This is a genomic window from Streptomyces sp. NPDC058086, from assembly GCF_042885015.1.
Classification (GTDB): Bacteria; Actinomycetota; Actinomycetes; order Streptomycetales; family Streptomycetaceae; genus Streptomyces.
The window spans coordinates 1-94,901 of the sequence record NZ_JBHVST010000038.1 but is presented as its reverse complement, the minus strand read 5'-3'; the positions used below and the strand labels follow the sequence as shown (position 1 = coordinate 94,901).

General features: G+C 70.8%; 70 protein-coding genes and 2 pseudogenes. 46 read left to right on the top strand and 26 right to left on the bottom strand.

The features are described 5' to 3' along the window. Positions 1-117 precede the first annotated feature (117 nt). From ACFVWD_RS27705 to ACFVWD_RS27685, 5 genes and pseudogenes are all read right to left on the bottom strand, one after another. Positions 118-3,402: a GH92 family glycosyl hydrolase gene (locus ACFVWD_RS27705; RefSeq protein ID WP_389599893.1), complete on the bottom strand. Its 3,285-nt coding sequence runs from the start codon at positions 3,400-3,402 to the stop codon at positions 118-120. Positions 3,403-3,778: 376 nt separating this feature from the next. Beyond that, a pseudogene (locus ACFVWD_RS27700) lies at positions 3,779-4,491 on the bottom strand (lytic polysaccharide monooxygenase); the annotation flags it as partial. A gap of 234 nt (positions 4,492-4,725) precedes the next feature. After that, the gene (locus tag ACFVWD_RS27695; protein ID WP_389599892.1) at positions 4,726-6,084 is read right to left on the bottom strand and encodes a DUF3500 domain-containing protein; all 1,359 of its coding nucleotides are present in this window, start codon (positions 6,082-6,084) and stop codon (positions 4,726-4,728) included. 335 nt (positions 6,085-6,419) lie between these two features. Next, positions 6,420-7,970 (bottom strand): sensor histidine kinase, encoded by a 1,551-nt coding sequence (locus ACFVWD_RS27690; RefSeq protein WP_389599890.1) that lies wholly within the window; start codon positions 7,968-7,970, stop codon positions 6,420-6,422. Then, positions 7,967-8,653, bottom strand: coding sequence for a response regulator transcription factor (locus ACFVWD_RS27685; RefSeq protein ID WP_389599889.1), 687 nt, complete (start codon positions 8,651-8,653; stop codon positions 7,967-7,969). Before ACFVWD_RS27685 ends, ACFVWD_RS27690 begins: the two co-directional genes overlap by 4 nt. Positions 8,654-8,698: 45 nt before the next feature. Between ACFVWD_RS27685 and ACFVWD_RS27680 the strand changes: the two genes are divergently transcribed. The 3 genes from ACFVWD_RS27680 to ACFVWD_RS27670 all read left to right on the top strand — a co-directional run bounded on the left by ACFVWD_RS27680 (position 8,699) and on the right by ACFVWD_RS27670 (position 13,864). Beyond that, complete coding sequence (locus tag ACFVWD_RS27680; protein ID WP_389599888.1) at positions 8,699-9,070, top strand: hypothetical protein; 372 nt, start codon at positions 8,699-8,701, stop codon at positions 9,068-9,070. Between the two features lie 71 nt (positions 9,071-9,141). Continuing rightward, positions 9,142-12,804, top strand: a complete 3,663-nt coding sequence (locus tag ACFVWD_RS27675) for a S8 family serine peptidase (protein ID WP_389599886.1) — start codon at positions 9,142-9,144, stop codon at positions 12,802-12,804. A gap of 58 nt (positions 12,805-12,862) precedes the next feature. Next, positions 12,863-13,864 carry a response regulator transcription factor gene (locus ACFVWD_RS27670; RefSeq protein ID WP_389599884.1) on the top strand — a complete coding sequence of 334 codons (1,002 nt, stop codon included), beginning with the start codon at positions 12,863-12,865 and terminating at the stop codon, positions 13,862-13,864. 78 nt (positions 13,865-13,942) lie between these two features. On the opposite strand, the gene acnA is transcribed toward ACFVWD_RS27670, so the two are convergent. Next, on the bottom strand, positions 13,943-16,657 hold the full coding sequence (gene acnA / locus ACFVWD_RS27665; protein ID WP_389599883.1) for an aconitate hydratase AcnA: 2,715 nt from the start codon (positions 16,655-16,657) through the stop codon (positions 13,943-13,945). Between the two features lie 324 nt (positions 16,658-16,981). On the opposite strand from acnA, the gene ACFVWD_RS27660 reads away from it, so the two are divergent. From ACFVWD_RS27660 to ACFVWD_RS27650, 3 genes are all read left to right on the top strand, one after another. Continuing rightward, positions 16,982-17,842, top strand: coding sequence for a helix-turn-helix transcriptional regulator (locus tag ACFVWD_RS27660; RefSeq protein ID WP_389599882.1), 861 nt, complete (start codon positions 16,982-16,984; stop codon positions 17,840-17,842). Positions 17,843-17,961: 119 nt separating this feature from the next. Continuing rightward, complete coding sequence (locus ACFVWD_RS27655) at positions 17,962-18,159, top strand: DUF4236 domain-containing protein (protein ID WP_389599880.1); 198 nt, start codon at positions 17,962-17,964, stop codon at positions 18,157-18,159. Between the two features lie 94 nt (positions 18,160-18,253). Next, entirely contained in the window at positions 18,254-19,783 is a 1,530-nt protein-coding gene (locus ACFVWD_RS27650; RefSeq protein ID WP_389599878.1) for a helix-turn-helix domain-containing protein, read from the top strand. A gap of 95 nt (positions 19,784-19,878) precedes the next feature. Here ACFVWD_RS27650 and ACFVWD_RS27645 read toward each other — a convergent pair whose 3' ends face one another. Continuing rightward, complete coding sequence (locus ACFVWD_RS27645; protein WP_389599876.1) at positions 19,879-20,325, bottom strand: DUF6299 family protein; 447 nt, start codon at positions 20,323-20,325, stop codon at positions 19,879-19,881. 306 nt (positions 20,326-20,631) lie between these two features. Between ACFVWD_RS27645 and ACFVWD_RS27640 the strand changes: the two genes are divergently transcribed. Continuing rightward, positions 20,632-20,826: a DUF5999 family protein gene (locus ACFVWD_RS27640; RefSeq protein WP_095852133.1), complete on the top strand. Its 195-nt coding sequence runs from the start codon at positions 20,632-20,634 to the stop codon at positions 20,824-20,826. Positions 20,827-20,853: 27 nt separating this feature from the next. Here ACFVWD_RS27640 and ACFVWD_RS27635 read toward each other — a convergent pair whose 3' ends face one another. Continuing rightward, complete coding sequence (locus ACFVWD_RS27635) at positions 20,854-21,252, bottom strand: RidA family protein (RefSeq protein ID WP_389599874.1); 399 nt, start codon at positions 21,250-21,252, stop codon at positions 20,854-20,856. A gap of 22 nt (positions 21,253-21,274) precedes the next feature. After that, complete coding sequence (locus ACFVWD_RS27630) at positions 21,275-22,654, bottom strand: acyl-CoA dehydrogenase family protein (RefSeq protein ID WP_389599872.1); 1,380 nt, start codon at positions 22,652-22,654, stop codon at positions 21,275-21,277. A gap of 176 nt (positions 22,655-22,830) precedes the next feature. Here ACFVWD_RS27630 and ACFVWD_RS27625 point away from each other — a divergent pair, with 176 nt between their 5' ends. The 4 genes and pseudogenes from ACFVWD_RS27625 to ACFVWD_RS27610 all read left to right on the top strand — a co-directional run bounded on the left by ACFVWD_RS27625 (position 22,831) and on the right by ACFVWD_RS27610 (position 26,189). Continuing rightward, positions 22,831-24,513 carry an AMP-binding protein gene (locus ACFVWD_RS27625; protein ID WP_389599870.1) on the top strand — a complete coding sequence of 561 codons (1,683 nt, stop codon included), beginning with the start codon at positions 22,831-22,833 and terminating at the stop codon, positions 24,511-24,513. Between the two features lie 15 nt (positions 24,514-24,528). After that, positions 24,529-25,350: a PaaX family transcriptional regulator C-terminal domain-containing protein gene (locus tag ACFVWD_RS27620; protein ID WP_389599869.1), complete on the top strand. Its 822-nt coding sequence runs from the start codon at positions 24,529-24,531 to the stop codon at positions 25,348-25,350. Positions 25,351-25,463: 113 nt separating this feature from the next. Continuing rightward, positions 25,464-25,920: pseudogene (gene cysC / locus ACFVWD_RS27615) on the top strand (adenylyl-sulfate kinase); the annotation flags it as partial. Between the two features lie 29 nt (positions 25,921-25,949). Next, entirely contained in the window at positions 25,950-26,189 is a 240-nt protein-coding gene (locus ACFVWD_RS27610) for a hypothetical protein (protein ID WP_389599900.1), read from the top strand. A gap of 18 nt (positions 26,190-26,207) precedes the next feature. Here ACFVWD_RS27610 and ACFVWD_RS27605 read toward each other — a convergent pair whose 3' ends face one another. Then, entirely contained in the window at positions 26,208-28,517 is a 2,310-nt protein-coding gene (locus ACFVWD_RS27605; RefSeq protein WP_389599867.1) for a bifunctional salicylyl-CoA 5-hydroxylase/oxidoreductase, read from the bottom strand. Further along, the gene (locus ACFVWD_RS27600) at positions 28,502-29,329 is read right to left on the bottom strand and encodes an enoyl-CoA hydratase family protein (RefSeq protein WP_168496572.1); all 828 of its coding nucleotides are present in this window, start codon (positions 29,327-29,329) and stop codon (positions 28,502-28,504) included. Before ACFVWD_RS27600 ends, ACFVWD_RS27605 begins: the two co-directional genes overlap by 16 nt. Positions 29,330-29,675: 346 nt before the next feature. On the opposite strand from ACFVWD_RS27600, the gene ACFVWD_RS27595 reads away from it, so the two are divergent. After that, positions 29,676-30,128, top strand: a complete 453-nt coding sequence (locus ACFVWD_RS27595) for an ATP-binding protein (RefSeq protein WP_168512048.1) — start codon at positions 29,676-29,678, stop codon at positions 30,126-30,128. Here the strand turns inward: ACFVWD_RS27595 and ACFVWD_RS27590 are convergent. The 3 genes from ACFVWD_RS27590 to ACFVWD_RS27580 all read right to left on the bottom strand — a co-directional run bounded on the left by ACFVWD_RS27590 (position 30,088) and on the right by ACFVWD_RS27580 (position 34,127). Further along, a complete protein-coding gene (locus tag ACFVWD_RS27590) occupies positions 30,088-31,557 on the bottom strand; it encodes an amino acid permease (protein WP_389599865.1) in 1,470 nt (489 codons plus the stop codon). The genes ACFVWD_RS27595 and ACFVWD_RS27590 overlap by 41 nt on opposite strands. Positions 31,558-31,669: 112 nt before the next feature. Beyond that, positions 31,670-32,704 (bottom strand): ornithine carbamoyltransferase, encoded by a 1,035-nt coding sequence (argF, locus tag ACFVWD_RS27585; protein WP_389599863.1) that lies wholly within the window; start codon positions 32,702-32,704, stop codon positions 31,670-31,672. Positions 32,705-32,897: 193 nt separating this feature from the next. Then, positions 32,898-34,127 carry an arginine deiminase gene (locus ACFVWD_RS27580; RefSeq protein ID WP_389599862.1) on the bottom strand — a complete coding sequence of 410 codons (1,230 nt, stop codon included), beginning with the start codon at positions 34,125-34,127 and terminating at the stop codon, positions 32,898-32,900. Between the two features lie 167 nt (positions 34,128-34,294). Here ACFVWD_RS27580 and ACFVWD_RS27575 point away from each other — a divergent pair, with 167 nt between their 5' ends. Further along, positions 34,295-35,344, top strand: a complete 1,050-nt coding sequence (locus ACFVWD_RS27575; RefSeq protein WP_389599860.1) for an SPFH domain-containing protein — start codon at positions 34,295-34,297, stop codon at positions 35,342-35,344. Continuing rightward, positions 35,341-36,234: a hypothetical protein gene (locus ACFVWD_RS27570; protein WP_168496560.1), complete on the top strand. Its 894-nt coding sequence runs from the start codon at positions 35,341-35,343 to the stop codon at positions 36,232-36,234. Before ACFVWD_RS27575 ends, ACFVWD_RS27570 begins: the two co-directional genes overlap by 4 nt. A 128-nt stretch (positions 36,235-36,362) precedes the next feature. Here the strand turns inward: ACFVWD_RS27570 and ACFVWD_RS27565 are convergent, their stop codons facing one another. Both ACFVWD_RS27565 and ACFVWD_RS27560 read right to left on the bottom strand, forming a co-directional pair. Beyond that, complete coding sequence (locus ACFVWD_RS27565; protein WP_389599858.1) at positions 36,363-38,912, bottom strand: polynucleotide kinase-phosphatase; 2,550 nt, start codon at positions 38,910-38,912, stop codon at positions 36,363-36,365. Next, entirely contained in the window at positions 38,909-40,387 is a 1,479-nt protein-coding gene (locus ACFVWD_RS27560) for a 3' terminal RNA ribose 2'-O-methyltransferase Hen1 (protein ID WP_389599857.1), read from the bottom strand. The genes ACFVWD_RS27565 and ACFVWD_RS27560 overlap by 4 nt, the downstream gene beginning before the upstream one ends. A 231-nt stretch (positions 40,388-40,618) precedes the next feature. Between ACFVWD_RS27560 and ACFVWD_RS27555 the strand changes: the two genes are divergently transcribed. Further along, positions 40,619-41,542 carry an LLM class F420-dependent oxidoreductase gene (locus ACFVWD_RS27555; RefSeq protein WP_389599855.1) on the top strand — a complete coding sequence of 308 codons (924 nt, stop codon included), beginning with the start codon at positions 40,619-40,621 and terminating at the stop codon, positions 41,540-41,542. A gap of 188 nt (positions 41,543-41,730) precedes the next feature. On the opposite strand, the gene ACFVWD_RS27550 is transcribed toward ACFVWD_RS27555, so the two are convergent. The 4 genes from ACFVWD_RS27550 to ACFVWD_RS27535 form a co-directional block, all read right to left on the bottom strand. Further along, complete coding sequence (locus tag ACFVWD_RS27550) at positions 41,731-42,207, bottom strand: DUF6099 family protein (protein ID WP_101401221.1); 477 nt, start codon at positions 42,205-42,207, stop codon at positions 41,731-41,733. Positions 42,208-42,394: 187 nt separating this feature from the next. Continuing rightward, positions 42,395-42,733 (bottom strand): nucleotide pyrophosphohydrolase, encoded by a 339-nt coding sequence (locus tag ACFVWD_RS27545; protein WP_075030563.1) that lies wholly within the window; start codon positions 42,731-42,733, stop codon positions 42,395-42,397. Then, positions 42,730-43,887, bottom strand: a complete 1,158-nt coding sequence (locus ACFVWD_RS27540) for an ATP-binding protein (protein WP_389599853.1) — start codon at positions 43,885-43,887, stop codon at positions 42,730-42,732. The genes ACFVWD_RS27545 and ACFVWD_RS27540 overlap by 4 nt, the downstream gene beginning before the upstream one ends. Before the next feature lie 123 nt (positions 43,888-44,010). Beyond that, entirely contained in the window at positions 44,011-44,400 is a 390-nt protein-coding gene (locus ACFVWD_RS27535; protein ID WP_054234050.1) for a cell division protein SepF, read from the bottom strand. Between the two features lie 193 nt (positions 44,401-44,593). On the opposite strand from ACFVWD_RS27535, the gene ACFVWD_RS27530 reads away from it, so the two are divergent. From ACFVWD_RS27530 to ACFVWD_RS27505, 6 genes are all read left to right on the top strand, one after another. Beyond that, positions 44,594-48,691 (top strand): molybdopterin-dependent oxidoreductase, encoded by a 4,098-nt coding sequence (locus tag ACFVWD_RS27530; protein ID WP_389599851.1) that lies wholly within the window; start codon positions 44,594-44,596, stop codon positions 48,689-48,691. 126 nt (positions 48,692-48,817) lie between these two features. After that, positions 48,818-49,237: a molybdopterin-binding protein gene (locus ACFVWD_RS27525; RefSeq protein WP_389599849.1), complete on the top strand. Its 420-nt coding sequence runs from the start codon at positions 48,818-48,820 to the stop codon at positions 49,235-49,237. Between the two features lie 178 nt (positions 49,238-49,415). Next, on the top strand, positions 49,416-51,131 hold the full coding sequence (locus ACFVWD_RS27520; RefSeq protein ID WP_389599899.1) for a hypothetical protein: 1,716 nt from the start codon (positions 49,416-49,418) through the stop codon (positions 51,129-51,131). Between the two features lie 187 nt (positions 51,132-51,318). Continuing rightward, entirely contained in the window at positions 51,319-53,529 is a 2,211-nt protein-coding gene (locus tag ACFVWD_RS27515; RefSeq protein WP_389599847.1) for an MMPL family transporter, read from the top strand. Between the two features lie 109 nt (positions 53,530-53,638). Then, the gene (locus tag ACFVWD_RS27510; protein ID WP_389599846.1) at positions 53,639-54,859 is read left to right on the top strand and encodes a sensor histidine kinase; all 1,221 of its coding nucleotides are present in this window, start codon (positions 53,639-53,641) and stop codon (positions 54,857-54,859) included. Between the two features lie 224 nt (positions 54,860-55,083). Next, a complete protein-coding gene (locus ACFVWD_RS27505; protein WP_389599845.1) occupies positions 55,084-55,518 on the top strand; it encodes a hypothetical protein in 435 nt (144 codons plus the stop codon). 10 nt (positions 55,519-55,528) lie between these two features. On the opposite strand, the gene ACFVWD_RS27500 is transcribed toward ACFVWD_RS27505, so the two are convergent. The 3 genes from ACFVWD_RS27500 to ACFVWD_RS27490 form a co-directional block, all read right to left on the bottom strand. After that, positions 55,529-56,995, bottom strand: a complete 1,467-nt coding sequence (locus ACFVWD_RS27500; protein ID WP_389599844.1) for a WGR domain-containing protein — start codon at positions 56,993-56,995, stop codon at positions 55,529-55,531. Positions 56,996-57,154: 159 nt separating this feature from the next. Then, positions 57,155-57,340, bottom strand: coding sequence for an SLC13 family permease (locus tag ACFVWD_RS27495; protein WP_389599897.1), 186 nt, complete (start codon positions 57,338-57,340; stop codon positions 57,155-57,157). 36 nt (positions 57,341-57,376) lie between these two features. Next, entirely contained in the window at positions 57,377-58,114 is a 738-nt protein-coding gene (locus ACFVWD_RS27490; RefSeq protein WP_389599842.1) for a flavodoxin family protein, read from the bottom strand. A gap of 163 nt (positions 58,115-58,277) precedes the next feature. On the opposite strand from ACFVWD_RS27490, the gene ACFVWD_RS27485 reads away from it, so the two are divergent. From ACFVWD_RS27485 to ACFVWD_RS27380, 22 genes are all read left to right on the top strand, one after another. Beyond that, complete coding sequence (locus ACFVWD_RS27485; protein ID WP_389599840.1) at positions 58,278-59,969, top strand: acetolactate synthase large subunit; 1,692 nt, start codon at positions 58,278-58,280, stop codon at positions 59,967-59,969. A gap of 763 nt (positions 59,970-60,732) precedes the next feature. Continuing rightward, positions 60,733-62,211 carry a sugar transferase gene (locus tag ACFVWD_RS27480; protein ID WP_389599838.1) on the top strand — a complete coding sequence of 493 codons (1,479 nt, stop codon included), beginning with the start codon at positions 60,733-60,735 and terminating at the stop codon, positions 62,209-62,211. Positions 62,212-62,284: 73 nt separating this feature from the next. Further along, the gene (locus ACFVWD_RS27475; protein ID WP_389599836.1) at positions 62,285-63,601 is read left to right on the top strand and encodes a nucleotide sugar dehydrogenase; all 1,317 of its coding nucleotides are present in this window, start codon (positions 62,285-62,287) and stop codon (positions 63,599-63,601) included. Then, positions 63,591-64,859, top strand: coding sequence for a glycosyltransferase family 4 protein (locus ACFVWD_RS27470; RefSeq protein ID WP_389599834.1), 1,269 nt, complete (start codon positions 63,591-63,593; stop codon positions 64,857-64,859). The genes ACFVWD_RS27475 and ACFVWD_RS27470 overlap by 11 nt, the downstream gene beginning before the upstream one ends. Then, the gene (locus ACFVWD_RS27465) at positions 64,856-66,226 is read left to right on the top strand and encodes a Wzz/FepE/Etk N-terminal domain-containing protein (protein ID WP_389599833.1); all 1,371 of its coding nucleotides are present in this window, start codon (positions 64,856-64,858) and stop codon (positions 66,224-66,226) included. Before ACFVWD_RS27470 ends, ACFVWD_RS27465 begins: the two co-directional genes overlap by 4 nt. Further along, complete coding sequence (locus tag ACFVWD_RS27460; protein ID WP_389599832.1) at positions 66,223-67,743, top strand: Wzz/FepE/Etk N-terminal domain-containing protein; 1,521 nt, start codon at positions 66,223-66,225, stop codon at positions 67,741-67,743. The genes ACFVWD_RS27465 and ACFVWD_RS27460 overlap by 4 nt, the downstream gene beginning before the upstream one ends. 3 nt (positions 67,744-67,746) lie before the next feature. Further along, on the top strand, positions 67,747-69,681 hold the full coding sequence (asnB, locus tag ACFVWD_RS27455; RefSeq protein ID WP_389599830.1) for an asparagine synthase (glutamine-hydrolyzing): 1,935 nt from the start codon (positions 67,747-67,749) through the stop codon (positions 69,679-69,681). Positions 69,682-69,697: 16 nt separating this feature from the next. Next, positions 69,698-71,893: a bi-domain-containing oxidoreductase gene (locus ACFVWD_RS27450; RefSeq protein WP_389599828.1), complete on the top strand. Its 2,196-nt coding sequence runs from the start codon at positions 69,698-69,700 to the stop codon at positions 71,891-71,893. Further along, positions 71,890-73,833, top strand: coding sequence for an alginate lyase family protein (locus tag ACFVWD_RS27445; protein WP_389599826.1), 1,944 nt, complete (start codon positions 71,890-71,892; stop codon positions 73,831-73,833). Before ACFVWD_RS27450 ends, ACFVWD_RS27445 begins: the two co-directional genes overlap by 4 nt. An 8-nt stretch (positions 73,834-73,841) precedes the next feature. Beyond that, complete coding sequence (locus ACFVWD_RS27440) at positions 73,842-75,383, top strand: right-handed parallel beta-helix repeat-containing protein (protein WP_389599824.1); 1,542 nt, start codon at positions 73,842-73,844, stop codon at positions 75,381-75,383. 1 nt (position 75,384) lies between these two features. Continuing rightward, positions 75,385-76,617 carry an O-antigen ligase domain-containing protein gene (locus ACFVWD_RS27435; protein ID WP_389599895.1) on the top strand — a complete coding sequence of 411 codons (1,233 nt, stop codon included), beginning with the start codon at positions 75,385-75,387 and terminating at the stop codon, positions 76,615-76,617. Positions 76,618-76,619: 2 nt separating this feature from the next. Next, on the top strand, positions 76,620-77,861 hold the full coding sequence (locus tag ACFVWD_RS27430; protein WP_389599823.1) for a glycosyltransferase: 1,242 nt from the start codon (positions 76,620-76,622) through the stop codon (positions 77,859-77,861). Continuing rightward, positions 77,858-79,102 (top strand): class I SAM-dependent methyltransferase, encoded by a 1,245-nt coding sequence (locus tag ACFVWD_RS27425; protein WP_389599821.1) that lies wholly within the window; start codon positions 77,858-77,860, stop codon positions 79,100-79,102. Before ACFVWD_RS27430 ends, ACFVWD_RS27425 begins: the two co-directional genes overlap by 4 nt. Continuing rightward, a complete protein-coding gene (locus ACFVWD_RS27420) occupies positions 79,099-79,929 on the top strand; it encodes a glucose-1-phosphate cytidylyltransferase (RefSeq protein WP_389599819.1) in 831 nt (276 codons plus the stop codon). Before ACFVWD_RS27425 ends, ACFVWD_RS27420 begins: the two co-directional genes overlap by 4 nt. Beyond that, the gene (locus ACFVWD_RS27415; RefSeq protein WP_389599818.1) at positions 79,926-80,573 is read left to right on the top strand and encodes a PIG-L deacetylase family protein; all 648 of its coding nucleotides are present in this window, start codon (positions 79,926-79,928) and stop codon (positions 80,571-80,573) included. Before ACFVWD_RS27420 ends, ACFVWD_RS27415 begins: the two co-directional genes overlap by 4 nt. Positions 80,574-80,576: 3 nt before the next feature. Continuing rightward, positions 80,577-81,611: an NAD-dependent epimerase/dehydratase family protein gene (locus ACFVWD_RS27410; RefSeq protein WP_389599816.1), complete on the top strand. Its 1,035-nt coding sequence runs from the start codon at positions 80,577-80,579 to the stop codon at positions 81,609-81,611. Beyond that, positions 81,599-82,882, top strand: a complete 1,284-nt coding sequence (locus tag ACFVWD_RS27405; RefSeq protein WP_389599814.1) for a DUF4910 domain-containing protein — start codon at positions 81,599-81,601, stop codon at positions 82,880-82,882. Before ACFVWD_RS27410 ends, ACFVWD_RS27405 begins: the two co-directional genes overlap by 13 nt. Next, the gene (locus ACFVWD_RS27400; RefSeq protein ID WP_389599812.1) at positions 82,879-84,186 is read left to right on the top strand and encodes a hypothetical protein; all 1,308 of its coding nucleotides are present in this window, start codon (positions 82,879-82,881) and stop codon (positions 84,184-84,186) included. Before ACFVWD_RS27405 ends, ACFVWD_RS27400 begins: the two co-directional genes overlap by 4 nt. After that, on the top strand, positions 84,183-85,130 hold the full coding sequence (locus ACFVWD_RS27395) for a glycosyltransferase family 2 protein (RefSeq protein ID WP_389599811.1): 948 nt from the start codon (positions 84,183-84,185) through the stop codon (positions 85,128-85,130). Before ACFVWD_RS27400 ends, ACFVWD_RS27395 begins: the two co-directional genes overlap by 4 nt. Further along, on the top strand, positions 85,127-86,359 hold the full coding sequence (locus ACFVWD_RS27390; RefSeq protein WP_389599809.1) for a polysaccharide pyruvyl transferase family protein: 1,233 nt from the start codon (positions 85,127-85,129) through the stop codon (positions 86,357-86,359). The genes ACFVWD_RS27395 and ACFVWD_RS27390 overlap by 4 nt, the downstream gene beginning before the upstream one ends. After that, on the top strand, positions 86,356-86,907 hold the full coding sequence (locus tag ACFVWD_RS27385; protein ID WP_389599807.1) for a dTDP-4-dehydrorhamnose 3,5-epimerase family protein: 552 nt from the start codon (positions 86,356-86,358) through the stop codon (positions 86,905-86,907). The genes ACFVWD_RS27390 and ACFVWD_RS27385 overlap by 4 nt, the downstream gene beginning before the upstream one ends. A gap of 7 nt (positions 86,908-86,914) precedes the next feature. Further along, complete coding sequence (locus ACFVWD_RS27380) at positions 86,915-88,249, top strand: glutamate-1-semialdehyde 2,1-aminomutase (RefSeq protein WP_389599805.1); 1,335 nt, start codon at positions 86,915-86,917, stop codon at positions 88,247-88,249. 7 nt (positions 88,250-88,256) lie between these two features. On the opposite strand, the gene ACFVWD_RS27375 is transcribed toward ACFVWD_RS27380, so the two are convergent. Continuing rightward, on the bottom strand, positions 88,257-88,940 hold the full coding sequence (locus ACFVWD_RS27375; protein ID WP_389599803.1) for a phosphatase PAP2 family protein: 684 nt from the start codon (positions 88,938-88,940) through the stop codon (positions 88,257-88,259). Between the two features lie 38 nt (positions 88,941-88,978). On the opposite strand from ACFVWD_RS27375, the gene ACFVWD_RS27370 reads away from it, so the two are divergent. Beyond that, positions 88,979-89,419, top strand: coding sequence for a hypothetical protein (locus tag ACFVWD_RS27370; RefSeq protein WP_389599801.1), 441 nt, complete (start codon positions 88,979-88,981; stop codon positions 89,417-89,419). A gap of 148 nt (positions 89,420-89,567) precedes the next feature. Here ACFVWD_RS27370 and ACFVWD_RS27365 read toward each other — a convergent pair whose 3' ends face one another. Both ACFVWD_RS27365 and ACFVWD_RS27360 read right to left on the bottom strand, forming a co-directional pair. Then, positions 89,568-90,896, bottom strand: coding sequence for a class I SAM-dependent RNA methyltransferase (locus ACFVWD_RS27365; RefSeq protein WP_389599799.1), 1,329 nt, complete (start codon positions 90,894-90,896; stop codon positions 89,568-89,570). Between the two features lie 139 nt (positions 90,897-91,035). Next, positions 91,036-93,087, bottom strand: coding sequence for an APC family permease (locus tag ACFVWD_RS27360; RefSeq protein WP_389599798.1), 2,052 nt, complete (start codon positions 93,085-93,087; stop codon positions 91,036-91,038). 381 nt (positions 93,088-93,468) lie between these two features. On the opposite strand from ACFVWD_RS27360, the gene ACFVWD_RS27355 reads away from it, so the two are divergent. Together ACFVWD_RS27355 and ACFVWD_RS27350 are read left to right on the top strand one after the other, a co-directional pair. Then, on the top strand, positions 93,469-94,140 hold the full coding sequence (locus ACFVWD_RS27355) for a TrkA family potassium uptake protein (RefSeq protein ID WP_054237133.1): 672 nt from the start codon (positions 93,469-93,471) through the stop codon (positions 94,138-94,140). Beyond that, positions 94,140-94,817, top strand: coding sequence for a TrkA family potassium uptake protein (locus ACFVWD_RS27350; RefSeq protein ID WP_054237132.1), 678 nt, complete (start codon positions 94,140-94,142; stop codon positions 94,815-94,817). Before ACFVWD_RS27355 ends, ACFVWD_RS27350 begins: the two co-directional genes overlap by 1 nt. Positions 94,818-94,901: the final 84 nt, after the last annotated feature.

Below are 94,901 nucleotides of genomic sequence, written 5' to 3'. Positions count from 1 at the left end.
GGGGTTCTTTTTTTTTTAAACCTCCCGGGTGGTCAACGGGGGGGCCCCACCCCCCGGGGGGGGGGGGGGGGGGCCGTATACCACCCCCCCCCCCCGCCCTGCTGTGCGGCCGGGGTCTCAGCTCACCGCGACGGTGAACACGTGCAGATCCGCGTCGGACGGCAGCTGCACGCTCTTGACGGTCTTGCCGGACGGGGCCTGGAAGGGCTTGGTGGCGAAGACGTACGTCGCCACCGGGTCCTTGTCGGCGCCCGCGACATTGCGGTACGCGGTCCTGGCGACGATCTCGTTGCCGTACTGGACGGTGCCGCCTCCGCCGCCGACGGTCCAGTCGGTGAAGGAGAGGTCGACGGAGTCCGTGCTGCCGTCGGTGTAGGTGACGGTCGCGTGAGTCTGCTGGTTGCCGTTGACCGCGCTGCCGATGAAGGACAACCGGTCGGCCGGGTGGGCGAGTTCGATGGTCTGGGCGGTCGCCGAGGCGTTGTCGGGGCGGCCGGTGGGCGAGTCGGGCCAGGTGTAGGTGAGGCCGTCCACGGTGCCCTGGGCGCCGGGGGTCAGGCCTCCGGCGGCGAGGGCCTGACGGGAGTAGCTCCAGCCGCCGCCGTCGTAGTCGGCCTCGTCGTGGTCGCCGGTGTCGTCGGAGACACCGGTGTTGTTGTAGGCGGCCAGAAGAGAGCCGGGTGCCGCGACGGTCAGGGCGACCGGCTGCTCGTACGAGGTGGCGGCCGACGTCACGGTGACCTTGACGTCGTAGAAGCCCTGCTGGGCGGTGTCACCGGCGGACAGGGTGATCTCCTGGGCGCCGTCGGTCACGGTGCCCTCGGCGGGGGTCGCGGTCACTCCGGCCGGGGTGTCCACCTTGAAGCAGACCTCGGGGCCGGTGCCGCCGCTCAGCGCGAGGGCACGGATGTCGAGCTTCGTGCTGCCGCCGGGTGCGAGCGTCGCCGTGGTCGGGCCGACACCGATCTGGTACGGCTGCTCGCCCTCACGGAAGGACGGCGGGGCGGCCGCCGGGTCACTGCCCCAGGTGCGGTTCGGGGTACCGGAGAGGGTGTAGTCGAGCGTGCCGCCGTCGCGGACGAAGGAGGCAGGCAGCCAAGGGCGGTCGCTGGTACGGCCGTCCACCTTCAGCGACTGCACGTACGGAGCGTCCGCGGCGGCGCCGTTCGCCCGGATCTCGATGTCGTTGCCGCCGGGCCGGTTGATCTCCACCCGCGTGAACAGCGGTGAGGCGAGGACGAGTTCGGCACGGGAAGGAACCTGCGGATACATGCCGAGCGCGGAGAAGACGTACCAGGACGACATCTCCCCGAGGTCGTCGTTCCCGGGGATGCCGCCCGGCTGGATGGACCACAGCCCGTTCATCGCGGCGCGGACGGTCTCCTGCGTCTTGTAGGGCGCGCCCGCGTAGGCGTACAGATAGGGCACGTTGATCGACGGCTCGTTGTCCAGCTCCGACTTGTCGCCGCCGCTGCCCGAGAAGGCCCAGCTGCCGTCGGCGTTGTGGAAGAAGGCGTCGAGGCGGTCGAGTGCCTTGTCCCGGCCGCCCATCGCGGCGAAGAGCCCGGCCGGATTGTGCTGCACCATCCAGGTGTACTGGGCGGCCGTACCCTCCACGAATCCGTTGCCGGTCGCCGGGGTGAAGCCGGTGACCCAGCTGCCGTCCGCCTTGCGGCCCGCGACGTAGCCACCGGTCGGGTCGGCCGCGATGTTGAAGTTGTTCTGCCACCACTGGGAGCGCCGGGCGAAGTCGGCGGCCGTCTGCTTCCTCCCCGCCGCCGTGGCGAGCTGGGAGAGCGCGAAGTCGGCGCCGGACATCTCAAGGGTCTCGGCGGCGCCGCCCCAGGCGTTGGACACGGACGGCATGTAGTGCTGCTTGAGGTACTTGTCCAGCGACGGCCGCTGCCCGACGGACAGGACCGGCTTGCCCGAGGAGGAGAGGTCGCCCTCGGTCGGCACGGTCGCCGCCTCTACCAGCGAGTCCAGCGCGCCGCGCAGGTCGAAGTCGGTGCCGCCGAAGGCCCGGATGCCGGCGAGCGCGGTCGGGGACGGGTCGCCGTTCATGACATGGGTGCCACTCGCGCCGTGCAGCCAGCGGTCCCAGACGCCGCCGTTCTGCCGGGCGAGTTCGAGCAGCGACTGCGCGATGTCGGATCCGGTGTCCGGGCTGAGCAGGGTCAGCAGCTGGACCTGGGAGCGGTAGACGTCCCAGCCGGAGAAGGTGCCGTACTGGGCCCGGTGGCCGCGCCCGACGACATGGACCTTGTCGTCGGGGCCCCGGTATCTGCGGTCGGCGTCACTGATGACGTTCGGGTGCAGAAGGGCGTGGTAGAGCGCGGTGTAGAAGGTGGTGCGGTCGGTGTCGCTGCCGCCGCCGACCCTGATCGCGCCGAGCCGGTCGCGCCAGGCGCGGTGGGCGGCGTCCTGGACCGAGGCGAAGGAGCGGGACGGCGGGTTCTCGGCCGCGAGGTTGGCGGCGGCCCCCGCCTGGCTGACGTACGAGATGCCGACCTTGACGTTCACGGGGTCGGTGCCGGGCTCGAACTCCACATAGCCGCCCGCGCCCTTGCCCGCGACGGGACGGCCACCGCTCGCGAAGCCGCCGGTGCCGCCGCTCGCCTCCGTGGACCCCGGGCTCAGCTTGTCGTCCTGCCAGGTGCCGGTCGATTTGAAGTCGCGGTCGAAGCGGGCGGTGAAGTAGAGCGTGTAGTAGGCGCGTTGGCCCTCGGGGTCGAGGTAGCCGCAGAAGTTCCCGGAGGTGACGGACCCGGAGACGGTACGGGTCGCCGGGTCGATCTTCAGGGTCGAATCGGTCGAACCGACCTCGGAGCCCGCGCTGCGGACCAGCAGCGAGGCGGGCTTGTCGGCGGGGAAGCTGAAGCGGCCCGAGCCGGTGCGCGCGGTCGCGGTGAGGTCGGCGGTGACGCCGGAGGCGAAGCCGACCTTGTAGTGGCCGGGCTCCGCCGTCTCGTCGGTGTGCGCGAAGTCGGCCGCGTACACCGCGTCCTTAGTGTCGCTCGCCGGGGAGGACGTGACCTCGCCGGCGTACGGGAAGAAGGGGATGTCGCCGCTGCCGCCCGCACAGCCCGTGCCGGACATATGGGTGAGGCTGAAGCCCCTGATGCGGGTGGCGTCGTACTGGTAACCGCCGGGCGCGGCCGTACGGGTGGCGTCGCCGCGGGTGTTCTCGGGGCTCCAGGAGAGCATGCCGAAGGGCACGACGGCGCCGGGGAAGACGTTTCCGCCGTTCTTGGTGCCGATGAGCGGGTCGACGTAGGTGGTGGGGTCCCGGACGAGGTCCGGTGATGCGGCGGTGGCGGCTGCCGCGGGGGTGACGACGGGGGTGATCCCGGCCGCCGCCAGGGCGACGACGAGCAGGACGGATGACGGACGGAAACGCATGACGCGGCCCCTCCTCCTTCGGACGGGTCGCGCACCACAGGTCGCACAAGCCGCAGGGACAGTAACGTGCGCCACGGGTACCACGGAAGACCGCGTGCGGTCCCACAGGCACGCTCGGCGCACACCCCTATGGCACAACGCGCCCCCCACTGGCCTCTCAACTGGCTTGACATCGTTGTCGGTTGAGGCGGTAGAGTCATGTACAGACCATCAGACAACGTTGTCGCACACCTCGGTCGCCACAAGCCACGCTCCCCCAAGCTCTCGCCTTCGCCCGAGCAGGGGGACCACCACCCCGGGCAGCAACCCCCCTCGCCCGCCCGGGCTCGCGGACCGGGTGAGTTCCACACCACCCACCCGGTCCGCCCAGAGCCGGTCAACCCACCTGGCAGGGCAGCGTGGTCGCGGGATCACCGCCGGAGCCCGAGACGACGTACCCGAAGGTCGCGCTCTTCCCGGGATCCAGCGCACCGTTCCAGTCGGCGTTGTGCACCATCACGTCCTGGCCGCTGTAGGTCGCGTCGCCGTTCCAGAGGCTGACGACCGACTGCCCGCCCGGCAGGGTCCAGTCGACCATCCAGCCGAGCATCGGCACGTCTCCCGTGTCGGTGACGGTCACCTCCGACCGGTAGCCGCCGTTCCAGCTGTTGGTCCTACGACGGGTCGCGGAGCAGACGCCGGGCGGGGGCCCGGTGGGGTTGCCGGGGTCGTGAATGCCTGTCACCTCGCCGTTGCCGCCGTCGAAGACGACGTCCGAGCAGGAGTAGAAGGTCTCCGTGCTGTCCGAGCGCCACCAGACCATGCAGATGATGTGGCGGCCCGACTTGTTCGCGGGGAGCTGTCCGGTCCACGAGTAGTTGGCCTCGACCGTGCCCGGGCTGCCGTTGAGCGGCGGGTGGTCGACGGTCAGGAACGGCTAGTCCTCCATGTCGTTCCAGGTGAGCGCCCTGGTCGGGTCGAAACCGTCCTTGGTGACGTAGACGTAGAACCAACTCGGTGCGCGGCCCAGGCGTTGCAGGAGAAGTCGACCGTGGCACCCGAGGTGAAATGGGTGAGCGGCCAGTCGCTCCGGGGCAGGTTGAAGCCGGTGGGAAGGTGAGGTGAGGCGGGAGCGACTCCCGGCGGGTTCCGGTCCGCCACTTGGGAGCGCTCCCACCTCATTCGGACGTTAGCGCGCACAACCACCTCTGTAAACGCTTCACGTGTAAGCGCTTCACGCACGAGGGCCGCACCCCCTGACAACGGGTGCGGCCCTCGCCATGACGGAGAAACCACTCAGGTACTGATCTTCTTATGACTGAGAAACCACCTGAGTCGGTCACGTCACCGATGGTGGGGTGACGTCAGATAGTGCTGTCGAAGAAGCTCCTTCCCGTAGTCGTTGCCGTTGGGCGTGCGGATGACGGAGTGGACGTGCTTCTGGGTCGCGCCGCTGCCCTGCGTGGCCCCGTACGCGCCCGCGAGCGGGCCCGGGGCCTGACAGTCGACCTCGACCCAGACGACCGGGCTGTGCACCCGGACGTAGAAGGCGGAGTCGTCGGCCGTGCCGCCCGCCCAGGTCACATGGGTGTCGTCGAGGTACTCCCGGACCTCGGCCATCCGCACCCTCGCGGCATCGGCCTTCCCGCGGCCGACGAAGGCCTCGACGATGCCGAGAAGCTTCTTCTTCTGCGCGCGGTTCAGCACGTCGGCGCGCAGGCCGGTGTACGTCTGCACGACGTTGTCGGAGAAGGCGCCCGCCTTCATCGACTCGTTCGACTTGGTCGAGGACTCGATGGCGACCGCCCGCTGCGCCTGCGTGAGGGAGTTGACGAAGGCGAGGCTCGCCACGACCTCCTCGTGGCAGACCGTCACGGTCTCGCCGTCGATCTCCATCGAGGTCGGCTCGGAGCCCCAGAAGCAGGGGCTCATGACGACCTGGTCGCCGAGCACGAAGTAGTTGATGACCAGGTGGTGGCCGTCGAACTGCAAGCCCCAGGGCTCGGTGGCCGACGGGGTGCCCATCAGGGTCCAGTAGTACGCGTCCTCGTTGAAGGAGGCGGTGTTGCCGATCGCCTCGCCGGCCGCCCGGTTGATCCTGCGGATCTTCTCGGTGGTCTCCAGGCCGTCCGCGCTGAGCGCCGACTTCAGCAGAGCCTTGCCCAGAGCCTTCTGATCATCCGTCATGTCGGCGAGGGTGACGCCCTGACGCGTGTACGAGTCGACGTTGCTCCACAGGCGCCACTCGGTGGAGTGGACCGTGAACTGCGTCGCCGTCTTCTGGGTGTCGGTGAGCCCGGCGAGGAAGGCGTTCGCGGCGGCGATCACGGGGGCGGTGGCGACGCCCGTGGAGTGGATCGCGTAAAGGTCGTCGATCCGCTTGCCGTCGGTGGTGAGGCCGAAGAAGTCCTCCGTGATGGTCTGGTTGCCGGGGCCGCCCGCGCCGCCACCGGGGCCGCCGCTGGGGCCGCCGCTGGGCGCGCCGCTCGGTGTCGCGGAGGCGTCGGCGGCGGGGGTGGCGGTGTCGTCGGCGAGGGCGGTCCAGGCTCCGGCGCCGCCCATGGTGGCGACGGCCGTGGCGCCGCTCGCGAAGAAGACCTTCCGCATGAAGTTGCGCCGGTCCGAGTGAGCGCGGGAGTCCTTCCCGGACTGCTGAGGCGTCCCGGACTGCTCCGCGTGCTCCCCAGTGTCGAGCTCGGTCATCGTCGCTGGATCCCTTCGTCGTGGGCACGTCCCTGGCGGACGGCCGGGCGCGCACGACTCTGGGGGAGCAACCTGAGGCGAACCTGAAGTGCGGCGGGGAAGGGTCCGGCAACCGCGGCGGGGAAAGGTCCGGCAAGGGCGGTGGGGAAGGGCCCGGCGCGAGGACAACGAACCGCTCCCTTCCGGGCGCCGGGGCGGGCCGCTGTCGCGTCACCCGCGCATGGCGCGCACCTCGGTCTGACGTCTGCGAACGTATGTCGCCGCCGAAGAAAGTGTCAACAATTTCGTTGACCTTCATGGTGGGTACACAGGGGCGGGGAAGAAGGCGCCGAGGATCAGGCCGACGCGGGTGCCGGAGCGGACGCCGGGTCCGGGGTCCTGGCGCCTTCGGCCGGGGGCAGTTCGAGCGTGAACTCCGTACGGCCCGGGGCGCTCTCCACGTGGATGCGACCGCCGTGGGCGACGGTGACCGCCTCGACGATGGCGAGTCCGAGGCCGGAGCCCCCCTCCGTGGGGCCGCCGCGGGCGCGCGAGACATCGCCGCGTGTGAAGCGTTCGAAGACCGACGGGAGCAGTTGCTGCGGGATGCCGGGACCGTCGTCGCGGACGCGGATCACACAGGCCTCTTCCGTGGCCTCCACCGAGGCGACCACGGTCGTGCCAACGGGTGTGTGCACACGGGCGTTGGCCAACAGGTTGGCCACCACCTGGTGCAGCCGTGCCTCGTCGCCGACGACCAGGGCCGGGGAGTCCAGCAGCAGCGCCAGCTGCCAGTTGTGGGTGTCCCCGGCGGCCCGCGCGTCCCACACCGCCTCGGCGACCAGTGCCGCGAGGTCCACCTCGGCCGCGTGCAGCGGCCGGCCCTCGTCCAGCCGGGCGAGCAGCAGCAGGTCCTCGACGAGGCCGGTCATCCGGGCCGACTCGGCGGAGACCCGGCGCCAGGCCAGGGTCGGTTCGATCCACTCGGTGCCGCGGTTCATCAGTTCCGCGTATCCGGCGATGGAGGCGAGAGGTGTCCGGAGTTCGTGGCTGGCGTCGGCGAGGAAGCGGCGCATGCGTTCCTCGCTGCGGCGCATCTCCTCCTCGCCGCGCTGGCGTTCGGCGAGCGAGGACTCCACGTGGTCGATCATGCGGTTGAGGGCGGCACCGACCTGGCCGGCCTCGCTGCCGGGGTCGGTGTCGCGTTCGGGGACGCGGGTCAGGGCGGTGACCTCGCCGTGGCCCAGCGGGGAGCGGGAGACCTCGACGGCGGTGGCGGCGACCCGTCCGAGGGGGCGCAGTTGGCGCCGTATGACGACCGCGCAGACGCAGCCCGCGGCGGTGAGGCCGACGGCGGCCACCACGCCCTCGACCGCGACCAGCCGGCCGATCATGTCCTGTACGTCGCCCATGGGGAGCCCGGTGAGCACGGGGACGCCGTCGCCGCCGAGGGCGGTCACCCGGTAGCTGCCGAGGCCAGGGACGGTACGGGTGTGCAGGGAGCCGTCGGTGGTGATGCCGTCGAGGGCGGCGCGCTGGACGGCGGTGAGGGTCTGCCGGCCGCCGTCGTGGGTGACGACCTCGGCGGCGAGGATGTCCCCGTCCTCGTCGAACCGGGCGGCGAGCGTGCCGACGGCCTGTCCCCGTTCGTTGAGGAACCCCAGGTCAGTGTCGTCGCCGCTGCGGCGCTGGAGGCCGCCCTGGCTGCGCTCGGCGGCGTCGGTGACGCGCTGGTCCAAGTTGCCGAGCAGGTAGGAGCGTTGGGCGAAGACGGTGGTGAGGGCCATCGCCGCGCAGACGGCGACGATGGTGGCGCTGATGAAGAGCAGCAGCCGCGTGCGCAGCGAACGCCCTGCCCGCGTCGTGTGTCGGGAGCGTCCGGGGAGCCGGGTGGGTCGGAGGCTCATCTCCCGTCCTCCACGGGGCGGATCGCGTACCCCACCCCGCGCACGGTGTGGATCATCGGCGCCCGCCCCTTGTCGATCTTCCGGCGCAGGCTGGAGATGTAGACCTCGACCAGGTTGCCGCCGCCGTCGAAGGAGCTGCTCCACACATGGTCGAGGATCTGGGCCTTGCTCAGCACCTGCCGCGGGTGGCCGAGCAGCAGGCCGAGCAGGTCGAACTCCTTGGCGGTGAGCTGGATCGGCGTACCGTCGCGGCGCACTTCGCGGGTCTCCTCGGTCAGGACGAGATCGCCGAGCATCAGGACGGAGTCGTCGGTGCGGGTCGGTTCGGCTCCGGCCCTGCGCAGCAGTCCGCGCAGCCGCAGGACGACCTCCTCCAGGGAGAAGGGCTTGGTCACGTAGTCGTCGGCGCCCGCGGACAGGCCGTCGATGCGGTGTTCGAGCGCGTCGCGCGCGGTCAGCATGAGGACGGGCAGTCTCGGATTCTCGTAGCGCAGCCTGCGCAGCACCTGGATTCCGTCGAGGTCGGGCAGCATCCCGTCGAGCACGACCGCGTGCGGGGCGCAGCCGCGGGCGGCGCGCAGCGCGCTGTGCCCGTCGGCGACCGGGTAGGGCCGCCAGCCCGCCTCGGTGACGGCCACGGAGAGCAGTTCGGTGAGTGCGGGTTCGTCGTCGACGATCAGCACACGGACACGGTCCCCACGGATCCGCTCACCACGGAGGCGGTCCCCATGGAGGCGGTCCCCGCGGATCCCCTCGCCGCGCACGCGGTCGCCACGGACGTACTCGCCACCGTCACGCTCACCGCGCACGCGGGCGCCACCGTCACGTCCGGCACGGGGGCGCTCGTTACCGTCACGCTCGCCGGGGACGCGGTCGTCACGGGCGCGCTCGCCATGGACGGGCTCGCCGGAGGCGCGTGTGGCGCGCAGACGTTCGCTTCGGGTGCCAGACATATGACGATCCTGTCCCGGTTCGCTGGGAGAACCCTGTGTTCCGACTTTGCCGCAGCCGTGCGAAGGGTCTCCCGGGACGCCCCGGCGCTCCTCAACCCCCGTGGCCGAAGGGGGCATTGGCACACCCCGGCCACAGGAATCCCTTGAGCCCCTTCTCCCCCAGCCCGCACAGTGGTCCAGACCTCACCAGGTCTCTCAAGGGAAGGAAAAGCCCACAGATGCGAAGACTCCACGCCCTCTGGGCCATGACAGGCGCCGCCGCTCTGCTCGCGGGTGCGGTCGCACCCTCGGCAGCGGCCCCGACCCCTTCGCCCGACACCCCATCGGGGACGGCGCAGGGCACCACCCAGACCGTCACCCTCATCACGGGCGACACGGTTTCGGTCACCACCGGGCCGGACGGCAAGTCCGCCGTCGAGATCGAGCGCGGCAAGGGCCGTGAGGCCGCCACCTTCCTGTCGACCGAGCGCGACGGCGAGGTCAGTGTCCTGCCGGCGGACGCGATCCCGCTGGTGAAGGCGGGCCGTCTCGACCCGGCCCTGTTCAACGTCACCCAGCTGGTGAAGCAGGGATACGCGGACGCGAAGACCGGCACCACCCCGGTGATCGCGACGTACAAGAGCGGCAGCGCGATCCCCGAGGGCGCACGCCGGACGCTCAAGCTGCCCGCGATCGACGGGGCGGCGCTGAGCGCGAAGAAGTCGACCTCCTTCTGGGCCGACATCGCCCCCTCACTCGGCACCGAACCGACCACCAGGGCCGCCAAGCAACTCGGCGAGGGCATCGACAAGATCTGGCTCGACGGCAAGGTACAGGCGTCCCTCGACGTCAGCGTGCCGCAGATCGGCGCACCCGAGGTGTGGAAGTCGGGCTACGACGGCAAGGGCGTCGACGTCGCGGTCCTGGACACCGGCGTGGACACCGGGCACCCGGATCTGGCGGGGAAGATCGCCGAGACGCAGAGCTTCGTACCGGGCGAGACGGTGCAGGACGGTTTCGGTCACGGCACCCATGTGGCGTCCACGATCGTCGGCTCGGGCGCGGCCTCCGGCGGCCGGTACAAGGGCGTGGCGCCGGGCGCGGAACTGCGCGTCGGCAAGGTGCTCGACAACACCGGCCACGGCCAGGACTCCTGGATCATCGCGGGCATGGACTGGGCGGCCAAATCCGGCGCGAAGATCGTGTCGATGTCGCTCGGCGGTGACGCCACCGGCCCCTCCGACATCCTGAGCGAGACCGTCGACGAGCTGTCCGCGTCCACCGGCACCCTCTTCGTGATCGCGGCGGGCAACTCCGGCCCGTCCGAGCAGACCGTCGGCACCCCGGGCATCGCCGACTCCGCGCTGACGGTCGGCGCCGTGGACAAGTCGGACAAGCTGGCCTCGTTCTCCAGCCGGGGCCCGCGCGCCGGTGACTACGCGGTCAAGCCGGAGATCACCGCACCGGGCGTGGCCATCACCGCGGCCCGCGCCTCGGGCACCAGCATGCCTGGCGGTACGCCGGTCGACGACTACTACACGACGGCCAGCGGTACGTCGATGGCGACCCCGCATGTCGCGGGCGCCGCGGCGCTGGTAGCGCAGGCCCACCCCGACTGGACGGGCCAGCAGATCAAGCAGGCGCTGGCTACCACGGCGAAGACCATGCCGGACGCCGACGCCTTCGAGCAGGGCGACGGCCGGGTCGACGCCGTACGGGCCGTCAATCAGGGCGTCTTCGCGACTCCGACGCTGAGCTTCGGCAAGTACGAGGAGACCGACACCGCGGCCGCCGACAAGGACATCACGTACACCAACACCACTGATAAAGCGGTGGAGTTGAAAGTGTCCTCGTCACTTCGCGACGCCACACCGAACGCGGACACGGTCACCGTCCCGGCGAAGGGCACCGCCACCGTCGCGGTCACGGTCGACCCGGCGAAGGAGGCGACGGGCCGGTACACGGGCCACATCACCGCGAGCGCCGACGGCGTCCTCGTCACCACGGCCATCGGCTTCGAGAAGCTGCCGAAGACCTACGACCTGAAGGTGTCGCTGCTGGGCCGTGACGGCAAGCCGCCCACCTGGTCGTCGATCTTCATGCTGCAGGAGCTGAACGGCGCGTACCCGGACACGTACGGGTACATCGGCAAGAGCTACACCTTCAAGGTGCCGGCCGGTACGTACTCCATGGCGTCCTGGATCTCGCAGCGGGACGCGGCCGGCCTGGAGGTCAACACCTCGATCGTCGGTGATCCGGAGATCAAGGTCGACAAGGACACCGAGGTCGTCCTCGACGCCCGCAAGGCGGTCGAGATCAAGCCGAAGACCAAGGAGGACTCCGAGTTCCAGGGCTTCAGCACCAACTGGCACCGGGAAGGCCCTGGGACCGCCTTCGGGGTGACCTACAGCCAGGGCTGGTGGACCGACCACGTCTATGTGGCGCCCACCGAGAAGGTCACCCAGGGCATGTTCGAGTTCTCCTCGAAGTTCCGGCTGTACGCCAAGGAGCTGACGGCGAGCGTCACCGGCCCGGAGAAGTACGCGCTGCCCCTCGACTACGCGCAGACCGATATCGGTCTCCCCGTGAAGGTCAGCGGTGACCACACGGTGCGCGCGGTGGACGCGGGCGCCGGCACCGCGGCCGACTTCGCGGGACTCGACGTCAAGGGCAAGGTGGCGGTCGTCCGAGTGGGCGCCGACGGGACGCCGGACGAGGCGCTGGCCAACGCGACCGCGGCCGGGGCCGGTTACGTCCTCGCCTATCGCGAGACGCCCGGGTACTGGATCGCCTGGGCGAAGAGCACGACCGTCCCGCTGATGATCGCCACCGGCGAGGACGGCGCGAAGCTCGGCGCCCTGCTGAAGAGCGGGAAGAAGGTCAAGCTGAAGCTGGCCGGCACTCCGGTCAGTCCGTATGTGTACAACGTGATGTTCCCGCAGGTGGGAGCCGTCTCGGCGAACCAGACATACAACCTGAACAGCTCCAACACGGTGAAGCAGACGGTTCGTTACCGCGGGGCCCGGGCCGGGGATGTCGGCAAGGACGCCGTGTACCGGTACCGCCCCTGGCAGAGTGCCGACATCGCGACCACCAGCAACGTGCAACTCGGCACGGAACGCACCGAGTACTACAACGTCTCCGACAACCGGATCTGGCACGCCGTCTATCCCAACTGGCAGGCGAACCAGCCTCAGTGGGGTCCCGTGCGGACCTTCGACAAGGCGGGCAAGCAGCCCGCCGAGGACTGGCTGGGCCAGGTCGTCCGCCCGGCGACCACTCAGCAGTCCGGCCAATCCCAGCGCACGGGTGACAAGCTCACCTTCCGTATCCCGGAGTTGAGCGATGCCACACCGGGCCACTACGGATACGTGGACAACGTCCAGGACACCGCAAAGGGCAAGCTGTACGCGGACGGGCAACTGGTCGGCGACACCGCACTCGGCGGCTACGGCACGTTCACCGCACAGCCGGCGAAGTCCTCGTACCGCCTCGTGGTCGACACGCAGCGCACGGCCGACTGGGCGGCGTACTCCACCGGCACCCACACCGAATGGTCCTTCGCCTCGGCGCACACGGACCAGCAGACGGCGCTCGGGCTGCTCTCGGTCGACTACGACGTGGCCGGGATCGGCCTTCTCAACAGTGCTGAGGCTGGACACACGTCGAAGCTCGGCCTCTCCGTCCGGAACCAGTCGGGCGGTGTCACGGCCAGTTCCCTGAAGGCCTGGGTCTCGTACGACGACGGCACCTCATGGAAGGAAGTGAAGGTCAAGGACGGCAAGGCGGAGCTCAAGCACCCGAAGAAGGGCGCCCGGTTCGTGTCGCTGCGCGTGCGGGCCGCCGACCGGGACGGCGACGCCGTCGACCAGACGGTCGTACGGGCGTTCGGCCTGAAGTAGACAACCGCCGCCAAACGTTGCGAAAGTTCTTAACAAAGATCGTCTACCGTGCCGGGCCATGGTGAACACGGCATACGACACGGCAAGGGAAACCCCTGCCGCGAGCCCCTGGGCCGCGGTGGGGGTCTCCGCGTTCGACGAGCTGTTGTACCAGGCCATCCTGAACCAGCCCGACGCCGGCGCGGCCGGCTGGGCGCTGCTGACCGGTGCCTCCCCGGCCCGGGTCCGCGAGGCCTGCAACCGGCTGCTCACTCTCGGGTTGCTGCAACCACCGGACTCCATGGGCGGGTTACGGGCGGTCGACCCCCGGGTGGCGATCCGCGCGCTGATCCGGCGGCGCGAGACGGAGTCCGAACTGCTTGCCGCCACCGCCGAGGAGATGGCGACCGCGTACGAGGCGGGGCTGCTTCGCGAGGAGCCGTCCCGGCTGGTCGAGGTGGCCTCCGGCGAGGGCGCCATCGCGGCGCGCCTGGAGGAGATGTACGCGCGCGCGGAGCACGAGGTGTGCCTTTTCGACACACCGCCGTATCTCGCCCCGCCCACTCCGCAGGTGGATCTCCAGGCCGATCTGCTCAGCCGCGGAATCGTCTCTCGGGGGATCTACGCGGCGACCGGCCTGGAGGATCCGAAGGTCCTGTCCCGCGCCCTGAGTATGGTCGAACTCGGCGAGCAGGCCCGGGTGTTGCCGACCGTGCCGCTCAAGCTGCTGGTGGTCGACGGATGTCGGGCGCTGCTGCCGCTGACCGCCTCCGCGGCCGGCGGCTACTGTGCCGTCGTGGTGTGGCACTCGGCGGTCACCGAGGCCTTGCAGAAGCTCTTCGAGCTGGCCTGGCAGCAGGCGACCCCGCTCGGCCAGCCGGTCTCCGACGGTGAACTCACCGAGGACGAGCGGACGTTGACCCGGCTGCTGGCCGCCGGGTTGAAGGACGAGGCGGTCGCCCGTCATCTGGGGGTGAGCCTGCGGACACTGCGCCGCCGGGTGAGTGATCTGCAGGAGCGGCTGGGCGCGGCCAGCCGTTTCCAGCTGGGGATGCGGGCGGCGCAGCGCGGCTGGGTGTAGGTGCGCGGACGGGCCGTGGCATGCGAAGGGCCGCACCCCTCCGAGGAGGAGTGCGGCCCGGCCGCCGTACCGGATCGCCTACTTGCGGATCAGGTTGCGCAGCACGTACTGCATGATGCCGCCGTTGCGGTAGTAGTCCGCCTCGCCGGGGGTGTCGATGCGGACGACCGCGTCGAACTCGACGCCGGTGTCGGTGGTGACCTTCACCGTGCGCGGGGTGGTGCCGTTGTTGAGCTCCTCGACGCCGGTGAAGGAGAAGGTCTCCTCGCCGGTGAGGCCGAGGGTCTCGGCGGTGGCGCCCTCCGGGAACTGGAGCGGCAGGACGCCCATGCCGATGAGGTTCGAGCGGTGGATGCGCTCGTACGACTCGGCGATGACGGCCTTGACGCCGAGGAGCGCGGTGCCCTTGGCGGCCCAGTCGCGGGACGAGCCGGAGCCGTACTCCTTGCCGGCCAGGATGACCAGCGGGGTGCCCTGCTCGATGTAGTTGCGCGAGGCGTCGTAGATGAACGCGACGGGCGCGCCCTCGACGGTGAAGTCGCGGGTGTAGCCGCCCTCGGTGCCCGGCGCGATCTGGTTGCGCAGGCGGATGTTGGCGAACGTGCCGCGGATCATGACCTCGTGGTTGCCTCGGCGCGAGCCGTAGGAGTTGAAGTCACGACGCTCCACACCGTGCTCGGTGAGGTACTTGCCGGCCGGGGTGTCGGCCTTGATGGCGCCGGCGGGCGAGATGTGGTCCGTCGTCACCGAGTCGCCCAGCTTGGCGAGCACACGGGCACCGGCGATGTCGGTGACCGGGGACGGCTCGTGCGCCATGCCCTCGAAGTACGGGGGCTTGCGGACGTAGGTGGACTGCGGGTCCCACTCGAAGGTGTTGCCGGTCGGGATCGGCAGCGCCTGCCACTGGGCGTCGCCCGCGAAGACGTCCTGGTAGGACTTGTTGAACATGTCCTCGCCGATGGCGTTCGCCACGACGTCGTTGACCTCGGCCTCGGAGGGCCAGATGTCGGCCAGGTAGACCGGCTTGCCGTCCTGGTCGATGCCCAGCGCGTCCTTGGTGATGTCCACCTTCATGGAGCCCGCGAGGGCGTACGCGACGACCAGCGGCGGGGAGGCCAGGTAGTTCATCTTGACGTCGGGGTTGATACGGCCCTCGAAGTTCCGGTTGCCCGAGAGGACCGAGGTGACGGCGAGGTCGTGGTCGTTGACGGCCTTGGAGACCTCCTCCGGCAGCGGGCCGGAGTTGCCGATGCAGGTGGTGCAGCCGTAGCCGACGAGGTTGAAGCCGACCTTGTCGAGGTAGGGGGTGAGCCCCGCCTTGTCGAAGTAGTCGGTGACGACCTTGGAGCCGGGGGCGAGGGTGGTCTTGACCCACGGCTTGCGGGTCAGGCCCTTCTCGACCGCCTTCTTGGCCACCAGCGCGGCGGCGACCATGACGTACGGGTTCGAGGTGTTGGTGCAGGACGTGATGGCCGCGACCGTCACCGCGCCGTGGTCGATCTCGTAGGTCGAGCCGTCGGGGGCGGTGACCGTGGTCGGACGGGTCGGCACGCCGTTGGTGGTGGCCGGGGAGTCGGAGGCCGGGAAGGACTCCTTGCCCGCCTCGTCGTCCTCGTCGACGTAGTTGCGCACGTCCTGCGCGAACTGCTGCGCGGCGCCTGCCAGGATGATCCGGTCCTGCGGGCGCTTCGGGCCGGCGATCGACGGGACGACCGTCGAGAGGTCCAGTTCCAGCTTCTCGGAGAAGTCGGGCTCGGCGGCCGGGTCGAGCCAGAGGCCCTGCTCCTTGGCGTACGCCTCGACGAGCGCGAGCTGCTGCTCGCTGCGGCCGGTCAGCTTGAGGTACTTGATCGTTTCTGCGTCGATCGGGAAGATCGCGGCCGTCGAGCCGAACTCCGGCGACATGTTGCCGATGGTGGCGCGGTTGGCCAGCGAGGTGGCGGCGACGCCCTCGCCGTAGAACTCGACGAACTTGCCGACGACGCCGTGCTTGCGCAGCATCTCGGTGATCGTGAGCACGAGGTCGGTGGCGGTGGTGCCCGGGGTGAGCTCACCGGTCAGCTTGAAGCCGACGACGCGCGGGATGAGCATGGAGACCGGCTGGCCGAGCATCGCGGCCTCGGCCTCGATGCCGCCGACGCCCCAGCCGAGCACACCGAGGCCGTTGACCATGGTGGTGTGCGAGTCGGTGCCGACGAGCGTGTCGGGGTACGCCTGGCCGTTACGGACCATGACCGTGCGCGCCAGGTGCTCGATGTTCACCTGGTGGACGATGCCGGTGCCCGGCGGGACGACCTTGAACTCGTCGAAGGCGGTCTGGCCCCAGCGCAGGAACTGGTAGCGCTCCTTGTTGCGGCCGTACTCCAGCTCGACGTTCTGCGCGAACGCGTCGTTCGTGCCGAACTTGTCGGCGATGACGGAGTGGTCGATGACCAGCTCGGCCGGGGCCAGCGGGTTGATCTTCGCCGGGTCGCCGCCGAGCTCCTTGACGGCCTCACGCATGGTGGCGAGGTCGACGACACAGGGCACGCCGGTGAAGTCCTGCATGATCACGCGGGCGGGCGTGAACTGGATCTCCTGGCTGGGCTGCGCCTGGGATTCCCAGTTGCCGATGGACCGGATGTGGTCGGCGGTGATGTTCGCGCCGTCCTCGGTGCGGAGCAGGTTCTCCAGCAGCACCTTCAGGCTGTACGGAAGGCGAGCCGAGCCTTCCACCTTGTCCAGCCGGAAGATCTCGTACGACTCGTCGCCCACCTGCAGCGTGCTGCGGGCGTCGAAGCTGTTCGCCGACACGACAGTCTCCTTCATTGATGTGCGCGTTCCCACCGCATCCTGCCGCCACGACGTCTTGGCCGATCCGCTAAGGTAAGGCTAAGTTAGGTAAGCCTTACCGCGAGACCTGATGACAACGTGCGACTGCGGTGCACCTCGGCAGATATCTCGATGTCGAGATAACTCTAGTACATGGGCGTCCACTGGTCATGCCCGGCATGCTGTCGACGCGCCCTCGGCCGAGCTTCGCGAGGACACGGAACGACGGAGCGTGCGGTCTCGAGCCCGTCTTCCTGGCACTGCCAGTACCAGGCACGGGCGGGCGGACCGGTGCACAGTGGGGGGATGGCGAGTACGGAGTTCGGGCGGACGGTCCGGCGCTGGCGGGACCGGGTCTCCCCCGAGGCGGCCGGGCTCCCCGTCGGTGGACACCGGCGCGCGGCCGGACTGCGCCGCGAGGAGCTGGCGCTGCTGGCCGGGATCTCGGTCGACTATGTCACCCGGCTCGAACAGGGCCGGGCGAGCAACCCCTCGGAGCAGATCGTCGAGGCGCTCGGACGGGCGCTGCGGCTGTCCGGCGCCGAGCGCGAACACCTCTTCCATCTCGCCGGGCTGGTCCCGCCGGGACGCGGCACGGTGCCCGCCCACATCCCCCCCGGCGTACACCGGATGCTGGACCGGCTGACCGGAACGCCCGTCGCGGTCTTCGACGCGGCGTGGAACCTGCTGCTGGCCAACCCGCTGTACGCGGCCCTGATGGGTGACCCGTCCGGATGGCGCGGCAACGAGCGCAACGCGGTGTGGCGCAACCTCGTGGGACCGGGCACCCACGTCCGCCACACCCCCGAGGCCCGGCGCGAGTTCGAGACCACCGTGGTCGCCGACCTGCGCGCTACCGCGCACCGGTATCCGGCGGACCAGCGGCTGCGGCGCCTGATCGAGGAGCTGCGCGCGAACAGCGACCGGTTCGCCGAGTTGTGGGAGTCCGAGGCCGTGGGCCACCACGAGTCCTCGCGCAAGACCGTCGACCATCCGCAACTGGGCCCCCTGACGCTCGACTGCGACGTGCTCAGCGTCGCGGGCAGCGACCTGCGCATCATGGTCTACACGGCCGAGCCCGGAACGCGGGACGCCGAACAGGTCGCCCTGCTCGGGGTCATCGGCACCCAGACGCTCCTGGAGCGCGGGGCGGCCGAACGAGGCTGAACACGCCGGGAGTTCACAGGCAGCCATCGCCCGCTTCGGGGTACTGGGAACGGGACGCGCCACAGTCGGCGTAGCAAACCGAGACAAACAGCCGTGAACTGTAGTAAGGCGGACCACTCATGCCCCTCACGTTCCGCAAGAGCTTCCGCATCCTTCCCGGGGTGCGGCTGAACATCAACCGGCGCTCGTGGTCGATCACCACGGGCGGCCGGCACGGGCCGCACGACACCCGCAGCAGCACCGGACGCCGCACCACCTCGATGGATCTGCCGGGCCCCTTCGGCTGGCGGCGCACGACACGTCGGCGGGAGCGCTGACCGAACTCCCATGCGCGTGCGGTGTGCTGCAGCCCACTACCCGGACGGGTGCGCTCCGTTTCTCTTTATCTCACATCAGATATACGGTCGCGCCATGGCAGACGACTACCTCGTACGCATCGGCAAGCTCATCCGTGACGCCCGGCAACACCGGGGCTGGACACAGTCGCAGCTCGCCGAGGCGCTCGGCACAAGTCAGAGCGCCGTTAATCGCATCGAGCGCGGCAACCAAAACATCAGCCTTGAGATGATCGCTCGAATCGGTGAAGCCCTGGACAGCGAAATCGTGTCCCTGGGCTACGCGGGTCCGATGCATCTGCGCGTGGTCGGCGGACGTCGTCTGTCCGGCTCGATCGATGTCAAGACCAGTAAGAACGCGTGCGTCGCGCTGCTGTGCGCGACGCTGCTGAACAAGGGGCGCACGGTGCTGCGCCGGGTGGCCCGGATCGAAGAGGTCTACCGCCTTCTGGAGGTACTCGGTTCGATCGGCGTCCGCACCCGCTGGATCAACGACGGCGTCGACCTCGAGATCGCGCCCCCGAGCGAGCTGGACATGGAGGCGATCGACGCCGAGGCCGCCCGCCGGACGCGGTCCATCATCATGTTCCTCGGCCCGCTGCTGCACCGTATGGACACCTTCAGGCTGCCGTACGCGGGCGGTTGCGACCTCGGCACCAGGACCATCGAGCCGCACATGATCGCGCTGCGGCGGTTCGGGCTCGACATCGCCGCCACCGAGGGGCTCTACCACGCCCAGGTCGACAGGGCCGTCTCCCCCGGCCGGCCCATCGTGCTGACCGAGCGCGGGGACACCGTCACCGAGAACGCGCTGCTCGCCGCCGCCCGCCACGACGGCGTGACCGTCATCCGCAACGCCTCCTCCAACTACATGGTCCAGGACCTGTGCTTCTTCCTGGAGGCACTCGGCGTACGGGTGGAGGGCATCGGCACGACCACACTCACCGTCCACGGCGTGCCGAACATCGACGTGGACGTGGACTACTCGCCCTCCGAGGACCCGGTCGAGGCGATGAGCCTGCTCGCCGCCGCGGTGGTCACCGAGTCGGAGCTGACGGTGCGCCGGGTGCCGATCGAGTTCCTGGAGATCGAGCTCGCGGTACTGGAGGAGATGGGCCTCGACCACGACCGCACACCGGAGTACTTCGCCGACAACGGCCGTACCCGGCTGGTGGACCTGACCGTACGGCCCTCCAAGCTGGAGGCGCCGATCGACAAGATCCACCCGATGCCGTTCCCGGGCCTGAACATCGACAACGTGCCGTTCTTCGCGGCCATCGCGGCCTCCGCACAGGGCAAGACCCTCATCCACGACTGGGTCTACGACAACCGGGCCATCTACCTGACCGACCTCAACCGGCTCGGCGGCCGGCTGCAGCTCCTCGACCCGCACCGCGTGCTGGTCGAGGGCCCGACCCGCTGGCGCGCCGCCGAGATGATGTGCCCGCCCGCGCTGCGCCCCGCGGTGGTCGTGCTGCTGGCGATGATGGCGGCCGACGGCACGTCCGTGCTGCGCAATGTGTACGTCATCAACCGCGGCTACGAGGACCTGGCCGAGCGGCTCAACTCGATCGGAGCACAGATCGAGACGTTCCGGGACATCTAGGACGACCAGAAGGTGGTGGGGCTCGCCGGGGGACGACTTCGCGTCGTCCTCAGGCGAGCCCGCCGGGTGCCGTCCCGTCCCGCCCGTGTGCCGGCTCAGCCCTCCATGAGGGTGATGTCCTGCTGCTGCAGCGCGTGGAACAGCGGCAGTGGCAGACCGCCCAGGGCGGGGCTCAGTTCCATCAGGGTGGCCTCGACATGGGCGGCGCCCGGTGCGAGGGTGCCGGGTGTGCGCTTCTCCGAGTTGGTCCATCGGTGCTCCGCGCCGTCGCAGACCGCCGCGCTGCCGCCGATGCCGTAGCGGATCCGGGGGTCGCCCTGCGAGACCGACGAGGAGACGAGCACCGGACCCGTACCGCTCAGACAGCGGTAGGTGCCGGACAGGGTGACGGTTCCGTCGGCGGCGAGGTGACCGGACGAGTCGACGGTGACCGTCTCGGACGGGGCCGACAGGGCGCCGACGGACACGGCGACGGCGGACGGTGTGAACAGCAGCAGGAGCGCGGCGCCGGTGGCCGCGCCGATGACCTGGCGCAAGGGCATGAGGTACCTCCTGGAACATGGGGGGCTCCACAGGTACCGGGCGCACGGGCCCGAGGCAGTGATCCTCACTCCTTTGGTGGCGAGTCCGGTACCCGGCGGGTCCGGTCCGTCGTGGGTCGAGTCCGTCGTGGGTCGAGTCCGTCGTGGGTCGAGTCCGTGCGTCATGGGAACGTTCGAGAGTTGTCCGCGTGTTGTCACGCTTCTCGACCGGCGGTTCCGATGAGTTCGCCACGGGAGCATGGTCTTACGTATGCGAGGCGGCGACAGCGCCGTCGACACTCATCGCATCCGACGTGGAGGTGCGTCATGTGTTCCCACCAAACTCTGTGCCCGTCCGCGGACTCCAACGCTCCGCACATCGTGTCGGCCCACCCCGAGCAGGGCTGGAGCCTGCTGTGCAACGGCGCGATCGTCTTCGACGACAGCGGTGAACTGCTTCCCGACGGCAGCGTGGTCGCTCCGCACCGGGTGTTCGCCGAGCGGCTGGCCGTCGCCGCCTAGTCCCTCCGGGAGTTCCGGGGCGGGTTCCTACGGCAGCACCGCGAAACCGTCGAGTTCGACCAGGGCCTGTTCGTCCCAGAGGCGGGCAGCGCCGACGACGGCCATCGCGGGATAGTCGCGGCCCGCCAACCGCCGCCAGACGCGGCCGAGTTCGGGGGCTCGCGCACGGTAGTCCGCGACATCGGTGGCGTAGACCGTGACCCGCGCGAGGTCGGCCGGGGTGCCGCCCGCGGCCCGCAACGCCGTCAGCAGATTGGTCAGCGCCTTCTCGAACTGCTCCGGGAGGGTCTCGCCGACCACCTTCCCGTCCGTGTCCAGCGCGGTCTGGCCCGCCAGGAAGACCACGCGGCTACCCGTGGCGACGACGGCGTGCGAGAAGCCGGTGGGCGGGGAGAGCTCGGGCGGGTTGACGCGCTCGGTGCTCACGGAACCTCCAGGCTCTCGACGCTCACGGGGCCTCCACCGACGCGTACAGCTCCTTGGCGATGACCGCCCGCTGGACCTCGCTGGCGCCTTCGTAGATACGCGGCGCGCGGACCTCCCGGTAGAGATGTTCGAGGAGATGGCCGCGGCACAGGGCACGGGCGCCGTGCAGTTGGACCGCCGCGTCGACCACGTACTGGGCCGTCTCGGTCGCCAGCAGCTTCGCCATCGCCGCGCGCCGGGGCACGTCCGGGGCCCCTTCGTCGTACGCCGCCGCCGCCGCGTAGACCATCAGGCGGGCCGCCTCCGTACGCAGCGCCATCTCGGCGACCTGGTGGGCCACCGTCTGCAGGTCCTTCAGCCTGCCGCCGAACGCCTCACGCCCGGCCGTGTGCGTGAGCGTCGCCGCGAGGGCCGCCCCCGCCATGCCGACCGCGAAGGCGCCCACGCTCGGGCGGAAGAGGTTGAGGGTGTGCATCGCGACCCGGAAACCGCGGTCGGGCTCGCCGAGCACGTCGTCCGCCGTCACCGGTACGGCGTCGAAGGCGAGGGCGCCGATGGGGTGCGGGGAGAGCATGTCGAGCGGGGTGCCGGTGAGGCCCGGCCGGTCGGCGGGCACCAGGAAGGCGGTGACGCCACGGGCTCCGGCGCCCGGGGTGGTCCGCGCGAAGACGGTGTAGAAGTCGGCCTCGGGCGCGTTGGAGATCCAGCACTTCTCCCCACTGAGCCGCCAGCTCCCCCAGCCGTCACGCTCCGCAACCGGCGGCTCCTGCGCCTCGACGACGGACGGCCCGGGGCCCGCGAGCGAGGAACCGGGGTCCGCGGGCAAGGTTCCGGAGGCCGCAGGCACGGCCCTGGGGACTCCGGGCGCGACCCCAGAAGCCGCAGGCACGGCTCCGGGGACTCCGGACTCCGCTCCAGAGGCCGCGGATGAGGCCCCGCGGGCCGCGGGTGCGGCTTCGCCGGGCGCCGGTGCGGAAGTGGGCGCCCGTGTGGCGTCCCGATCCGCACGGAGCGCCAGCGCCGCCGCGTCCGAGCCCGCGCCCGGCTCGCTGAGCGCGAACGCGGCCACCGCGCTGCCGTCCACGACCCGGGGCAGCCAGCGCTCGCGCTGCGCCCGGGTGCCGTACGCGTGCACCGGATGCGCACCGAGGCCCTGCAGGGCGAGCGCCGTCTCGGCCTCGGTGCAGCCGTGCGCCAAAGACTCCCGCATCAGGCACAGATCGAGCGCGCCCGAGGTGAACAGCCGGTCGATCAGCCCGAGCCGGCCCAACTCGACGACGAGGGCACGGTTGACGTGCCCCGGCTCGCCCTTCTCCGCCAGCGGGCGCAACCGCTCCTCGGCCAGCGCGCGCAGCTCGGCACACCAGGCGGTCTGTGCCGGATCGAGCGAGAATGCGGTCATTGCCGGTTCCCTCTCCGCCGTCGGACTGCGGACCCAAGGTTATCGCGAGACGTTGACTGTCGTCACCAACACGATACGCTCCTTGTGCGAGCCGAGAGCACTGAGAGCTGAGCACTGAGAGCCACGAGCTGCGAGCTGAGCGCTGCGAGCCCACCACGACAAGGGGGCGAACCTCCATGGACGGCGACACCTTGGAGCCGACGACCTCGGCCCACGTCGACACCTTCGCCCGCGACCACCTCCCGCCCCCCGAGCAGTGGCCCGAACTCCCCTTCGACCTGCCCGAGCTGCACTACCCGGAACGGCTGAACTGCGCCGCCGAACTCCTCGGCGACAAGCCACCGCAGCGCCCCGCCTTCCGCACGCCGTCCGGCGACCTGTGGACGTACGGGCACCTCCTCGCCCGGGTGGACCGGATCGCCCACGTCCTGACCACCGAACTGGGCGTCGTGCCCGGCAACCGGGTGCTGCTGCGCGGGCCCACCACACCCTGGCTCGCCGCATGCTGGCTGGCGGTCCTGAAGGCAGGCGCGGTCGCCGTCACGGTGCTCGCCCAGCAGCGCCCGCACGAGCTGACCACCATGTGCACAATCGCCCACGTCACACACGCGCTGTGCGACGTACGGTCGGTCGACGACCTGGCGAAGGCGGAGATCCCGGGGCTGCGGATCACGACGTACGGCGGAGACGCGCCCGACGACCTGCTGCTGCGCATCACGGGCGCCCCGGACGAGCCGTTCACCGCGGTCGACACGGCCGCCGACGACGTCGCGCTGATCGCGTTCACCTCCGGCACCACCGGCCGCCCCAAGGGCTGCGTGCACTTCCACCGCGATGTGCTGGCCATAGCGGACACCTTCTCGAAGCATGTGCTGCGGCCGCGCGAGGACGACGTCTTCACCGGCAGTCCCCCGCTGGGCTTCACGTTCGGGCTCGGCGGCCTCGTCGTCTTCCCGATGCGCGCCGGCGCCTGCTCCCTGCTGCTCGAACAGGCGGGCCCCAAGCAGCTGTTGCCCGCGATCACCGAGCACCGCGTCTCGGTGCTGTTCACCGCGCCGACCGCCTACCGGGCGATGCTGGCGGACCTGGACGAGCACGACACGACCTCGCTGCGGCGCTGTGTGTCCGCGGGCGAGAACCTGCCCGCCGCGACCTGGCGGGCCTGGCACAGCCGCACCGGGCTGAGCATCATCAACGGCATCGGCGCCACCGAGCTGCTGCACATCTTCATCTCCGCGGCCGACGAGCACATCCGCCCCGGGACGACGGGCGTCCCCGTACCGGGATGGCAGGCGCGGGTGGTCGACGCCGAGGGGGAGCCCGTGCCGGACGGCGAGCCCGGACTGCTCGCGGTGCGCGGCCCGGTCGGCTGCCGCTATCTCGCCGACCCCCGGCAGCGGGAGTACGTGCGCGGCGGCTGGAACATCACCGGCGACACCTATGTGCGCGACCCCGACGGCTACTTCCGCTATGTCGCCCGCGCCGACGACATGATCGTCTCGGCGGGGTACAACATCGCCGGGCCCGAGGTCGAGGACGCCCTGCTGCGCCATCCGGACGTGGTCGAGACGGCCGTGGTGGGGCGGTCGGACGAGGCACGCGGGCAGGTCGTGGTGGCGTACACGGTCCTCAGGGAGGGGGCGCGCAAGGACGCCGAGGCGCTGCGCGCCTTCCTCAAGTCCGAGCTGGCGCCGTACAAGTGCCCCCGCGAGTTCGTCTTCCTGGACTCCCTGCCGCGCACGGCGACGGGAAAGCTGCAACGTTTCCGGCTGCGTACGGACGCTCCGCCGACGAGCGGCAAGACCCCGTCGTCGCCCGCGCCGGAGGGTGAGTTGTCCACCGGCGGCGGTCCCAAGTGATCTTCGCGCACTAGAGTGATCGACGTGTCAGAGCAGCACGCCCCCCGGTCCCTCATCGTCACGTTCTACGGCGCGTACGGCCGTTTCATGCCCGGCCCCGTGCCGGTGGCCGAGTTGATCCGGCTCCTCGCCGCGGTCGGCGTCGACGCGCCCTCCGTACGCTCGTCGGTGTCCCGGCTCAAGCGCCGCGGACTGCTCGAACCGGCCCGTACGGCGGCGGGCGGCGCGGGGTACGCGCTGTCGCCGGACGCCCGCCAACTGCTGCAGGACGGCGACCGGCGGGTGTACGCGACGGCGCCCCCCGAGGACGAGGGCTGGGTGCTCGCCGTCTTCTCCGTGCCGGAGTCCGAGCGGCAGAAGCGTCACGTACTGCGCTCACGCCTCGCCGGTCTCGGCTTCGGGACGGCGGCCCCCGGCGTCTGGCTCGCCCCCGCGCGGCTCTACGAGGAGACCCGGCACACCCTGGCGCGACTGCGGCTCGACCCTTACGTGGAGCTGTTCCGCGGGGAGCACCTGGGCTTCGCGGCGACGGCGGACGCGGTCGCGCGCTGGTGGGACCTGGCGGCGATCGCCAAGCAGCACGAGGCCTTCCTCGACCAGCACGCGGCCGTGCTGCACGACTGGCGGCGGCGCGCGGACACCCCGCCCGAGGAGGCGTACCGCGACTATCTGCTCGCCCTGGACACCTGGCGCCACCTCCCGTACGCCGACCCGGGGCTGCCCGCCGCGCTGCTGCCCGAGGACTGGCCGGGCGCACGCTCGGCCGCCGTGTTCCGGGCGCTGCACGAGCGGCTGCGGGACACGGGGGCGAGCTTCACCGAACCCATCGATGTGTGACCTCGGTTACATCATGAGGCGCTAAGGGAACCCTCAGTCTCTTCCGTCCCTCTTCTCATGTTTCTTACCTAGCGTCGGGAGCCGCACGCCAGGACAGGAAGAGGACCGCACGTATGACCACCACGGCAAGGGCTCAGGGAGCCACCGTCTGGCTCACGGGCCTGCCGAGCGCGGGCAAGACGACCATCGCCCGGATACTCGGTACCCGCCTGAAGGCGGAGGGGCACCGGGTGGAGATCCTCGACGGCGACGAGATCCGCCGGTTCCTCTCCGCGGGTCTCGGCTTCTCGCGCGAGGACCGCAACACCAACGTGCAGCGCATCGGCCTGGTCTCCGAGGTGCTCGCCCGCAACGGCGTCCTCGCCGTGGTGCCTGTCATCGCCCCGTACGCCGACAGCCGCGACGCCGTCCGGCAGCGGCACGAGGCGAGCGGGACGCCGTACATCGAGGTGCACGTCGCCACCCCTGTCGAGGTGTGCGGCGAGCGCGATGTGAAGGGGCTGTACGCCCGGCAGGCCGCGGGCCGGCTGACCGGGCTCACCGGCGTCGACGACCCCTACGAGCCGCCGCTCGACAGGGCGCTCAGGGTCGGCGACCGGGTGCTGGTCAAGCACACGACGCGGACCGTGAAGGCGATCGTCAAGGACCTCGGCGGGGTGGGCGAGTTGACCGCGAACGACCTTGGCCGGATCACCCTGCGCACCGCCGAGCCGCTCGCGCTCGACGACTACGCGGACGTACGCCGCACCGGCGCGTTCCTCGTCGTCGACCCGGCGGACGGCTCGACACTGACGGCGGGCATGGCCGACCTCTCCGCCCAGGATGCCCAGGACGCCTAGGACCCCCTTCGGTCGCTCTCAAGTCCCCAGTGAAAGCCGGGGCTTGGGGGCGTCGGTGCGTCCGGTCTGCGGGCGGCGGCTGCCCGCGCGGTAGGGCTTGGGCCAGGTGACGCCCGGACCCTCGTACCTCTGCTCGGCCGCCGCGTGCAGCGTCCAGTGCGGGTCGTAGAGATGCGGCCGAGCGAGTGCGCACAGGTCCGTACGCCCGGCCAGGATCAGGGAGTTGACGTCGTCCCAGGAGGAGATCGCGCCGACGGCGATCACAGGGAGGCCGGTCTCGTGGCGGATCCGGTCGGCGAACGGGGTCTGGTACGAGCGGCCGTACTCGGGCTGTTCGTCGGCGACCACCTGCCCGGTCGACACATCGACCGCGTCGGCGCCGTGCACGGCGAAGGCCCGGGCGATCGCCACGCCCTCGTCCCCGGTGTTGCCGCCCTCGGCCCAGTCGGTGGCGGAGATACGGACGGTCATGGGCCGCTCCTCCGGCCACACCGCCCGTACGGCGTCGAAGACCTCCAGCGGGAAGCGCAGTCTGCGTTCCAGTGAGCCGCCGTAGGCGTCGGTGCGCCGGTTGGTGAGCGGTGAGAGGAAGCCGGAGAGCAGGTAGCCGTGGGCGCAGTGCAGTTCGAGGAGGTCGAAGCCGCAGCGGGCGGCACGCCATGCGGCTGCGGCGAACTGCTCGCGGATGTCCGTGAGTTGGGCGCGGGACAGCTGCCGGGGGGTCTGGCTGCGCGGTCCGTACGGGATGGGGGAGGCGGCCACGAGCGGCCAGTTGCCCTCCTCCAGGGGCTCGTCGATGCCCTCCCACATCAGCTTCGTGGAACCCTTGCGGCCGGAGTGGCCGAGCTGGACGCCGATCGCGGTGCCGGGCGCCTGGGCGTGCACGAAGCGGATGATCCGCCGCCAGGACTCGGCCTGCCGGTGTGAGTAGAGGCCCGTGCAGCCGGGTGTGATGCGGCCCTCGGCGCTCACGCACACCATCTCGGTCATCACCAGGCCCGCGCCGCCGAGCGCCCGTGCGCCCAGGTGGACGAGGTGGAAGTCGCCGGGGACGCCGTCCACGGCCGCGTACATGTCCATCGGTGAGACCACGACCCGGTTGCGCAGGGTCAGACCGCGCAGCCGGAACGGGGTGAACATCGGCGGTGTGCCGGGCGGGCAGCCGAACTCGCGCTCGACCGCCGCCGTGAAGTGCGCGTCGCGCAGCCGCAGGTTGTCGTGCGTGACACGGCGGCTGCGGGTGAGGAGGTTGAAGGCGAACTGGCGGGCGGGCTGGTGGAGATACAGCCCCAGGTTCTCGAACCACTCCAGGCTGGCCCGCGCGGCCCGCTGGGTGGACGCGACGACAGGGCGCCGCTCCTCCTCGTACGCGGCGAGTGCCTCGTCGAGGGTGGGCCGCTCCTCCAGGCAGGCGGCCAGCGCGAGCGCGTCCTCGACGGCGAGCTTGGTGCCGGAGCCGATGGAGAAGTGGGCGGTGTGCGCGGCGTCGCCGAGGAGGACCAGATTGCCGTGGGACCAGCGGTCGTTGACCACCGTGCGGAAGGTGGTCCACATCGACTTGTTGGACCGCAACTGCCGCCCGCCGAGCGCGTCGGTGAAGATCTTGCCGCAGGCCTCGACGGACTCCTGCTCGTCGAGGTCCGCGAAACCGGCCGCCCGCCACACCTCTTCGCGCATCTCGACGATGACGGTGGAGGCGTCGGCCGCGTACGGGTAGCCGTGCAGCTGCATCACGCCGTGTTCGGTCTCGACGATCTCGAAGCGGAAGGAGTCGAAGGCGAAGTCGGCGGCGAGCCAGATGTAACGGCACCGGTGCTCCTCGACCGACGGTCCGAACACCTCCGCGTACGCCGCCCGGGCCGGGCTGTGCACCCCGTCGGCGGCGACGACCAGGTCGTACGCCGTCATCAGTTCGGCGACCGGCGGGGCCTCGGCCCGGAAGCGCAGCTCGACGCCGAGCGAGCGGCAGCGCTCGTGCAGGATCTCAAGGAGCCGGCGCCGGCCGAGCGCCGCGAAGCCATGGCCTCCAGAGGTGCTGCGCACGCCCCGGTGCACGATGTCGATGTCGTCCCAGCGCACGAACTCGTCCTGGAGCGCCGCGTACACGGCCGGGTCGGCGTGCTCGATCCCGCCGAGCGTCTCGTCGGAGAGCACGACACCGAAGCCGAAGGTGTCGTCGGGGGCGTTGCGCTCCCAGACGGTGACCTCGCGGCCCGGGTCGAGGCGCTTGAGGAGCGCGGCGGCGTACAGCCCGCCGGGGCCGCCGCCGATGACGGCGACACGCACAGACGCGCACGTCCGCGTCGCCACGGCTATCGCCCCCGCCACTTCGGCGCGCGCTTCTCCGTGAACGCCGCATGGAACTCGGCGTAGTCCTCGCCGGTCATCAGAAGGGCCTGGGTCGAGGCGTCGAGCTCGACGGAGGCGGCGAGGGGCATGTCCAGTTCGGCGGTGAGCAGGGCCTTGGTCTGGGCGTACGCGAGAGCCGGGCCCTCGGCCAGGCGGCGGGCCAGCCGCTGGGCGGCCTCGTCCGCGCTGCCCTCGTCGGCCAGCTCGCTGATCAGGCCGATCCGCTCGGCCTCGGGCGCGCGCACCGGTTCGCCGAGCATCAGCAGCCGGGTCGCGTGGCCGAGCCCGACGACCCTGGGCAGCAGATAGGCGGCGCCCATGTCGCCGCCGGACAGTCCGACGCGGGTGAAGAGGAAGGCGAACCGGGCGCTCGGGTCGGCCACCCGGAAGTCGGCAGCCAGGGCGAGAACGGCTCCGGCGCCCGCCGCGACCCCGTGCACCGCCGCGATCACCGGGAACGGGCACTCCCGTACGGCCCGCACGACCTGCCCGGTCATCCGGTTGAAGTCCAGGAGCTGGGCGGTGTCCATGGACAGGGTCGCGCCGATGATCTCGTCGACGTCGCCGCCGGAGCAGAAGCCGCGCCCCTCCCCCGCCAGCACCAGCGCCCGTACCGACCGCTCACGGGAGAGCTCGGCGAGCAGATCACGCAGGTCGGCGTAGGCGCCGAAGGTGAGGGCGTTGAGTTTCTCGGGGCGGGCCAGGGTGACCGTGGCGACCCCGTCGGTGACCTCGCACCTCAGGTGCTGCCAGTCGGAGGTGCGGGCGGCGGAGCCGGTGAAGGGACTCATGACGGGCGGCCTCCTCGGACGGGGGGCGGCGGTCCGCGCCCCAGGGCGCTGGACAGCGGTCGTCGTTACTCCACGAAGTTATCACCACTCTGTGACTGTCGTCACGACCACGCAATAACCCGGTCGTGAAGTGACCGTTTACCGTCACCGAGTCACGGGTTCTCGATAGCCCCGTAACGGCGGGGGCACCTCGCGGGAGGCGGGGCGTTGAGCTGGGTACGGGGCCTCATGCCGAGCCGAACGTCCTGGGAGGGCGCCCACCGAATGTCCTGGAAAGCGCCCGCCTGACGCCTCCGTCCGGCCGCGCCGTACCATTCCTCACATTGAAAGCAGGACAGCCTGCTCCATGAACGGACCCACCTTGCACGACACCCCCGCCCCCGCCTCCTGGCGCATCGCGCTGCCGCACACCTCCGCGGCCGTGCCGGTCGCCCGTGCCCTGGTCCGCACCGCGCTGGCCGAGCTGAAGCACGCGGCCGACAGCGACACCGCGGAACTGCTCACCGCGGAACTGGTCGCCAACGCCGTGGAGCACACCGCGGGGGACGGTCCCATAGAGCTGGTCGTGGAGCTGATGCCGACCGGCTGTCAGGTCGAGGTGCACGACCCGGACCCGGCGCCGCCGGGCAACCTCACGGTCCCGGAGCCGCCCGGTGAGCCCGACCCCTGGCAGGAGCACGGGCGCGGCCTCCTCCTGATCCGCACCCTCAGCTCCTCCTGCGGTCACCGGCCCACCGGCTCCGGCAAGGCGGTCTGGTTCAGACTGCCTGTGGTGCCCGCTCAGCGGCGTCCGGTGTGACCCCGGCGCCGGGAACGGCCGCGGGAGCGGCCCCGGCCGCGGCCAGCAGGGAGTTGCGGCGCCCGTAGAGCACGTACACGAGGAAGCCGGCCGCCAGGAAGCACACGAACTGGATCCAGGTCGTCCAGCCCGTCTCGTACATCAGATACAGACAGAAGCCGATGCCGAGCAGCGGCACCACGGGGTAGAGCGGCACCCGGAACGTCCTGGCAAGACCCGGATCCCGGCGCCGCAGCGCGATCACCGCGACATTGACGGCGGCCATGGTGGCGAGCGTGCCGATCGTCGTCAGGTTGACGACGGCGTCCAGCGGGGCGAAGGCCGCCGGAACGGCGAAGACGATCGCGACGATCAGGGTTCCCGCGACCGGTGTCGAGGTCCTCGGCGAGATCTTCTCGAAGACGCGCGACACGAGCCCGTCGCGGGACATGGACATGAGAATGCGGGTCTGTCCGTACATCACCGCGAGCACGACCGAGGCGATGGCGACGACCGCTCCGAACGCGACGACCCCGGCGCCGACCGTGGAGCCGGTGACCACGTTGACGACGTACGACAGCGCGGCGGGCCGCCCGGCGACCGCGTCGCCGCCGACGGCGCCGATCGCCGCGAGAGCCACCGCGCAGTACAGCAGGGTGACCAGACCGATGCAGACCAGAACGGCGATCGGGATGTCGCGGCGGGGATCCTTGGCCTCCTCGCCGGCCGTGGTGATCGCGTCGAAGCCGATGTACGAGAAGAAGGCCGCCGTGGTGCCCGCGCCGATCCCGCCGAGCCCGGCCGGGGAGAACGGCGTGAGGTTGCCGTGCTTGAAGGCGCTGAACCCGATCGCGCAGAAGGCGACGAGCACGACGAGCTTCAGCACGGCCATGGCCGCGGTCGCCCGGGCGCTCTCGCGCACCCCGCGGATCAGCAGGACCGAGGCCAGCGCGATCACGATGACCGCGGGAAGGTTGACGATCCCGCCGTCGGACGGGCCGGCCGAGAGCGCGGAGGGCAGCTGCAGGCCTGTGAGGCTGTGCAGCAGTTCGTTGACGTACTGGCTCCAGCCGACCGCCACGGCCGACACGGAGACGCCGTACTCCAGGAGCAGACACCAGCCGACGAGGAAGGCCGTGCCCTCGCCCAGTCCCGCGTAGGCGAAGGAGTACGAGGACCCGGAGACCGGGATCGCGCCGCCGAGCTCGGCGAAGGAGAACGCGGTGAAGACGCAGGTGATCGCCGCGAGGATGAACGACACGACCACGGCGGGTCCGGCCTGCGCGACCGAGTCGGAGAGTCCGACGAAGATCCCGGTGCCGACGATCGCGCCGACGCCGAAGCAGATGAGCTGGAAGAGGCCCATGGTCCGCTTGAGGCCATGGCCTTCGCGGTCGGCGCCCGATTCGGCCATCAGCAGCTGGGGGGACTTGATGCGTGGAGCGGACATGCGGGTGGTGCTCATTTCCGGTGGTGCGGGGTGCGACGGGGTCGGTCGCGCGGCGGTCGCGGAAGGGGTGGCTCCGGACCGCCGGTCAGGACAAGGCCTGCGGGGACCTCCGTCAGGCCAGGACCTCGGGGATTCCCGGTCGGCCCAGGGTGGCGACCATGATCGCCTTGATGGTGTGCAGCCGGTTCTCGGCCTCGTCGAAGACGACCGAGTGCGCCGACTCGAACACCTCGTCGGTGACCTCCAGCGAGTCGAGGCCGTGGGTCTCGTGGATCTCGCGGCCGACCTTGGTGCCCAGGTCGTGGAAGGCGGGCAGGCAGTGCAGGAACTTCACATCCGGGTTGCCGGTGGCGCGCAGCACGTCCATGGTCACGGCATACGGGGACAGCGCGGCGATGCGCTCGTCCCACACCTCCTTGGGCTCGCCCATCGAGACCCAGACGTCGGTGGCCACGAAGTCGGCGCCGTGGACGCCCTCGCCGAGGTGCTCGGTGAGGGTGATGCGTCCGCCGTTGCTCTCGGCGAGCTTGCGGGCCTCGGCGATGATCTCCTCGGCGGGCCAGTAGGCCTCCGGGGCGACGATCCGGACGTCCATGCCGAGGAGCGCGCCGGTGACCAGGTAGGAGTTGCCCATGTTGAAACGGGCGTCACCCAGGTAGGCGAAGGCGATCTCGCCGAGCGGCTTGTCGCAGTGCTCGGTCATGGTGAGCACGTCGGCGAGCATCTGGGTGGGGTGCCAGTCGTCGGTCAGACCGTTGTAGACGGGCACTCCGGCGTGCGCGGCCAGCTCCTCGACGGAGGCCTGGCTGTCACCCCGGTACTCGATCGCGTCGAACATCCGGCCGAGCACACGCGCGGTGTCCTTCACGGACTCCTTGTGGCCCATCTGCGAACCGGACGGGTCCAGATACGTCGTCGAGGCGCCCTGGTCCGCGGCGGCGACCTCGAACGCGCAGCGTGTACGAGTCGAGGTCTTCTCGAAGATCAGCGCGATGTTCCTGCCCCGCAGGTACTGCGTCTCGGCCCCGGCCTTCTTCGCCGCCTTGAGCTCGGCGGCCAGCTCGATCAGACCGCGGAACTCCTCCTCGGTGAAGTCCAGCTCCTTGAGGAAGTGGCGTCCGGCGAGGGCGGTCGGGACAGTCGCCATGGGGGCGCTCCAGGGATGCGAGAACGGGGACGAACAAAGGGGCGATTGGAAGTCTATACGATCCTTGACATTTCTATACGGGACCTCTTTGTGGACCTCGGGGACGGCAGCACGCCTTCAGGGGCGCGGGGCCCTCACATCGTGCGGCTCCGCCGCGTGGGCGCGACCAGCCCCCACCCGCCCGCACCCGAGATCAGACCCCCACCGCCCCCCTCTCCACAGGACAGCTCATACACCGAGGCCCACCCCGACCCCTCCCCAACTCACTCCCGGGAATCTCGATCACCTCGATACCCTGCTTCCGCAGATGCGTGTTGGTCGTCACGTTCCGCTCATAAGCGACGACGACCCCAGGCTCCACCGCGAGGACATTGCACCCGTCGTCCCACTGCTCCCGCTCCGCCGCATGCACATCCTGCGTCGCGGTCAGCACCCGGATCTCGCTCAGCCCCAGCGCCGCCGCGATCGCCCGGTGCATGTGCTCCGGCGGATGGTCGGTGACCTTCAGCTCCTTGTCCCCCGAGCCCGGTTCGATGGTGTACGAGCGGAGCATGCCGAGCCCCGCGTACTGGGTGAAGGTGTCGCCGTCGACCATCGTCATCACGGTGTCGAGGTGCATGAGGGCCCGCCGCTTGGGCATGTCGAGCGCCACGATCGTACGGGCCGACCCGGCGGCGAACAGCTTGTGCGCGAGCATCTCGACTGCCTGCGGCGTCGTGCGCTCGCTCATGCCGATGAGCACCGCGCCGTTGCCGATGACGAGCACGTCACCGCCCTCGATGGTGGACGGGTAGTCCGCCTGCCCCTCCGACCAGAGATTGAAGCCCTCGTCACGGAAGAGCGGATGGTGCCGGTAGATCGCCTCGAAGTGCACGGTCTCCCGCTGCCGCGCGGGCCAGCGCATGGCGTTGATGGAGACCCCGTCGTAGATCCAGGCGGAGGTGTCCCGGGTGAAGAGGTGATTGGGGAGCGGGCCGAGGAGGAAGTCGTCGAGGTCCATGACATGGAAGCGCACGGAGGTCGGCTCCAGGTGCGCGTCCAGGAACTCCCGCTTGGTCATCCCGCCGACCAGTGCGGCCGCCAGTTCCGGGGCGGGCAGGGTCTCGAAGGCCGCCCGGAGGTGGTCGGTGGCGAGCGGCCCGTACTCCTTCTCGTCGAAGACCCGGTCCAGGACGAGCGATCTCGCCGCCGGGATTTCCAGGGCCTCGGTGAGCAGGTCGCCGAAGAGATGGACGGCGACCCCGCGGTCGCGCAACACGTCCGCGAACCCGTCGTGCTCCGCCCGGGCCCGGCGCACCCACAGCACGTCGTCGAAGAGCAGCGCGTCCTTGTTGCTGGGGGTGAGCCTCTTGAGCTCGAGGTCGGGTCTGTGCAGGATGACGCGGCGCAGCCGCCCGGCCTCGGAGTCGACATGGAATCCCATGCCTCCATCCTGACCATCCGGACGCCTGTTCACCCGTGGATCGACGGGAGACGGGCGAGTTGATTTCGTCCCCTTGACGATAAGGGCGCCTCTTCGTTATCGTCACTGCGACGACAAAAGCGCATCACAGTGGGTCGCCGGGATCGCCCGGCGACGAGGGGGTACCCATGGCCGACATCACCCGGCGTCTCGGCTGGCGCCATCTGCGCGGGGCGCCGACCGCCCATGTCCGGCACCACCGGTCGGGCCGGCTGGTGCACGACGGCCCCGGACTCAGCTTCTGGTACCGCTCCCTGACCGCCACGCTCTCCGAAGTCCCGGTCGACGACCGCGAGTTGGCGATGACCTTCCACGCCCGTACGTCCGACTTCCAGGACGTCGCGGTGCAGGCGACCGTCACCTACCGGATCGTCGATCCCGGGGTCGCGGCCGCACGGCTCGACTTCTCCGTCGACCCCGACACCGGCTCCTGGCGCGGCGCGCCCCTCGAACAGCTGGGCTCGCTGCTGACCGAGACGGCCCAGCAGCACGCGCTGGACGTACTGGCCCGTACGTCGCTGGCGGCGGCCCTGGTGGACGGCGTCGCGTCGGTACGGGAGCGGATCGCGGGCGGGCTCGCCGCCGAACCCCGGCTGCCCGCGACGGGGATCGAGGTGGTGGCCGTACGGGTCGTCGCGTTGCGCCCGGAACCCGAGGTGGAGCGGGCGCTGCGCACTCCCGCCCGCGAGCAGATCCAGCAGGAGGCGGACAAGGCGACGTACGAGCGCCGGGCCGTCGCCGTCGAGCGGGAGCGGGCGATCGCCGAGAACGAGCTCGCCAGTCAGATCGAACTCGCCCGGCGCGAGGAGCAGTTGGTCGACCAGCGTGGCACCAACGCGCGGCGCGAGGCGGAGGAGCTCGCGGCGGCGGACGCGGTGCGGGCCGGGGCGGAGGCGGCGCGGACCGTGCGGCTCGCGGAGGCGGAGGGCACCCGGGTGGTGCAGCTCGCCAAGGCCGAGGCCACGGCCGCGCGGGAGGTCGGCGAGGCGCGGGCCGCGGCGCAGGCCGCCTGGCTGAGGGTCCACGGGGACGTGGACGTCGCCACGCTGCACGCCCTGACGGGCACGCGGCTCGCCGAGAATCTGCCGCGTATCGACAGCGTCACGGTGTCGCCGGACGTCCTGACGGGCCTGCTCGCGCGACTGGGCAACGGGGCCGCCGGGGGGCCGGAGCTGTGAGTCTCGCGCCCCGGGTCGTCCTCGTCCATCGCACGACGGAGTACGAGGAGCTGGTGGCCCGGCACGGGACGCACGGGCAGGCGGCGTTCTTCCTCTCCTCCCGGGGCCGGGACATCGAGGAGGTGGCACAGCGGCACCGCAGGGCGCGGGAGGCGCTGGCGGAGGTGGTGTCGGCGGTGCCGCTGACCTGGCGTCAGGCGCGCGTCGAGCGGGGCGACCTGGACCGCTTCCTCTTCGCTCCGGAGGACGTGGTGGTCGTGGTCGGGCAGGACGGGCTGGTGGCGAACGTGGCCAAGTACCTGACAGGACAGCCGGTGGTGGGGATCGACACCGACCCCGGACGGAACCCGGGGGTGCTCGTGCGGCACCGGCCGCGCGACGCGGGCGCGTTGCTCGCCTCGGCGCGCGGGGGCCGGGCCGACGAGCTGACCATGGTCGAGGCGGTCGCGGACGACACGCAGCGGCTCCTCGCACTCAACGAGATCTATCTCGGAACCGCGAGCCATCAGACGGCCCGCTATCGGCTGGGGCTCGACGAGTACGGGGGTGCCGTCGAGCCCCAGGCCTCCTCCGGGGTCCTGGTCGGCACCGGGACGGGCGCCAGCGGCTGGCTCCGCTCGGTGTGGCAGGAGCGGGGCGGTGAGCTGCCGCTGCCCGGACCCGCGGAGGAACGCCTGCTCTGGTTCGTCCGCGAGGCCTGGCCGTCGCCGGCCACCGGCACATCCCTCGTCTCCGGCACCCTCACCGCCTCCGCCCGCCTCTCCCTCACCGTCGAGTCCGACCGCCTCATCGCGTTCGGGGACGGCATGGAGGGCGATGCGGTGGAGTTGGTGTGGGGGCAGACGGTACGGGTGGGGGTGGCGGGGGTGAGGTTGCGTCTGGTGGGCTGAATCCTTCAGGAGCGCGGGGAACTGCGCGCCCAGCCCCCACCCACCCGCAGCCGAAGAAGGCACCCCGGGGGGTCTGGGGCGGCAGCCCCCAGGGATGGCACGGGTAGGGGCTGCGGGGGCGAAGAACGCTACAGACGTGGGTCCACCGGTTCGGACTCCAGCGCCAGCACCCCGAACACCGCCTCATGCACCCGCCACAACGGCTCCCCCTCCGCCAGCCGGTCCAACGCCTCCAACCCGAGCGCGTACTCCCGAAGCGCAAGCGACCGCTTGTGGTTCAGGAACCGCCCCCGCAGCCGGGCGAGGTTCTCCGGACGCGTGTACTCCGGACCGTAGATGATCCGCAGATACTCACGGCCCCGGCACTTGATGCCGGGCTGGACAAGACGTCCCTGCCCGCTCCGCACCACCGCCCCGACCGGCTTGACGACCATGCCCTCACCCCCACGCCCGGTCATCTCCAGCCACCAGTCCACCCCGCCCCGCACGGACTCCGCGTCCCCGGTGTCCACGAACAACCGCCGAGTCGTCTGCAGCAGCCCACTCCCGTCGTGCTCGACCAGCCGGTCGATGAGCGCGAGCTGCTCGTCGTGCGGCACCGCGGCGAGACTGCGGCCCTGGACGGCGAGGATCTGGAAGGGAGCCAGCCGCACCCCCTCCAGCCCGTCCGTGGGCCAGCAGTACCGCCGGTACGCCTCGGTGAACGCGGCCGCGTCGGCGGCCCGCTCCCGCTGCCTGCCGAGCAGCTCCTGGACGTCGACCCCACGCTCCGCGGCCCGCTCGAGCGCGGCCAGCGCCCCCGGGAACGCGGCCCCGGCCGCGGCGCCGACCGCCGCGTACTGGCTGCGCAGCAACCCGGACGCCTTGAGCGACCACGGCATCAGCTCGGCGTCGAGCAGCAGCCAGTCCGTGCCCAGTTCCTCCCACAGACCGGCCGCCGTCACGGCTTCCCGCAGTCGCCCGAGGATCTCCTCGGTGACGGCGAAGTCGTCGAAGAAGGGCCGACCGGTACGGGTGTACAGCGCCCCCGTGGGCCCCTCCGCGACGCCGAACCGCTCCCGCGCCACCCCCGCGTCCCGGCAGACCAGCGCCACCGCCCGCGACCCCATGTGCTTCTCCTCGCACACGACGCGGGCGACGCCGTCCTCCTTGTACTGGGCGAAGGCCTCGGCGGGGTGTTCGAGGTAGCCCTCCACCTGCGAGGTCGCCGTGGGCGCCATCGTCGGCGGGAGGTAGGGCAGCAGGCGCGGGTCGACCGCGAACCGGCTCATGACCTCCAGGGCCGCCGCCGCGTTCTCCTCACGCACCGCGACCCGCCCGGCGTACCGCGTCTCGACGGCCCGCCGTCCGTGCACGTCGGCGAGGTCCAGCGGACGGCCCTCGTGGCCGCCGGGCGCCTCGGAGGCCAGCGGCCTCGCCGGCTCGTACCAGACCCGCTCGGCCGGTACGTCGACGAGCTCGCGCTCCGGCCAGCGCAGCGCGGTGAGCTTGCCGCCGAACACGGCACCGGTGTCGAGGCAGATGGTGTTGTTCAGCCAGGTGGCCGTGGGGACCGGGGTGTGCCCGTAGACGACGGCCGCCCGGCCCCGGTAGTCCTCCGCCCACGGGTAGCGCACCGGCAGGCCGAACTCGTCCGTCTCCCCGGTCGTGTCGCCGTACAGCGCGTGCGAGCGCACCCGGCCCGACGTACGGCCGTGGTACTTCTCGGGCAGTCCGGCGTGGCAGACGACGAGCCAGCCGCCGTCCAGGACGTAGTGACTGACCAGCCCGTCGACGAACTCCCGGACCCGCGCGCTGAATTCCTCGCTCTCGCCGTCCAGCTGCTCGATGGTCTCGGCCAGCCCGTGGGAGTGCTGGACCTTGCGGCCCTTGAGGTAACGGCCGAGCTTGTTCTCGTGGTTGCCCGGCACGCACAGCGCGTTGCCGGCCGCGACCATGGACATCACGCGGCGCAGAACTCCGGGGGTGTCCGGGCCGCGGTCGACGAGGTCGCCGACGAAGACGGCCGTACGGCCCCCCGGGTGCGCGCCGTCGGCGTAACCGAGCTTGCCGAGCAGGGACTCCAGCTCCGAGGCGCAGCCGTGGATGTCGCCGATGATGTCGAAGGGGCCGGTGAGGTGGGTCAGGTCGTTGAACCGCTTCTCCGTCCTCACCTCGGCGCTCTCGATCTCCGCCACACCCCGCAGGACATGCACCTTGCGGAATCCCTCGCGTTCCAAGTGCCGCAGGGAGCGGCGGAGTTCGCGGATGTGGCGCTGGATGACGCGGCGCGGCATGTCGGCACGGTCGGTGCGGGAGGCGTTGCGTTCGGCGCACACCTCCTCCGGCACGTCGAGCACGATCGCGATGGGCAGCACGTCGTGCTTCCTGGCGAGTTCGATCAGCTGGCGGCGGCTCTCCTGCTGGACGTTCGTGGCGTCCACGACGGTGCGCCGGCCGGCCGCGAGCCGCTTGCCCGCGATGTAGTGGAGGACGTCGAAGGCGTCGCCGCTGGCGCTCTGGTCGTTCTCGTCGTCGGCGACCAGGCCGCGGCAGAAGTCGCTGGAGATGACCTCGGTCGGTTTGAAGTGCCGGTGGGCGAAGGTGGACTTGCCGGAGCCGGACGCGCCGATCAGGACGACGAGGGAGAGGTCGGTGATGGGCAGGGTGCGCCCCTGGGTGGTGTCGTTGCCGGTCATGCGGCCTTCTCCTCCTTCGTGGTGGTCGGGGTGGCGGTGGCGAGGGTGAAGACGGCCATCTGGGTCGGCGGACCGACCTCCGGGTCGTCGGGCCCGACGGGCGTGAACTCCACGTCGTATCCGTGCCGCGCGGCCACCTGGTGGGCCCAGGTCCGGAACTCCTCCCGGGTCCACTCGAACCGGTGGTCGCCATGGCGGGAGTGTCCGGCCGGGAGGGTCTCCCAGCGGACGTTGTACTCGACGTTCGGCGTCGTCACCAGGACCGTACGCGGCCGGGCCGAGCCGAAGACGGCGTACTCCAGGGCCGGCAGCCGGGGCAGGTCGAGGTGCTCGACGACCTCGCTGAGCACGGCGGCGTCGTACCCCTTGAGGCGGTTGTCGGTGTACGCGAGCGAGCCCTGGAAGAGCCGCACGCGGGCGGCCTGCCGCTCGCCCATCCGGTCCAGCTTGAGCTGCCGCGAGGCGACGGTGAGCGCGCGCATCGACACATCGACACCGACGATCTCGGTGAACCGCACGTCCTTGAGCAGCGCCTGCACCAACTGGCCCTGACCGCAGCCGAGGTCGAGCACGCGGGCCGCGCCGGACGCGTGCAGCGCGGCGAGGATGGCGTCCCGGCGCTGCACGGCGAGCGGGATCGGCTTCTCCTCCGTGTCCGTCCCTTCGTCGACCGCGTTGTCGATCTCCTCGACCTCGGTGTCGTCGGCCTCGGCCAGCCGTACGAGCTCCAGCCGCTCCATCGCCTCCCGCGTCAGCGACCAGCGGCGCGAGAGGTACCGGTCGGCGATCAGCTTCTGCTCGGGGTGGTCCGGCAGCCAGCCCTCGCCCGCCCGCAGCAGCTTGTCGACCTCGTCGGACGACACCCAGTAGTGCTTGGCGTCGTCGAGCACCGGAAGCAGCACGTAGAGGTGGCGCAGGGCTTCGGCGAGCGTCAGGCCCGACGCCTCCAGTTCCAGGCGTACGTAGCGGGAGTCGCCCCACTCGGGGAACTTCGCGTCCAGCGCCACGGTCTCGACCGCCACCGTCCACCCGAGCGGCTCGAACAGTTTGCGTACGAGGTCGGCGCCGCCCCTGGCGGGAAGCGCGGGTACCTCGATCCGGAGCGGCAGCGGCCGGGCGGGCAGGTCCGGCTTCGCGGCGCACTGGCCCTTCATAGCGCTGGAGAAGACCGCGCTCAGCGCCACGGCGAGCAGGGACGAGGCGGCGTACGGGCGGTCGTTGACGTACTGCGCGAGCGCGGCGTCGGGTGCGCCGCCGCGGCCCTTGCCCTTGCCGCGCCGGACCAGCGCCACCGCGTCGACCTCCAGCAACAGCGCGGCCGTGCACCGCTCGACGGACGCCTCGGGGTAGAGGACGTGCGCCGTGCCGTAGGAGGTCGAGAACACCTGCGCCTTGTCGGGATGCTTGTGCAGCAGGAAGCCGAGGTCGGTGGCGGGGCGCTCTGGGGTACCGGTGGTACTGATCGTCAGGAACACTGGAATCTGCCTCGAAACGTCTTCTGAGCTGTGAATACCTCACATGCGCCGAGCGCCGGTGAACCACAGCGGGGGGAGAGCGCGCCGGGGGATCACTACTCCCGGCCTGTCGTCGGCGCGCCCGCCCCAACGTATAGCGAACGCCCCTGGGGGACCCGAGAATTTTCCCGCCGGGCTCCGTGGCAGCGGTTCCGGCTGGGTCGGCTGATGTGACCGGTGCATGATGGATGCATGGATCTTCGAGTCTTCACAGAACCGCAGCAGGGAGCGACCTACGAGACGCTGCTCCGCGTCGCCAAGGCCGCCGAAGACCTCAACTACGGAGCCTTCTTCCGTTCTGACCATTACCTGCACATGGGATCCGTCGACGGGCTCCCCGGGCCCACCGACGCCTGGATCACGCTGGCCGGCCTCGCCCGCGAGACGAACCGGATCCGCCTCGGCACGCTCATGACGGCCGGTACCTTCCGTCTCCCCGGCGTCCTCGCCATCCAGGTCGCGCAGGTCGACCAGATGTCGGGCGGGCGGGTGGAACTCGGTCTGGGCTCCGGCTGGTACGAGGCCGAGCACGAGGCGTACGGGATTCCGTTCCCCAAGGAGAAGTTCGGGCGGCTGGAGGAACAACTCGCCGTCGTCACGGGCCTGTGGGAGACGCCGGTCGGTGAACGGTTCACCTTTGAAGGCAAGTACTACCAGCTCAAGGACTCCCCCGCGCTTCCCAAGCCCGCGCAGCCCAAGGTGCCGGTCCTGATCGGCGGGCACGGTGCCAAGCGGACGCCCGAGCTGACGGCGCGGTACGCCGACGAGTTCAACATTCCTTTCGCCTCCCTCGGGGACACGGAGCAGCAGTTCCAGCGGGTGCGGGCAGCGGCCGAGCGGGCCGGGCGCAAGGGGGACGACCTTGTGTACTCGAACGCGCTGGTCGCCTGTGTCGGCAGGAACGACGCCGAGGTGAAGCGGCGCGCGCACGCCATCGGCCGGGACGTCGACGAACTCAAGGCGAACGGGCTCGCGGGCTCCCCTGCGGAGGTCGTCGAGAGGATCGCCCAGTATCAGGCCGTCGGGTCGCAGCGCATGTACGTGCAGATGCTGGACCTCGATGACCTGGATCACCTGGAGTTGATCGCCGCGGAGGTCATGCCGCAGCTCGGCTGAGGTCGCGTTCCTCGGGCCCCCGGCGGGCGAAATCCGTCGCCCCTTGTGCGGCGCGGGTTCGTGACAGTGACCCGGGTAGGTGGTGATCGTCGGGCTCGGGCGGAGCCGGACCGCCCGGCTCATGGCGACGCCCCGCCTGGGGGCTCCGCCCCTTCAGGGGCGCGGGGAACTGCGCGCCCGGCCCCCGCCTACCCCGTCGCCCACCCCCGCTCCACCACCCCCTGATCCCGCGCCGCCAACCGTCTCAGCATCTCCAGGACCCGGTCCCGGGACTCGTCCGCCGCGTCGATCGCCTCCATGCACTGCCAGTACGTCCCCTGTTCGTCCGCCGCGCAGGCGATACCGACGAGAGCGATACCGACCTCGCCAAGAAGACCCCCGAGGCACAGCAGAGACTCTCGCGCATCACCCAACTCGGTGAGCTGAGCGGCGCGTAGGTCGGCCATGTCGAGCGGCGGCGCGTTCAGCACACCGCAGCCCCGGCCCGCCAGCTCCGTGAGTCCAAGCGCCTCGCCCCGGAGTTCCGGCGGGCCCGATACGGCGAAGCGACTCCCTATGGCCTGGGCCAGGGCCTGCGCCTGCCACGCCTCCGCGATCACTTCTACCGTGTCCCCGCTCCCCGCGAGGGCACGTCTGCTCGCCCCGATGAGCCGCACCGCGTCCATGCGCTGCCCCCGTCTGTCCCGACGCGCTCATCGCACGTCCGCCCGAACTCTCCACTACCCAGAGTGAGAGCCCGCGAGACGAAAAGCCAGAGGAAGACCGAAATCTGTGGACACGAAGTTGAATGTGGACAACTCAACGACCCCGGAGAGTGACAACCGGACGCGCCGCCTCCCCGGCCCCCGCCCCCTACGCCCCCTCCCCCACCGGAAACCTCCGCTCATTCCGGTCGATCTTCGCGTCGAGCGCCGCCAGCGCGTCGATGCCGAGCACCTCGCACAGCTGGAGCAGATACGCCAGCACGTCCGCCACCTCGTCCGTGACGCGGTGCGCGGTGTCCGCGTCGTCCATGACCCGCGCCGACTCCTCGGGCGTCAGCCACTGGAAGATCTCGACCAGCTCGGACGCCTCCACGCTGAGCGCGGCGACCAGGTTCTTCGGCGTGTGGTACTGCTGCCAGTTCCGCGCGGCCGCGAACTCGGCCAACCTGCGCTGCAACTTCGCCACGTCCAGTTCACTTTCACTCACGGCGTCAGGTCTACCACCGTGACCCCCGGCACCTCGCACACCCGGACGACATCGCCCACCGCACCCACCAGGCGGATGTGCCCCCGCTCGCACATCCGCGCCGCCAGCCGCACCAACTCCCCGGCCTGCCGCACGTCCAGCCCCCGGTCGAGGCCGTCGGCCAGCACCGTCAGCGTCTGCAGCGCGGCCGGGACCTCCCCCGCCGGGTCGACCTCCAGCACGCCGGGCCCGGTGAGCAGTACCAGGGCCAGTGCCAGATACCTCAACTCGCCGTCCCCGAGCAGCCCCAGGTGCGTACGGACGCCGTCCCCACGGTCGAGGAGCGCGCGCACCGTGCCGTCGCCGAGCGGCTCGGCCAGGACGTCCGTGACGGGGCCCGCGCAGCCGGCCCGTACCGCCGTGACCAGGTGCGCGTAGCGGTGGCCGCACTCCGATCGGGTACGCCACAGCACCTCGGCGAGGTTGTCGCAGCCCCGGAGCAGCCGCCCCGCGCCGAGCGGGGCGGCGGCGCGCATCCGTCGGGGGCTCGGGTCGCAGGCGTACACGGACCGCAGGGCGACCACCATCTGCTCGGCCGCGGCGAGGACCCGCCGTTCGCCGTCCGTCCGGCCGGCGACGCGCAGTGGCAGCAGCGCGGTGCCGAGGCGGTCGTCGGGAAGGGGGCCCCGGGTCACCGTCGACGAGCCCGCCGTGTGCCAGGCCGCCTGGACGACCCGGCGGCCCGGGTCCCGTAGCGCGGTCTCCAGGAGGGTCAGGGCGCCCGCGGTCAACCGCTCGCCGACGATGCGCAGTTCGGGCTCGGCCTGTACGGCGACATCGAGCCGTACGGGTCCTTCGGGGCCGTCGACCGTGCAGCCGATGCGGAAGCCGCGCCGTCGCTGGGCGTCGGGCCGGGCGCGTTCGGGGACGCAGGAGGCCGGGTCGGGGAACACTTCGCCCAGCGCGGCGCCGCCGCCGAGCCGCGCCAGTGCCTCGTACGCCCGCAGGGCACCGGTCTTGCCGCTGCCGCTGGGCCCGGTGAAGAGAGTGAGGGGGCCGAGCGGGAACCGGGCGCGCCGGTGTGCCGCGAAGGCGGCGAGCCTGAGTTCGGTGGCGCCGGGCCGGTCGGGGCGCGCCTCGGCCTGGGCGGGGGCCGCCAGAGATGACACGGTCATATGTGGACGGTAAGCGCCCCCTGCCGGGCGAACCGCAGGCGAACCGTTACAGCCCGGTGGCCTTCCTACGATCGGGGGACCGGCGCGCGCCCGCGCGCGGGGGCCGGTCCTGGTCGCCCCTGCTCAGATCCCAGGAACCCCCGCCCCTTCCATCAGCCCTCGCACCTCGGTCCCGCGCGGTGTCAGCAGGAACACATTGCGGTCGACCCGGTGCATGCCGCTCGCCAGACCGAAGACCACCCCCGTGCTGAAGTCCAGCACCCGCTTGGCGACCTCGGTCTCCGCACTGGTCAGGTCGAGCAGGACCGGGATGCCCGACATCAGCGTCTCGGCGACATCGCGGGCGTCCGCGAACACATTGACCCGCAGGACCACGAAGCGGCGCCGCGCCTCGGTCACGGCCTCGGGTATCGACCGGTGATTCACCGCCGAGGGCCAGGCGTCCCGGCCCCGCAGCGGAACGACCTGGGCGAGCCCTTCCCACTGCTCGTCGGTGACGTCGTGGCTGTTCACTGGCCCACCCCGTCCTGGCTCGCACTCATTGTCTGCACCGGCCAATTCTTACGCATGGTCACCCGTTCGGCCCAACAGCGACACGGTCCGCGACACCCTCACATCGCCCGCCGGCCGGTTGTGCAGCGGGCGTAACCCTCCAAGATCAGACCATGTGACATCCGCGTAACGGGCAATTCGTACTGTCGTCGGCATGACCACGACCCCCCGCCCGGAGCAGGTCCGGACCGTCTGCTCGTACTGCGGTGTGGGCTGCGGCATGGTCCTCGACATCGGCCGGGGGCCGGACGGACGGCGTACGGTCCTGAAGGCGTCCGGGGACAAGGAGCACCCCGCCAACGCCGGTCGGCTGTGCACCAAGGGCGCGACCACGGCCGACATGCTCGCCGCGCCCGGCCGGCTGACCACCGCGCTCGTGCGGGAGGACCGCGGCGAGGAGCCGCGGCCCGTCCCCGTCGACACGGCCCTCGCCGAGACCGCCCGGCGCCTGCGCGCGATCATCGACGAGCACGGCCCGGACGCCGTCGCCTTCTACGTCTCCGGGCAGATGACGCTCGAAGCGCAGTACCTCGCCAACAAGCTGGCCAAGGGCTTCGTACGGACGAACCAGATCGAGTCGAACTCACGGCTGTGCATGGCGAGCGCGGGCACCGGCTACAAGCTGTCGTTGGGCGCCGACGGACCGCCGGGGTCGTACGACGATCTCGACCGCGCGGACGTGTTCCTCGTCATCGGGTCCAACATGGCCGACTGCCATCCGATCCTCTTCCTGCGGCTCATGGAGCGTGTGAAGGCCGGGGCCAAGCTGATCGTCGTCGATCCGCGGCGCACCGCGACGGCGACGAAGGCCGATCTGTTTCTGCAGATCAGGCCCGGTACCGACCTCGCGCTGCTCAACGGACTGCTGCACCTGCTGCACGAAGGCGGCTACACGGACCCTGGCTTCATCGCCCGGCACACCGAGGGCTGGGAGGCGATGCCCGCGTTCCTCGCCGACTATCCGCCCGCGGCCGTCGCCGAGATCACCGGCATCCCGGAGGACGACATCCGGGCGGCGGCACGGCTGATCGGTGAGGCCGGGGAGTGGACGAGCTGCTGGACCATGGGGCTCAACCAGTCCACGCACGGCACCTGGAACACCAACGCGCTCGTCAATCTCCATCTCGCCACGGGCGCCATCTGCCGGCCCGGCAGCGGGCCGTTCTCCCTCACCGGGCAGCCCAACGCCATGGGCGGGCGCGAGATGGGGTACATGGGTCCCGGGCTGCCCGGACAGCGCTCGGTGCTGGTGGACGAGGAGCGTGCCTTCGTCGAGGAGCTGTGGGGGCTGCCGGTCGGGAGCATCCGCAAGGACGGGGTGGGGCAGGGCACCGTCGAGATGTTCCGGAAGATGGCCGAGGGGGACATCAAGGCCTGCTGGATCATCTGCACCAACCCCGTCGCCTCGGTCGCCAACCGCCGGACCGTCATCGAAGGGCTCGAAGCCGCCGAGTTCGTCGTCACCCAGGACGTCTTCGCCGAGACCGAGACCAACGCGTACGCCGATGTCGTGCTCCCCGGCGCGCTGTGGACGGAGGCCGAGGGCGTCCTGGTCAACAGCGAGCGGACGCTGACCCTGGCACGGTCCGTCGTCGACCCGCCCGGGGAGGCGCGGGCGGACTGGCGGATCATCGCGGCCGTCGCCCGCGCCATGGGGTACGAGAAGGAGTTCTCGTACGACAGTGCCGAGCAGATCTTCGAGGAGATCAAGGAGGCGTGGAACCCGAAGACGGGGTGGGATCTGCGGGGTGCCTCCTACGAGCGGCTGCGGGGCGGGCCCGTGCAGTGGCCCGTCGCGCGGGAAGACGGGCCCGCGCGGAATCCGATCCGGTATATAGAGAAGGGGGGCGACGGCGAGCTGTCGTTCCCCACCGCGAGCGGGCGGGCCGTCTTCTACGCGCGGCCCCATCTGCCGCCCGCCGAGATGCCCGACGACGACTTTCCGTTCGTGCTCAACACCGGGCGTCTGCAGCACCAGTGGCACACGCTGACCAAGACGGGGAAGGTGACGAAGCTCAACAAGCTCAATCCGGGGCCGTTCGTGGAGCTGCATCCGCAGGACGCGGCCGCGCTCGGGGTCGTGGAGGGTGACTCGGTAGAGGTCGCCTCCCGGCGGGGGCGGGCGGTGTTGCCGGCGGTGGTGACGGACCGGGTGCGGGTGGGGTGCGTGTTCGCGCCCTTTCACTGGAACGACCTGTTCGGCGAGTACCTGAGCATCAACGCGGTGACCAGTGACGCGGTGGATCCGGTGTCGTTCCAGCCGGAGTTCAAGGTGTGCGCGGTGTCGCTGGCGCGCGTTGCCGCCCGAAGGGCTCTTCCGAAGACGCAGGACGGGCCGAGGGCGCCCGACCGAGTCGAAACGACGCCCGGAGGCTTCGGCACGACACCCGGAAGCGTCGGCACGTCACCCGGAGGCTTCGGCCTGGAGCTCGCTCCCCCGCCCGTGCTCTCCTCCGTCGAGCGCCAGTATCTCAGCGGCTTTCTCGCCGGGCTCTCCTCCGGGCTCCCGGGCGTGCCCGTCCTCCCCCCGGACGCCCCCTTCGACCCCGAGCACGCCCTCTGGGTGAACGGCGTGCTCGCCGGGATGTACTCGCGCTCCGCGCCCCAGGCGACTCCGGCGCAGGAGTCCGCGGGCCGTGAGGTGGTGGTGCTGTGGGCCTCACAGACCGGGAACGCGGAGGAGTTCGCGACGGCCACCGCCGAGCGGCTCGCCGCCACCGGGCACCGGGCGCGACTGGTCGGCATGGACGAGGCGGATGTCGGCGCGCTCGCCCGCAGCGCCGATCTGCTCTTCATCACCAGCACCTTCGGGGACGGTGACGCGCCCGACAACGGGTCCGGCCTGTGGGACACCCTGTCGGGGCAGGAGGCCCCGCGGCTGGACGGAGTGCGTTATGCCGTGCTGGCCTTCGGCGACTCCTCGTACGACGACTTCTGCGGGCACGGGCGCCGGCTGGACGCGCGCCTGGACGAGTTGGGCGCCGTACGCCTGGCTCCCCGTACGGACTGCGAACCTGACTACGAGCCGAACGCGGACGCCTGGCTGGAGCTGATCCTCACCGCGCTCGGCGGGCGGCCCGAGGCACCCAGGGCACCCGAGGCACCCCGGACGGCCAAGCCCGCCAAGCCCGCGCCGGCCGCCACCACCGCCCGCCTCACCGGAAACCGGCTGCTCAGCCTGCCCGGCGCCGGTAAGGAAGTGCGCCGGTTCACCTTCGACACCCGGGACAGCGAGAGCCCGCTGCCGTACGAGGCGGGGGACGCGCTCGGCGTACGGCCCGTCAACTCGCCCGGCCTGGTTGCCGAATGGCTGGAGACGGTCGGGGGCGACGACTCAACGGCCGTCGAAGTGAAGGGTGTGGGTGAGGTCGCCTTCGGCGAGGCCCTGCTTCGGCATTTCGACATCACGCGGATCACGCCGGACCTGCTGCGCTTCGTCGGCGAACGGACGCGTGACGGGCGCGAGTTGAGGAAGCTGCTGCGTCCGGACAACAAGGGAGAGCTGGCACGCTGGTCCTGGGGGCGACAGGCCGTGGACGTGGTGGCCGAGCATCCGGTGCGCGCGTCGGCGGCGGAGTGGGCCGAGGTGTTCAAGCGGTTGCAGCCCCGCCTGTACTCGATCTCGTCGAGTCCGCTCGTCGACCCGCACCTCGTCTCGCTGACCGTCTCGGTGGTGCGGTACGAGAATCCGGCCGGCCGGCCGAGGGGCGGGGTGTGTTCGCCCTTCCTCGCCGATGCCGAGCCGGAGGCTCAGGTCCCGGTCTTCGTGCAGAGGTCGCCGCACTTCAGGCCCCCGGCGGACGCGACGACACCCATGGTGATGGTGGGGCCCGGTACCGGCGTCGCGCCGTTCGTCGGCTTCCTGGAGGAGCGCCGGGCGCTCGGCCATCGGGCGCCGAACTGGCTGTTCTTCGGCGAGCAGCACCGCGCCACCGACTTCTACTACGAGGACGAGCTGACCGGACTGCTCGACGACGGCTCGCTCACCCGGCTCGACACGGCGTTCTCGCGCGACCAGCGCGCCAAGGTCTACGTCCAGGACCGGATGCGTGAGCACGGGCCCGAGCTGTGGCACTGGCTCCAGGACGGCGCCCGCTTCTATGTGTGCGGAGACGCCTCGCGGATGGCCAAGGACGTCGACCGGGCGCTGCGGGACATCGCGGTCTCGCACGGCGGTCTGGGCGAGGCGGAGGCGATCGCGTACGTCAAACAGCTGGCGGCGGAGAAGCGGTATGTACGGGACGTGTACTGAGACACGGGAGACACGGGGTGTGGCGAGCCCAGCGAGAGCCACGGGTTGCACATAATTGGTGAAACTCGACCATTCGCAACGCACCGGCATCCGCTGTCCCACCGCACCGCACATTGAGGCGTACCCATGAGCCTGAGCATCCGCAACCAGCTCCCCGGAACCGTCACCTCCGTCACCCCGGGCGAGGTGATGGCGACGGTCAAGGTCCGTCTCGACGGTGGCCAGGACCTCACCGCGGCCATCACCACGGAGGCGGTCGAGGACCTGGGTCTCGCCGCGGGGTCCACGGTCCGCGCCCTGGTCAAGTCGACGGAGGTGTCCCTGGCCACCGGGCCGGTCGACGGGGTGAGCATCCGCAACCAGTTCCCCGGCACCGTGACGGAGGTCTCCACGGGTGGGGCCATGGCCCGCGTCAAGGTCGAGGTCCGGGGCGGCGAGCTGACCTCCGCGATCACCAAGGACGCGGTGACGGAGCTGGGCCTGGCGGCCGGATCGGCGGTCGTGGCGCTCATCAAGTCCACCGAGGTGTCCCTCTCCAACGCCTGAGAGACCCCCGTATGCCCCGCCAAAGCATGAGACGCCCTTATATGAGACGCTCCCCTACGACACGCACCCACATCGGACGTAAACACTCTTCTTACCACCCTCATACCGGACTCTTCACGTCCGGCATCACGGCCTTCATCTGCGGGAATTACCGTCCAATCCCGTGTACTTGGCAGAAATGAGGCCGTCGACCACCGGCCAGAAGGCCCTCACGAAGGCGTCGCCCGACGAGACGCCCGCGCAGTGGCACCGCGTCCTGACCCTGCTCGCCGACGTCAGCCTCTTCATCGGTACGCGCCCGATGTGGACGGCGGCCGCGAGCCACCGGCTCGCCGTCGCGGCGGTGATCTCGGTCTGCTATGCCTCGATCCTGGTGACGGGCGTCCTGACGCTGACCGTGCGCCGGAGTCGCTCGCTGGCCCGCCTCGACCTGGTGGTCCTGGTGACGGCCGTCATGCTCGCGGTGTGCGGGTTCGCCATTTACCACGGCGGCGGCGACGAGTCCGTCCTCACCGCGCAGGCCGCCCGCGAGTTCGTCGCCGGGCACCAGGTCTACGACCAGCCGTGGCCCTGGCTCTTCGGGCAGCACGGGGTCGCCCTCACCCCGACGATGACCGGCGGGTACGACTACACGTACGGCTATCCGCCGCTGCCCCTGCTGCTCACCGCACCGCTGCTGTGGGTCGGGCACGGGGCCGCTCCCGCGGTCCTGACCGCCACGGGCGCCCTGATCGTGGCCACGATCGTGATGTGGCGGATGCTGCCCACGCAGTGGCGGTCCGCGGCCACGCTGGTCTGCCTCGGCCTCGGCCTGCTGCCCGCGTACGCCCGGCTCGGCTATCCGGCGATCGTCGCCTGCGCCTTCCTCATCCCGGTGGTGGTGGGCTGGCCGCGGATGGGCTACGGCGGGTGGAGCGACTGGGCGCGGGCGGCGTGCCTGGGCGCGGCCTGCGCCTCGCAGCAGCTGCCGTGGTTCCTCACGCCGTTCCTGCTGGCCGGGGTCTACGCGCTGCGCCGCGGCGATCTCGGAGCGCGTGCGGCGGCGGCCGCCGTGGGCCGGATCGCGGGGGTGGCCACCCTGACCTGGCTGCTGATCAACGCGTACTTCATCGTGAGCGAGCCACGCAGCTGGCTCTCCGGGATCGCGCTCCCGCTCACCCAGAAGGCGAACCTGCACGGCCAGGGCCTGGTCGGCATCTCGCTGTACTTCACCGACGGCAGCGACCGGCTGTCCTGGTACTCGCACGCGAGCATGCTGCTGGCCGCGGGGCTGCTCGGGCTCTTCGTACTGTTCGTGCGGCGGCTGGGGCCGGCCGCGGTGGTCCTGCCGTGGTGCGCGTTCTTCCTGGCGACACGTTCGCAGGACGGCTACTACCTGATGATGACGCCGCTCTGGCTGGCCGCTGCCGTGACCGCGCCGCCGTCGGCCTTCACCACGGCGTGGCAGCCCCGGCCCGCCTTCCTGCGCGGCCCGCACCGGCAGCGGGCGCGCGTCGCCACGGGCGCGCTGCTGATCACCCCCGCCCTGATCGCCTCGACCCTGGCGGTGACGGGCTCACCGCCCCTGAAGATGCGGCTGGTCGGCGAGAGCCGTACCACCACCGCCAAGGCCGTGACCGCGCTCACCGTCCGCGTCACCAACCTCGGCGACTCGGCCCTCACCCCGCACTTCACCCTGACCACGGGCCAGGGCATGGGCCGCTACTGGTCCATCAAGTCCGGCCCCGCCACGCTCAGCCGGCACTCCTCGGCCAGCTACGAGCTCCTGCCGCCCTCCGGCAGGTTCACCCTCCCCCGCGCCGGAGTACGCATCCGGCTGCGGGCCGTCTCGGCCACGCCGATGACGCTGTCCAGCACGGATCTGCACCTGAAGGCCCCGGCAAGCACCCGCTAGGCCCCCCTGGCGTACGCCGCCGGTCGCGGTTCTCCGCGGCCGGCGGTAGACGTCAGGAGGATGATCCGGAAGCGGCGTACTGCGTTCTCAGTAGTCGGAAATGTCGGCACGTGCACGACGACGGGAGGGGTCTGCCACGGGGAACCTGATGGGGTTCCCGAGATCGGACGAGTGGAGACCTCAGCCCGTGGCTACTTTCCTTTATCGACTGGGCCGTACGGCCTTCCGGCGACGTTGGTACGTCGCCTTGATCTGGGTGGCGGTGCTCGGCGCTGTCGGCTTCGGTGCGGCCAAGGCTCCCGCCGCTCCTGATCCGAACAACTCCATGCCGGGGATCGAGTCCCAGAAGGCGTTCGACCTCATGGAGCAGCGCTTCCCCGGGACGACCGCCAACGGCGCGAACGCCCGGATCGTCTTCGTGGCCCCCGACGGCCAGAAGATCACCGCCGCCGAGAACAAGAAGACCATCGACAAGCTCGTCGACCACGCGGCCGACGGCTCGCAGGTCGCGAGCGCGGTCAGCCCCTTCCAGGCCAAGGCGATCAGCAAGGACGCGACGACGGCATACGCCACCGTCACCTACAAGGTGAAGGCCGACGACCTCACCGACGCCAGCAAGAACGCCCTGAAGGACGCGATAGCGCAGGCCAAGAAGTCCGGCCTGACGGTCGAGGTCGGCGGCACCGCGCTGGCGACCACACCCTCGGCGGGCGGAGCGGCCGAGGGGATCGGTATCGCCATCGCCGCACTCGTCCTGATCATCACCTTCGGTTCACTGACCGCCGCCGGGCTGCCGCTGCTCACCGCGATCATCGGTGTGGGCGTCTCGATGGCCGCGATCATGGCCCTGTCCAGCGCGTTCGGCCTCTCCTCCACCACCGGCACGCTCGCCACCATGCTCGGCCTCGCCTGCGGCATCGACTACGCCGTCTTCATCGTCTCCCGCTACCGCGAGGAACGCGCCAAGGGCCACACCCCGCAGGAAGCCGCGGGCCTCGCCACCGGCACCGCAGGATCCGCCGTCGTCTTCGCCGGCCTCACCGTCGTCATCGCCCTCGCCGGCCTCTCCGTCGTCGGCATCCCCATGCTCACCAAAATGGGCCTCGCCGCCGCCGGAGCCGTCGTCGTCGGCGTCTTCATCGCGCTGACACTCGTCCCGGCCCTCCTCGGCTTCTGGCCCAACGCCGTACTCTCCCGCAAGGCCCGCAAGACCGGAGAGATCACGGAGGGCGGAGCGAACAACGGTGGCAGCCGCTGGGCACGCTTCGTCCTGCGCCGCCCCCTCCCGGTGCTCCTGCTGTCGGTCGTGGGCCTGGGAACGCTCGCCGTACCGGTGATGGACCTCCAGCTGGGTACGACCGGAGACGAGGCCAAGCCCACCTCGACGACCGAGCGCCGCGCCTACGACGACCTCGCCAAGGGCTTCGGCCCCGGCTTCAACGGCCCCCTGACCATCGTCGTGGACGCCAAGGGCGCCGCGAACCCCAAGACCGCGGTCACGACCATCGAGAAGAAGATCAAGGCCACCGACGGGGTCGTGTCCGTCTCCCCCGCACGCTTCAACCCCGCGGGTGACACCGCGGTCTTCTCCGCCGTCCCGTCCACCGCGCCCACGGACAAGAAGACCCAGGACCTCGTCAAGACCATCCGGAACGAGCGCCCCGCCACCGAGGCCTCGACCCGCGCCGAGTTCGAGGTCACCGGCACCACCGCCCTGAACATCGACATGGCGGAAAAAACCCAGAAGGCTCTGATCCCCTACCTGATCGTGGTGGTCGGCCTGGCCATCCTGCTCCTGATGGTGGTCTTCCGCTCCATCCTGGTCCCGATCAAGGCCGCCGTCGGCTTCCTCCTCTCGGTGCTCGCCGCCCTCGGCTCCGTCGTCGCGGTCTTCCAGTGGGGCTGGGGCGCCTCGCTCCTCGGCGTCGAGACCACCGGGCCGATCATGAGCCTGATGCCGATCTTCCTGGTGGGCATCGTCTTCGGCCTCGCGATGGACTACGAGGTGTTCCTCGTCGCCCGGATGCGGGAGGCGTACGTCCACGGCGACAGCCCGCGCCAGGCGGTCGAGAGCGGCTTCCGCCACAGCGCCCGCGTCGTGGTCGCCGCCGCACTGATCATGATGGCCGTGTTCTCCGGCTTCGTCGGAGCGAGCGAGTCGATGATCAAGATGATCGGCTTCGGCCTCGCGATCGCCGTCATGTTCGACGCGTTCGTCGTCCGCATGGCCTTCGTACCGGCGGTCCTGGCCCTGCTCGGCAAGGCCGCCTGGTGGATGCCGCGCCGACTGGACCGGATCCTGCCCAAGGTCGACGTGGAGGGCGAGGCGCTCGTCCACCAGTCCGCCGTCGCCCCGGCGCAGAACGATCCGGCCGCACGGGAGTCGGCCCGCGTCTGACCGTCCCACGCGCCGGAGGGCCGCCCGTGCCGAGCACGGGCGGCCCTCCGGGCCGTGCACCGACGACGTCACCCACCAGGGCCGCCACACCCGACAGGAAACCCTCCCGATGATCACCAACTGGCAGCGGTTCGCCAAGGACCGTCCCCGCGCCGTCAACGCGATGGTCATCCTGGCGGTCTTCGCGCTCTCCGTGGTGGGCAGCGAATGGAGCAGTTCGAAGCCCTCCGGCGATCGGATCGAGTGGTGGCCGGCCGTCCTCCTGGAGGGCGTCGCCTGCGCCGCCCTGTGGTGGCGTCGCAGTCACCCCCGTACGGTCGTCGCGGTGACCGCCGCCTGCGTCAACACCGGCACCGTGGCGGGCTATCTGATCACACCGCTGCTATTCGGACCGGTGATGATCGCGCTGTACTGGCTGGCCATCCGTACCAGCCGGGCGACCGCGCGCATCGGCCTCTTCGGTGTCTCGGCGCTGGTGGTGCCCACGGCCGTCCTCGCCGACCACTACGACCACCCGTTGTTCTTCCGCACGGTCGGACCCGTCTTCTGGCTGCTGGTGCCGGTCGCCTGGGGCACCACGGCCCGACTGCGCGGCGCCTACCTCGAAGCCGTCCACGCGCGCGCCGAACACGCCGAGCGCACCCGCGACGAAGAGGCGCGGCACCGGGTGGCCGAGGAGCGCATGCGCATCGCGCGCGACCTCCACGACGTCGTCGCCCACCACCTCGCGCTGGCCAACGCCCTGGCCGGGACCGCCGCGCACCTCGCCCGCAGCCATCCCGACCAGACGCGGCGGATCCTGGGCGACCTCGCCGACACCACCTCCTCGGCGCTACGCGAACTCAAGGCCACCGTCGGCCTGTTGCGCCAGGCCAACGATCCCGACTCGCCCCTGGAACCGTCCCCCGGACTCGGCCGGCTCTCCGAACTGACCGCCGCGTTCGCCTCCACAGGGCTCGACGTCGTCGTCACCACCGAGGGCGAGGCGCGACCGCTGGCCCCGAGCGTGGACCTGACCGCCTTCCGGATCGTCCAGGAGGCGCTCACCAACGTCACCAAGCACGCCGCCGTGAAGGAGGCGCGCGTACTTCTCTCGTACTCCAAGGACAAGGTGCGGATCACGATCGACGACGACGGCGACAAGGCTCCCCGCGCCGACGGCCCCGGGCAGTGGCTTCGGCGTCATCGGCATGCGCGAACGCGCCAGTTCGGTGGGCGGCCGACTCCAGACGTACCGGCGACCGGAGGGCGGTTTCACCGTCGCCACCGAACTGCCGCTTCACCCATGAGAACCCGGCCCGAGTACCGCAGGCACCCCCACACCCCCTGACGCCCCGCTTAAGTAAGCGATCTACGTAGTTCCACGGACGACTTCAGACCGTGCGCCCGGAAAAATCACGACCTGAGCACCGGGCTGCGCACGCTGCCCACGGACAGGGCGGAGACGGCATGGGCCGCACACAGGAGACGGGCACGAGCTTGACCCTCTGGAGAACGCCGGTCCTTGTCGGCGTGATCGGGCTGTCCGAGGCCCGGCGGAGGCAGTCGTAGAAGATGTCGACCTGGAATGGAATCGGAACCAAATACCTCGGGTACGGCTATCGGAACCGCGACGGCAGTCACCACGCCACCCAGTGGGCGGTCCTGTTCGACATGCCGGTGATACCGCTGCGCCGCCACCGCCTGACCGTCGGCAGCACAGTGTTCAAGGCCACCGGCAACGGCAGCAGATCGGTCACCCAGTACACCGTGCACGAGGAGACCCCCCTCGAAGGCCGCGAGATAGCCCGCACCTACCTGATCTGGTGGCTCCTGGGCCCACTGGTCGCGGGCGGACCGGCAGCCCTCCTGCTCTGGTCGGTGAGCGACAAGCAGGACGGCGGCTTCGGCTTCTGGGCGTTCGTCCTGGGCACCTCCGCCGCCTGGGTCATCGGCGTACTGGCGGCCATGAGCACCTACAACCGCCGCAGCCGCGGTCTCCCGAAATGACGCCCGCCCCTCACACCAGACGCCTGATCTCTCCACGCACCCGGTAGAAGCCACCCGATGAGGAGTGCAGCGCGTCCACCACATAGCGGGCGCCGGGCTGGCGTATCGCACGCGGGAACTGGACGTTCCAACTCGGCTCGTAGCCCTCGGAGACCACGTGCACGCGCACTCGGCCTCCTTCCTGAGTGCACTCGACGACGACCCCGCTCCCCGGTGCGGGGACGGCGCTGACCGTGGCCACGGAGGCGGCTGTGGTCAGCGGTGCGTACGTCGGCAGGGCGGCCGCCAGTTTGATGTCCGCGGCGACCGGGACGGTGCCCGACTGGGCGGCGTTGATCGCGGCCTCGCTCGCGTCGATGCAGGCGAGCGAGCCGTCCGTGGAGACGATGTACAGCCTTTCGTCGTGGTACTGCATGGACAACGCCGAGCCGCCGCCCGTGCCGAGCTTCCACAGCCGGGTGCCGTCGGCGGTGAAGCAGTAGACGGAGGAGGCGGAGTCGCCCGCGAAGACGTACCGCCCGCCGGGGGACGTGGCACACGAGTACACCGCGGCGTCGCACGCGTAGGAGGCCTCGATCCGCCCGTCGGACTTGGCGAGCCGCTGGACGACCCGCCGTCCCGTCCCGGCGTAGACCGCGTTCTCCTCCTGCCATCCGAAGAGCACATTGCCGTTGGTCGCGGTGTGCCAGAGCTGGCTGGTGCCGTCCGCCGCGTAGGCCGTCACACCGCGACTGTGCCCGTGGTACACGGCGTGGTCGTCGGCCCGCACCATCCACGCGTTGTCCCCGGACGAGTTGCGCGACCACTGGAGCTCGTCCTCGTGGTCGATGACCGTCAGACCGCCGTTGCGGTCGGAGACGTTCAGCACGCCCGCGTGAATGTCCAGCCAGAAGATGTCCACCTCGGCCGCTATCTCGTAGGCCGCGAACGGCACCTTCGAGGAGAGGTCGTACACCCGGCCGTCGTCACAGCCCGCGTAGATCCAGAAGTCGTCCGCCACCAGGCACTTCACACCGTCCGGCAGGGAGTAGTGAGCCAACACCTCACCGTCGTGGCTCAGGTTGTAGACGCTGCCGTGCTGGTTGCCGACCCAGCAGCGGTCCTCGTCGACATGGATGCCGAACGCCGAGGCGCCCGTACGGAACCGCCACAGCACCGGGGCCGTCGCCCGCGCCGTGGACGGGGCCGACGTCACCTGACGGCGCGTCACGGACCGGGCCGCGCGCTGCCCTTGAACGGCGGGCGCGTACCCCTTTCGCACCTTCTCCGCTATCTTCTTCGCCGCCGCCGCGTTCGCCTTCTCCACGGTCGGGAACGCGGAGGTCTGACGCTGCCCGTCCACACCGATCCGTCCGTACCGCACGGAGACGGTGGTCCCCTCGACCGTCACCTCGTAGAACTTGTGGGCACCGCCGCTTTCCTGGGACAGCTCCAGATACGTCGTGTTCCCCGACTGTCGTGCCTGCGCAGCGGACACAGCACACCCCTCCCCAAAGGCCCGATCGGCCGGTTCGGCCGTCTTCCAGTGACTCCAAACTAGTGGTCACCACTGACAACGCCGGGGTGGGACCGCGTACAGATCGAATGAGGCAGCGCTGACCCGACGAACGCGACCGTACGCCGCGGCGGCCACGGGTCAGCCGAGGGCGAGGGCCCACCACATGACGTGGCCGTCGCCGCCCATGTTGTGGACCAGGTCGCTGGTGATGGGCGCCATGGTGGCGACGTACGGGATGTCGTCGACGACGCCGGACAGCACCGCCGAGGCGCCCAAGAGGGTCAGGAAGCCGCCGAGTTCGTTCGTGCCCATGGCATCGGCCAGCGCCCTGAAAAGACTCTGACGCAGTACGTCGTGTTCCTACCGGTGCTCGGGGTTCTCGTAGTCGCGGCGGCAGCCGGCGTCCCACGCGGTGCGCTGGTTGCCGTATGCGGGAATGCCACCGAGGTCCTTCAACGCCCGGGCCAGGTGCAGCAGATTCCAGGTCATGAAGGTGGTGTTGCGGTTGGTGAAGTCGTTTTCCGGGCCGCCCGAGCCGGGGTCGAGATACGAGGGGCCGGGACCCGCCTCGCCGATCCATCCGGCGTCCGCCTGGGGAGGGATGGTGTAGCCCAGGTGCTGCAGGCTGTAGAGGACGTTCATGGCGCAGTGCTTGACGCCGTCCTCGTTGCCGGTGATCAGACAGCCGCCGACGCGGCCGTAATAGGCGTACTGTCCGGCCTCGTTGAGCAGGCTGGAGCAGGCGTAAAGGCGTTCGATCACCTGCTTCATCACGGAACTGTTGTCGCCCAGCCAGATGGGGCCGGCCAGCACGAGGATGTCGGCCGCCATGACCTGCCGGTAGAGGTCCGGCCAGGCGTCCGCCTCCCAGCCGTGCTCCGTCATGTCGGGCCACACACCGGTGGCGATGTCGTGGTCCACCGCCCGGACGACATCGACGTGCACTCCCTGCGCGTCCATGACGCCGATGCTGCGGTCGATCAGTCCCTGAGTGTTGCTCGTCTCCGGCGAGCGTTTGAGAGTGCAGTTGATCACCAGAGCACGCAGGTCGTCGTACCGGGCCGGCGGTGCGTCCGTGGCGGGCGACGAAGCGGTCACACTGTCCTCCCAGAGCCCTGCCTCCGCACGGCGCGCGGCGGCGCGTCCACAACTGGATCCAGCGTGCGGGCCGACCGCGGCAGGCGCCACCGCACTGCCCCCGAATGGCCCCGTCGGCGGCTGATGAGTGGCCGGGGCAGGCGGGCGTGCCTACGTTCGTCTCATGGGCACCGAAGGCGCGACCGGGTCGCGGAACACGGCAGCAGTGGAGGACGTCGCGCACCTGTTGGTGCGTTGCCTGCGGGCCGAGGGCGTGGAGTACGTCTTCGGGATTCCCGGCGAGGAGAACATCCGCTTCGTCGACGCCCTGAACGGCTCCGGGATCCGGTACGTCCTGGTGCGCCACGAGCAGGCCGCCTCGTTCATGGCGGAGATCTACGGGCGGCTGACCGGCCGGGCCGGGGTGTGCTCGGCCACGCTGGGGCCCGGCGCGATCAATCTGCTGCTCGGCACCGCCGACGCCATGACCAACAGCGCGCCGATGGTGGCCCTGGCCGCGCAGGGGTCGCTGCGCCGTACCCACAAGGAGTCGCACCAGGTCATCGACCTGGTGTCGATGTTCGCTCCCGTCACCCAGTGGGCGGCCCAGATCGAGTGTCCGGACGCGGTGCCGGAGATGACACGCAAGGCGTTCAAGACCGCGCAGAGCGAGCGCCCCGGCGCCGTGTTCCTGGCCGTGCCGGAGGACATCGAAGCAGAGCGTCCGGCCGAGCCGCTGGCACCCTTGCAGATCGACGCGGTGCGCGCCGACGCGCCGTCCTCCTCCCAGATCGCGCGGGCGGTCGAGGTGCTGACCACTGCACGGCACCCCGTCGTGCTGGCGGGCCACGGTGCCGCCAGAGCCGGGGCCTCGGCCGCCCTGGTGCGGTTCGCCGAGCGGCTGAACATCCCGGTCGCGACCACGTTCCACGGCAAGGGCGTCTTCCCCGACGATCACCCGAACGCTCTCGGCGCGATCGGCTTCATGCGCCACGACTACGGCAACTTCGGCTTCGACGCGGCCGACGTACTGATCTGCGTGGGCTACGAGATCCAGGAGTTCGACCCGGTCAAGATCAACCCGAACGGCGACAAGCGGATCCTTCACGTGCACCACTTCCCCGCCGAGGTGGACGCCCACTACCCGGTGGCAGTGGGCGTCAAAGGGGACCCCTCACAGGCGCTGAACGCACTGGCGGCAGCGCTGCCCGACGGGCTCACCTACGACTCGGGATGCAGCGAGAAGATCCGTACGCTGCTCGACGAAGAACTCCGGTACGGACGCGACAGTGACGCGTTCCCCCTGGTGCCGCAGCGCGTGGTCACCGATGTCCGCACCGCGCTCGACCGCCACGACATCGTGCTCGCCGACACCGGCGCCGGAAAGATGTGGATGGCCCGCCTCTACCCCGCCTACGAACCGGACACCTGTCTGGTCTCCAACGGCCTGTCCACCATGGGGTTCTCACTGCCGGGCGCGATCGCCGCCAAGCTCGCCCGGCCGGACCGACGAGTTCTGGCGATGATGGGCGACGGCTCGTTCCTGATGAACTCGCAGGAACTGGAGACCGCCGTCCGCGAACGCGTCCCGCTGGTCGTCCTCGTCCTGGTGGACGAGGAATACGGCCTGATCACCTGGAAGATGGAACTCGAACTCGGCCGCCACAGCCACACCCGGTTCACCAACCCGAACCTGGTCGCCTACGCCGAAAGCTTCGGCGCACGCGGCTACGCGATCGAGTCCGCCGACCAACTGCTGCCCGTGCTGCGCCGCGCCCTCGACGACGACACGGTCTCCGTGATCGCCTGCCCGGTCGACTACTCCGAGAATCTGCGTCTGACCGACAGACTGGGCGCTCTCCAGGGCCCGTTCTGACCGCACGCCCCGACCGAGTGCGACGCGTCGCGGTGGACATGCCGCCGCACACCGACACGGTCACGTCGTGCGCCTCGTTGTCCGGGTCGATCGCCCCACCCACCTCGGGCACGCACAGCGGCACGCCGTAGTGCAGGAACAGCGGGAAGTTGTTGCCGAACCGGGCGCCGTAGAGGGCCCGTCGCAGCTCGCTGATCACTACCACGCAGAAGCCCCGCCCAGGGGCCGGGCGAGCTGCTGGAGCGCGCGGTGGCGTGAAGGCACCCGTAGGCGGTCATCAATCGGTGAATCCAGCCACACAACTCAAGCACAAATTACATACATCCCTCTCTTCATACTGGCCCCGATGGTCTAGATTGACCATGCTTCAGCTGTTCGGACACGAGGCGACCGCTAATGATCTATAGGTCCAGTGCTGCGGGAAGCAGGCATTCGCGTCCCCGGCACCAGACGTGGGGGTGATCAGTTCTTGGAGCCCGGGAGGGGGCCTTGGGTGCGGGGAGCACCTGAGGTTTCGACGGTTCCCGCGCACCTTGAGAGTCCGGCCGGACATTCGAGTCCGCTGCCGCATGGGTGGGTTGTTCGAATTGCAATGAAATAGCCGGGATGTCATGCGCGGGAGGCGGGGCCTCCTGGGAGGAGGAGCAGCGCGGCTCGGGAGGCGGGACCTCCTGGGGGGAGGAACAGTGCGGCGCGGGAGGCGGGGGCCTCCCGGAACAGTGTTAGGCGAACACGTCGAACCACTGGGAACCTGGGGGGTTCTGTGCGGCAAGGGGGACTAGTCGGCCCGTTTCCGTCGGCGCGCGGGCGTCTGGCGAACGGCGCAATCAGCCAGCCCGCGATCGAATGGGAGCAGCGGTATCGCCGTGCCGTGATCACCAGCGATACCGTGTCCACCGCCTTCGTGGTGGCGGCGATCGGCAACTTCTTCGGGGCCCGGGACGCGGCCAACTGGCACGAGAAGTGGGGAATTCTCGCATTCGGCACCGAGCTGCTGGTGCTGGGCGCCCTTGCCGTGAGCCGGTCATGGGCTCCGGCCGTGCTCGGCCAGGGCGCCGAGGAATTCCGTCGGCTCGGACGCTCACTCTTCACGGCGACCGTCGTACTGGCGCTCGGCGGGATCGCCCTGACCTCGCGCAACATCAAGCTCTGGATCTTCGTCGCGATCCCCGCGATCGCGCTCGTCACCATGACCGCGCGGTATCTGCTCCGCCTCTGGCTGCACAAACAGCGGAAGGAAGGGCGGTGCCTGAGACCGGTGCTCGCTGCCGGGAGCCCGGACACCGTGCGCGACCTGATCACCCGGACCCGCAAGTTCCCGCACCTCGGCTGGCGGGTGGACGCGGTGTGCACGACGGACGGTCTCGGGAACGACGGTGACCAACTGGACGGAGTGCGGGTCGTCGGCCAACTGGAGGACGTCGCCAAGCACGTCCGCCACGACGGCTACCGTGTCGTCGCGGTCACACCGGACCCGCACTGGTCACCGGACCGGCTGCAGCGGCTGGCGTGGAACCTCGAAGGCAGCGACGCCGAGATGGTCGTGGCCCCCGTGTTGATGGAGGTGGCCGGCCCGCGGCTGCACATCGACGCGGTGCTCGGGATCCCGCTGCTGCGGGTCAGCATGCCGACCTTCACCGGGGGCCGCCGGGCGATCAAAGGGGTCGTCGACCGGATGGGCGCAGCGATCCTGCTGATGCTGTTCGCGCCGCTGATGGTGTTCGTCGGGCTGCTCGTGCTGGTGGACAGCCGGGGTGGGGCGTTCTACCGCCAGCGCAGGGTCGGCAAGGACGGCCGCGAGTTCACCATTCTCAAGTTCCGCACCATGGTCGCCGGGGCCGACCGGGCACGTGCCGAGTTGGCCGACCGCAACGAGGGTGCGGGGCTGCTGTTCAAGATGCGCCGGGATCCGCGGGTGACCCGGGTGGGAACAGTGCTGCGCCGGTACTCGATCGACGAACTCCCGCAGCTCTTCAACGTACTCACCGGATCGATGTCGCTCGTCGGTCCGCGCCCTCCGCTGCCGGAGGAGTCCGCCGCGTACGGCCCGGACATCCGGCGGCGGCTGCTGGTCAAGCCCGGCCTCACCGGCCTGTGGCAGATCAGCGGACGCAGCGACCTGCCGTGGGAGGAGGCCGTCCGCCTCGACCTGCGGTACGTGGAGGACTGGTCGCTCGCCCTGGACGCGGTGATCTTGTGGAAGACGCTGCGTGCGGTGCTCTACGGCCAGGGGGCCTACTGATGTGCGGGGGACGTCGTCCGGACGGCGGGCAGACCGCAGGCCACAAGGGCCTGACTGGGGGGAGGAACGGGTCATGAGAATCAGCGTTTTCGGGCTCGGCTACGTGGGCTGCGTGTCGGCCGCATGCCTGGCCAGCATGGGTCACGAGGTCATCGGGGTGGACGTCAACCAGGTGAAGGTCGACCTGGTCAACGACGGTAAGGCCCCGGTGGTCGAGGAGCGGATCGGCGAGCTCACCGCCGAGGTCGTGCGGACCGGGGCGTTGCGCGCCACCACCGACGTCCGCGAGGCGATCATGGACAGCGATATCTCGCTGATCTGCGTGGGCACGCCGTCGGAGCCCAACGGCAGCCTGTGCACCACGTACTTGGAGCGCGTCACCGAGGAGATCGGCGCCGCGCTGGCCGAGCGGGGCGGGCGGCACACCGTCGTGTTCCGCAGCACCATGCTGCCGGGCACCTGTCTGGACCTGCTGGTGCCGATCCTGGAGAAGAACGTCGGCGGCACGGCCGGGGTGGACGTCGGGGTCGCGGTCAACCCGGAGTTCCTGCGCGAGGGCACGAGCGTGCGGGACTTCTTCGACCCGCCCAAGACCGTCATCGGCGAGCTCGACCCGGCGAGTGGCGACGCGGTGGCGGCGCTGTACGAGGGCCTGCCCGGCGAGGTGTTCCGGGTGCCGGTACCGACGGCCGAGGCCATCAAGTACGCGGACAACGCCTTCCACGGCCTCAAGATCGGCTTCGCGAACGAGCTGGGCGCGGTGTGCCAGGCGCTCGGGGTGGACTCGCACCAAGTGATGGACGTCTTCCTGGCCGACCGCAAGCTGAACATCAGCCCCGCCTATCTGCGGCCCGGCTTCGCCTTCGGCGGCTCCTGCCTGCCCAAGGACCTGCGCAGCCTGGTCCACGCGGCGCAGCGGGCCGACGTCTCGGTGCCCATCCTCTCCCACGTGCTGCCCTCCAACTCCGACCATCTGCAGCGTGCGGTGGACCTGGTCGAGCGCACCGGAGAGCGGCGGGTGGGCCTGTTCGGCCTTTCCTTCAAACCCGGCACCGACGACCTCCGCGAGAGCCCGCTCGTCGAACTGGCGGAGAGGCTCTTCGGCAAGGGGTACGACCTCAAGATCTACGACGCCAACGTGAGCCTCTCCCGGCTGATCGGCGCGAACCGCGAGTACATCGAGACCCGGCTGCCGCACCTCGCGCAGCTGCTCGCGGATTCCGTCGACGAGGTGCTCGACCACGCCGAGGTCTGCCTGGTCGGGACCAAAGATCCGGCCGTCCTTTCGGCGCTGCCGCACGGCGGCAGCCCGGTGATCGTCGACCTCATCCGCCTTCCCGACGCCGAGACGCGCCGGGCCGAACCGGGGTACATGGGCCTTGCTTGGTAACGCAATCGGCGGGGCCGGCTCGGGCCGTCGCGCGCTGATCCTGGTGGAGAACCTGTCGGTGCCGTTCGACCGGCGGGTGTGGCAGGAGTGCACGACGCTGCGCGACGCGGGCTGGGAGGTGCACGTCATCTGCCCCCGTGGGGAGAAGCGGGACACGGAACCGGAGGCGTTGATCGACGGGGTGCGCATCCACCGCTATCCGTTGCGCGCCGCCACCGGAGGACCGGCCGGCTACCTGCGGGAGTACGGAACGGCGCTGTGGCACACGGCCCGGCTGGCCCGCAAGGTCGGCCCGGTCCACGTCGTCCACGCCTGCAACCCGCCCGACCTGCTGTTCCTGTCGGCCCGGTGGCTGCAGCGGCGCGGCGCACGGTTCGTCTTCGACCAGCACGACCTGGTACCCGAGCTGTACCTGTCCCGGTTCGACCGCGGCAAGGACCTGCTCTACCGCGCCGTGTGCGCGCTGGAACGGCGGACCTACCGGGCCGCGGACATCGTGCTGGCCACGAACGAGAGCTACCGGGACGTCGCGGTGAGCCGTGGCGGCCGGCGCCCCGAGGACGTCTTCGTGGTGCGCAGCGCGCCCCAGATCGAGCGGTTCCAACCGGTACCGCCCGAGCCGGAGTTGAAGCGCGGCAAGCCTCATCTGCTGTGCTACCTCGGCGTCATGGGCCCGCAGGACGGCGTCGACTACGCTCTGCGCGCCCTCGCCAAGCTGCGCGACGAGTTCGGGCGGACCGACTGGCACGCGGTGTTCGTCGGCTCCGGCGACGCCTTCGACGCGATGGTGGAGCTGTCGCGGCAGCTCGGGCTCACGGACCAGGTGCAGTTCACCGGGCGCATTCCGGACGCCGACCTGGTGCGCTACCTGTCCACCGCGGACGTGTGCCTCTCTCCCGACCCGCGCAATCCGCTCAACGACGTGTCGACCATGAACAAGGTCCTGGAGTACATGGCCATGGGCCGACCGATCGTCTCCTTCGACCTGAAGGAGGCGCGCGTCTCCGCCGGTGACGCCGCCATCTACGCGCCGGCCAACGACGAGGCCCAGTTCGCCAAGCTCATCACGGTGTTGCTGGACGATCCGGAGAAGCGGGCCCGGATGGGCAAGATCGGCCAGGAGCGAATCGGCGGGCAGCTTTCCTGGAGCAACTCGCAGGCATCGCTGCTCGCCGCCTACGCCGCCGCGTGCCGGGACCGCAGTGCGGTGTCGGCGAGCGGTCCGGTGCGCACAAGGAAGAAGAGGCAGCGCAGTTGAACGAAGACACCATCCGCCTCGTCACGATCGGGCGGATACTCCGCCGGCGGTGGCGGCTTCTGGCCGTCCTCGCCGTGGTGGGCGCACTATTCGGCTACGGCACCTCGGTGCTGGTGTTCCCGCCGCGATACACCGCGTCGGCGCCGGTACTGCTGCCGGGCATCTGGGAGGAGCGCGAGCTGCTCACCCAGGTGGACATCGCCACCAGTTCGGCAGTGGTCGGCCGCGCGGCCGCCGCTCTCCACTGGACCGGCGTCAGCGACACCGAGCTGCGGGACAACGTGAGCGCCAAGGCCGCCGACGGGAACATCATCACGATCTCCGGTACGGCCGACACCCCGGAGCGCGCGCAGCGGCTCGCCGACCGGGTGGCCCAGCAGTTCGTGCAGTTCGCCGCGCAGGTCGCGGGCAGCGGAACCGACTCCGCGGCGGCCGCGGAGACCGAGGCGCTGCGGAAGAAGGTGGCGGACACCAACCGCCGCATCAGCGACCTGGCCAAGGCCGCCGATCCGGGGCAGACCGTGGAGAGCGTGCAGGCCCGCACCGCGCTCGAGAACCTGCGCACCTCGCTGGAGGCGGCCGTGAAGAAACTCGACGAGGCCGGCCCGGCGAGCAACAAGGCAGGCATGGTCGTCATGGGGTCGGCCGCACGGCCGACCGGCGAGGCGCCGCCGACGAGGATTCAGCTCATCGTCGGCGGGGCGCTGCTGTTCTTCCTGCTCGCGGTCATCGGCCATCTCGTCGCAGCACGGATGAACCGCCGACTGCGCACCGAACCGGAGATCGCCGCGGCGCTGGGCTCGACGCTCCTCGGCACCGTCGACGTGCCCGGTGAACGGCGCGCGCACCCGCCGGTAGGCGGGGGCCCACGAGCCCGGATCGGCCGACTCCTCGGCACCGACACACCGTGGGACACACCGGCCCCGCAGAAGTCCGGCGACGAGGCCGGCAGACGGCTCCGCTACCGGCGGGTGTGCGCTCGCCTCCGGGAGCAGCTGCCGGCTCCCCGGCGGCTGTTGGTCGTCGTACCGGACGGAGACGAGATCGCCCGCCGGGCCGCCGGACAGCTGGCCGCCGAGGCCAAGGGCGATCCGCAGCTGCGGGTGGTGGAGGTGTCGGTGGACCGGCCGATGGTGCCGGACCACGACACCGAGTCGGGCGCCCTGGTGGTTCTCAGCCCGGGCAGCTGGACCGCGGAGGAGCTCACCGGCATCGCCGAGGCGTGCGCGGACGGCAGCCACGAGGTCGTCGGCGTCGTCGTGGCCGGCACGGTCGAGGCCCAGCTCACGCGCTCTGCCGACCAGCTTCCGGACGACGCCACTCCGACGTTCGCGGTGCCCGGCCACGTGCGGGGAGGTTCAGCGTGACGACCAGCACGACTTCGGAATCGCCGGTCGACGCGCCGCTCCTCGACCTGCAGGCGCTGGTGGTGTCGGTGCGCAGGCGCCGCCGCCTGTGGAGCGCCATGGCACTCCTCGGCCTGCTGGCCGGCGCGGCGGTGGCGGTCCTGATGCCGCCGGCGCCGAGCGCGATGACCAAGGTGCTGGTCGCGCACGCGGAGGACCAGCCGAACGACACCGGAACGCTGATCCGTACCGACGTCGCGGTGCTGCAGACCACACGGGTCGCCGACCTGGCCCTGAAGTCCCTCAAGTCCCCGGAAAAACCGGAGGACTTCATGCGGGACTACCGGGGTACCGGCCTGACCAACAACCTGCTGCAGATCGATGTGACCGGCGACAGCGAAGCGGAAGCGGTGGCCCGGGCCAAGGCGCTGGCCGACGCGTTCGTCACGGACCATGTGACGCGGATGCAGGAAACCGCGAAGGCCGAGGCCAAGGCCCTGCTCGACCAGCGTGACCGCACGCGGGACGAGCTCGCCCAGGTCAACAAGGAGATCGGAGACCGGTCGCCGGACAGCGACCCGACAGCGTCGGCGAGCATCGAGTCGCTCTTCGCCCGCCGGGCCGAACTCAACTCGCGGATCGCCGATTTCGACCAGCGTGCCGCGGACGCGCGTACCGGCACGCCCAGCGTCATCGCCGGCACGCAGATCGTGGACGCCCCGCGCGCGGTGCGGCAGTCCCTGCCCAAGGCCGCAGTCACCGACGCCGCGATCGGGCTCGTCCTCGGCCTCTTCCTCGGGCTCGCGCTTGCCGCGGTCGGCGTCGTGGTGGCGGACCGCCCGGTGCTGCGCCGGGACATCGCGGCGAACCTGGGCGCCTCCGTCATCGCGGAGCTGCCCCGCCGGTCGGGCAGGCCGTGGCAGCGCCGACGGACCCGCAAGGCACGCGAACGGCTCACCGCGTCCCTGGCCCGCACCGTGCGCGGCTCCGCGGAACCGGTGTCGCTGCTGGAACTGGGCTGCGCGCGCAGCACGAGCGTGATCGCTCTGAACGTTGCCAGAGCGCTGTCGGCCGAGGGGCCCGTGGCCGTCATCGACGGTCTGCCCGGCCCGCAGCTCTCCGGCCGCCGCCAGAAACCAGGAGACCCCACCGTGGTCAGCGGCGAGCAGGCCACGGCCGTACCGGATCAGGGGCACCTGATCGGCGTCGGCTCGGTCGCACCCGGCACCGCGTGGACCGACCTCCAGTACCTCGGCACCCAGACCGTGCTCGTCGTGCGTGCCGGGCACGGCAGCGCCGCCTGGCTGCACACCGTGGCCCGGCAGCTCGCGGACCAGGACATTCCGGTGATCGGTGTGGTGCTGATCGACCCCGATCCGCGGGACCGGACCGACGGCACGCTGTGGGACGGGCTGCACATCGCGCTGCGCGGCCAGAACGAGCGGCTGGCCCGGCGGAACGGGACGGGCCGGCGGCGGGCTGAGCGGCTGCCGATGTGGGCGGCACGGGTCCCGGACAGCAACGAGGAGGTGCGGTAGGACATGTGTGGCATCGCAGGCACTTACCGGTGGCCCGACGGGAAGATCGTGACCGACCGACTCACCGACACCCTCGCCCACCGCGGTCCGGACGGGGCGGGCCGGTACAGCCACCCCGTCGGTGACGGCGAAGTGCACCTCGGGCACCGCCGGCTGTCCATCATCGACCTGTCCGAGACCGGCGCCCAGCCGATGGTCAAGGACGGCCTCGTCCTGACGTACAACGGCGAGTTGTACAACGCGCCCGAGCTGCGTGCCGAGCTGGCGGCCGCCGGGGTGCGCTTCCGCGGTACCTCCGACACCGAGGTGCTCCTTGAGGCCTGGCGGCGCTGGGGCACGGACTGTCTGCCCCGGCTGCGCGGCATGTTCGCATTCGGCATCTTCGACGAGCGCACCGGCGAACTGGTGCTGGTCCGCGACCAGTTGGGCATCAAGCCGCTGTTCCTGCTCCGCCGCGGCGAGGGCCTGGTGTTCGCCTCCGAGCTCAAGGCGCTCGCCGCCGCGACCGGCGGGAAGCTGGAGGTGGACCACGCGGCGCTGGTGGCCTCGCTGCTGTACTACTGGGTGCCGGACTCGCGGTGCGCGTTCCGGGAAGCGGAGAAGCTGCCGCCGGGGACCTGGCTGCGGTGCCGACCCGACGGCCGGGTGGAGCGCGGCCGGTTCTGGAACCTGAAGGACGTCGCCACCGAGGGCCGGGAGCGGGCCCGGAGCGGCGAACTGCCGGACCTGGCAGCCGTCGTCGAGCAGTCGACCCGGCAGCACCTGCTCTCCGACGTACCCGTGGCGACCTTCCTGTCCGGCGGGCTCGACTCCAGCTACCTGACCGCGCTGGCGGCCCGCGACCGGCCCGGGATCTCCGCCTACACGATCGGGTTCCGCGCCGAGGACGCCAAGTTCGAGGCGATGCCGGACGACCTGCGCTATGCCCGGCAGGTGGCCGAGCGGTTCGGCGTCGACCTGCACGAGATCGAGATCGCCCCGAATGTACTCGACCTGCTGCCGCAGATGACGTACCACCTGGACGAGCCGATCGGCGACCCCGCCGCGATCAACACCTTCCTGATCTGCTCGGCCGCCCGGGAGGCCGGGGTCAAGGTGATGCTCTCGGGGATGGGCGCCGACGAACTGTTCGCCGGGTACCGCAAGCACCTGGCCAACCTCCTTGCCCTGCGCTACCAGCGCGTCCCGCGGCCGCTGCGCCGAGGGGTGTCCGCGGCCGTGGACCGGCTGCCGGTCGCCACCTCCCGCCGGGGGTTCCGGTCGGTGCGCTTCGCGAAGCGGTTCCTCTCCTTCGCCGATCTGCCGGAGGAGACCGCGTTCCGGCGCAGCTACACCATGTACGACCAGGACGAACTGCTCGCCCTGGTCGATCCGGACCTGGCCGGCACGGTCGACGACGTGCTCACCGAGCATGCGGACATCTACCAGGACAACGACCTCGACGACTTCGTCAACCGCATGTGCCTGGGCGACGCCCGGATGTTCCTGCCGGGCCTGAACCTCGCCTACACGGACCGCTCCAGCATGGCCGCGTCGACCGAGGTGCGGGTGCCGTACGTGGACGTCGAGGTGGTCAAGGCGGCGTTCGCCGTGCCCGGCGATCGCAAGATCGTCGGACGGCAGGGCAAGGCCGTACTCAAGGAGGCGGCCACCTCGATCCTGCCCCGCGAGATCGTGTACCGGCCCAAGGGCCTGTTCAGCGCCCCGCTGCGGGCCTGGATGAGCCGGGATCTGGCACCGCTGGTGCGCGAGGTGGTCAACGACGGTGAGCTCGTCCGCTCCGGGATCCTGCGCCGCGACGCGCTGGCCCGGATGGTCGCCGAGGACGCCGCCGGGCAGCAGGACTTCTCCAAGCATCTGTGGCACGTACTGACGCTCGAGTACTGGTATCGCGACGCGACCTCCGGGTCCGGCCAGAGCACTCGGTTGACGGCTTAGGAATCAGGGGACTTCGGTGAAACAGGTCGTACAGAACTACAAGAGCGGCGAGCTGGCGGTGCTCGACGTTCCGGTGCCGGGGTGCAAGCCGGGCGGTGTGCTGGTCCGCAGCGCCTACTCGCTGATCTCCACCGGCACCGAGCTCATGAAGGTGTCCGAGGCCGGCATGTCGATGCTGGGCAAGGCCCGCTCCAGGCCGGACCAGGTGGCCAAGGTCATGCAGAGCGTGGCCACCAACGGGGTGCCCGCCACCTATCGCAAGGTGATGGGCAAGCTGGACTCCTACACGCCGCTGGGCTATTCACTGTGCGGGGTGGTCGAGCAGGTCGGCGCCGGGATCGACGACGTGAAGGTCGGCGACCTGGTGGCCTGCGCCGGTAACGAGCACGCGTTGCACGCCGAGCTGAACTGGGTGCCGAAGAACCTCTACGCCCCGGTGCCGGACGGCCTCGCGCCGCGCCACGCGGCCTTCGGCACCGTCGGGTCGATCGCGATGCAGGGCGTCCGCCAGGGCGAGCCGCAGCTCGGCGAAGTGGCACTCGTCATCGGCCTCGGCCTGATCGGTCAGCTGGTGGTGCAGCTCCTCACCGCCTCGGGAGTCCGTGTCGTCGGCGCCGACCCGGACCCGGCGCGCTGCGAGCTCGCCGCGCGCCTGGGCGCCGCGGCCTGCGGCGATCCCGCGTCCGCGGTCGTGGAAACCGCCGTCGCCGAACTCACCGGCGGTCACGGCGTGGACCAGGTGTACCTGGCCGCCGGCGGCGGCAGCAACCAGCCCGTCGAGCTGGCCGCCCGGCTCTGCCGGGACCGCGGCCGGGTCGTCGACATCGGCAAGTGCCGCCTGGACCTGCCGTGGAACGCGTACTACGAGAAGGAACTCGACGTCCGGTTCTCCCGCAGCTACGGCCCCGGGCGCTACGACCCGGAGTACGAGCTGGAGGGCCGCGACTACCCGATCGGCTACGTGCGCTGGACCGAGCGCCGCAACCTGGCGTGCTTCCTCGATCTCCTCGCCCGCGGCAGCGTCGACGTGGAGCCGTTGGTCTCGCACATCGCCGACTTCGACGACGCCGTCGAGACGTACCGGCGCCTGAAGGACGGCGAGTTGAAGGCCGTGGCCGTGCTGTTCCGGTACCCGGAACGGGCGCAGGACACGGCGGAAGCGGCCGCACCGGTGGTGGCGGTGCCCGCGGTGGCTGTGTCCACGAAAAGCATGAAGCCGAGTCCGGCCCGCGCCACCAGCACGCCGGTGAAGCTGGCGTTCGTCGGCGCGGGAAACTACGCGACGTCGATGCTGCTGCCGCACCTGGCACAGCGCGAGGGCGTGGAGTTGTCGACGGTCGTCACCACGACGGCGCTGTCCGCGGCCAACGCGCAGCGGAAGTTCGGCTTCGCCGAGGCGACCACCGATCTCGACGCCGTGCTCGGCGACAAGTCCATCGACGCGGTGTTCGTGGTCACCCGGCACAGCTCGCACGCCGAACTGACCCGACAGGCACTGCTGGCCGGCAAGACCGTCTTCGTGGAGAAGCCGCTGGCCCTCACCGAGGACGAGCTGGCCGGCGTGCTCGCGGCGGTGGAGGAGTCCGGCAACGACCGGCTGCAGGTGGGCTTCAACCGCCGGTTCGCGCCCCTGCTGCAGGAGGCCAGGAAGCGGTTCGGCACCCGGACCGGTCCGGCGAGCCTGCGCTACCTGGTCAACGCGGGCCGGCTGCAGCACGGCAGCTGGTACCTCCAACAGGGCACCGAGGGCTCGCGGTTCGAAGGCGAGGGCGGGCACTTCATCGACACGGCGAGCTGGCTGCTGGAGGCCGACCCGGTCTCGGTGTACGCGGTCGCCCCGTCCGACAACGAGGACCTCCAGGTCGTACTGCGCTACCCGGACGGGTCCACCGCCACCATCAGCTATGTCACCACCGGCGCACCCGGCTTCCCCAAGGAGACGCTGGACCTCGTCGCGGACGGCAAGGTGCTGCGGCTCGACGACTTCGTCCGTGCCTCGGTGTACGGCCATAAGAAGTGGGGCAGTTCGCGGCTGCCCAAGGCCCGGGACAAGGGCCAGTCCGCCGAACTGGCCGCGTTCATCAAGGCCGTGCGGACCGGCGGGCCGATGCCGGTGCCGCTGGAGTCGCTGGTCGCCACCACGGCGGCCACCCTCGCCGTACAGGCCGGCCTGGCCGGCGGTGTGCCGGTGACGTTGGAGCGGGCGCGATGACCATGAGCGCGGGCTGGTACCTGCGGCGGCTGTCCCGGATGGGACCGCAGGAGGTCGCGGGCCGGGTGGGCGACGCGGTGCGCAGGCGGCGGTGGCGGTCGGCGCCGCCGGACTGCCCGAGCGTGACCGGCGCCCGGTTCACGGCGGTCCTGCCCGCGGGGACGATCGCCGCCATGGCTCCGGACGCCGCGAAACGCCTCGTCGCCGAGGCGGACCGGCTGATGGACGGGCACGCCGAGTTCTTCGGGGTGGACCGCGACGACCTGGCCGACCCGGACTGGTCGTACGACCCGAAGACCGGGCGACGGGCTCCCCAGGGCTACGCCTTCGACGTGCCGTACCGCGACGAGGACGCGGTCGGGGACATCAAGCAGATCTGGGAGCCGTCCCGGCACCAGTACCTCACCCAGCTCGCCGCCGCCTACGCGATCACCGGGAACGAGCGGTACGCCGAGCGCGTGGCCGAGCACCTGCGGTCGTGGTGGGCGGCCAACCCACCGCTGCGCGGCGTCCATTGGGTCAGCGGCATAGAGCTGGGCATCCGGCTGCTGTCCTGGGTGTGGATCCGCCGGCTGCTCGACGGCTGGCCGGGCGCGGCCGGGCTGTTCGAGGACAACCCGGTGGCGCTGAACCAGATCTGGCACCACCAGCGCTGGCTGGCCGCCTTCCCCAGCCGCGGGTCCTCGGCGAACAACCACATCATCGCCGAGGCCGCCGGGCAGTTCGCCGCGGCCTGCGCGTTCGACTGGTTTCCCTCCTCGGAGCGTTGGCGAGCCGACGCTCTGCGGTCCCTGGATCGGCACCTGCGCAGCAACACCTACCTCTCCGGCCTCAACCGCGAGCTGGCCACCGAGTACCACGGACTGGTGCTGGAGCTCGGCCTGGCCGCGGTGGCCGAGGCGGACGCTGCAGGCGTGCAGGTCCCCGCGTCCGTCCGGCTGGTGCTGCTGCGCATGACCGACGCGCTCGCGGCCGTCGTGGACAACCGGCTCCGGCCGCCGCGCCAGGGGGACGCGGACGACGGGCACGGTCTGATCGTGGACGGCGCGGGCACCGACCGCTGGGGCTCGCTGCTGGCCACCGGGGACGCCGTGTTCGGCGGGCTCGACTGGTGGCCGACGGTGACCGGCACCGATGTGCGCACCCCGCTGCTGGCCGCGCTCATCAAACCCACCGAACTGTCCGTGACCCGCCCGGCCAGCCGACCGGCCCACTTCGCCGACGCGGGTATGACGATCCTGCGCGGCCCCGAAGAGATCTGGTGCCGCTGCGACGGTGGTCCGCACGGCTTCCTGTCCATCGCCGCGCATGCCCACGCGGACGCGCTGTCCGTGGAGGTGCGGCACGACGGGGTCGATGTGCTCGCCGACCCGGGGACGTACTGCTACCACGGGCAGCCCGAGTGGCGGCGGTACTTCCGGTCGACCCTCGGCCACAACACCCTGCAGCTGGACGGCGGTGACCAGTCCGCCTCCGGGGGCCCGTTCCTGTGGACCCGGCATGCCCAGAGCCGTGTCCTGGTCGCGGACACGTCCGGCGAGGGTGTGGCCCGCTGGTCCGCCGAGCACGACGGCTACCAGGGCTCGGTGCACCGCCGCCGGGTGGAACTGACGGCCAGGAGCCAGGAGCTGAGGGTGGTGGACGAGGTGAGCGGGCCGCGCCGGACCGTGAACCTGGCGTTCCACCTCGGCCCGGCGATCACCGCGGACCTGGTGGGGAACCGGGCACAGCTCACCTGGACCCGGGACGGCGAGGACCGCTCCGCCGTACTCGACCTGCCCGGGCAGCTGTCCTGGCAGGCGCATCACGGCGAGACCGACCCGCCGCTGGGCTGGTACTCCGCCGGATTCGGGCGCAAGGAACCCGCCACCACCCTGATCGGCACCGGCTCCACCGACGGCACGGAGGGTTTCACCACCGTGCTCGGGTTCCGCGGCTAGGGGGGCACGTGGGGATCAAGAGGCGGCCCTGGGCGTTGGCGGTGGCACCGCTGGCGCTGGCCCTGCTGACGGCGACCGGCTGTGACAGCAGCACGCCGGAAGCCAGTGCGAACCCGACCGCCGTGCCCACCACGTCCGGGGCGCGGTCCACGTCCCTGGCCCGGGTGTGCGCCAACCCCGTGGCCGGGCCGACCAAGGCGCCGACGGGGGCGGTGACGGTCGACCCCGCGAAGGTCGGTGACCTGGCGGCGAAGACCAAGAACAGCCCCCCGAACACCACGTTCTGGCTCCGGCCGGGCAAGCACAGGCTCGACCCGGACCGCTACGCCCAGGTCGTCCCCAAGAAGGGAGACCGCTACCTCGGTGCGCCGGGCGCGGTGCTCGACGGCGGGAAGAAGAACCAGTACGCGTTCAGCGGCAACGCCCGCGACGTCACCATCCGCTACCTGACCGTGCAGCGTTTCGTGGCGCCGTCGGACGAGGGCGTGGTCAACCATGACTCGGCCGACGGGTGGGTGATCGAGGACTCGACGATCCAGGACAACGACGGTGCCGGGCTGATGGCCGGTGCCCGCCAGCAGGTCCGCGCCAACTGCCTGCGGAACAACGGCCAGTACGGCATGAACGCGTACAAGGGCAACGGCAGTGTCAGCGGTCTGGTGGTCGAGGGCAACGAGATCGTGGGCAACAACACCGGCGACTGGGAGCGGCGCAAACCGGGCTGCGGCTGCACCGGAGGCATCAAGTTCTGGGCCGTCAATGGCGCCGATGTACGCGGGAATTGGGTGCACGACAACCGCGGAACCGGGTTGTGGGCGGACACCAACAACAACGACTTCCTCATCGAGAACAACGTGATCGAGGCCAACGACGGTGCCGCGCTGATCTACGAGATCAGCTACAACGCGATCATCCGGAACAACACGATCCGGCGGAACAACTGGGTCGAGGGCCGCAAGGCGGCCGACAGCGGCGACAGCTTCCCGTTCGCGACCGTCTACCTGTCCGAGTCGGGCGGCGAACCACGGATCAAGGCCCGTACCGACAAGATCGAGATCTACCGGAACGTGCTGGAGAACAACTGGTCCGGGATCACCCTGTGGGAGAACGCCGACCGGTTCTGCAACAGCCCGGCCAACACCTCGTCCGGTGACTGCACGTTGCTGGTGAAGAAGACCGCCGGCTGCGCGAAGTCGGCGATCGCGAAGGCACCGCTCTATGCCGACTGCCGGTGGAAGACCCAGCGGGTGGACATCCACGACAACCGCTTCGTGCTGGACAAGTCCGTCGTCAATTGCACGGCGAAGTGCGACCGCATGGCGGTGCTGTCCAACTACGGCACCTATCCGGACTGGTCGCCGTACAAGGGCGAGAAGGTGGCCGACGCGATCACGCAGAAGCAGCACAACCGCTGGCACGACAACGTCTACGTCGGACCGTGGAAGTTCGTCGCCCACGACCCGAGCCGGGTGCTCGACTTCGAGGGCTGGCAGGGCATGCCGTACCAGCAGGACGCGGGCAGCACCCTCGACCCACGGGCCGGTGGTTGAGATGGAGGCGGAGCGCACGCCGAAGATCGTCGGGGTGGTCTGGGGGCTGCTGATCCTCAACACGCTCGGCTCCGCCGGGGCGAAGACCATCGTCCCGCTGCCCCGTTCCCTCATCCAGCTGGTCACCATGGGTGCTCTGGTCACCGCGTTCACGCTGGCGCTCGCGGTCAATCTCCGGCTGCGCATCCGAGCCAGTGCGTACGTGCTCCTGCTCACCCTGCTGCTGGTGACGAGCTTGATCTCCAGCGTGCAACTGGAGTCCGGGTTCGGTGCGCTGTTCCGCTGCTTCCGGCTGACTCTCTTCGTCTGCACGCTGTGGCTGCTCAGCCGCTGGTGGGACGGCGGCCTGACGTTCGTACGGCACCACATCCGGATGTACTTCGCGGTGCTCGGGTCGGTGGCCGCCGGCCTGGTCGTCTCACCGGGCGCGGCCCTGCCCGACCTCTACGGCGGACGCCTGGTCGGCGCGTTGTGGCCGCTCACCCCGCCGCAGATCGGCCAGTACGCCGCCGTGATCATCGGGCTCACCGTGCTGCTGCTTCTGGGCCGCCGGACCGACAAGACGAGCGCGGCGGTGGTCATCGTGCCGTCGCTCGCCCTGCTCGCGCTCACCCATACCCGGACGGCCACGCTCGGCCTGCTGCTCGGGCTGGTGTTGGCGATCGGCTCGCTCCTGCTCACCAGCTCCGCGGCCCGTCGCTTCTTCACCTGGACGGTGGTGTGCGCCACGGTGGCCGCGGTGGGGTTCGCCTCTATGCTCCAGGCGTGGTTCCTGCGCGGACAGAGCAAGGAGAACTTCTCCAGCCTCACCGGTCGGGCCAAGGTCTGGGACGCCCTGCTGTCCGCGCCCCGGACGACCGGGGAGAAGTTGTTCGGCGTGGGCCTGGGTGACAAGTCGTTCGGCGGGCTGCCGATCGACAACAGCTGGCTGGCCGTCTACAACGAGCAGGGGCTGATCGGCGTCACCCTCGTCGCGGCGATCATCATCGTGCTGGGCGGCGTCGCGTTGCTGCGGCCTCCGTCGCTGCAGAGGGCCTGCGCGATCTTCCTGATCAGCTACTGCGCGATCGCGTCGTACACCGAGGCCGGCCTCGGCGACGCCTCGCCGTATCTGCTGCATCTCGCCCTGGCCGCTTCGCTGTTGGCGACACCTGCCAAGGCCACCCCCCTCGCGCTGCCCGACGTCCCCCGACGACACGTCCCGCGCTGGGCCCAGAGAGCAGAGGTGAGGTGAGCATGCACATCCTCGTGGTGCACAACCGCTACGGCTCGGCGCAGCCGAGTGGGGAGAACAAGGTCGTCGACCAGGAGGTGGAGCTGCTGCGCGCGGCCGGCCACCGGGTCGAGGTGTTCGAGCGGCGCAGCGACGACATCGGCGCCATGTCCCTCCTCGCCAAGGTCGCGGTGCCACTGCGGGTGCCGTGGAACCCGGCGGTCCGCACGGAGCTCGCCGCCCGGCTGCGCACCGAGCGGCCGGACGTGGTGCATGTCCACAACGTCTTCCCGCTCCTGTCGCCGGCGGTGCTGGCGGCCTGCGCCGACGCCGGCGTGCCCGCCGTCGCCACGCTGCACAACTACACCCAGGTCTGCCCGCCCGGCACGCTGCAGCGGGGCGGCCGGCCGTGCACCGAGTGCGTCGGGTCCGCGCCGCTGCCCGCCGTCCGGCACGGCTGCTACCGGAACTCCCGGCTGGCGACGGTGCCGCTCGCGGTCAGCCTGTCGGTCAACCGGCGGCGGTGGTGGTCCGGTGTGGAGCGGTTCTTCTGCATCTCCGAGGCGCAACGCGACGTGCTGGTGCGGTCGGGGATGCCGCCCGAGCGGCTGGCGGTGAAGCACAACTTCGTGCCCGACCCGGGCACGCGCCGGACGGGCGCCGGTGAGCATGTGCTCTATCTCGGCCGGCTCGCGGAGGCCAAGGGCGTGCGGCTGCTCATGGCCGCGTGGGACGAACTCGCCGCCGACGGCGGGGTGGGCGTGCCGCTCGTGATCGCCGGTACGGGGCCGCTGGAGCCGGAGGTGACCGCCTGGGCGGCGGGCCGGGACGACGTCCGGTACGTCGGTCTTTATGACACGGCCCAGTGCCAGGAGGCCATCGCGCGGTCGGTCGCCGTGGTGGCTCCCTCGACGTGGCTGGAGGCGTTCGGCCTGGTGGTCGTGGAGGCGATGGCGGCCGGGGTCCCGGTCGTCGCCGCCGGTCACGGCGCCTTCGTCGAACTCGTCGAGGACGGGGTGACCGGGCTGCTGCACCGGCCGGGCGAGTCCGCGTCGCTCGCGTCCTGCATACGCCGGATCGCGTCCGAACAGGACCGCAACCGGGAGATGGGCCAGGCGGCCCGGCGCCGTTACGAGCAGGGGTTCAGCCCGGCCGTCGGCCTGGAGCGCCTGGTGGAGGGGTACCGCACCGCGATCGCGGGTCGGTCCGGCGGCGGGGACAGCGCGCCGCCGATAGGGACGGAATCAATGGGGGGCAGTAAATGACACGTTGCCGACTGTGCGGCTCGGCGACGCTGGCGAGCGTCGTCGATCTGGGGGCGACCCCGCCGTGTGAGAGCTTTCTCGCCGCGGACCAACTGGACCTGCCGGAACCGGCGTACCCGCTGCACCTGCGGGTCTGCACCGACTGCTGGCTCGCGCAGATCCCGCCGCTGATCACACCGGAGGAGACGTTCAAGGAGTACGCGTACTTCTCCTCGTACTCGACCTCCTGGGTGGAGCACGCCCGCACGTTCGTCGCCGACGCCGTACAGCGGGTGGGTCTCGGCACCGACGGATCCGAGGCCTTCGTGGTCGAAGTCGCCAGCAATGACGGGTACTTGCTGAAGCACGTGGTGGACCGGGGGATCCGCTGCCTCGGCATCGAGCCCTCGGTGAACGTCGGCGCCGCGGCACGGGACGCGGGTGTGCCCACGCTCACGGAGTTCCTGTCCCCGGACACCGGCTCGGCCGTCCGCGCCGAGCACGGCCCGGCGGACCTGGTCGTGGCCAACAACGTGTACGCGCACATCCCCGACGTGGTCGGGTTCACCCAGGGGCTGCGCGCCCTGGTCGCCGACGACGGCTGGGTCTCCATCGAGGTGCAGCACCTGCTGACCCTGATCGAGGAGAACCAGTACGACACGATCTACCACGAGCACTTCCAGTACTACACGGTCGCGTCCGCGACCCGGGCGCTGGCGAGCGGCGGACTCACGCTCGTGGACGTCGAGTTGCTGCCCACGCACGGTGGCTCCATCCGGCTGTGGGCCCGGCCGGCCGAGGTGGCCGGAGAGCCGACCGCCCGGGTGGGCGAGGTGCTGGACCGGGAGAAGGCCGCCGGGCTGCAGGAGCTGTCCGGGTACACCGAGTTCTCCGCCCGGGTGGCCAAGGTGCGCCGGGACCTGCTGCGGTTCCTCATCGAAGCGGCCGAACGCGGCGAGACGGTCGTCGGCTACGGCGCCCCGGGCAAGGGCAACACCCTGCTCAACCACTGCGGCATCCGGCCCGACCTGCTCCCGTACACGGTCGACCGCAACCCCTACAAGCACGGCAGGTTCACCCCGGGCACCCGCATTCCGATCCTGCCGCCCGAGCAGATATCCGCCGACAGACCGGACTACGTCCTCGTCCTCCCGTGGAACCTGCGGGACGAGCTGGTCGAGCAACTGTCCTTCGTGCACGCCTGGGGCGGCCGGCTGGTCTTTCCCATCCCGGAACTGAGCATTGTCGAGGTCAAGTCATGAAGGTCGTTCTGTTCTGCGGCGGATACGGCCTGCGTATGCGCAACGGAGCCTCCGACGACGTGCCCAAGCCGATGGCGATGGTCGGCCCGCGGCCGCTGATCTGGCACGTCATGCGCTACTACGCGTACTTCGGGCACACGGAGTTCATCCTGTGTCTCGGGTACGGGGCTCACCACATCAAGAACTTCTTCCTCAACTACGAGGAGACGACGTCCAACGACTTCGTGCTGCGGGGCGGGCGGACCGAGCTGCTGTCCACCGACATCGCCGACTGGACGATCACGTTCGCGCAGACCGGCATCGAGTCACCGATCGGGGAGCGGCTGCGCCGGGTGCGGCACCATCTGGACGGCGACGAGATGTTCCTCGCCAACTACGCCGACGTCCTCACCGATGCCCCGCTGCCGGAGATGATCGACCGGTTCTCCCGGCGCGACGCCGGTGCGTCGATGATGGTGGTGCCGCCGCAGTCGTCGTTCCACTGCGTGGAACTGGGCGAGGACGGCCTGGTGGGGGGCATCACCGCGGTGAGTGACATGCCGCTGTGGGAGAACGGCGGCTATTTCGTGCTCCGCCAGGAGGTCTTCGACCACATCCCGGAGAACGGCGACCTGGTCGCCGACGGCTGCGCCCAACTGGCCAAGCAGGGACGGCTGGTGGCGCACCAGCACCGTGGCTTCTGGAAGCCGACCGACACCGTGAAGGAGCGGGCCGCGCTCGACGACGCCTACGCCCGGGGCGACCGCCCGTGGGCCGTGTGGGAGCGGGGCGGCGCGGCGGCACGCGTGCCCGGAAGCCGGGCCGGCGCCGGGGCGGGAACCGCGTGATCCGGCTCGGGACGGGCCCCCTGGACCGGATCGTCGCGATGGGCGCGCACTGCGACGACATCGCCATCGGCGCCGGCGGCACGCTGCTGACGCTGTGCCTCGCGCGGCCGGGTGTCCGCGTCGACGCGCTGGTGCTCTCCGGCGGTGGCAGCGAGCGGGAGCAGGAGGAGCGGGCCGCGCTCGCCGCCTTCTGCCCGGGCGCCGACCTGCGGCTGACCGTGCTCAAGCTGCCGGACGGCCGGCTGCCCGCGCACTGGGAGGAGGCCAAGGCCGCGGTCGAGGAGCTGCGCGCGCAGACCGAGCCCGATCTCGTACTGGCCCCGCGCACCGATGACGCGCACCAGGATCACCGCGGCCTGGCGAAGCTGGTCTCCACCGCGTTCCGCGACCACCTCGTGCTCCGCTACGAGATCGTCAAGTGGGACGGTGACCTCGGCCGTCCGTCGGCGTACCAGCCGCTGTCGCCGGAGATCGCCGAACAAAAGGTGCGGCTGCTGCAGGAGCACTACCCCTCGCAGCAGCACCGGCCCTGGTACGACCGGGAAGCCTTCCTCGGGCTGGCCCGGATCCGCGGTATCGAAAGCAACGCGCGCTACGCCGAGGCGTTCGCCGTCACCAAACTCACTCTCGACCTGGGGGAATGAACCTTGCGCGTACTGCTGACCGGGCACCAGGGCTACCTGGGCACCGTCATGGCCCCGGTCCTCACGGCCGCCGGACACGAGGTCGTCGGTCTTGACGCCGGCCTGTTCACCGACTGCGTCCTCGGCCCGACACCCGCGGACCCGCCCGGGCACCGGGTCGACCTGCGCGACGTCACGGCCGAACACGTGGCCGGGGTGGACGCCGTGATCCACCTGGCCGCGCTGTCCAACGACCCGCTGGGATCGCTGGCGCCGGAGCTCACCTACGACATCAACCACCACGCGTCCGTGCGGCTGGCCCGGCTGGCCCGCGAGGCCGGGGTGCGGCGCTTCCTGTACGCGTCGACCTGCTCGGTCTACGGAGCCGCAGGCGACCCCGACCTGTCGAACTTGGTGACCGAGGACGCCCCGCTGCGGCCGGTGACGCCCTACGCGGAGTCCAAGGTGCGGGTGGAGGACGACCTGCACGCGCTCTCCGACGGCGACTTCAGCCCGGTGTACATGCGCAACGCCACCGCCTTCGGCTACTCACCCCGGCTGCGCGCCGACATCGTGCTGAACAACCTGGTGGGCCACGCGCTCCTGTCCGGCGAGGTGCTGGTCCTCTCCGACGGCACCCCTTGGCGCCCCCTGGTGCACGCCGCCGACATCGCACGGGCCTTCGCGGCCGCGCTGGTCGCGCCGCGGGAGGCGGTGCACGACCGGGCGTTCAACATCGGCAGCGAGATCAACAACGTCACGGTCGCCGAGATCGCCGAGCAGGTCGCCGAGGCGGTGTCCGGCGCGAAGGTGGTGATCACCGGGGAGAACGGTGCCGATCCGCGGTCGTACCGGGTGGACTTCTCCCGGTTCCGCGCCGCGATCCCCGGCTTCGACTGCGAGTGGACGGTGAAGCAGGGCGCGCTCGAACTCGCCGACGCCTACCGGAAGTTCGACCTGACCCGGGAGGACTTCGAGCGACGCTTCACCCGCCTCGCCGTGCTGCGCGCGGCGACCGACGCCGGCTCCGTCGACGACACCCTGCGGTGGCGCCGATGACCGCAGTCGGCGAGGAGATGCATGCGCTGGTGGAGCGGTTGTACCCGCTGTGCCGGAGCATCACCGGCGACGGTGTGCGCGCCACCCTGGAGATCGTCGGCGAGTACGTCCCGTTGCAGGTGCACGAGGTGCCGACCGGGACTCAGGTGCTCGACTGGACGGTGCCGCAGGAGTGGAACATCCGGGACGCGTACGTCGCCGACACCGCCGGCAACCGGGTCGTCGACTTCGCCGCGTCCAGCCTGCACGTGCTCGGCTACAGCGTGCCGGTGTCGGCGACCATGCCGCTGGCCGAGCTGCGCGGACATCTGCACACCCTGCCGGACCACCCGTCCTGGGTGCCGTACCGCACCAGCTACTACAAGCCGGAATGGGGGTTCTGCCTGGCCCAGGAGACCCTGGACGCGCTGCCGGACGGCGAGTACGAGGTGCGCATCGACTCCACACTCGAAGACGGCCACCTCACCTACGCCGAGCACGTGATTCCCGGTCAGGTCCCCGACGAGGTCATCATCTCCTGCCACGTCTGCCACCCGTCGCTGGCCAACGACAACCTGGCGGGCATCGCGGTGGCGACGTTCCTGGCCCGCGCGCTGGCGCAGGAGACGCCGTACTACACCTACCGGTTCATCTACGCGCCCGGCACCATCGGGGCGATCACGTGGCTGGCCCGCAACGCGGAGCGGGTGGACCGGGTCAAACACGGCCTCGTACTGGCCTGCGCCGGCGACTCGGGCCAACTGACGTACAAGCAGAGCAGACGCGGCGACGCGGAGATCGACCGGGTGCTGCGGCATGTGCTGGCCGCCTCCGAACGCCCGCACCACGTCAACGAGTTCACTCCGTACGGCTACGACGAGCGGCAGTACTGCTCGCCCGGGTTCAATCTGGGTGTGGGATCGCTCAGCCGGACCCCGTACGCCGGCTACCCCGAGTACCACACCTCGGCGGACAACCCGGACTTCGTCTCCCCGGAGGCGATGGCGGACACCCTCGCGGTCTGCCGCGAGGCGTTCGCCGTCCTCGACCGCAACCGGCGGTACCTCAACCTCAGCCCCTACGGCGAACCACAGCTGGGCCGACGCGGGTTGTACGACGCGCTCGGCGGCCGCAGCGACACCAAGCAGGCCCAGATGGCCATGCTCTGGGTGCTCAACCTCTCCGACGGCGAGCACAGTCTGCTGGACGTCGCCGAGCGGTCCGGGCTGCCGTTCGACACCGTCGCCGCCGCGGCCGGCGCCCTGCGCGGCGCCGGACTGATCAAGGAATGACGCCGATGACCGCCCAGGGGGAGAATCCGCAGAGAACGGCGCCACCGGCCGGATCCGCCAGGCGGGCCCTCGTCGGCCGGCTGTCCTGGGGACTGGCCGACCAGGCGGCCTCCAGCATCAGCAACTTCGCGGTGGGCATCTACGTGGCCCGCTCGCTGGGGGTGACCGCGTTCGGCGTGTTCAGCCTGGCCTGGGTGACCTACGGCGTGGTGCTCAACGTCTCCCGCGGCCTGGCCACCGACCCGCTCGTGGTGCGCTTCAGCGGCGTGCCGGACGCGTCCTGGCGCGGGGCGGTGGCCCGCTCGACGGGTACCGCACTCGGTGTCGGGGCGGCCCTCGGCGTGGTGTGTCTGGTGTCCGGGCTCGGCCTCGGCGGCCGGGTGGGGCCCGCGTTCGCCGCCCTCGGTGTCATGTTCCCGGGACTGCTGCTCCAGGACGCCTGGCGGTTCTCGTTCTTCGCCGCCGGCGCGGGGCGGAAGGCGTTCGTCAACGACGTCGTGTGGGGTGTCGCGCTCGTCCCGGCCATGGTGGTGGCGGCCCAAGTGGGCAGCGTGGCCGCTTTCGTGCTCGCCTGGGGCGGGTCCGCGACGGTGGCGGGCGCGTACGGCTACTTCCAGTCCGGCATCCGGCCCCGGCTGACCGAGGCGCGCGGGTGGCTTCGCGAGCAGCGCGATCTCGGCTACCGGTACCTGGTCGAGAACGTCAGTCTCAGTGGCGCGAGCCAGCTGCGGGCATACGGGCTCGGCGCGATCGTCGGGGTGAGCGCGGTGGGTGCGGTGCGGGGTGCCGAGCTCCTGATGGGCCCGTTCCTCGCCGTGCTGATGGGTCTTTCGCTGGTCACCGTCCCGGAGGCGGCCCGGGTGCTGAGGCAGGCCCCGCATCAATTGAGCAGGTTCTGCCTCCTCCTGGGCGGGGGGCAGGCCGCCGGAGCGCTGCTCTGGGGCTCGGCGCTGCTGCTGATGCCGGACCGGCTCGGCGAGCTGGTGCTCGGCGACGTCTGGCACTCCTCCTCGCAGCTCATCGTGCAGATCACCCTCAGCGTCGCGGGAGCGGGCCTCGGCACCGGCGCGGCGGCCGGGCTGCGCGCGCTCGGCGCGGCCCGGCGCAGCCTGCGCTGCCAGCTGTTCGCCTCCGCCTGCTATGTCGGCGGCGGGCTCGGCGGGGCGGCCGCCGCCGGCACGGCCGGCTCGGCCTGGGGCGTCGCCGCCGCGACCGTCAGCGGCTCGGCCGTGTGGTGGCTGCAACTGCGGTCCGCCCTGCACGAGCGCCACCGCAATCCCATTTCCGAAGTGAGGACCGCATGACCGACCGACCCAGGCTGAGCATCGGCCTGCCCGTGTACAACGGCGAGGAGTACCTGGCCGAGTCGCTCGACGCCCTGCTCGGCCAGACCTACGAGGACTTCGAGCTGGTCGTCTCCGACAACGCCTCGACCGACGGGACCCAGGAGATCTGCCGCAAGTACGCCGCGCAGGACTCCCGCATCCGGTATCTCCGACTGCCCCGGAACATCGGCGCCACGCCGAACCACAACCATGTGTTCGCCGAGTCCCGCGGCGAGCTGTTCAAGTGGGCCTCGCACGACGACCTCTACGGCCGCGACCTGCTGCGGCGCTGCGTTCAGGCGCTGGACGAGCGCCCGGACATCATCCTCGCGCACACCGGCCAGGCCGTCATCGACGGCGACGGTCAGGTGAAGGTCCCCTACGAGTACACGCTCGCCACCGACTCGCCGCACGCGCCGGAGCGCTTCCGCAGTCTGCTGTTCGAGCCGGGTGGCGACGACTTCTACGGGGTGATGCGGGCCGACGTGCTGCGCCGGGTGAAACCGATGGACAGCTACCACCACGCGGACCGCACGTTCGTCGCCGAGATCACCCTGCACGGGCCCTTCCACCAGGTCCCGGAGCTGCTGTACTTCCGCCGCGACCACCCCACCCGCGCCGAGCGGGCGAACCCGTCCAAGCGCTCCCGGTGCGTCAACCTGGACCCGCGCCGGGCAGGCCCGCTGCACCCGACGCCCCGGCTGCTCGCCGAGTACGTCTGGGGCTTCGCCTCGGCGATCCGACGGGCGCCGCTGTCCCCGGCCGACCGGCGCGCGTGCTACCGCCACCTGGCCGCCTGGATGACCAGCCGGGTCCGGCCGGGCGCAGGCGAGCGGGTCGAGGACCGCGCCCCGGTCGACCCGGCCCTGCTCACGGTCTCCGTCGACGCCCTCGTCGCCGGCCGAGAGGGGAGGCAGGGATGACGTCCGCCGACGGAACGCCGGTGCGGGTCGGGGTGTTCGGCCTGCTCGGCTCCGGCAACCTCGGCAACGACGGTTCGCTCGAAGCCGTGCTCGGGTACCTCCGCGCCGAACACCCGGAGGCGGTCGTGGACGCGCTGTGCGGCGGACCCGAGGCCGTGACGACCCGGTTCGGGATCCCCGCGACGCGGCTGCACTGGTACCGCGGGGAGTACCGGACCGCGTCGCGTGCGGGCGCGATCACGGCGAAGGGTCTGGGCAAACTCGTCGACGTCTTCCGCACCGCCGGCTGGGTGCGCCGGCACGACGTGGTGATCGTGCCGGGCATGGGCGTCCTGGAGGCGACACTGCCGCTGCGGCCGTGGGGCTTCCCCTACTCGCTGTTCCTGCTCTGCGCGAGCGGCCGGCTGCTGCGCACCCGGGTGGCGCTGGTCAGCGTCGGCGCCGCGACGATCGGCAACCGGCCGACCCGGGCCCTGGTGCGCTGGTCGGCGCGGCTGGCCGCATACCGGTCGTACCGGGACGCCCAGTCCCGTGACGCGATGCGGGCGATGGGCGTGGACACCGCTCGCGACGAGGTCTACCCGGACCTCGCGTTCGCGCTGCCGACGCCGCGGGCGAGCGCCCCGTCCGGCTCGCCCGGCCCGGTCTGCGTCGGTGTCATGGACTTCCACGGCGGCAACGACGACCGCGCCCGGGCCGAGGAGATATACCGGCGCTACCTCGACGGGACGACCCGGTTCGTCCGCACGCTGGTCGAGGAGGGCAGGCCGGTCCGGCTGCTCACCGGCGACGCGTGCGATGCCTCGGTGGTCGCCTCGATCCTCGACGCGGTGGATTCACCGCTGGTCACCGCTGCCGAGCCGTCCTCACTGGACGACCTGATGAAGGAGATGGCGGCTGCCGACACCGTGGTGGCGATCCGCTACCACAACCTGATCTGCGCGCTGAAGACCGGTACGCCGGTGCTCGCTCTGTGCTACGCGGCGAAGAGCGACGCGCTCATGGCGGAGATGGGCCTCGGCGCGTACTGCCACCCGGCGCGCGAGGTCGACGCCGACCGGCTGCTCGAGCAGTTCCGTGCGCTGGAGAAGCGTTCGGCCGAGCTGCGGCAGACCCTCACCGAGCGGAACCTGGCCGCCGCCCGGCAACTCGAGCACCAGTTCAACTCCTTGACCGCGGCCCTGTTCCCGACGACCGACCACGCCCACACCTTGCGGAAGGCTCCATGAAGGCGACCGAAGTCCCGGAGATCACCGGCGCGTACCTCTTCGAGCCGACGCCGTACGCCGACGAACGCGGCTTCTTCTGCCGCACCTTCGACGCCGACGTGGTCCGCTCGGTGGGCCTCGACCCGGACGCCTTCGTCCAGGACAGCCTGTCCCGCTCGGTCCGGGGCGTGCTGCGCGGCCTGCACCTGCGCTCCGGCGCCGGCGAGGCCAAGCTGGTGCGGTGCTCGTACGGGAGGATCTTCGACGTCGTCGTGGACCTGCGGCCGGACTCGCCGACGTACCGGAACCGGGCCTTCTTCGAGCTGTCCGGCGAGACGCAGGTGACCTTGTACATCCCGGCGGGGTGCGCGCACGGCTTCCAGGCGCTGACCGAGACCGCCGACACCTCGTACCGGATAGACCGCCCGCACGATCCGGCCGAGGACGTGACGATCGCCTTCGACGACCCGGAGCTCGCCATCCCCTGGCCGCTGCCGGTCGCATCGATGTCCAGGCGGGACCGGGAGGCGCCGAGCCTCGCCAAGGTCCTGCAGCACAAAGAAAGTTGAGGTCGGCGTGCCCACCGAAGACACCCAAGAACTCCTCCTGCCCCGCTCGCGGATGGCGAACGAGCGGCTGCACGCCATGATCCCCGGAGGCGCGCACACCTACGCCAAGGGCGACGACCAGTACCCCGAGAACCTGGCCCCGGTCATCAGCCACGGCCGCGGTGCCCACGTGTGGGACATCGACGGCAACCGCTACGTCGAGTACGGCTCCGGCCTGCGGTCGGTCAGCCTCGGCCACGCCCACCCACGCGTGACCGAGGCGGTACGGCGGGAACTCGACCGCGGCAGCAACTTCGTCCGGCCGTCCATCGTGGAGGTCGAAGCCGCGGAACGCTTCCTGGCCACGGTGCCGACCGCCGAGATGGTGAAGTTCGCGAAGAACGGCTCCGACGCCACCACCGCCGCGGTGCGCCTCGCCCGCGCCGCCACCGGGCGCCCGCGGGTGGCCCTCTGTGCCGACCATCCGTTCTTCTCCGTCGACGACTGGTTCATCGGCACCACGCCGATGTCCGCCGGTGTTCCGGCGGCGACCAACGAGCTCACCGTGGCATTCCCTTACGGGGACCTGGCCGCCACCGAGGAGCTGCTCACCCGGTACCAGGACGAGGTCGCCTGCCTGATCCTCGAACCCGCCACCCACACCGAGCCGCCGCCCGGGTACCTCGCCGGCCTGCGCGAGCTGGCCGACCGGCACGGCTGCGTACTGATCTTCGATGAGATGATCACCGGCTTCCGCTGGTCCGAGGCGGGCGCCCAGGGCCTGTACGGCGTCGTCCCCGACCTCTCCACGTTCGGCAAGGCGCTGGGCAACGGATTCGCCGTCTCCGCGCTGGCCGGGCGCCGCGATCTGATGGAGCGGGGCGGGCTGCGTCACTCCGGCGAACGGGTGTTCCTGCTGTCCACCACGCACGGTGCGGAAACGCACTCCCTGGCAGCCGCGATGGCCGTGCAGACCATCTACACCGAAGAGGGCGTCACCGCGCGGCTGCACGCCCTCGGTGAGCGGCTGGCCGCCGGTCTCCGCGACGCCGCGGCCGGCATGGGCGTCGGCGACCACATCGTCGTCCGGGGCCGGGCCAGCAACCTGGTCTTCGCCACCCTCGACGAGAACCGGCAGCCGTCGCAGCAATACCGCACCCTGTTCCTGCGCCGACTCCTCGCGGGCGGGGTGCTGGCCCCGTCGTTCGTGGTGAGCAGCGCGCTCAGCGACGCCGACATCGATCACACCGTCGACGTGGTGGCCCAGGCATGTGCGGTGTACCGGAAGGCACTGGACGCCGCTGACCCCACCCCCTGGCTGGCCGGACGACCGGTGAAGCCCGTATTCCGCCGCTTGGCGTGACGTGACGTCAGCGACGCTCCTGCCGACCGGCGTCGGCCATCCGATCGACCAGCCGGTCAGCCATCCGGTCGACCAGCCACGCGGTCGCCGGTATCACCGCCAGCGCGGTGCACCAGCCGCCGAGGGCGTCGGTCGGGTAGTGCGCGCCCAGGACGACCTCCGCCCAGCCCATGACGGCGCCGGCAACCAGCGCCGCGGCGAGCACGAGTAGTGTGCCGGCCGTCCTGCCGAGGCCGAGCCGGCCGGTCGCGAGCAGCGCCACCATGAGGGCGAGCGCGGTGGCGAAGGCGGTGTGCCCGCTCGGATAGGACAGGTTGTCGCCGTGGATGGTGCGCCCCACCAAGGACTTGAGCAGCGTCGTCGTCGCCACGGTCATGCCGACGCCGGCAACGACGAGCACCGCCGCGCGAGGACGCCGAAGCAGCAGGCAGCCCGTCACGGCGGCCACGACCAGCATCACCGATCCTGCGGGCTCCCCCAAGAAGTCCATGGCCAGAGCGACGTACCGCCACGGCGGCCGCACACTGTCCGCCGTCGGCGCCCAAATCCGCGCGTCCACCATGCCGGGCTCGCTGTGGCCGGCGTACAGGACTCCGAGCACGACGACCACCAGCGCCGCTAGGGCCGCAATCGGCCCGAGCCACACGCGCAGCGATGAGGGCAGCACCGCGGGCGCCGACCGGCCGGTCACACGTCCACCGCGTCCGGTCGGCCTGCGGTGCTTTGCTGATGCCCGAGTCGGCGACCGCGCCACACTACGGCGGGGCGTTGGTTCCGGACGACTCCGGTGACCGTAAGTCCGGGCACGCCACGGCCCATGTGTCCCGTCAGTACCTCGGCGCCCGCGGGCAGGTCGGAAACGGCATGGTCGCGGCCACCACCGCCCGGGCTGCGCGCATCGCGTCTCGGGCTCTGGTCGCCGGCTGCCGCCACAACCCCAGCGGAAGCCCGCACACCGTCGCGGACCCTCCGGCAGATGCGATGCACCTTCCCCCTCCCGTCGAGGCCGACGCCATGTCACCCGCCGCTACCGCGATACCGCGCCCCCGAGAACTGCCCGCCGCCGCCCGCCGGCATGGCCGGGATCGTCAGCTGGTCGACGTGGTCTTCGGCTTCTCCTGGTGCCAACTCCCCACCGACGAGCCCCCCGTCGTCCACTTGGCACCCTAACCAACAATGCGGTCGCGGCACACCGCCGTCGGAAAGTCCGCGTGTCGACACTCCGCGAATTTTGGTTCCGTATCGCTTTTCCGTGCCGGAACCACGGGGTGTCACCGGAAGCAGGTCGAACCTATGCCCATTCCCGAGAAGCCGCAGGTCAGACGGCCTGTCGGACCGGCTCAAGAATGGCGACGCACTCCACGTGATGCGTCATCGGGAAGAGATCGAACGCCCGCAGCGTCCGTACCTTGTACCCGCCGTCGCGGAAGTACCCGAGGTCGCGGGCGAGCGCCGCCGGGTCGCAGGCGACGTACGCGATGCGGCGGGCGCCCAGGGAGGAGAGTTGCTCAACCGTCTTCTTGCCGGCGCCGACGCGGGGCGGGTCGAGGACGATCAGGTCGACCTCGGTGATGCCGGTGCGCGGGAGGACCGACTCGACCTTGCCCTGTTCGATGCGGACCCGCTCGAAGGCGGTGAGGTTGTGCCGGGCGTCCTCGACCGCGCGCTTGCCGGACTCGATGCCGAGGACCGCGCCCTTGTCGCCGAGGCGGTCCGCGAGGGCGCCCGCGAAGAGGCCGACGCCGCAGTACAGGTCGAGCGCCATCTCGCCCTTGCGCGGCATCAGGCCCTGCATGACGGCCTTGACCAGGGTGTCGGCCGCCATCGGGTGGACCTGCCAGAAGCCCCCGCTGCCGACGCGGTACGTACGGCCGTCGGCCCGCTCGCGCACGAACGCGCGGCCGTGGACGCGGTGGATGCCGCCGTCGTGCTCCTCGACGCGCATCACGGAGACGGGCTTGTCGAGCTCCACGAGGGGCAGGCGGGCACCGGGGCGGGGCTCCAGGATGACCATGCGGTCCTGGGAGCCGGTCGCGGCGATCGCGTCGACCGAGGCCATGCCGGACCAGTCGCGCTCCTCGATACCGAGTTCGCTCACGCCCGGCGCCGCGATCATGCAGTGCTCGATCGGCTCGACCTCGTGCGAGCGGTGGCGGCGCAGTCCGGCGTTGCCGTCCGCGTCCACGGCGTACTGCACGCGCGTGCGCCAGGCCGGGACCTCGCCGGCGGGCAGCTTGTCGCCCTCGGCGGGCATCACCGTGCCGTCCCAGCCCGCCTCCTCGGGCGTGAGGCCCGCGAGCCGCTGCAGCTGCTCGGCGATGACCTCGCCCTTGAGGCGGCGCTGTGCGCCCGGCTTGGCGTGCTGCCAGTCGCAGCCGCCGCAGCGGCCGGGGCCGGCGTAGGGGCAGGGTGCTTCGACGCGGTCCTTGGACGCCGAGAGAATCGTCACCGCGTCCGCGCGCAGGAAGCGCGCGCCCTCCTCGCCCTCCGTGACGCGCGCGACGACGCGCTCGCCGGGCAGGGTGTGCCGGACGAAGAGGACCTGGCCCTCGGCCGAACGGGCGATGCAGTGCCCGCCATGGGCCACGGGGCCGATCTCGACCTCGTACTCCTCCCCCACCAGCGATTTCTTCGGTTCTGCCTGCATGGCGGGGTGACTCCAGATGCGAAAGGGGATGAGGAAGGGGTCGCGGAACCGCGAACGGCCGGACAACAGCCCACCAGTCTACGTGGACGTTGCCCGGCCGCTCACCACAAAGCCGTCGGCCCCTGCGGTCGCAGGGCCGTCAGCTCTTGGTGTTCGAGGACTCCTTCGGGCGTTCCTCCGCCGGACCCCGGCGCACCGCACCCGGCGCGTTCCACTCCTGCCGCTTGCGGGCCCGGTTCCTCGCGACCTCCGAGGACTCCAGCTGGTAGGGCACGGAGGTGACCATCACACCGGGCGTGAACAGCAGCCGGCCCTTGAGCCGCAGCGCGCTCTGGTTGTGCAGCAGATGCTCGTACCAGTGGCCGACCACGTACTCGGGGATGATGACCGAGACCGCGTCGCGCGGGGACTCCCGGCGCAGGCCCTTCACGTACTCGATGACGGGCCGGGTGATCTCGCGGTACGGCGAGTCGAGGACCTTCAGCGGTACGTCGATGCCGCGCCGCTCCCACTCCTCGCGTAGTGCCTTGGTTTCGGCCGGGTCGACGTTGACGCTGAGCGCCTCGAGGGTGTCGGAGCGCATCAGCTTGGCGTAGGCGAGGGCACGCAGGGTCGGGCGGTGGATCTTGGAGATCAGGACTACCGAGTGGACCCGGGAGGGGCGGACGCTGTCGTCGGAGGGCCCCTCGGGGGCGGCGATCTCCTCGGCGACGCGGTCGTAGTGCTTACGGATCGCGCTCATCGTCGCGTAGAAGATCACCATGCCGAGCAGGGCGACCCAGGCGCCGTGCGTGAATTTGGTGACGAGGACGACGACCAGCACCAGGCCGGTGAAGAAGGCGCCGAAGGCGTTGATCGCGCGGGAGCGGATCATGTGGCTGCGCTTGGCCGGGTCCTTCTCGGTGCGCAGGTGGCGGTTCCAGTGCCGGACCATGCCGGTCTGGCTGAGCGTGAAGGAGACGAAGACGCCGACGATGTAGAGCTGGATCAGCCGGGTCGAGTCGGCGCCGTAGATGACGACCAGGAGCGTGGCCGCGCCCGCGAGCAGGACGATGCCGTTCGAGAAGGCGAGGCGGTCGCCGCGGGTGTGCAGCTGGCGCGGCAGATAGCGGTCCTGGGCGAGGATCGAGCCGAGCAGCGGGAAGCCGTTGTACGCGGTGTTGGCAGCGAGGAACAGGACCAGCGCGGTGGCGGCGGCGAGCACGATGAACAGGAAGCTGCCCTTGCCGAAGACCGCCTCGGCGACCTGCGAGATCACCGGGTTCTGGACGTAGCCGGAGCCGATCGGGATGCCGTTGTGGATCAGGTCGGTGGCCGGGTTCTCGGCCATCCGGACCTTGGTCGACATGGCCAGGGCGATGATGCCGCAGAACATGGTGACGGCCAGCAGGCCCATCGCCGCGAGAGTGGTCGCGGCGTTCTTCGACTTGGGCTTGCGGAAGGCGGGGACGCCGTTGGAGATGGCCTCGACGCCGGTGAGCGCCGCGCAGCCGGAGGAGAAGGCGCGCAGCAGCAGGAAGACGAGCGCGAAGCCCGCGAGCCCCTGGTGCTCGGCCTTGATGTGGTAGTCGGCGGTCGGCGCGCGCATGGTGTCGTTCAGGACGAGCCCACGGAAGGCGCCCCACGCGATCATGATGAAGACGCCCGCGACGAAGACGTACGTCGGAATCGCGAAGAGCTTTCCGGACTCCTTCACTCCGCGCAGGTTCATCAGCGTGAGCAGCACGATGACGACGACGGCGCACAGCACCTTGTGCTCGACGACGAAGGGGACGGCGGAGCCGAGGTTCTCGATCCCGGACGAGATCGACACGGCGACGGTGAGGACGTAGTCGACGAGCAGCGCGCTGGCGACGGTGAGGCCGGCCCTGGGGCCGAGGTTGGTGTTGGCCACCTCGTAGTCGCCGCCACCACTGGGGTAGGCGTGCACGTTCTGCCGGTAGGAAGCGACCACCGTGAACATCAGCACGACGACCGCGAGCGCGATCCAGGGGCTGAAGTGGTAGGCCGACACGCCCGCGATGGAAAGGACCAGAAGCACTTCCCCGGGTGCGTAGGCCACGGAGGAGAGCGGGTCGGATGCGAAGACGGGGAGTGCGATGCGCTTCGGCAGGAGGGTTTCCCCGAGCCGGTCACTGCGCAGTGCGCGCCCGATCAGGATCCGTTTGGGCACGTCGGTCAGTTTGGACACGCAGAGGATCGTAAGCGTTCGAACGGGGGGTCGCCCACCCGCCGCTCGACATCTGCTCTCCGAGTGAAAACGGGGAGGGGCCCCGTTGCGGATTCCGCGGCCGCGCACTTCCGCATGTCTATATGACAAAGCCCCTGTTTATCCCACTATGGAGGTTCCATGCACGCGACCGCTGAGCTCATCGGCGCCACCGCAGGACTCGTCGGCCTCGGAATCCTGACTCTTCTCAGCGTGCGCAGCTTCAATCGCCGCTGATCGCCGGGAACGCACAGGCGAACGTGCACAGGGGTGCCCCTGATCGACCGCGCGTGTGTAGCTTGGGCGGCGGTCTGAGACCCTGTTTAGCCTGAGCCGTAACCATTTACATTCGGAAGGACGGTCGTGCACATCGTCATCATGGGCTGCGGAAGAGTGGGTTCCGCTCTGGCCCAGACCCTGGAGCAACAGGGGCACACGGTCGCTGTGATCGATCAGGACCCCACCGCCTTCCGACGACTGGGCTCCGGCTTCGGCGGCCGTCGTGTCACCGGAGTCGGCTTCGACCAGGACACCCTGCGCGAGGCGGGTATCGAGGAGGCCGGCGCCTTCGCCGCCGTCTCCAGCGGTGACAACTCGAACATCATCGCTGCCCGGGTGGCGCGCGAGATGTTCGGCATCGAGAACGTCGCGGCGCGCATCTACGACCCGCGCCGCGCCGAGGTCTACCAGCGCCTGGGCATCCCGACCGTCGCCACCGTCCGCTGGACGGCCGACCAGATGCTGCGGCGGCTGCTTCCCTCGGGTGCCGAGCCGCTGTGGCGCGACCCCACCGGCGGGGTGCAGCTCGCCGAGGTGCACGCCTCCGCCGCCTGGGTCGGCCACAAGATCAGCCGCCTCCAGGACGAGACCGGGGTGCGTGTGGCCTTCCTCACGCGGCTTGGCGAGGCGATCCTGCCCACCTCGCAGACGGTGCTGCAGGAGGGCGACCTCGTGCACGTGATGATGCGCACGGACGACGTCGAGAAGGTCGAGGCGTCGTTCGCCGAGGGCCCCGAAGAGGAGAGCGGTCACTGATGAGGGTCGCCATTGCCGGTGCCGGTGCCGTCGGTCGCTCCATCGCGGGCGAGCTCCTGGAGAACGGGCACGAGATTCTGCTGATCGACAAGGCGCCGACCGCCATCTCGGTCGAGCGCGTCCCGCAGGCGGAGTGGCTGCTCGCCGACGCCTGCGAGATCACCTCGCTGGACGAGGCGGCGCTGCAGCGCTGCAACGTGGTCATCGCGGCCACCGGTGACGACAAGGTCAACCTGGTCGTCTCGCTGCTCGCGAAGACCGAGTACGGCGTCCCGCGCGTCGTCGCCCGTGTGAACAACCCCAAGAACGAGTGGCTGTTCAACGAGGCCTGGGGCGTGGACGTGGCGGTCTCCACCCCGCGTCTGATGTCGGCCCTGGTCGAGGAGGCGGTGAGCGTCGGCGACCTGGTCCGGCTGCTGCGCTTCAGCCACGGCGACGCGAACCTGGTCGAGCTGACCCTCCCGCCGGAGTCGGCCCTGGCCGGCACGCAGGTCGGCGATGTGGAGTGGCCCGAGGACACCTCCTTGGTCACGATCATCCGCGGCACCCGCGTCCTCACGCCCTCCCAGGAGGACTCCCTGGAGGCGGGCGACGAGCTCCTCTTCGTCGCCGCCCAGGCCCGCGAGGAACAGCTCGAGGACCTGCTCTCGGTCCGCCGCGACGACGCGACGAGCTAGTCGGCTCCGACAGCTGCGATACGACGTCGGGGGGGCGCGCGGAAAGAACGGGGGCCCCCCCCGCCGTCGCTGTGAAAAAAAACA

Bases quoted from the DNA above. Each gene is read 5' to 3' on its own strand.
- ACFVWD_RS27485 (WP_389599840.1), top strand. From the start codon at position 58,278: ATGGGCACCGAAGGCGCGACCGGGTCGCGGAACACGGCAGCAGTGGAG.
- ACFVWD_RS27655 (WP_389599880.1), top strand. From the start codon at position 17,962: ATGCCCCTCACGTTCCGCAAGAGCTTCCGCATCCTTCCCGGGGTGCGG.
- ACFVWD_RS27475 (WP_389599836.1), top strand. From the start codon at position 62,285: ATGAGAATCAGCGTTTTCGGGCTCGGCTACGTGGGCTGCGTGTCGGCC.
- ACFVWD_RS27575 (WP_389599860.1), top strand. From the start codon at position 34,295: ATGGCCGACATCACCCGGCGTCTCGGCTGGCGCCATCTGCGCGGGGCG.
- ACFVWD_RS27680 (WP_389599888.1), top strand. From the start codon at position 8,699: ATGGAGGCGGTCCCCGCGGATCCCCTCGCCGCGCACGCGGTCGCCACG.
- ACFVWD_RS27395 (WP_389599811.1), top strand. From the start codon at position 84,183: ATGACCGACCGACCCAGGCTGAGCATCGGCCTGCCCGTGTACAACGGC.
- ACFVWD_RS27645 (WP_389599876.1), bottom strand. From the start codon at position 20,325: ATGCCCTTGCGCCAGGTCATCGGCGCGGCCACCGGCGCCGCGCTCCTG.
- ACFVWD_RS27565 (WP_389599858.1), bottom strand. From the start codon at position 38,912: ATGACCGGCAACGACACCACCCAGGGGCGCACCCTGCCCATCACCGAC.
- ACFVWD_RS27505 (WP_389599845.1), top strand. From the start codon at position 55,084: ATGTCGACCTGGAATGGAATCGGAACCAAATACCTCGGGTACGGCTAT.
- ACFVWD_RS27625 (WP_389599870.1), top strand. From the start codon at position 22,831: ATGGACGGCGACACCTTGGAGCCGACGACCTCGGCCCACGTCGACACC.
- ACFVWD_RS27540 (WP_389599853.1), bottom strand. From the start codon at position 43,887: ATGACCGTGTCATCTCTGGCGGCCCCCGCCCAGGCCGAGGCGCGCCCC.
- argF (WP_389599863.1), bottom strand. From the start codon at position 32,704: ATGGCGACTGTCCCGACCGCCCTCGCCGGACGCCACTTCCTCAAGGAG.
- ACFVWD_RS27660 (WP_389599882.1), top strand. From the start codon at position 16,982: ATGGCGAGTACGGAGTTCGGGCGGACGGTCCGGCGCTGGCGGGACCGG.
- ACFVWD_RS27550 (WP_101401221.1), bottom strand. From the start codon at position 42,207: ATGGACGCGGTGCGGCTCATCGGGGCGAGCAGACGTGCCCTCGCGGGG.
- ACFVWD_RS27530 (WP_389599851.1), top strand. From the start codon at position 44,594: ATGACCACGACCCCCCGCCCGGAGCAGGTCCGGACCGTCTGCTCGTAC.
- ACFVWD_RS27390 (WP_389599809.1), top strand. From the start codon at position 85,127: ATGACGTCCGCCGACGGAACGCCGGTGCGGGTCGGGGTGTTCGGCCTG.
- ACFVWD_RS27445 (WP_389599826.1), top strand. From the start codon at position 71,890: ATGACCATGAGCGCGGGCTGGTACCTGCGGCGGCTGTCCCGGATGGGA.
- ACFVWD_RS27420 (WP_389599819.1), top strand. From the start codon at position 79,099: ATGAAGGTCGTTCTGTTCTGCGGCGGATACGGCCTGCGTATGCGCAAC.
- ACFVWD_RS27430 (WP_389599823.1), top strand. From the start codon at position 76,620: ATGCACATCCTCGTGGTGCACAACCGCTACGGCTCGGCGCAGCCGAGT.
- ACFVWD_RS27630 (WP_389599872.1), bottom strand. From the start codon at position 22,654: ATGACCGCATTCTCGCTCGATCCGGCACAGACCGCCTGGTGTGCCGAG.
- ACFVWD_RS27385 (WP_389599807.1), top strand. From the start codon at position 86,356: ATGAAGGCGACCGAAGTCCCGGAGATCACCGGCGCGTACCTCTTCGAG.
- ACFVWD_RS27670 (WP_389599884.1), top strand. From the start codon at position 12,863: ATGGTGAACACGGCATACGACACGGCAAGGGAAACCCCTGCCGCGAGC.
- ACFVWD_RS27600 (WP_168496572.1), bottom strand. From the start codon at position 29,329: ATGAGTCCCTTCACCGGCTCCGCCGCCCGCACCTCCGACTGGCAGCAC.
- ACFVWD_RS27525 (WP_389599849.1), top strand. From the start codon at position 48,818: ATGAGCCTGAGCATCCGCAACCAGCTCCCCGGAACCGTCACCTCCGTC.
- ACFVWD_RS27695 (WP_389599892.1), bottom strand. From the start codon at position 6,084: ATGACCGAGCTCGACACTGGGGAGCACGCGGAGCAGTCCGGGACGCCT.
- ACFVWD_RS27510 (WP_389599846.1), top strand. From the start codon at position 53,639: ATGATCACCAACTGGCAGCGGTTCGCCAAGGACCGTCCCCGCGCCGTC.
- ACFVWD_RS27640 (WP_095852133.1), top strand. From the start codon at position 20,632: ATGTGTTCCCACCAAACTCTGTGCCCGTCCGCGGACTCCAACGCTCCG.
- ACFVWD_RS27370 (WP_389599801.1), top strand. From the start codon at position 88,979: ATGCCCGAGTCGGCGACCGCGCCACACTACGGCGGGGCGTTGGTTCCG.
- ACFVWD_RS27705 (WP_389599893.1), bottom strand. From the start codon at position 3,402: ATGCGTTTCCGTCCGTCATCCGTCCTGCTCGTCGTCGCCCTGGCGGCG.
- ACFVWD_RS27425 (WP_389599821.1), top strand. From the start codon at position 77,858: ATGACACGTTGCCGACTGTGCGGCTCGGCGACGCTGGCGAGCGTCGTC.
- ACFVWD_RS27555 (WP_389599855.1), top strand. From the start codon at position 40,619: ATGGATCTTCGAGTCTTCACAGAACCGCAGCAGGGAGCGACCTACGAG.
- ACFVWD_RS27520 (WP_389599899.1), top strand. From the start codon at position 49,416: ATGAGGCCGTCGACCACCGGCCAGAAGGCCCTCACGAAGGCGTCGCCC.
- ACFVWD_RS27435 (WP_389599895.1), top strand. From the start codon at position 75,385: ATGGAGGCGGAGCGCACGCCGAAGATCGTCGGGGTGGTCTGGGGGCTG.
- ACFVWD_RS27350 (WP_054237132.1), top strand. From the start codon at position 94,140: ATGAGGGTCGCCATTGCCGGTGCCGGTGCCGTCGGTCGCTCCATCGCG.
- ACFVWD_RS27400 (WP_389599812.1), top strand. From the start codon at position 82,879: ATGACGCCGATGACCGCCCAGGGGGAGAATCCGCAGAGAACGGCGCCA.
- ACFVWD_RS27690 (WP_389599890.1), bottom strand. From the start codon at position 7,970: ATGAGCCTCCGACCCACCCGGCTCCCCGGACGCTCCCGACACACGACG.
- ACFVWD_RS27675 (WP_389599886.1), top strand. From the start codon at position 9,142: ATGCGAAGACTCCACGCCCTCTGGGCCATGACAGGCGCCGCCGCTCTG.
- ACFVWD_RS27590 (WP_389599865.1), bottom strand. From the start codon at position 31,557: ATGTCCGCTCCACGCATCAAGTCCCCCCAGCTGCTGATGGCCGAATCG.
- ACFVWD_RS27580 (WP_389599862.1), bottom strand. From the start codon at position 34,127: ATGGGATTCCATGTCGACTCCGAGGCCGGGCGGCTGCGCCGCGTCATC.
- ACFVWD_RS27650 (WP_389599878.1), top strand. From the start codon at position 18,254: ATGGCAGACGACTACCTCGTACGCATCGGCAAGCTCATCCGTGACGCC.
- asnB (WP_389599830.1), top strand. From the start codon at position 67,747: ATGTGTGGCATCGCAGGCACTTACCGGTGGCCCGACGGGAAGATCGTG.
- ACFVWD_RS27595 (WP_168512048.1), top strand. From the start codon at position 29,676: ATGAACGGACCCACCTTGCACGACACCCCCGCCCCCGCCTCCTGGCGC.
- ACFVWD_RS27365 (WP_389599799.1), bottom strand. From the start codon at position 90,896: ATGCAGGCAGAACCGAAGAAATCGCTGGTGGGGGAGGAGTACGAGGTC.